General features: G+C 74.3%; 114 protein-coding genes and 1 tRNA gene (2 of these 115 running past the window's edge). 72 read left to right on the top strand and 43 right to left on the bottom strand.

The genetic code is table 11. The features are described 5' to 3' along the window. From fliD to HL663_RS00920, 31 genes are all read left to right on the top strand, one after another. Positions 1–439, top strand: partial view of a flagellar filament capping protein FliD gene (gene fliD, locus HL663_RS01070; RefSeq protein WP_173026661.1) — the 3' end only. The gene continues 1,427 nt to the left of window position 1, outside the view; only the last 439 of its 1,866 coding nucleotides appear in the window; its start codon lies off the left edge, out of view; it ends in the stop codon at positions 437–439. Between the two features lie 13 nt (positions 440–452). Beyond that, positions 453–836 (top strand): flagellar export chaperone FliS, encoded by a 384-nt coding sequence (fliS, locus tag HL663_RS01065; RefSeq protein ID WP_173026660.1) that lies wholly within the window; start codon positions 453–455, stop codon positions 834–836. Between the two features lie 2 nt (positions 837–838). Beyond that, positions 839–1,147: a hypothetical protein gene (locus tag HL663_RS01060; RefSeq protein WP_173026659.1), complete on the top strand. Its 309-nt coding sequence runs from the start codon at positions 839–841 to the stop codon at positions 1,145–1,147. 1 nt (position 1,148) lies between these two features. Next, the gene (gene flgK, locus HL663_RS01055) at positions 1,149–2,519 is read left to right on the top strand and encodes a flagellar hook-associated protein FlgK (protein WP_173026658.1); all 1,371 of its coding nucleotides are present in this window, start codon (positions 1,149–1,151) and stop codon (positions 2,517–2,519) included. Between the two features lie 37 nt (positions 2,520–2,556). Then, a complete protein-coding gene (flgL, locus tag HL663_RS01050; protein ID WP_173026657.1) occupies positions 2,557–3,456 on the top strand; it encodes a flagellar hook-associated protein FlgL in 900 nt (299 codons plus the stop codon). Positions 3,457–3,686: 230 nt separating this feature from the next. Next, positions 3,687–4,043 carry a flagellar basal body rod protein FlgB gene (locus HL663_RS01045; RefSeq protein ID WP_173026656.1) on the top strand — a complete coding sequence of 119 codons (357 nt, stop codon included), beginning with the start codon at positions 3,687–3,689 and terminating at the stop codon, positions 4,041–4,043. Further along, a complete protein-coding gene (locus HL663_RS01040; protein WP_173026655.1) occupies positions 4,043–4,435 on the top strand; it encodes a flagellar basal body rod protein FlgC in 393 nt (130 codons plus the stop codon). Before HL663_RS01045 ends, HL663_RS01040 begins: the two co-directional genes overlap by 1 nt. Beyond that, positions 4,435–4,731 (top strand): flagellar hook-basal body complex protein FliE, encoded by a 297-nt coding sequence (gene fliE, locus HL663_RS01035; protein WP_173026654.1) that lies wholly within the window; start codon positions 4,435–4,437, stop codon positions 4,729–4,731. The genes HL663_RS01040 and fliE overlap by 1 nt, the downstream gene beginning before the upstream one ends. Then, positions 4,728–6,314, top strand: a complete 1,587-nt coding sequence (gene fliF / locus HL663_RS01030; RefSeq protein ID WP_173026653.1) for a flagellar basal-body MS-ring/collar protein FliF — start codon at positions 4,728–4,730, stop codon at positions 6,312–6,314. Before fliE ends, fliF begins: the two co-directional genes overlap by 4 nt. After that, complete coding sequence (gene fliG, locus HL663_RS01025; RefSeq protein ID WP_286175834.1) at positions 6,311–7,327, top strand: flagellar motor switch protein FliG; 1,017 nt, start codon at positions 6,311–6,313, stop codon at positions 7,325–7,327. Before fliF ends, fliG begins: the two co-directional genes overlap by 4 nt. Next, the gene (locus HL663_RS01020; RefSeq protein WP_173026652.1) at positions 7,311–7,970 is read left to right on the top strand and encodes a FliH/SctL family protein; all 660 of its coding nucleotides are present in this window, start codon (positions 7,311–7,313) and stop codon (positions 7,968–7,970) included. Before fliG ends, HL663_RS01020 begins: the two co-directional genes overlap by 17 nt. Continuing rightward, positions 7,967–9,268: a FliI/YscN family ATPase gene (locus HL663_RS01015; RefSeq protein WP_173026651.1), complete on the top strand. Its 1,302-nt coding sequence runs from the start codon at positions 7,967–7,969 to the stop codon at positions 9,266–9,268. The genes HL663_RS01020 and HL663_RS01015 overlap by 4 nt, the downstream gene beginning before the upstream one ends. Next, complete coding sequence (locus tag HL663_RS01010) at positions 9,265–9,702, top strand: hypothetical protein (protein WP_173026650.1); 438 nt, start codon at positions 9,265–9,267, stop codon at positions 9,700–9,702. Before HL663_RS01015 ends, HL663_RS01010 begins: the two co-directional genes overlap by 4 nt. Further along, positions 9,699–10,709 (top strand): NlpC/P60 family protein, encoded by a 1,011-nt coding sequence (locus HL663_RS01005; RefSeq protein WP_173026649.1) that lies wholly within the window; start codon positions 9,699–9,701, stop codon positions 10,707–10,709. Before HL663_RS01010 ends, HL663_RS01005 begins: the two co-directional genes overlap by 4 nt. Continuing rightward, positions 10,709–12,199, top strand: coding sequence for a flagellar hook-length control protein FliK (gene fliK, locus HL663_RS01000; protein ID WP_173026648.1), 1,491 nt, complete (start codon positions 10,709–10,711; stop codon positions 12,197–12,199). The genes HL663_RS01005 and fliK overlap by 1 nt, the downstream gene beginning before the upstream one ends. 5 nt (positions 12,200–12,204) lie before the next feature. Next, positions 12,205–12,630, top strand: coding sequence for a flagellar hook assembly protein FlgD (locus tag HL663_RS00995; RefSeq protein WP_173026647.1), 426 nt, complete (start codon positions 12,205–12,207; stop codon positions 12,628–12,630). A gap of 51 nt (positions 12,631–12,681) precedes the next feature. Further along, positions 12,682–13,908 carry a flagellar hook protein FlgE gene (locus tag HL663_RS00990; RefSeq protein WP_173026646.1) on the top strand — a complete coding sequence of 409 codons (1,227 nt, stop codon included), beginning with the start codon at positions 12,682–12,684 and terminating at the stop codon, positions 13,906–13,908. Positions 13,909–13,922: 14 nt separating this feature from the next. Beyond that, a complete protein-coding gene (locus tag HL663_RS19290; RefSeq protein WP_286175833.1) occupies positions 13,923–14,435 on the top strand; it encodes a flagellar FlbD family protein in 513 nt (170 codons plus the stop codon). Between the two features lie 3 nt (positions 14,436–14,438). After that, complete coding sequence (locus HL663_RS00980; protein WP_173026645.1) at positions 14,439–15,206, top strand: motility protein A; 768 nt, start codon at positions 14,439–14,441, stop codon at positions 15,204–15,206. Further along, a complete protein-coding gene (locus tag HL663_RS00975) occupies positions 15,203–16,084 on the top strand; it encodes a flagellar motor protein MotB (protein WP_173026644.1) in 882 nt (293 codons plus the stop codon). The genes HL663_RS00980 and HL663_RS00975 overlap by 4 nt, the downstream gene beginning before the upstream one ends. Beyond that, a complete protein-coding gene (locus tag HL663_RS00970) occupies positions 16,081–16,551 on the top strand; it encodes a flagellar basal body-associated FliL family protein (RefSeq protein WP_173026643.1) in 471 nt (156 codons plus the stop codon). Before HL663_RS00975 ends, HL663_RS00970 begins: the two co-directional genes overlap by 4 nt. 181 nt (positions 16,552–16,732) lie before the next feature. Next, on the top strand, positions 16,733–17,602 hold the full coding sequence (locus HL663_RS00965; RefSeq protein WP_173026642.1) for a flagellar motor switch protein FliM: 870 nt from the start codon (positions 16,733–16,735) through the stop codon (positions 17,600–17,602). 26 nt (positions 17,603–17,628) lie between these two features. Beyond that, positions 17,629–18,021 carry a flagellar motor switch protein FliN gene (gene fliN, locus HL663_RS00960; RefSeq protein WP_173026641.1) on the top strand — a complete coding sequence of 131 codons (393 nt, stop codon included), beginning with the start codon at positions 17,629–17,631 and terminating at the stop codon, positions 18,019–18,021. Next, a complete protein-coding gene (locus tag HL663_RS00955; protein ID WP_173026640.1) occupies positions 18,021–18,626 on the top strand; it encodes a flagellar biosynthetic protein FliO in 606 nt (201 codons plus the stop codon). Before fliN ends, HL663_RS00955 begins: the two co-directional genes overlap by 1 nt. Continuing rightward, entirely contained in the window at positions 18,619–19,413 is a 795-nt protein-coding gene (fliP, locus tag HL663_RS00950; RefSeq protein ID WP_216842643.1) for a flagellar type III secretion system pore protein FliP, read from the top strand. Before HL663_RS00955 ends, fliP begins: the two co-directional genes overlap by 8 nt. A gap of 10 nt (positions 19,414–19,423) precedes the next feature. Beyond that, entirely contained in the window at positions 19,424–19,693 is a 270-nt protein-coding gene (gene fliQ, locus HL663_RS00945) for a flagellar biosynthesis protein FliQ (protein ID WP_173026639.1), read from the top strand. Continuing rightward, the gene (locus tag HL663_RS00940; RefSeq protein ID WP_173026638.1) at positions 19,693–20,472 is read left to right on the top strand and encodes a flagellar biosynthetic protein FliR; all 780 of its coding nucleotides are present in this window, start codon (positions 19,693–19,695) and stop codon (positions 20,470–20,472) included. Before fliQ ends, HL663_RS00940 begins: the two co-directional genes overlap by 1 nt. A gap of 4 nt (positions 20,473–20,476) precedes the next feature. Then, a complete protein-coding gene (locus HL663_RS00935; RefSeq protein WP_173026637.1) occupies positions 20,477–21,586 on the top strand; it encodes an EscU/YscU/HrcU family type III secretion system export apparatus switch protein in 1,110 nt (369 codons plus the stop codon). 109 nt (positions 21,587–21,695) lie between these two features. Then, positions 21,696–23,768, top strand: a complete 2,073-nt coding sequence (gene flhA, locus HL663_RS00930) for a flagellar biosynthesis protein FlhA (RefSeq protein ID WP_173026636.1) — start codon at positions 21,696–21,698, stop codon at positions 23,766–23,768. A 1-nt stretch (position 23,769) separates the two neighbouring features. Next, positions 23,770–24,099 carry a hypothetical protein gene (locus HL663_RS00925; RefSeq protein ID WP_173026635.1) on the top strand — a complete coding sequence of 110 codons (330 nt, stop codon included), beginning with the start codon at positions 23,770–23,772 and terminating at the stop codon, positions 24,097–24,099. A gap of 269 nt (positions 24,100–24,368) precedes the next feature. Next, positions 24,369–24,441 (top strand) — tRNA-Thr (locus HL663_RS00920). Positions 24,442–24,753: 312 nt separating this feature from the next. Here HL663_RS00920 and HL663_RS19430 read toward each other — a convergent pair. From HL663_RS19430 to HL663_RS00880, 8 genes are all read right to left on the bottom strand, one after another. Beyond that, positions 24,754–26,235 (bottom strand): class F sortase, encoded by a 1,482-nt coding sequence (locus HL663_RS19430; RefSeq protein WP_173026634.1) that lies wholly within the window; start codon positions 26,233–26,235, stop codon positions 24,754–24,756. Then, positions 26,232–27,386 (bottom strand): glycosyl hydrolase family 8, encoded by a 1,155-nt coding sequence (locus HL663_RS00910; RefSeq protein ID WP_173026633.1) that lies wholly within the window; start codon positions 27,384–27,386, stop codon positions 26,232–26,234. Before HL663_RS00910 ends, HL663_RS19430 begins: the two co-directional genes overlap by 4 nt. After that, positions 27,386–28,357, bottom strand: coding sequence for a DUF4397 domain-containing protein (locus HL663_RS00905; protein WP_173026632.1), 972 nt, complete (start codon positions 28,355–28,357; stop codon positions 27,386–27,388). The genes HL663_RS00910 and HL663_RS00905 overlap by 1 nt, the downstream gene beginning before the upstream one ends. A 77-nt stretch (positions 28,358–28,434) precedes the next feature. After that, positions 28,435–30,417: an ArnT family glycosyltransferase gene (locus tag HL663_RS00900; RefSeq protein ID WP_173026631.1), complete on the bottom strand. Its 1,983-nt coding sequence runs from the start codon at positions 30,415–30,417 to the stop codon at positions 28,435–28,437. After that, entirely contained in the window at positions 30,417–31,970 is a 1,554-nt protein-coding gene (locus tag HL663_RS00895; RefSeq protein ID WP_286175831.1) for a glycosyltransferase, read from the bottom strand. The genes HL663_RS00900 and HL663_RS00895 overlap by 1 nt, the downstream gene beginning before the upstream one ends. Positions 31,971–32,314: 344 nt before the next feature. Next, positions 32,315–32,803, bottom strand: coding sequence for a heme-degrading domain-containing protein (locus tag HL663_RS00890; RefSeq protein WP_173026630.1), 489 nt, complete (start codon positions 32,801–32,803; stop codon positions 32,315–32,317). An 806-nt stretch (positions 32,804–33,609) separates the two neighbouring features. After that, the gene (locus HL663_RS00885; protein ID WP_173026629.1) at positions 33,610–34,077 is read right to left on the bottom strand and encodes a hypothetical protein; all 468 of its coding nucleotides are present in this window, start codon (positions 34,075–34,077) and stop codon (positions 33,610–33,612) included. A 138-nt stretch (positions 34,078–34,215) separates the two neighbouring features. Beyond that, the gene (locus tag HL663_RS00880) at positions 34,216–34,854 is read right to left on the bottom strand and encodes a response regulator (RefSeq protein ID WP_173026628.1); all 639 of its coding nucleotides are present in this window, start codon (positions 34,852–34,854) and stop codon (positions 34,216–34,218) included. Positions 34,855–34,953: 99 nt separating this feature from the next. On the opposite strand from HL663_RS00880, the gene HL663_RS00875 reads away from it, so the two are divergent. Further along, entirely contained in the window at positions 34,954–37,956 is a 3,003-nt protein-coding gene (locus HL663_RS00875) for an ATP-binding protein (protein WP_173026627.1), read from the top strand. Here HL663_RS00875 and HL663_RS00870 read toward each other — a convergent pair. Further along, entirely contained in the window at positions 37,945–38,316 is a 372-nt protein-coding gene (locus tag HL663_RS00870) for a response regulator (protein WP_173026626.1), read from the bottom strand. The two genes, HL663_RS00875 and HL663_RS00870, sit on opposite strands and share 12 nt — an antisense overlap. A 177-nt stretch (positions 38,317–38,493) precedes the next feature. Between HL663_RS00870 and HL663_RS00865 the strand changes: the two genes are divergently transcribed. Then, a complete protein-coding gene (locus HL663_RS00865) occupies positions 38,494–39,270 on the top strand; it encodes a glucose 1-dehydrogenase (RefSeq protein ID WP_173026625.1) in 777 nt (258 codons plus the stop codon). A 56-nt stretch (positions 39,271–39,326) separates the two neighbouring features. On the opposite strand, the gene HL663_RS00860 is transcribed toward HL663_RS00865, so the two are convergent. After that, entirely contained in the window at positions 39,327–39,983 is a 657-nt protein-coding gene (locus HL663_RS00860) for a winged helix-turn-helix transcriptional regulator (RefSeq protein ID WP_173026624.1), read from the bottom strand. Between the two features lie 76 nt (positions 39,984–40,059). On the opposite strand from HL663_RS00860, the gene HL663_RS00855 reads away from it, so the two are divergent. Both HL663_RS00855 and HL663_RS00850 read left to right on the top strand, forming a co-directional pair. After that, positions 40,060–41,493 carry a DHA2 family efflux MFS transporter permease subunit gene (locus HL663_RS00855; RefSeq protein ID WP_173026623.1) on the top strand — a complete coding sequence of 478 codons (1,434 nt, stop codon included), beginning with the start codon at positions 40,060–40,062 and terminating at the stop codon, positions 41,491–41,493. Beyond that, positions 41,490–41,942 carry a PaaI family thioesterase gene (locus HL663_RS00850; protein ID WP_216842642.1) on the top strand — a complete coding sequence of 151 codons (453 nt, stop codon included), beginning with the start codon at positions 41,490–41,492 and terminating at the stop codon, positions 41,940–41,942. Before HL663_RS00855 ends, HL663_RS00850 begins: the two co-directional genes overlap by 4 nt. A 487-nt stretch (positions 41,943–42,429) precedes the next feature. Here HL663_RS00850 and HL663_RS00845 read toward each other — a convergent pair whose 3' ends face one another. The 6 genes from HL663_RS00845 to HL663_RS19075 form a co-directional block, all read right to left on the bottom strand. Next, positions 42,430–43,023, bottom strand: coding sequence for a TetR/AcrR family transcriptional regulator (locus tag HL663_RS00845; protein WP_173026622.1), 594 nt, complete (start codon positions 43,021–43,023; stop codon positions 42,430–42,432). A gap of 79 nt (positions 43,024–43,102) precedes the next feature. Then, the gene (locus HL663_RS00840) at positions 43,103–43,942 is read right to left on the bottom strand and encodes an SDR family NAD(P)-dependent oxidoreductase (RefSeq protein ID WP_173026621.1); all 840 of its coding nucleotides are present in this window, start codon (positions 43,940–43,942) and stop codon (positions 43,103–43,105) included. A gap of 29 nt (positions 43,943–43,971) precedes the next feature. Continuing rightward, positions 43,972–44,829 carry an alpha/beta fold hydrolase gene (locus HL663_RS00835; RefSeq protein ID WP_173026620.1) on the bottom strand — a complete coding sequence of 286 codons (858 nt, stop codon included), beginning with the start codon at positions 44,827–44,829 and terminating at the stop codon, positions 43,972–43,974. A 54-nt stretch (positions 44,830–44,883) separates the two neighbouring features. Further along, complete coding sequence (locus HL663_RS00830; protein ID WP_173026619.1) at positions 44,884–45,879, bottom strand: NADP-dependent oxidoreductase; 996 nt, start codon at positions 45,877–45,879, stop codon at positions 44,884–44,886. A 109-nt stretch (positions 45,880–45,988) separates the two neighbouring features. Then, the gene (locus tag HL663_RS00825) at positions 45,989–46,723 is read right to left on the bottom strand and encodes an aldo/keto reductase (RefSeq protein WP_286176033.1); all 735 of its coding nucleotides are present in this window, start codon (positions 46,721–46,723) and stop codon (positions 45,989–45,991) included. Further along, positions 46,708–47,043, bottom strand: a complete 336-nt coding sequence (locus tag HL663_RS19075) for an aldo/keto reductase (RefSeq protein WP_216842641.1) — start codon at positions 47,041–47,043, stop codon at positions 46,708–46,710. The genes HL663_RS00825 and HL663_RS19075 overlap by 16 nt, the downstream gene beginning before the upstream one ends. A gap of 108 nt (positions 47,044–47,151) precedes the next feature. Here HL663_RS19075 and HL663_RS00820 point away from each other — a divergent pair, with 108 nt between their 5' ends. After that, positions 47,152–47,631: a winged helix-turn-helix transcriptional regulator gene (locus HL663_RS00820; protein ID WP_173026618.1), complete on the top strand. Its 480-nt coding sequence runs from the start codon at positions 47,152–47,154 to the stop codon at positions 47,629–47,631. A 96-nt stretch (positions 47,632–47,727) separates the two neighbouring features. Here HL663_RS00820 and HL663_RS00815 read toward each other — a convergent pair whose 3' ends face one another. Beyond that, complete coding sequence (locus HL663_RS00815; protein ID WP_173026617.1) at positions 47,728–48,897, bottom strand: D-alanyl-D-alanine carboxypeptidase family protein; 1,170 nt, start codon at positions 48,895–48,897, stop codon at positions 47,728–47,730. 611 nt (positions 48,898–49,508) lie between these two features. On the opposite strand from HL663_RS00815, the gene HL663_RS00810 reads away from it, so the two are divergent. The 3 genes from HL663_RS00810 to HL663_RS00800 all read left to right on the top strand — a co-directional run bounded on the left by HL663_RS00810 (position 49,509) and on the right by HL663_RS00800 (position 52,142). Next, complete coding sequence (locus HL663_RS00810) at positions 49,509–50,207, top strand: response regulator (RefSeq protein WP_173026616.1); 699 nt, start codon at positions 49,509–49,511, stop codon at positions 50,205–50,207. Positions 50,208–50,247: 40 nt separating this feature from the next. Next, positions 50,248–50,637, top strand: coding sequence for a response regulator (locus HL663_RS00805; protein ID WP_173026615.1), 390 nt, complete (start codon positions 50,248–50,250; stop codon positions 50,635–50,637). Positions 50,638–50,741: 104 nt separating this feature from the next. Next, positions 50,742–52,142: a PAS domain-containing sensor histidine kinase gene (locus tag HL663_RS00800; RefSeq protein WP_173026614.1), complete on the top strand. Its 1,401-nt coding sequence runs from the start codon at positions 50,742–50,744 to the stop codon at positions 52,140–52,142. A gap of 901 nt (positions 52,143–53,043) precedes the next feature. Here HL663_RS00800 and HL663_RS00795 read toward each other — a convergent pair. Continuing rightward, on the bottom strand, positions 53,044–54,537 hold the full coding sequence (locus tag HL663_RS00795; protein WP_286175829.1) for an FGGY-family carbohydrate kinase: 1,494 nt from the start codon (positions 54,535–54,537) through the stop codon (positions 53,044–53,046). A 1-nt stretch (position 54,538) separates the two neighbouring features. Next, entirely contained in the window at positions 54,539–55,567 is a 1,029-nt protein-coding gene (locus HL663_RS00790; RefSeq protein ID WP_173026613.1) for a LacI family DNA-binding transcriptional regulator, read from the bottom strand. Between the two features lie 134 nt (positions 55,568–55,701). On the opposite strand from HL663_RS00790, the gene HL663_RS00785 reads away from it, so the two are divergent. The 4 genes from HL663_RS00785 to HL663_RS00770 all read left to right on the top strand — a co-directional run bounded on the left by HL663_RS00785 (position 55,702) and on the right by HL663_RS00770 (position 59,937). Next, entirely contained in the window at positions 55,702–56,769 is a 1,068-nt protein-coding gene (locus HL663_RS00785; RefSeq protein WP_286175827.1) for an ABC transporter substrate-binding protein, read from the top strand. Positions 56,770–56,834: 65 nt separating this feature from the next. Then, entirely contained in the window at positions 56,835–57,665 is an 831-nt protein-coding gene (locus HL663_RS00780; RefSeq protein WP_173026611.1) for an ATP-binding cassette domain-containing protein, read from the top strand. Continuing rightward, positions 57,662–58,894, top strand: coding sequence for a sugar ABC transporter permease (locus tag HL663_RS00775; RefSeq protein WP_173026610.1), 1,233 nt, complete (start codon positions 57,662–57,664; stop codon positions 58,892–58,894). Before HL663_RS00780 ends, HL663_RS00775 begins: the two co-directional genes overlap by 4 nt. Continuing rightward, positions 58,891–59,937 (top strand): NAD(P)-dependent alcohol dehydrogenase, encoded by a 1,047-nt coding sequence (locus HL663_RS00770; protein WP_286175826.1) that lies wholly within the window; start codon positions 58,891–58,893, stop codon positions 59,935–59,937. Before HL663_RS00775 ends, HL663_RS00770 begins: the two co-directional genes overlap by 4 nt. Positions 59,938–60,001: 64 nt before the next feature. Here the strand turns inward: HL663_RS00770 and HL663_RS00765 are convergent, their stop codons facing one another. From HL663_RS00765 to HL663_RS00755, 3 genes are all read right to left on the bottom strand, one after another. Then, a complete protein-coding gene (locus tag HL663_RS00765) occupies positions 60,002–60,598 on the bottom strand; it encodes a biotin transporter BioY (RefSeq protein WP_173026609.1) in 597 nt (198 codons plus the stop codon). Between the two features lie 234 nt (positions 60,599–60,832). Continuing rightward, positions 60,833–61,033: a DUF4177 domain-containing protein gene (locus HL663_RS00760; RefSeq protein ID WP_173026608.1), complete on the bottom strand. Its 201-nt coding sequence runs from the start codon at positions 61,031–61,033 to the stop codon at positions 60,833–60,835. Between the two features lie 73 nt (positions 61,034–61,106). Next, the gene (locus HL663_RS00755; protein WP_173026607.1) at positions 61,107–61,748 is read right to left on the bottom strand and encodes a FadR/GntR family transcriptional regulator; all 642 of its coding nucleotides are present in this window, start codon (positions 61,746–61,748) and stop codon (positions 61,107–61,109) included. Positions 61,749–61,874: 126 nt separating this feature from the next. On the opposite strand from HL663_RS00755, the gene HL663_RS00750 reads away from it, so the two are divergent. The 6 genes from HL663_RS00750 to HL663_RS00725 all read left to right on the top strand — a co-directional run bounded on the left by HL663_RS00750 (position 61,875) and on the right by HL663_RS00725 (position 70,310). Beyond that, complete coding sequence (locus HL663_RS00750) at positions 61,875–63,245, top strand: SLC13 family permease (RefSeq protein WP_173026606.1); 1,371 nt, start codon at positions 61,875–61,877, stop codon at positions 63,243–63,245. Further along, a complete protein-coding gene (locus HL663_RS00745; protein ID WP_173026605.1) occupies positions 63,236–64,432 on the top strand; it encodes a CaiB/BaiF CoA transferase family protein in 1,197 nt (398 codons plus the stop codon). Before HL663_RS00750 ends, HL663_RS00745 begins: the two co-directional genes overlap by 10 nt. Before the next feature lie 8 nt (positions 64,433–64,440). After that, complete coding sequence (locus HL663_RS00740; protein WP_173029918.1) at positions 64,441–65,949, top strand: carboxyl transferase domain-containing protein; 1,509 nt, start codon at positions 64,441–64,443, stop codon at positions 65,947–65,949. Positions 65,950–66,025: 76 nt separating this feature from the next. Then, positions 66,026–68,446 carry a zinc dependent phospholipase C family protein gene (locus HL663_RS00735; RefSeq protein ID WP_173026604.1) on the top strand — a complete coding sequence of 807 codons (2,421 nt, stop codon included), beginning with the start codon at positions 66,026–66,028 and terminating at the stop codon, positions 68,444–68,446. A gap of 1 nt (position 68,447) precedes the next feature. Continuing rightward, a complete protein-coding gene (locus HL663_RS00730) occupies positions 68,448–69,785 on the top strand; it encodes a hypothetical protein (RefSeq protein ID WP_173026603.1) in 1,338 nt (445 codons plus the stop codon). Between the two features lie 234 nt (positions 69,786–70,019). Then, a complete protein-coding gene (locus tag HL663_RS00725) occupies positions 70,020–70,310 on the top strand; it encodes a hypothetical protein (protein WP_173026602.1) in 291 nt (96 codons plus the stop codon). Positions 70,311–70,352: 42 nt separating this feature from the next. Here HL663_RS00725 and HL663_RS00720 read toward each other — a convergent pair whose 3' ends face one another. The 5 genes from HL663_RS00720 to HL663_RS00700 all read right to left on the bottom strand — a co-directional run bounded on the left by HL663_RS00720 (position 70,353) and on the right by HL663_RS00700 (position 74,700). Continuing rightward, a complete protein-coding gene (locus HL663_RS00720; RefSeq protein ID WP_173026601.1) occupies positions 70,353–71,060 on the bottom strand; it encodes an ABC transporter permease subunit in 708 nt (235 codons plus the stop codon). Positions 71,061–71,064: 4 nt separating this feature from the next. Then, positions 71,065–71,979 carry an ABC transporter ATP-binding protein gene (locus tag HL663_RS00715; RefSeq protein ID WP_173026599.1) on the bottom strand — a complete coding sequence of 305 codons (915 nt, stop codon included), beginning with the start codon at positions 71,977–71,979 and terminating at the stop codon, positions 71,065–71,067. Next, a complete protein-coding gene (locus tag HL663_RS00710) occupies positions 71,976–72,881 on the bottom strand; it encodes an ABC transporter permease subunit (protein WP_173026597.1) in 906 nt (301 codons plus the stop codon). The genes HL663_RS00715 and HL663_RS00710 overlap by 4 nt, the downstream gene beginning before the upstream one ends. After that, a complete protein-coding gene (locus tag HL663_RS00705; RefSeq protein ID WP_216842640.1) occupies positions 72,874–73,845 on the bottom strand; it encodes an ABC transporter ATP-binding protein in 972 nt (323 codons plus the stop codon). The genes HL663_RS00710 and HL663_RS00705 overlap by 8 nt, the downstream gene beginning before the upstream one ends. A gap of 75 nt (positions 73,846–73,920) precedes the next feature. Beyond that, entirely contained in the window at positions 73,921–74,700 is a 780-nt protein-coding gene (locus HL663_RS00700) for a zinc ribbon domain-containing protein (RefSeq protein ID WP_173026596.1), read from the bottom strand. A 358-nt stretch (positions 74,701–75,058) separates the two neighbouring features. On the opposite strand from HL663_RS00700, the gene HL663_RS00695 reads away from it, so the two are divergent. Further along, positions 75,059–75,667, top strand: a complete 609-nt coding sequence (locus HL663_RS00695) for a sulfite oxidase-like oxidoreductase (protein ID WP_173026594.1) — start codon at positions 75,059–75,061, stop codon at positions 75,665–75,667. Between the two features lie 13 nt (positions 75,668–75,680). Continuing rightward, positions 75,681–76,433: a ferredoxin reductase gene (locus HL663_RS00690; protein ID WP_173026592.1), complete on the top strand. Its 753-nt coding sequence runs from the start codon at positions 75,681–75,683 to the stop codon at positions 76,431–76,433. Positions 76,434–76,535: 102 nt separating this feature from the next. Here HL663_RS00690 and HL663_RS00685 read toward each other — a convergent pair whose 3' ends face one another. Further along, positions 76,536–77,738, bottom strand: a complete 1,203-nt coding sequence (locus HL663_RS00685; RefSeq protein ID WP_173026590.1) for a GAF domain-containing protein — start codon at positions 77,736–77,738, stop codon at positions 76,536–76,538. Between the two features lie 191 nt (positions 77,739–77,929). On the opposite strand from HL663_RS00685, the gene HL663_RS00680 reads away from it, so the two are divergent. The 3 genes from HL663_RS00680 to HL663_RS00670 all read left to right on the top strand — a co-directional run bounded on the left by HL663_RS00680 (position 77,930) and on the right by HL663_RS00670 (position 81,778). Continuing rightward, complete coding sequence (locus HL663_RS00680) at positions 77,930–79,762, top strand: flavin-containing monooxygenase (protein ID WP_173026589.1); 1,833 nt, start codon at positions 77,930–77,932, stop codon at positions 79,760–79,762. Continuing rightward, complete coding sequence (locus tag HL663_RS00675; protein WP_173026588.1) at positions 79,759–80,814, top strand: 2,3-butanediol dehydrogenase; 1,056 nt, start codon at positions 79,759–79,761, stop codon at positions 80,812–80,814. Before HL663_RS00680 ends, HL663_RS00675 begins: the two co-directional genes overlap by 4 nt. Before the next feature lie 109 nt (positions 80,815–80,923). Next, complete coding sequence (locus tag HL663_RS00670; protein WP_173026587.1) at positions 80,924–81,778, top strand: NAD(P)-dependent oxidoreductase; 855 nt, start codon at positions 80,924–80,926, stop codon at positions 81,776–81,778. Positions 81,779–82,004: 226 nt separating this feature from the next. On the opposite strand, the gene HL663_RS00665 is transcribed toward HL663_RS00670, so the two are convergent. After that, the gene (locus tag HL663_RS00665; protein WP_173026586.1) at positions 82,005–82,991 is read right to left on the bottom strand and encodes an aldose epimerase family protein; all 987 of its coding nucleotides are present in this window, start codon (positions 82,989–82,991) and stop codon (positions 82,005–82,007) included. A 99-nt stretch (positions 82,992–83,090) separates the two neighbouring features. Between HL663_RS00665 and HL663_RS00660 the strand changes: the two genes are divergently transcribed. Further along, positions 83,091–84,470: a sensor histidine kinase gene (locus tag HL663_RS00660; RefSeq protein ID WP_173026585.1), complete on the top strand. Its 1,380-nt coding sequence runs from the start codon at positions 83,091–83,093 to the stop codon at positions 84,468–84,470. Here the strand turns inward: HL663_RS00660 and HL663_RS00655 are convergent. Beyond that, a complete protein-coding gene (locus tag HL663_RS00655) occupies positions 84,439–85,128 on the bottom strand; it encodes a response regulator transcription factor (protein WP_173026583.1) in 690 nt (229 codons plus the stop codon). The two genes, HL663_RS00660 and HL663_RS00655, sit on opposite strands and share 32 nt — an antisense overlap. A 218-nt stretch (positions 85,129–85,346) precedes the next feature. Continuing rightward, positions 85,347–85,619: a DUF7218 family protein gene (locus HL663_RS00650; protein ID WP_173026581.1), complete on the bottom strand. Its 273-nt coding sequence runs from the start codon at positions 85,617–85,619 to the stop codon at positions 85,347–85,349. Between the two features lie 144 nt (positions 85,620–85,763). Between HL663_RS00650 and gabT the strand changes: the two genes are divergently transcribed. Then, positions 85,764–87,098, top strand: coding sequence for a 4-aminobutyrate--2-oxoglutarate transaminase (gabT, locus tag HL663_RS00645; protein WP_173026579.1), 1,335 nt, complete (start codon positions 85,764–85,766; stop codon positions 87,096–87,098). Between the two features lie 2 nt (positions 87,099–87,100). After that, positions 87,101–87,904, top strand: coding sequence for an SDR family NAD(P)-dependent oxidoreductase (locus HL663_RS00640; RefSeq protein WP_173026577.1), 804 nt, complete (start codon positions 87,101–87,103; stop codon positions 87,902–87,904). A 104-nt stretch (positions 87,905–88,008) separates the two neighbouring features. Here the strand turns inward: HL663_RS00640 and HL663_RS00635 are convergent, their stop codons facing one another. Next, a complete protein-coding gene (locus tag HL663_RS00635) occupies positions 88,009–88,377 on the bottom strand; it encodes a VOC family protein (RefSeq protein WP_173026575.1) in 369 nt (122 codons plus the stop codon). Between the two features lie 64 nt (positions 88,378–88,441). On the opposite strand from HL663_RS00635, the gene HL663_RS00630 reads away from it, so the two are divergent. Both HL663_RS00630 and HL663_RS00625 read left to right on the top strand, forming a co-directional pair. Further along, complete coding sequence (locus tag HL663_RS00630) at positions 88,442–88,882, top strand: MarR family winged helix-turn-helix transcriptional regulator (RefSeq protein ID WP_173026573.1); 441 nt, start codon at positions 88,442–88,444, stop codon at positions 88,880–88,882. 111 nt (positions 88,883–88,993) lie between these two features. After that, complete coding sequence (locus HL663_RS00625; protein ID WP_173026572.1) at positions 88,994–90,340, top strand: MFS transporter; 1,347 nt, start codon at positions 88,994–88,996, stop codon at positions 90,338–90,340. Between the two features lie 155 nt (positions 90,341–90,495). Here the strand turns inward: HL663_RS00625 and HL663_RS00620 are convergent, their stop codons facing one another. The 5 genes from HL663_RS00620 to HL663_RS00600 form a co-directional block, all read right to left on the bottom strand. Further along, positions 90,496–90,987 (bottom strand): DUF8738 domain-containing protein, encoded by a 492-nt coding sequence (locus HL663_RS00620; protein WP_173026570.1) that lies wholly within the window; start codon positions 90,985–90,987, stop codon positions 90,496–90,498. A 65-nt stretch (positions 90,988–91,052) separates the two neighbouring features. Then, positions 91,053–92,207 carry an acyl-CoA dehydrogenase family protein gene (locus HL663_RS00615; protein ID WP_173026568.1) on the bottom strand — a complete coding sequence of 385 codons (1,155 nt, stop codon included), beginning with the start codon at positions 92,205–92,207 and terminating at the stop codon, positions 91,053–91,055. Positions 92,208–92,271: 64 nt separating this feature from the next. Beyond that, positions 92,272–93,045: an SGNH/GDSL hydrolase family protein gene (locus HL663_RS00610; protein WP_173029916.1), complete on the bottom strand. Its 774-nt coding sequence runs from the start codon at positions 93,043–93,045 to the stop codon at positions 92,272–92,274. Between the two features lie 68 nt (positions 93,046–93,113). Continuing rightward, positions 93,114–93,818: a uracil-DNA glycosylase gene (locus HL663_RS00605; RefSeq protein ID WP_173026566.1), complete on the bottom strand. Its 705-nt coding sequence runs from the start codon at positions 93,816–93,818 to the stop codon at positions 93,114–93,116. 165 nt (positions 93,819–93,983) lie between these two features. Next, a complete protein-coding gene (locus HL663_RS00600; RefSeq protein WP_286175822.1) occupies positions 93,984–94,328 on the bottom strand; it encodes an ArsR/SmtB family transcription factor in 345 nt (114 codons plus the stop codon). A 111-nt stretch (positions 94,329–94,439) separates the two neighbouring features. On the opposite strand from HL663_RS00600, the gene HL663_RS00595 reads away from it, so the two are divergent. From HL663_RS00595 to HL663_RS00570, 6 genes are all read left to right on the top strand, one after another. Continuing rightward, positions 94,440–94,919: an ArsI/CadI family heavy metal resistance metalloenzyme gene (locus tag HL663_RS00595; RefSeq protein WP_286175821.1), complete on the top strand. Its 480-nt coding sequence runs from the start codon at positions 94,440–94,442 to the stop codon at positions 94,917–94,919. A gap of 92 nt (positions 94,920–95,011) precedes the next feature. Further along, entirely contained in the window at positions 95,012–95,989 is a 978-nt protein-coding gene (gene arsB / locus HL663_RS00590) for an ACR3 family arsenite efflux transporter (protein ID WP_216842717.1), read from the top strand. Positions 95,990–96,002: 13 nt separating this feature from the next. Then, positions 96,003–96,404: an arsenate reductase ArsC gene (locus HL663_RS00585; RefSeq protein WP_502709045.1), complete on the top strand. Its 402-nt coding sequence runs from the start codon at positions 96,003–96,005 to the stop codon at positions 96,402–96,404. 158 nt (positions 96,405–96,562) lie between these two features. Continuing rightward, a complete protein-coding gene (locus HL663_RS00580) occupies positions 96,563–97,225 on the top strand; it encodes an HAD family hydrolase (protein WP_173026559.1) in 663 nt (220 codons plus the stop codon). A 10-nt stretch (positions 97,226–97,235) separates the two neighbouring features. Then, on the top strand, positions 97,236–98,603 hold the full coding sequence (locus tag HL663_RS00575; RefSeq protein ID WP_286175820.1) for a pyridoxal phosphate-dependent decarboxylase family protein: 1,368 nt from the start codon (positions 97,236–97,238) through the stop codon (positions 98,601–98,603). Between the two features lie 184 nt (positions 98,604–98,787). Then, complete coding sequence (locus tag HL663_RS00570) at positions 98,788–99,081, top strand: DUF3263 domain-containing protein (RefSeq protein ID WP_173026558.1); 294 nt, start codon at positions 98,788–98,790, stop codon at positions 99,079–99,081. A gap of 182 nt (positions 99,082–99,263) precedes the next feature. On the opposite strand, the gene HL663_RS00565 is transcribed toward HL663_RS00570, so the two are convergent. From HL663_RS00565 to HL663_RS00555, 3 genes are read right to left on the bottom strand one after another with little or no spacing between them, the layout of a single operon-like run. Next, positions 99,264–99,854: a DUF3349 domain-containing protein gene (locus HL663_RS00565; RefSeq protein ID WP_173026557.1), complete on the bottom strand. Its 591-nt coding sequence runs from the start codon at positions 99,852–99,854 to the stop codon at positions 99,264–99,266. Between the two features lie 8 nt (positions 99,855–99,862). Beyond that, positions 99,863–100,159 (bottom strand): hypothetical protein, encoded by a 297-nt coding sequence (locus HL663_RS00560; RefSeq protein WP_173026556.1) that lies wholly within the window; start codon positions 100,157–100,159, stop codon positions 99,863–99,865. Positions 100,160–100,177: 18 nt separating this feature from the next. Continuing rightward, a complete protein-coding gene (locus HL663_RS00555) occupies positions 100,178–101,410 on the bottom strand; it encodes an inorganic phosphate transporter (protein WP_173026555.1) in 1,233 nt (410 codons plus the stop codon). A 142-nt stretch (positions 101,411–101,552) separates the two neighbouring features. Between HL663_RS00555 and HL663_RS00550 the strand changes: the two genes are divergently transcribed. The 6 genes from HL663_RS00550 (at position 101,553) to HL663_RS00525 (ending at position 109,768) form a co-directional block, all read left to right on the top strand. Beyond that, a complete protein-coding gene (locus HL663_RS00550) occupies positions 101,553–102,020 on the top strand; it encodes a hypothetical protein (protein ID WP_173026554.1) in 468 nt (155 codons plus the stop codon). Positions 102,021–102,235: 215 nt separating this feature from the next. Further along, a complete protein-coding gene (gene groL, locus HL663_RS00545) occupies positions 102,236–103,861 on the top strand; it encodes a chaperonin GroEL (protein WP_173026553.1) in 1,626 nt (541 codons plus the stop codon). 156 nt (positions 103,862–104,017) lie between these two features. Continuing rightward, positions 104,018–105,826, top strand: coding sequence for an alkaline phosphatase D family protein (locus HL663_RS00540; protein ID WP_173026552.1), 1,809 nt, complete (start codon positions 104,018–104,020; stop codon positions 105,824–105,826). After that, positions 105,823–106,614 (top strand): ABC transporter ATP-binding protein, encoded by a 792-nt coding sequence (locus tag HL663_RS00535; protein WP_173026551.1) that lies wholly within the window; start codon positions 105,823–105,825, stop codon positions 106,612–106,614. Before HL663_RS00540 ends, HL663_RS00535 begins: the two co-directional genes overlap by 4 nt. A 1-nt stretch (position 106,615) precedes the next feature. Beyond that, the gene (locus tag HL663_RS00530; RefSeq protein WP_173026550.1) at positions 106,616–109,177 is read left to right on the top strand and encodes an ABC transporter permease; all 2,562 of its coding nucleotides are present in this window, start codon (positions 106,616–106,618) and stop codon (positions 109,175–109,177) included. Between the two features lie 72 nt (positions 109,178–109,249). After that, positions 109,250–109,768: a GNAT family N-acetyltransferase gene (locus HL663_RS00525; protein WP_286175815.1), complete on the top strand. Its 519-nt coding sequence runs from the start codon at positions 109,250–109,252 to the stop codon at positions 109,766–109,768. 7 nt (positions 109,769–109,775) lie between these two features. On the opposite strand, the gene HL663_RS00520 is transcribed toward HL663_RS00525, so the two are convergent. Further along, complete coding sequence (locus HL663_RS00520) at positions 109,776–110,066, bottom strand: WXG100 family type VII secretion target (protein WP_173026548.1); 291 nt, start codon at positions 110,064–110,066, stop codon at positions 109,776–109,778. 206 nt (positions 110,067–110,272) lie between these two features. Here HL663_RS00520 and HL663_RS00515 point away from each other — a divergent pair, with 206 nt between their 5' ends. After that, positions 110,273–111,049 carry a DUF4031 domain-containing protein gene (locus HL663_RS00515; RefSeq protein WP_173026547.1) on the top strand — a complete coding sequence of 259 codons (777 nt, stop codon included), beginning with the start codon at positions 110,273–110,275 and terminating at the stop codon, positions 111,047–111,049. Here HL663_RS00515 and HL663_RS00510 read toward each other — a convergent pair. Together HL663_RS00510 and HL663_RS00505 are read right to left on the bottom strand one after the other, a co-directional pair. Further along, positions 111,030–111,671 carry an HD domain-containing protein gene (locus tag HL663_RS00510; RefSeq protein WP_173026546.1) on the bottom strand — a complete coding sequence of 214 codons (642 nt, stop codon included), beginning with the start codon at positions 111,669–111,671 and terminating at the stop codon, positions 111,030–111,032. The genes HL663_RS00515 and HL663_RS00510 overlap by 20 nt on opposite strands. A gap of 70 nt (positions 111,672–111,741) precedes the next feature. Next, positions 111,742–112,293: the 3' portion of a DUF2339 domain-containing protein gene (locus HL663_RS00505; RefSeq protein ID WP_173026545.1), read on the bottom strand. Its footprint extends 1,452 nt past the window's final position; the window shows 552 of its 2,004 coding nt (coding positions 1,453–2,004); its start codon lies off the right edge, out of view; the stop codon is at positions 111,742–111,744.

Genomic DNA, 112,293 nt, shown 5'->3' with positions numbered 1-112,293 from the left:
GATGACCCAGAACATCGTGCGCCGGGTCACCGACGCCGCCGTCGGCGGCTCCGCCTCGCAGCCCTCCGCCGCCGGCATCACCGTCGGGCGCGACGGCAAGATCGCCCTCGACCGGACCGCCTTCCTCGCGGCGTACGCCAAGGACCCCGCCAAGGTGACGGCCAACCTCACGACGATGGCCTCGACCATCGTCGACGTCGCCCAGCAGGCCGCCGACCCCCTCAAGGGCTCGCTCACCAGCGCGGTGAAGTCCGAGCAGGGCCGCATCCGCGACTACACGAACCAGATCGCGTCCTTCGAGACGCGGATGTCGCTGCGCGAGGACACCCTCAAGCGGCAGTACGCCGCCCTGGAGTCCCTCCTCGGCACCGTCAAGTCCCAGGGTGAGTGGCTGACCGGCCAGCTCAAGACCCTTCCCACCAACTCGAGCTCGAACTGAGCCAGGAGCCGACGTGACCACCACCGCCACCCTGCGCCGCCTCTACCAGAGCGACTCCGTGACGACGGCCTCGCCGAGCCGCCTCGTCGTGCTCCTCTTCGACCGGCTCGTCAAGGACCTGCACCTCGCGCTCGTCGGCATCGAGGCGCGCGACGTCCAGCGCTCGCACCACGCCCTGCGCCACGCGCAGGACGTCGTCAGCGAGCTCTCGTCCTCGCTCGACCTGCGGATGTGGCCCGAGGGCCGCGGCCTGGCCGCCCTGTACACCTACGTCGAGGAGCGCCTCGTGCAGGCGAACGCGACGAAGTCGGCCGAGATCGTCACCGAGGTGCTCGAGCTCGTCGAGCCGGTGCGCGAGGCGTTCACTGCCGTCTCGGCCACCGCGGAGGCGTCGTGACCGTGGCCGACCTCTCCTGGGACGACGCGCTCGACGCGGTCGAGGGCGACCTCGAGCGCGCCGAGCTCGCCCTGCGTGCGGGGCAGCTCGACGACCTGACCGACGTGCTCGGCCGCTCGCCGCGCCCCGCCGGCCGGCTGCCCGAGCGGCTCGGCCCCCGCGCGGCCTCCGCGCTCGAGCGCACCCGAGCCCTCGAGGCCGAGGTCACCGAGCGGCTCGCCGCGACGGTCCGCGCCCTCGGGGCCGACCAGCGCCGCCCGCACACCGCCCCCACCCGGCAGACGCCGGCCTACGTCGACGCGAGGGCCTGAGATGTCCAGCGCCTCCTCCCTCGGGATGGGCCTGAGCGCCCTCCAGGCCGCCCAGCGCGGTCTCGAGATCGCCGGCCAGAACATCAGCAACGTCAACACGCCGGGCTACACGCGCCAGCGCATCGACCAGGCGGCCGCCTCGAGCACCGACGTGCCGTCGATGTTCGGACGCATCCCCGCCATCGGCGAGGGCGTCGTCGTCCTCGGCACGACCCGCATCCAGGACCAGCTCCTCGAGGTCCGCGCCCAGCAGACCCGCGGGGCCGCGACCGCCGCCACCCAGGTCGCCAACGGCTACTCGATGGTCGAGTCGGCCTTCGGCGAGCCGGGCGACACCGGGCTGCAGGCCGGCATGGCCGAGTTCTGGAGCACCTGGGGCGACCTCGCGACCGACCCGACGAGCAGCGCGGCCCGCACGAGCGTCCTCGAGGAGGGCGGCCGGCTGGCCTCCCAGTTCCGCGAGCTCGCCGGCCGGCTCTCGACCCAGTGGGGCGGCACCCGCGAGGCGCTCAACTCCTCGGTCGACCGCGTCAACCGGCTGGCCCAGGACGTCGGCGACCTCAACGACGCGATCCGCGCCTCCAAGGTCGCGGGCGTCAACACCTCCGAGCTCGAGGACCGCCGCGGCCAGCTCATCGGCCAGCTCGGCGACGTCGTCGGCGCCATCGCCCAGCCGATGGAGGACGGCACGATGACCCTGACCGTCGGCGGGTCGGTGCTCGTCTCCGGCGCGCACGTGAGCAGCCTCGCCGTGTCCGGCCCCTCGACGGGCCCGGGCGGTGCGAGCCCGGTGTCGGTCGTCTGGGCGGCCAGCGGCACGCCCGCCACGGTCGGCGCCGGCGAGATCGGCGGGATGCTCACCACGCTCGACAGCACCATCCCGACCGTCATGTCGCGCCTCGACACCGTGGCCGCGTCCCTCGCGAGCACGGTCAACGCCCGGCAGGCCGCCGGCTACGACGCGACGGGTGCCCCCGGGGCGCCGTTCTTCGCCGGCACGAGCGCGGCCTCGCTGCGCCTCGCGCCGCTCACCGCGTCCGGGGTGGCCGCGTCCTCGGCGCCGCCGCCCGCCAGCGACGGGAAGAACGCCGACGGGATGTCCGCGCTCTCGGAGCTGCCGTCCGGTCCCGACGCCACCTACCGCGACCTCGTCGTCTCCATCGGCGTCCAGGTGCAGGGCGCCTCGCGCCGCGCCGACGTCCAGACGGCGCTCGCCGGGCAGGCCGAGTCGGCCCGGCTCGGGGTCTCGAGCGTCAGCGTCGACGAGGAGATGGTCTCGCTCATGGGCTTCCAGCACGCCTACGAGGCGGCCGCGCGCTTCATCAGCGCGGTCGACGAGACGCTCAACACGCTCATGCAGATGGCACGATGATGTCGTCCGACGCCTCGCCCGTCACCGGAGGACCGTGATGAACCGCGTCACGCCCAGCGCCACCCGCCAGCAGGTCGTCTCGTCGCTGCAGGCCAGCCTCGCGCGCCTGCAGGCGACCCAGGACCAGATCAGCTCGGGCAAGCGCCTCGGCAAGCCGTCCGACTCGCCGACCGACACCGCGACCGCGATGTCGCTGCGGTCCGAGAGCCTGCGCAACGAGCAGCTCCAGCGGGCGATGGACGACGGCGCCGGCTGGCTGGCCAGCGCCGACTCGGCGCTCATGCAGAGCGGCCCGCTGCTGCAGCGCGCGCGCCAGCTCGCGCTCGCCGGGACCAACGACACCAACAGCACCGACGAGCGCGCCGCGATGGCCGCCGAGGTCGACCAGCTGCGCTCGAGCCTGCTCGACGTCGCCAACACCCGCTACCTCGGCCGCGCGGTCTTCGCCGGCACGCAGGACACCGAGAACGCCTACGCGAGCAGCGGGGCCTACCTCGGCAACACGACCGCGGTCGAGCGCCGCATCACGACGGGGCCGGACCGGCTGGAGGTCAGCATCGTGGGACCGCAGGCCTACTCCACCCTCTTCGCCGACCCGAGCGACCCGGCCGGGGCCGGCATCCTCCAGCGGCTGTCCGACGCCCTGCGCAGCGGCGACAAGGCCGGGATGGAGCAGGGCCTGCGCGACCTCGACGCCGCGAGCTCGACCCTGCGCACGAGCCAGAGCATCATCGGCGCGCGCACGACCCGGCTGGAGTCGGTGCGCAGCGTCAGCGAGACCGCGGCGACGCGGGCCTCCGTGCAGCTCTCGACCGTCGAGGGCATCGACCTCGCGAAGGCGCTGACCGACCTCAGCGTGCAGCAGACCGCCTACCAGGCGGCGCTCCAGGCGACGGCGAAGGTCGTCCAGCCCTCGATCCTCGACTTCCTGCGCTGACCCCACCTCGGTAGGCACCCGGAGGGGCGTCCGGGGGAGCGGACGGGGGAGGTCCGGCCGAGCGTCGGAGACCGCCTCGGCCGTTCGGCCACACCGCGACAGGGGCCTCAAGTCGCCTCCACCGGGGCCGATGGGGCAGGCGGTCATGGATGGCCGGCAGCCGCCACGGACGTGCGGCGCACCCGACGCACCTCCGTCAGCGGAGGTCGCGTGAGGCCTCCAGGAGAACCATGATCGACCCCGTCGGCGACAGCACGTTCAGTGCTCTGGGCCGGGCCCTCACCGGTCTGTCGGTGCGCCAGCGCACGATCGCCGACAACATCGCGAACCTCCAGACCCCCGGGTACACCGCACAGCGCGTCGACTTCGAGAGCAGCCTCGCCTCCGCGTGGGCCGCCGGCGGCGACACCGGCTCGGCCTCCATCCGCACGATGGCCTCGACCGAGGCGGCCGGCCTCAACGGCAACAACGTCAACCTCGACGAGGAGACCCTCGCCGCGACCGAGACCGGCCTGTCCTACCAGCTCGGCGTCCAGGCGATGACCGACCGCTTCCAGCGCCTGCGCAGCGCCATCGGCGGTGCGTGATGGCCCTCTTCGGTGCGATGAACACCGCGGGCAGCGGCCTCCTGCTGCACCGCACCTGGCTCGACGCGATCTCCGACAACATCGCCAACGTCAACACCGTCCGCCCGACGAGCGAGAACGCGTTCCAGGCGCGCTACGTCGTCGCCCAGGCACGCGGCAACGGCACCGGGGTCGACGTCGCCGGCATCCAGCTCGGCTCCGCCCAGGGCCGGCTGATCCACGACCCGACCAACCCGATGGCCGACGCGCAGGGCTTCGTCCGCGCCCCCGACGTCGACCTCGGCGAGCAGATGACCCAGCTGATCATGTCGCAGCGCGGCTACCAGGCGAACCTCGCGACCGTCGAGCGCGCCCAGGCGGCCTACCAGCAGGCGATCGGGCTGGGCCGCTGATGAGCATCAACCCCATCTCCTCGCTCGGTGCGCTGCCCCCCGTCGGGCAGACGCAGCGGGCCGCCGGCACCCAGGGCGCCGGCTTCGGCGAGGCCGTCACCCAGGGCCTCGACCGGCTCGACCAGCTCCAGAAGGTCAGTGACACCAAGGCCGTCGAGGCCGTCACCGGCCAGCTGAGCGACGTCCACGACTACACGATCGCCGCCAACCAGGCCGCCGTCGCCACCCAGCTGACGGTCGCCGTCCGCAACAAGGCCGTCGAGGCCTTCACCGAGATCATGAGGATGCCCGTATGACCGGCCCGGACCCCAAGGCCCTCCTCGCCCGGGGCGGCAAGATCTTCTCCGACCTCGCCCCCGGCCAGAAGATGGTCGCGCTCGTCGCCGTCCTCGGGGTCGCCATCGGTGGGTTCTTCTTCGTCCGCTGGGTCTCGACGCCGGCCTACGCGCCGCTGTTCACCGGCCTCAGCGCCTCCGACGCGGGCGCCGTCACCTCGGCGCTCACCGACGCCGGCACCCCCTACCAGCTGGCCGACGGCGGGCAGACCGTCCTCGTGCCGCAGGCGCAGGTCTACCAGGAGCGCATCTCGCTCGCGGGCCAGGGCCTGCCGGCGGGCGGCGGCGAGGGCGCCACCGGCTACTCGCTCCTCGACCAGCAGAGCATGACGAGCAGCGACTTCCAGCAGAAGGTCACCTACCAGCGCGCGCTCGAGGGCGAGCTGTCCAAGACCGTCCAGGCGCTCGACGGCGTGCAGTCCGCGGTCGTCCACCTCGCGGTCCCGCAGGAGGACGTCTTCACCTCCGACGCGACGAAGCCGACCGCGTCGGTCCTCGTCAAGACGGCTCCGGGACAGTCGCTCTCGTCCGGTGCGGTCGACTCGATCGTCAACCTCGTCTCGGGCTCGGTCCCGAAGCTGGCCGCCGCCGACGTCACCGTCTCGGACGCGACCGGCCAGGTCCTCAGCGCCGGCGGCAACGGCACCGGCGTCGGGGGCACGGACGCGCGCCAGACCCAGCAGCGCGCCGTCTCGGACGCCGCCGCCGCCAACCTCCAGTCGATGCTCGACAAGGTCGTCGGCCCCGGCAAGGCGGTCGTGCGGGTCGACGCCACCCTCAACTTCGACGCCCAGCAGACCGACCGCGAGACCTACATCCCGACCAAGCCGCAGACGACGACCCAGCTCCAGACGTCCAAGGAGACCTACACCGGCACCGGTGGCCCGGCCGGCGGCGTCCTCGGCGGCGCGACGACCACGGGCACGAGTGGCAACGGCTCCTACTCGAAGACGGAGACGAGCCAGACCAACGCGCTCGGCACCCTCAAGGAGTCGGTCAAGAGCACGCCCGGCAAGGTCGAGCGGATGTCGGTCGCGGTCCTCCTCGACTCGGCCGCCGCCGCGTCGGTCAGCTCCAACGACATCACCCGCCTCGTCACCGCGGCCGCCGGCCTGGACCCCAAGCGCGGCGACCTCGTCGAGGTCACCTCCCTGCCCTTCGACACCTCGGCCGCCGCCGCGGCGCAGAAGGAGCTGGCCGCCGCCGCCGCGGACGCCAAGCAGCAGAACATGATCGACCTCGCCAAGACCGGCGGGCTCGCGCTCCTCGTCCTCCTGGCCCTCGTCTTCGGGTTCCTCCGCAGCCGTCGTCGCCGCGGCGACGCCGAGGCCGAGGAGGTCGAGTACTACCGCGTGCCCGAGGGCCCGGCCCCCGCCGACGCCGTCCTCGAGATGGCCGAGGCCCGCGCCGCACTGCCGATGCGCGAGCCGGCCGAGACCCAGCTCGTCACCGCGGGCTCGGGCGCCGTGGAGTCGATGGCCCGCGAGAACCCCGACGACGTGGCCCGCCTGCTGCGCGGCTGGATCTCCGAGGGGGCGAAGTGAGCGTCGCCGCCCTCCCGATGAGCGGCCTGCGCAAGGCGGCGCTGCTCCTCATCCAGCTCGGCCCGGACCAGTCCGCGCCCGTGCTGCGCTCGCTGCGCCCCGAGGAGATCGAGGCGCTCATGTCCGAGGTCGCCGCGATGGACGTCGCCGACGAGGAGTCGCGCGAGGCCGTCCTCGCCGAGTTCGCCGACCTGGTGCGCATCAGCAAGCAGCGCTCGCGCGGTGGCTTCGACGTCGCCGAGGAGATGCTCGTCAAGGCCGAGCACGAGCAGTCGCGCGAGATCCTCGGGCGCCTCTCGACGGCCATCACGCACGCCCCGTTCGCGTCGCTGCGCACGGTCGACGGCGCCCTCCTGCGCCCCTTCCTCGAGGACGAGCACCCGCAGACGATCGCGCTCGTGCTCGGCCACCTCTCGAGCGAGCAGGCCGCCCTCGTCCTCTCCGGCCTCGCCGACGCCGTCCGCGCCGACGTGGCGCACCGCCTCGCGACGATGGACAAGACGAGCCCCGAGGTCGTGCGGATCGTCGAGTCGCACCTCGTGCGCAGCCTCGCGACCCTCGGCGACGCCCGCGACCACGTGACCGTCGGGGGCCTCGACCCGCTCGTCGGCATCATGAACCGCTCGCAGCGCGAGACCGAGCGCTCGATCCTCCAGGGCATCGAGGAGCGCGACCCCACCCTCGCCGAGGACCTGCGCTCGAAGATGTTCGCCTTCACCGACATCGTCGACCTCGACGACCGGACCATCCAGCTCGTCCTGCGCCAGGTCGACGCCAAGGAGCTCGCGCTCGCCCTCAAGGGCGCCACGCCGGCGGTGCGGGACAAGGTGTTCCGCAACATGTCCGAGCGCTCCGCGGCCGCCCTCCAGGAAGAGGTCGAGGTGCTCGGCCCGGTCCGCACGGCGCAGGTCGAGGAGGCCCGCTCGGCCGTCGTCAAGGGCATCCGCGCCCTCGAGGAGGCAGGCGAGATCGTCATGTCCCGGGCGGGGGGCAGCGATGACCTCGTCCACTGACACCGGCCGCCCGACGATGCTCCTGCGCGGCACGGACGAGCTGCGCCCGGCGAGCTTCGGGCGCCAGCTGGCCCCGGTCGGCGACCCCGCCGGCCTCGGCATCCCCGCCGAGTGGCTCGAGGGCCGCGAGGCCGGGCTGGCCGCCGGCCGCCGCGAGGCCGCCGCCGAGCAGCTCGCCTGGCTCGAGCGCGCGGAGGCCGCCGCCGCCGCCGAGCGCGCCGAGCGTGCGCACCGGGCCACCTCGGCCCTCACCGGCATCGGCCGCGCCGCCGAGGACGCCGTCGCCGGGCTGACCGTCCGCGATGTGATGACGACCGCCGCGACCCTCGCCGTCGACATCGCCGAGGCCCTCGTCGGGCACCACCTCGAGGTCGACGGCTGCGCGGCCCGCGACGCCGTCCTGCGCGCCCTGACCGAGGTGCCGCGCGGCGGCACCGTGCTGGTGCGCCTCAACCCGGAGGACGCCGAGCTGCTCACCGCCTCGGGGGAGGACCTCGGCGCCCTCGCGCCCACGTCGGTCCTCGAGCTCGTCGCCGACCCCGCCGTCGAGCGTGGCGGCTGCCTCGCCGACGTCGGCGACCGCACGGTCGACGCCCAGCTCTCCTCGGCGCTCACCCGCGTCCGCGAGGTGCTCGCCCGATGAGCGCCACTCTCCACGACGAGCTCGTCGCCGCCGCCCGCCCCCGCGCCACCGGCCGGGTCACCCGCGCCATCGGCGTCGGCCTCGAGGTCAGCGGCCTCGACGTCGCCGTCGGCGAGGCCGTGCGGGTCGTCGGCGGCCGCGGCTCGATCCTCGCCGAGGTCGTCGCGCTCGACGACGGCACCGCCCGCTGCATGCCGGTCGGCGAGCTGCGCGGCGTGCGCGTCGGTGACCGCGTCGAGGCCACCGGCGGCCCCCTGCGCGTGCCCGTCGGCGACGGCCTCGTCGGCCGCGTCGTCAACGCCCTCGGCCACCCGATCGACGGCGGCCCCGCGCTGAGCGACGTCCAGTGGGTCGGCACCGACGGCACCCCGCCGCCGGCGATGACGCGCGAGCGCATCTCGACCCAGCTCGGGCTCGGCATCCGCGCCTTCGACACCCTCATCCCCTGCGGGCGCGGGCAGCGCATGGGCATCTTCGCCGGCTCGGGCGTCGGCAAGTCCAGCCTGCTGTCGATGATCGTCCGCGGCACCGACGCCCCGGTCACCGTCCTCGCCCTCGTCGGCGAGCGCGGCCGCGAGGTGCGCGAGTTCGTCGAGCACGACCTCGGCCCCGAGGGCCTGGCCCGCGCCGTCGTCGTCGTCGCCACCTCCGACGAGCCCGCCCTCGTGCGCCTGCACGCCGCGTTCACCGCGACCCGCATCGCCGAGTGGTTCCGCGACCAGGGCCGCGACGTCCTCCTCGCGATGGACAGCGTCACGCGCGTCGCGATGGCCCAGCGCGAGGTCGGCCTCGCCGCCGGCGAGCCCCCGACCACCCGCGGCTACCCGCCGTCGGTCTTCGGCATCCTGCCGCGGCTGCTCGAGCGTGCCGGCACCGCCGAGCGCGGCAGCATCACCGGTCTCTACACCGTCCTCGTCGAGGGCGACGACATGAACGACCCGGTCGCCGACGCGGTGCGCTCCATCCTCGACGGCCACGTCGTCCTCGACCGCCGCCTCGCGACGGCCGGCCACTACCCGTGCATCGACGTCCTCGAGTCGGTCTCGCGCGCCAACCGCGCCCTGACCGACCCGCAGCAGCGCGCCGACGCCGGCACCCTGCGCAGCCTGCTCGCGGCGCGCCGCGACGCCAAGGACCTCGTCGAGATCGGCGCCTACGTCGCCGGCACCAACCCGCTCGTCGACCGCGCCCTCGCGCAGAGCGGCGCCATCGACGCCTTCCTGCGCCAGGACCTCGACGACGTGACCGACGCCCGCGACAGCTGGGCCGCCCTCTCGAGCCTGGCGGGTGCGCTGTGAGCACCCGCACGAAGCGCCTCAAGACCGTGCTGCGCGTCCGGACCATCCAGGAGGAGCAGCGCCGCGGCGATCTCGCCCGCGCCGCCGCCGCCCAGGCCCGCGCCGCGGAGGCCGCCGCCGAGGCCGCCGTCCGCTACGGCGAGCGGGACGTCTGCGGCGTCGGCGTCCCCGTCGACCTCGCGACCTTCCTCGGGACGCGCCAGGCCGAGACCCGGCGCGCCGACGGCGTGGCCCTCGCCGTGCGCGAGCAGGCGCTCGCCGAGGGCGAGAGCGACCGGGCCCGCGCGCTGCTCACCGAGGCCCGCACCCGGACCTCCGGGCTGGAGCGCCTGGTCGAGCGCGCCGCCGAGCTGCAGCGCCTCGAGGTGCTCGCGGCCGACGAGCAGACGGCCGAGGAGTCGGTCCGTGGCCGCCGGACGGAGGAGCAGGCATGAGCGTCGACACCTCCGGCCCCGCCGCCGTCTTCGCCCGGATGGCCGCCATCCAGGGCGCCATCGCGTCCGTCTCCGGCGGCGCCCGCACGACGACCGCCGCCGCGACCGGCACGGCGTCCTTCGACTCCGTCTACGGCGCCGCGCTCGAGGGCGCCGGCGGCAGCGACCTCACCGGTGGCTCGACCACCGGGGGCTCGGACGTCGGGTCCCGGGCCGTCACCGCGGCCAAGAAGTACCTCGGCGTCCCGTACGTCTGGGGCGGCACGACGCCCGCCGGGCTCGACTGCTCCGGCCTGGTCCAGCTCGCCTACCGCGAGGTCGGCGTCGACCTGCCGCGGGTCGCGGCCGACCAGGCGCGCCAGGGCACCGCCGTGCCCGACCTGGCCCACGCGCAGCCCGGCGACCTGCTCGCCTTCAACTCGCCCGTCACCCACATCGCGATCTACCTCGGCGACGGCAAGATGATCGCGGCCCCCAAGCGCGGCGACGTCGTGAAGATCCAGGACGTCTACAAGACCCCGTCGGCCATCCGCCGGATCGGCCCGACCGTCGCCGAGGGCGTCGGTGGCGCCGCCGCGACCGGCGCGGCCGGCTCCGCCGGGGGAGTGGCCGCCGTCTCCGGCAGCGGCGCCCCCGCCGGCCTCCAGCAGCTCTTCGCCTCCGCGACGGCGCGCTACGACCTGCCGGCCGGCCTGCTGAACGCGGTCGCCAAGGCCGAGAGCGGGTACGACACCCGGGCGGTCAGCGGCGCCGGGGCCCAGGGCCTCATGCAGCTGATGCCCGCCACCGCGCGCGGCCTGGGCGTCGACCCCTTTAACCCGGCGCAGGCCGTCGACGGCGCCGCCCGGATGCTCTCGCGCGACCTCTCGCGCTTCGGCCGCCTCGACCTCGCGGTCGCGGCCTACAACGCGGGCGCCGGCGCCGTGCAGCGCTACGGCGGCATCCCGCCCTACGCGGAGACCCAGCAGTACGTCCGCCGCGTCCTCGGCACCCTGGGAGTGAGCTGATGTCCCTCGCCGTCACCCCGTCCGTCGCGCCGCAGGCCGGCCCGGCCCACGCGGCCCGTCCGGGCCGCCCGAGCGGCCCCGACGACGACTTCGCGTCCGTCCTCGCGGCCCGCTCCGGTGCCGACCGCTCCTCGCGCGACGCCGGCCGGGTCGACCCCGCCGACCCGCGCGAGCGGCGCACCGTCGACGCCAAGCCGGCCCGCGGCCGGGGCGCCGACCGCGCCGCCGAGCGCCCCGCGCCGGGGACCACCCCCGACGCCCCGGGCGCCGACCGCCCGCGCGCCCTCGACGCCGACGCCACCCCGGCCGCCCCCGTCCCCGCCGACGCCCCGGTGCCGGACGCGGCGACGCCGGCCGCCGCGCCCACCGTCGTCGCGGCGGTCGACCCCTCGACCCTGCCGGCCGCCGCTGTCGTCCCGGCCGCGGCCGTCGTCGCCCCCGTCACCCTCCCCGCGGGCCCCACCACCACCACCACGGACGACACCACGGTCGGCGCCGTCGACACCGCGGCCTCCACGGGCGCGACCCCCACGGCTGCCGTCCCCGCCTCGGTCGGAGCGCCCGCCGAGGCCCCCGCCGGCCCGGCCGCCCCGACCACGGTGGGGGAGAACGTGACCCGCGCGAGCGCGGACACCCCGGCCGCCGCTCCCGGCGCGACCCCGGTCAGCACCGACCCGTCCGCCCCGACCACCGCGACCACCTCCTCCGCGGACCCGGGCACGGCGCCGGCCACCGCGTCCGGCGCCACCCCGGCCCCGGCCACCCCGGCGGGAGCCACCCCGACGTCGCCCGACGCCGAGGGCGCCACCGGAGCCACCGGCGACGCCGCGGACGCTGCGACCACCGGCACCCCGGCCGACGGCGGCGCGACCCTGCCGGGCGCCGAGCTCCCCGTCCCTGCCCACGCATCGGCCCACGACGCCGCGGCGGGCCTCGCCCCTGCGCCGACGGTGCCGGCCGCCCCGGCCGACGCTCCCGTCCCGACGGCCCCCGCGATGGCCCCGGTCGCGCCGGCCCCCGTCACCGGCGCCACCGTCGCGGCCGCCGCGCCCGCTCCGGCCCCCGTGCCGCAGCCGGCCCACGCGCAGGTGCTCACCGCGGTGACGCCGCTCCTGCGCGGCGCCGACGGCAGCCACGAGCTGACCCTGCGCCTGGACCCCGACGGCCTCGGCGCCGTGCACGTCCGGCTGTCGGTGAGCGGTGACGAGGTGCGGATGCACCTGACCGCCGCCGAGACCGGCACGCGGGAGGCCCTGCGCGACGGGCTCGCCGAGCTCCGCACCCGGCTCGAGGACTCGGGCCTGCGGGCGGCGAGCCTCGACGTCGGCTCCGGCAGCACGCCCGGCCAGGGCGGCACCGACGCCCAGGACCTGCGTCGCCCCCGCTCCGCCGGCCACGCGGCCGTCCGGCACGGACCGGCCCCGCCGCTCGCGGCGACCACGCCGGAACCCCTGCACCGCAACGACTCCCGACTCGACCTGAGGATGTGAACCCGATGACCACCATTCCCACCGGCGCTGCCGCCGCGGGGCAGGCGGCTGCCGCCGGCGCCACCCAGAACGCCGGCACCGGCAAGATCGGCTCCGACGCCTTCCTCAAGCTGCTCGTGGCCCAGCTGAAGTACCAGGACCCGAGCAAGCCGGTCGACAGCTCGGCCTTCATGGCCCAGACCGCGCAGATGCAGATGGTCGAGAGCATGAACCAGCTGGTGACCCAGAACGCCGCGATCATCGGTGGCCAGAACAGCCTGAGCGCCCTCGCCCTCGTGGGCAAGGACGTCAGCTGGACCGCTGACGGTGTCACCAAGTCCGGTGCGGTGCAGGCGGTCAAGCTCGACGCCACCGGCCCCCTCCTCGTCGTCGGCGGCGCCGAGGTCCCCCTCTCCATCGTCTCCCGCGTCAGCCAGCACGGCACGGCCTGAGCCGCGCCACCCCCGACCTCCCTCCTCCCCGACCCCGAAGGACTCCCCACCATGCTCCGTTCGCTCTTCTCCGCCGTCACCGGCATGCGCAGCCACCAGACCGCGATGGACGTCATCGGCAACAACATCGCCAACGTCAACACCGCGGGCTTCAAGTCCAGCCAGACCCAGTTCCAGGACACCCTCAGCCAGGCGCTGCGCGCCGGCGGCGGCGGCGTCAACCCGGCGCAGGTCGGCCTCGGCGTCCAGGTGGCGGGGGTCGCGACGAACTTCAGCCAGGGCAGCGCCCAGACGACCAACCGCCCGAGCGACCTCATGATCTCCGGCGACGGCTTCTTCGTCGTCCAGCAGGCGGGTGCGCAGGTGTACACCCGCTCGGGTGGCTTCTCGCTCGACGACCAGGGCAACCTCACCTCGCCGAACGGCGGTGTGGTGCAGGGCTGGCTGGCCGTCGACGGCCAGATCAACACCGGCACCTCGATGACCGGCCTGCGCGTCCCGACCGGCCTCATCATGGCGCCGACCCCGACCAAGGCGGTCGACGCGGGCGGCAACCTCTCCGCCGACGCCGCGGTCGGCGCGACGGTCGTCAACGGCATCGACGTCTTCGACCAGACCGGCCGCAGCATCCCGGTCACGCTCACCTACACGAAGACCGGCACCGACACCTGGGCGGCCACCGCCACGGTCACCAACTCGGCCGGCAACACGGCCACGGTCGGCTCGGCCAACCTCGCGTGGAACTCCACGACGATGGCCTTCACGCCCGGCGCGGTGACGATGACCAACGGCGCCCTCGCCTCGGCCGGCTTCGTCTTCCCCGGCGACGTCGCGGTCAACCTCGGGGGCGACGGCACGCCGCTCACGCAGTACGCCGGCGCGAGCACCGCGACCCTGCGCGGCCAGGACGGCTCCTCCGCCGGCCAGCTGCAGAGCTGGGGCGTCGGCGCCGACGGCGTCATCACGGGCTCGTTCTCCAACGGCCGCACGCAGTCGCTCGGCATGGTCGCGCTCGCGTACTTCGGCAACCCGGAGGGCCTCGAGAAGGCCGGCGACACCTCCTACCGCGTCTCCGCCGCCTCCGGCCAGCCGGCCATCGGCGTCCCCGGCTCGGGCGGGCGCGGGTCCATCGCGGCCGGCCGCCTCGAGATGAGCAACGTCGACCTCGCCCAGGAGTTCACCAACCTCGTGATGATCCAGCGCGGCTTCCAGGCGAACTCCCGCGTCGTCAGCGCCTCCGACGAGATCCTCCAGGACCTCGTCAACCTCAAGCGCTGAGCCGGGGCAGCCCGATGACCGACGGTCCCGCGGTGGGCCCGCCCCTCTCGGGGGCGGGCCCGCTGGGGTGCCCGTCGGAGCACCCCTCGCACGACCTCCCGCACGACCTCTCGCACGACGTCGCGGACGGCCCGGTGGCCCCCGCGATCCCCCTCGTCGGTACCCGCCAGGACCTCAAGTCCTGGGCCCGGCTGCCGATGGGAACCCCGACGCGCCACGGACGGCGCATCCAGAACACCCAGGACGGACCCGGCCCCATGATCATCCTCACCCGCCGCAACGGCACGCGATTCGGGATCAACCCCGACCTCGTCGAGCGCGTCGACGAGACCCCGGACACCATCGTCCTGCTCGTCACCGGCTCGCGGTACGTCGTGCAGGAGACCCTCGACGAGGTGGTCGGGATCATGCGCGCGTCGCGTGCGTCGGTCCTGCACGCCGCCGAGGAGTCCGGGACCGGTCAGCCCGGGTCCCGCCCCAGCGCCGGCCGGGTGGCCCTGCGCGCCGTCCGGGGCCTGGAGGACTGAGCCGTGGAGCTCGCGACCATCGGCGGGATCATCCTCGTCTTCGTGGCGGTCATCGTCTCCCTGATCATGGAGGGCGCCTCGCCCACCTCGATCATCCTCATCCCCCCGATCATCCTCGTCTTCCTCGGCAGCATCGGGGCGGCCGTGGCCGGTGGCTTCCTCTCGGACGTCTCCCTCATCCTCAAGCAGACGGTCAAGGCCTTCACGACCTCCGCGCCGAAGAGCTCCGAGGCCGTCACCGAGCTCATCGCGCTCGCCGACATCGCCCGCCGCGAGGGCCTGCTCGCCCTCGAGGAGAAGGCCCGCAGCGCCGAGGACCCGTTCCTGCGCGAGGGCCTGGAGATGACCGTCGACGGCACCGACGCCGACGAGATCTACGACGTCCTCGCCGCGCGGATCAAGACCCGCAAGAAGGCCGACCACCTCGGCATCAAGTTCTACGCCGACATGGGCGGCTACGCGCCGACGATCGGCATCATCGGCACCGTCATCGGCCTCATCCACGTCCTGAGCAACCTCGACGCCCCCGAGGAGCTCGGCCACCTCATCGCCGGCGCGTTCGTCGCGACCCTCTGGGGCGTCATGACCGCCAACGTCATGTGGCTGCCCCTCTCGAGCAAGCTCAAGCGGATCAGCGAGTCCGAGGCCGCGCACCTCGAGATGGTGCTCGAGGGCATCATGTCGATCCAGGCCGGCACGAGCCCGCGCGTCGTCGAGAAGCGGCTGCGCGCCGTCATCGCCGGTGACGCCCCGCTCGAGGACGCGGCGTGAGCGGCCCCGGGCCCGGCGGGAAGCGCCGCAAGGGGCACGAGGAGGAGCACGAGGGCGGTCACGAGAACGCCGAGCGCTGGCTGCTCAGCTACGCCGACATGATCACGCTGCTCATGGCCCTGTTCATCGTCCTCTTCGCGATCAGCCAGGTCGACCAGCAGAAGCTGCTCCAGCTCTCCTCGGGCCTGCAGGAGTCCTTCGGGGCGCCGCAGATCACCAACCACACCAACGGCGTCCTCGACGGCACGTCGGTCGACTCGGCCATCCAGGCCATCGCGCCCATCGCCCCCCAGGTGACGAGCGACATCTCCTCGGCCCCCGGCAAGTCGCAGACCTGCGCGCCGGTGGACGAGAAGGCGAAGAAGGCCTCCCGCGACCAGCTGACGAGCGTCCGCCAGAAGATCACCAAGGCCCTCGCGGCCCAGGGGATGGCCAACGCGGCGCACTTCGAGGTCCGTGACGACGGGCTCGTCGTCGACATCGTCTCCGACCGGGTGCTCTTCGACCCGGGCCAGGCGACGCTGCGCGACGGGGGCCGCAAGGTCCTCACCGCGATGGCCCCGACCCTGCGCGGGCTGTCGAACACGATGACCATCGAGGGCCACACCGACGACGTGCCGGTGGCGAGCTTCTACCGTTCCAACTGGGAGCTCTCCACCTCCCGGGCGACGACGGTCCTCGAGTACCTCATCGCCTCCGGCGTCCGCGGCAAGCAGCTCTCCGCCGCCGGCTACGCCGACCAGCGCCCGCTCGCCAGCAACACGACCGACGCCGGCCGCTCGCGCAACCGCCGCGTGGCCGTCGTCGTCCACGCCGCCACGACCGGCGACACGTCCTCCACCACCAGCGTCTCGGCCACCTCAGGAGGGTCCCGATGAGCACCGCCACCGTCCCCGCCGCAGCGGCCGCCGCCGCCGAGCCGGAGAAGAAGAAGAAGCCGATGATGCTCATCGCCATCGTCCTGGTGCTCCTCATGGCGGGCGGCGGGTACTGGTTCTTCCTCAAGCCCTCGTCGGACTCCGCGGAGGAGCCGAAGCCCGAGCCGACGCCCGGCGTCGTCGTCGACCTCGACCCGCTGACCCTCAACCTCTCCGACGGCCGCTACCTCAAGATGGGCCTCTCGCTCGAGGTGACCGAGGAGGCCCAGACCGCCGCCGGCAAGGAGGGCGTCAACGGCGCGAAGGCGCGCGACGCCGCCATCAGCATCCTCGGCCAGCGCACCTACGAGCAGATGCTGCAGCCGAAGACCAAGGAGGCGGCCATCAAGACGCTCGAGAAGGAGATCAAGAAGCGCTACGACGGGGACGTCATGGACGTCTACGTGACGGAGCTGGTCATGCAGTGACCCTGCACTGACCCCTCGGCCTTCGGGCCGGCACGGACAGGGAGCCGGCCCGCAGCCACCCGGTCGGGGGACCCCGCCCACTCGGGCGGACGTCCCCCACCGGGTCGGCCGAACGGCCCTTGCTGTCCCCGTGCACCCACGAAGCGCTCAGGTCCCCCCGGCGGGTGCCGATGGGCAGGCCGTGAGTGTGGAGCCACAGGCGTACGACTTCCGGAGCCCGGACCGGCTCTCGCGACAGCGGGAGCAGGCGCTCCAGGTCGTCGTCGAGACCTGGGCCCGACGTGTCTCCACCGTGCTCTCGACCGCCCTGCACACCATCGTGCCCGCGAAGATGGTCGCCCTCGGGCAGTGCACCTACGGCGAGTACCTCGAGTCGATGGCCCGTCCCAGCGTCCTCGGCGCGCTCTCGGTCGAGAACCTCCCCGGCGGCGGTCACGCCCAGCTCTCGCTCGGCGACGCGCTCGCGTTCGTCGACCGGATGCTCGGCGGCTCCGGCACCGGCGCTCAGCCCGAGCGGCCCCTCACCGAGATCGAGTCCGGGGTGGCCGAGCTGCTCCTGGCCCAGATGGTCGGCGAGCTGCCCTTCTCCTTCACCGTCATCGGCGACCTGCCCGTCGCGCTGACCGGCCTCGAGTCGACGGTGCGCTTCCACCAGGTCGCCCGCACGACCGACCCCGTCGTCACGGTCGAGCTCGAGCTGTTCGTCTTCGAGCGCTCGGTCCCGCTGACGGCGTGCATCACCCTGAGCACGCTCACCCCGCTGCTCACCTCCCTCGACAAGATGGCCGACGACGACGGCGCGGGGGAGCGGGCCGCGCAGGTGCGCCGGGTCGTCACCGAGCGCCTCGGCCAGGTCGACGTCGAGCTCCAGATCTCCTTCCGCGAGGTCACGCTCACCTCCGCCGAGGTCTTCGCCCTGGCCGTCGGCGACGTCGTCCCCCTGCGCCACCGCACCGAGGAGCCCCTCGTCGTGTCCGCGGGGGGCGTGCGCGTCGCCCGGGCGACGCCCGGCAGCCACGGCCGCCGCCTCGCCGTCCAGATCGTCCCCTGACCCCCCGACCCGACCGGAGACCCGCCATGACCTTCCCCGAGACCCAGGACCCGTTCGCCGTCGCCACCGGTGGGGACGCCCCGCTCGCGCAGCCCGAGGCCGCCCCCGCCCTGCCGCCGCTCGGGGGTGGCGCGCCCGCCCCGGCCGCGGCCGTCGACCCGCGCCGCCTGCACCTCCTGCGCGAGGTCGAGCTGGGGATCAGCGTCGAGCTCGGCCGCAGCCGGATGACCGTGCGCGAGGTGCTCGGCCTGGCCCCGGGCGCGGTCGTCGAGCTCGACCGCCCGGCCGGCAGCCCGGTCGACGTCCTCGTCAACGGCACGCTCATGGCGCGCGGCGAGGTCGTCGTCGTCGACGACGAGTACGCCGTCCGCGTCACCGAGATCGTCAGCGCCGACCCGGCCCTGGGGCTCGGCGCCTGATGGACGGATCCGTCGTGCTCGTCGTGCTGCGACTCCTCGTCTCCCTCGGCGTCGTCCTCACCCTCCTCGTGCTCCTCGCCCGCTGGGCGCGGAAGCGGGGTCTCGGGGGTGCGGTCGGCACGCGTGCCGGGGTGCAGGTCGAGGTGCTGTCGCGGCGCGCGCTGGGCCGCGGGTCCGCCGTCCACGTCGTGCGCGTCGGCGAGCAGGTGCTCGTCCTCGGCGTCACCGACCAGCAGGTCTCCCTCCTGCGCGAGCTCTCCGCCGACGTCCTCGCCGAGCCGGAGCCCGTCGCGGCGCCGGAGCCCTCCCCGGCGGCCGTCCCCGCGGTGGCCGCCGTCCCCGACTTCGCGAGCGCGCTGCGGATGCAGGCCGCCCAGTCCGGCCTCGACCTCGGGCCGCTGGCGGCCGCCGTCCCCGCTCCCGCCACGTCGCCGGCCCTCCCCGCCACGCGGGCCGGCCGCCGCGAGCTCGAGCGCTCCCGCCACCACCTGCGGCCCCGCCCGGCCGCCGCGGCGCCGCGGCCCGCGAGCAACCCGGTGCCGACCGGTTGGCCGTGGAACGCCGCGACCCTCGTCGTCGGCGCGATCAAGGGGAGTCGTGCGTAGTCCCCTCGCGCTCCTGCGGCGGCTGCGGCTGCTGCTCGTCACCGGCCTCGTGCTCGTGACGGTCGTCGGACCCGGCGCCGCCCTCGCGTCCGCCGCACCGACCCCGAGCCCGTCGCCGACCCCCGGTGGGGTCTCGGTGACGCTCGACGGCGGCGGCACGCAGCCGAGCCAGACGGTGACGATCATCGTCCTGCTCACCGTGCTGTCGCTCGCGCCGGCGCTGCTCATCCTCACGACGGCCTTCACCAAGGTGATCGTCGTGCTGTCGCTGACCCGCAACGCCCTCGGCACGCAGACCATCCCGCCGAACCAGGTCCTCGTCGGCCTCGCGCTCTTCCTCAGCCTCTTCATCATGGCGCCGGTCCTGTCGCAGATGAACGACGAGGGCATCCAGCCCTACATGAAGGGCGACATCACGCAGTCGCAGGCCATCGAGCGGACGGTCAAGCCGCTGCGGACGTTCATGGGGGAGCAGACCCGGCCCGCCGAGCTCGCGACGATGGTCAAGCTGAGCGGCGAGGAGAAGCCCGCGACGATCGAGGACGTGCCGCTGACGACGCTCGTGCCGGCCTTCGTCCTCTCGGAGCTGAAGTCGGCGTTCATCATCGGCTTCGTCATCTTCGTGCCGTTCCTCGTCATCGACGTCGTCGTCAGCTCCGTGCTCATGTCGATGGGCATGATGATGCTGCCGCCGGCGCTCATCTCGCTGCCCTTCAAGCTCCTCCTCTTCGTCATGGTCGACGGGTGGGGCCTCATCGTCACCGCCCTCGTCCAGAGCTACCGGTGAGGGGCGCGCCGTGACCGACGCCGACATCGTCCACATCGGGGTGCAGGCGATGATCGTCAGCGCGAAGCTGGCGATGCCCGTGCTCCTGACCGCGCTCGCGGTCGGCTTCGTCATCTCGCTCTTCCAGGCCGTCACGCAGGTCCAGGAGGTGACGCTCAGCTTCGTGCCGAAGCTCATCGGGGTCGCGGTCGTCCTCGTCGTCGCCGGCCACTGGATGCTCCAGGAGGCGGTCTCCTTCACCCGCGCGATGTTCGACATGCTCCCGCAGCTGCTCAGCTGATGACGATCGCCTTCGCCGCCGACTCGCTCGTCACGATGCTGCTCGCGACGGTGCGGGTGTCGGTGTTCTTCATCCTCGCGCCGCCGTTCAGCAGCAAGGCGATCCCGATGCGGGTCAAGGCCGGTCTGGCCGTGGCGCTCTCGCTCGCGGTGCTGCCGGCCCTGCGCGGGCAGGCGGCGCCGGCGCTCGAGCTCTTCCCGCTCGTCGGGGCGGCCCTGTACCAGGCGGTCGTCGGGGCGGCGATGGGCTTCGTCGTCCTCCTCGCCTTCGCGGTGGTCCAGGCCGCCGGCGAGCTGCTCGACCTCGCGAGCGGCTTCACCCTCGCGACCCTCTACGACCCGATGTCGAACGCGTCGAGCAGCATCTTCGGGCGCATCCACCAGCTGCTCGCCATCACCCTGCTCTTCGCGAGCGGCGGCCACCTCTTCCTCGTGCGCGGGCTCATCTCGACCTTCACCGTGCTGCCGCTGCACCCGATGTCGCTCGGCGACCTCGGCCGGCTCGTCACCGACGGCGTCGGCGCGTTCGTCGGCGGCGCGCTCCAGGTCGCGGGCCCGGTGCTCGTCGTCCTCTTCCTCGCGGAGATCGTGCTCGGCCTCGTCTCCCGGGCCGTGCCGACGCTCAACATCTTCGCGATCAGCTTCCCGGTCAAGATCATCCTCGTCATCTCCTTCGCGGGGATGGCCTTCGCGCTGCTGCCCGGGGTCGTCAGCGAGCTCGTCGACCAGACCGGCCGCGACATGACGTCGGTGGCGCGGATGCTCGGGGCGAGGGGCTGACCCGGTGAGCGACAAGTCGCAGAAGACCGAGAAGCCCACCCCGCAGCGGCTCAAGAAGGCGCGCCGCGACGGGCAGGTCGCCCGCACCGCCGAGCTGAGCGCGTGGGCCGCGGTGCTGCTGGCATCGATCCTCCTGCCGCGGCTCGTCTCCGGGCTGTCGGACCTGTTCGTCGGCACGCTCCAGGGGCTGCGCGAGGTCATCATCGACCCGCAGCCCGAGCGGGGCCTGACGGTGCTCCGGCAGACCGGCATCGACGCCGTGTGGGTGCTTGCGCCCTTCCTCGGCGTCATGGTCGTCGCGGCGCTCGTGAGCAGCGCGGTCCAGGGCGGCATCCGGGTCTACCCCGGCAAGTTCAAGCCCAACTTCGGTGTCCTCAACGCGGGCAAGGGGCTCAAGCAGCTCGTCTCGGCGCACTCGGCGTGGACCCTCGCGAAGACGCTCGCCAAGTTCGTCGTCTTCGGGTGGGTCGGCTACACCGAGCTGCGCGACGTCGCGATCCTCATGACGACCCACGGCTCGTGGTCACTCGGGGCGGCCGCGTCCGCCGCGGTCGGCGCCGTCACGCACGTCCTGCGGCTCGTCGCCGGCGTCGGGCTCGTCCTCGCCGGCGCCGACTTCGTCATGGAGAAGCGGCGCATCGGCTCCCAGCTGAAGATGAGCCAGGACGAGATCAAGCGTGAGCACAAGCAGTCCGAGGGCGACCCGATGCTCAAGGGCATGATCCGCGGCAAGCAGCGCGAGATGAGCCGCAACCGGATGCTCTCCAACCTCGCGTCGGCCGACGTCGTGCTCGTCAACCCGACGCACGTCGCGGTCGCGCTCAAGTACGAGATGGGCCTGGGCGCACCGAAGGTCGTCGCGCGCGGCGCCGGGGCGGCGGCGGCCCGCATCCGCGAGGAGGCGGCCGAGCTGCGCCTGCCGATGGTGGAGGACGTCCCCCTCGCGCGCACCGTCTACCGGATGTGCGACGTCGGCGACGAGATCCCGGCCGAGCTGTTCGACGCCGTCGCCGGGGTGTTCGTCTTCGTCCTCGGCCTCAAGCGCCGCGGGGTGACGAGCGGCTTCCACCGCAGCCCGCACGCCGGCACCGACCGCGCGGGGGTCGCCGCGTGAGCATCCCGACCACCCCGACCGTCCCGAGCCCTCAGGTCACGTCCGTGCCTGCCGATGGGAGACCCGAGATGTCCGTCACCCCCTGCTCCCGTCGCCAGCGCGAGGTCCGATGAAGAACACGCGGCTGAGCCAGATCGGCATCCCGGCCGCCGTCGTCGGGGTCGTCGTCATGATGGTCGTGCCGGTGCCGAGCATGCTGCTCGACCTGCTGCTGGCCGTGAACCTCACGATCTCGGTGCTCGTGCTGCTCGTCGCGCTGCGCGTGACGCGGCCGCTGGACTTCGCGGTCTTCCCGTCGCTGCTGCTCGTCGCGACGCTCTTCCGTCTCGCGCTCAACATCAGCGCGACCCGCCTCGTGCTCGTCGACGGGTTCGCCGGCAAGGTCATCGAGGCGTTCGGTCACTTCGTCGTCGGCAGCTCGCTCGTCGTCGGCCTCGTCATCTTCCTCATCCTCGTCGTCATCCAGTTCGTCGTCATCACCAACGGTGCCGGGCGCGTGGCGGAGGTCGCCGCCCGCTTCACGCTCGACGCGATGCCCGGCAAGCAGATGGCCATCGACGCCGACCTCAACTCGGGCCTCATCGACGAGGACGAGGCGCGTCGCCGCCGCAAGGAGGTCTCGGGGGAGGCCGACTTCTACGGTGCGATGGACGGTGCCTCGAAGTTCGTCAAGGGCGACGCGATCGCCGCCATCGTCATCACGCTCGTCAACCTCATCGGCGGGCTCGTCATCGGCGTCGTCCAGAACGGCCAGGCCGTCGGGGACGCGATCCAGACCTACAGCCTCCTGTCGGTCGGCGACGGCCTCGTCTCGCAGATCCCCGCCCTGCTGCTGTCGATGTCGACCGGCATCATCGTCACCCGCGCCTCGACCGAGCGCGACATGGGCGGCGACATCATCCACCAGTTCGGCCAGCAGCGCGGCGCCATCCAGATCGCCGGCGTCGTCATCATGGCGCTGGCCCTCGTGCCCGCCTTGCCGAAGCTGCCCTTCATCCTCGTCGGCGGCGGCGCGATCCTCCTGGCCCGCGCGATGCCCAAGCTCGAGGAGCGCGAGGAGGCCCGGCGCGCCGAGGAGGCCGCCGCCGAGCGCGACGCCGCACCGTCGCCCGACAGCCCGCAGGTCCTCGCCCACGACATCCGCGTCGAGCCGCTCGAGCTCGAGCTGGCCTTCGACCTCATCGGCCTCGTCGACGCCGACAACGGCGGCGACCTGCTCGGCCGGGTCAAGGCGCTGCGTCGCAAGCTCGCGATGGAGCTCGGCGTCGTCATCCCGCTCGTGCGCACCCGCGACAACCTCGACCTGCCCTCGCACACGTACGGCATCCGCGTCCACGGCGTCGAGGTCGCGCGGGGCGAGGCACCCGCCGGGCACGTGCTCGTCATCGGCGACGCCATCGCGCACCTCGAGGGCACCCCCACCCGCGAGCCGGTCTTCGGGCTCGAGGCCAAGTGGGTCGCCGCGCACCTGCGAGGTCGCGCCGAGGCGCTCGACGGCACCGTCGTCGACCGCTCGTCGGTCATCACGACCCACCTCGCCGAGACCGTGCGCCGGCACGCCGCCGACCTGCTCGGCCGCGAGGACGTCAAGCTGCTCGTCGACGCGGTGCGCTCCACGCACCCGCAGGTCATCGAGGAGCTCACCCCGAACCCGCTCGCGCTCGGCGAGATCCAGCGCGTGCTCAAGGGGCTGCTCGTCGAGGGCGTCGGCATCCGCGACCTCGTCCGCATCTTCGAGGCGATCTCGCTACGGGCCCGCGTCACCACCGACCCCGACGCGCTCGTCGAGGCCGCCCGCCTGGCGCTCGGCCCGGCCATCGCCGCGTCGCACGCCTCCCACGGCGAGCTGCACGTCCTCACCTTCGAGCCGCGCCTGGAGCAGCGGCTGCTCGAGTCGCTGCGCACCGGCGACGGCGGCGCCCAGCTGCTGCTCGACCCCTACTTCGCCGACCGGCTGGCCACCGAGGCCGCCCGCGTCTCGCGCTCGGTCGAGGAGGCCGGCGTGCAGCCGGTGCTGGTCTGCGCGCAGCCGCTGCGGCGGGCGGTGCGCCGGCTCGTCGAGGGCGCGGCCCCGCAGCTGCCGGTGCTCGCGTACCAGGAGCTCGGCGGGCACCTGACCCTGACCACCGCGGGCGTCGTCGACGTCGCCCCGGCCGACGCGCTCGGCACGGCGGGGGTCTGACGTGGGTCGCAAGAAGGATGGGGGAGAGGGCAAGGCCAAGGCGGCCAAGCCGCACTCGCCCGAGCGCTTCGGCCTCGGCGCCCTGTTCGGGGTGGGGATGTTCGTCCCCGCCGCGATGCTCGTCCAGGCCGGCAACCTCTCGATCGACCAGGCCGTCCTCCGCTTCGGCCTCGCGTGGCTGGCCGCCGTCGTCGGTGTCGGCATCGTCGCCTCGACGCTCCACAACCCCCCGGCGCGTGCCGCTGCACCATCTCGCGTCCCGGTGGCGGCGCCCGTGGCCGAGATGGCGCCGGAGCCCGCACCCGCCGACCCCGCCCCCGGCACCCCCTGACGCCCTGCGCGTCACCACATCTCGGGATCACCCCGAGATGTCGACGAGACAAGATCTCCGAGCCGGGGCCTCGCGGACGAGCTCGTGTGCCAGCCCGGATGCCCCGAGCCGGCGCCCCGCGTGCGAGGTGAGGTCCGACCCCGCGAGGGTCGACTGTCACCTCGACCGGATGACCTGCGCCGACGACGGTCACGACCCGACCGGAAGCCACGCAGGCGGCCGTCGAGCGGCCGATAGAGTGTGGGGCCGTCGGCCTCCCGGGCCGACCCGCTGGCGTGGCGCAACTGGTAGCGCACCTGTCTTGTAAACAGGGGGTTGGGGGTTCGAGTCCCCCCGCCAGCTCTCTGACCCACTTGGGCATGCGGGCTGTACCGCACGACAGGCGCAGCTCGGGATAAGAGCAGTTCGCCGCCGCACCGTCCTAGATGAAGCACCCTGGCAAGTGCCGCCCCGGTGCGACGAAGTCCTCGGTCAGTTTCATGGTGAGTCAGCCGCGTCTTTCCGCCGCCAGTCGACCGCCAGCGGCAGCGGCCGGCCCCCCTCAGACGTAGTAGCCACTCCTCAACAACGGCCCCATCCCGCACTGGCCCCTGGTTCTCGAGAGCCAGGGGGCCAACGCGCTCAGAGTCGTTGGCTGTTCGAGCCGGCGCTGACTCAGGAGGCGAACACCACGGTGTTGTCGACGTAGTGCCCGGTCACGGGGTCGATGTCGCCGCTGCACGTGATGAGGCGCAGCACCGGGCCGGGGGCGGGCCCGTAGACCCGGTCGGTCGGGAAGTCGTCCTTCGCGAAGGTCTCCAGCCGGCGGACGGTGAAGGTCACGGTCGTGCCGTCGCGCCGCTCGACCTCGATGGCGTCACCGGGCTCGAGCTGGCGCAGGCGGTAGAACACGGCCGGCCCCTCGTGCGTGTCGACGTGGCCGGCGATGACCGCGGGGCCGCGTTCTCCGGGCGCCGGGGCACCGGTGAGCCAGCCCGCGAGCGCCGGGTCGGTCGGCACCTGCATCGTCCCGTCCTTCGCGATCCCGAGGTCGATGAGCCGCGACTCGACCCCGATGGCGGGGATCCGGATGGCCACCGGCTGCTGCGCCGCGGGCGTGTCGGAGCCGGCCGCAGGCACCGGGATGGACGCGTCGTTCGAGCCCGCGTCGCGGGCCTCGTCACCGCCGGCGGCGTCGCCCGCCCCGGACGGCGTGGCGTCCGGCGACGGCGAGGCCGGGACCGGGGCGGCGCTGCGCGCCGGGAGGGGTGCCAGGCTCGCCGGCTCGGGGTGCGTCGCCGCCCGGGCCGCGAGCGCGACGCCACCGACGAGCGCCAGCGCGGCGAGCACCGCCGCGACCTTCGCGAGCGGCCGCACCGCGGGGACCGAGCCGCCACGGGCGAGCACCGCACGTCGTCGGGCCGCCGGGGGACGACCGATGCCGACCGCCCAGCCGGTGACCCGCAGCAGCGCCTCGAGGACGATGCGACCGCTCATCTTCGAGGTGCCTTCAGCGCGCTCGGTGAACGTGATGGGGACCTCGAGCAGGCGCAACCCCAGCCGGCGGGCGACGTACGTCGACTCGATCTGGAACGCGTACCCCTCGCTGACCAGGCTCGTGGGGTCGATCGTCTCGAGGGCGGCGCGCCGGAAGGCCCGGAAGCCGGCGGTCGCGTCCCCCACCCCGAGCCCGAGGGCGATCCGGACGTAGAGGTTGCCGCCGCGGGACAGCAGCTGCCTGGACAGTGGCCAGCCATGCGTCGCGCCGCCGTCCACCCACCGCGAGCCGATGACGAGATCGGCGTCGGCGAGGCCGTCGAGCAGCGCGGGCAGCCGCGTCGCGGGGTGCGACAGGTCGGCGTCCATCTCGACGACGGCGTCGTACCGGCGCTCGAGCGCCCACGCGAAGCCGGCGCGGTAGGCACTGCCGAGCCCGCCCTTCCCGCTGCGGCGCAGCAGGTGCAGCCGGGGCTCGTCGGCGGCGAGCGCCGCGACGAGGTCGGCCGTGCCGTCCGGGCTGCCGTCGTCGACGACCAGCACCTCGGTACGCGGGTCGGCGGCGAGCACCCGGGTGACCGCGCGCTCGACGGACTCCCGCTCGTCGTAGGTGGGGACGACGACGAGCGCGGACGTCACGGGGGTGGTGTCGGGGGTCATCGGGTCTCCTGGTCCCGGCAGGTGATGCCGAGCGTCGTCGGGTCCTCGAGGAGGTCCTCCCCGAGGGCGGCCCAGGCCGCGCCGTAGTAGGTGCTCGCCCGGGTGTCGAGGTCGGCGGCCGCACGCAGCAGCTCGCCGGCCGGGCCGGTCTTCCCCTCGGCGTCGCTGACGGCGGCCGCCGACACGAGCGCGACGGGGTGCTGCCACTCGACCGTGGCGGTGCCGCCGAGGTCGTAGACGCCGCGGACGTCGGCGGTCGCGGTGGGCACCGCACCGCCGAGCCGCTCGACCAGGGCGCGGTCGTCGGTGTCGCACGACACCGCGTACCGGACGGCGACGCGCTGGGCGTCGAGACCGTGGGCGACCTCGCCTCCGCCGGGCGGGGGCATCGCGTCGACCGTCCCGTCGGCCCGCACCTGGGCCCAGTCCGGTGGGAGCGGCGCCTCGTCGAGCAGGGCGCCGAGCACGGCCCGGTCGCCGTCGGCGAGGTCCGCCCAGCGGGCGTCGCCGGTGGCCCGGCCCAGCACGGCGTACGCCGCGGGGGCCGAGTAGCTGGGGTTGACCCGGTAGGGCTCGGTGTCGGCCCACTGCCCGGCGAGCAGGACCCGGCCGAGCGAGGTCTGCGCCGTCTCGTGGTCGAGCACCGCCGCGGCGAGCGCCCTCCCCGCGGACGCGAGGTCCGACCGGCCGAACCGCTCGCCGGCGACGACGAGGGCGTGGGCCGCGTCGACGTCGGCGTCGGCCGCCGAGTTGGCGTCGACGACGGCGCCGTCCGCCCACGTCCACGACAGCAGGCCGTCGGGACGCAGGAGGTTCGCGCGGGTCCAGCCCCAGACCCGGTCGAAGGTCTGCTCGTCGTCGTCCGCCGCGGCGAGGAGCATGGCGTACGCCTGGCCCTCGCTCACGGTGTCACCACCCTGGTCGCGGCGGACCACCCTCCCGTCCGCGTCGACGTAGGCGTCGACGAAGCGGGCGGCGAGGTCCGGGCCGGCGGGCAGCGCCGACCCCGAGGCCGACGGGGCGGCCGTCGGGGCGGCGGACCGCGGGGTGTCCCCGTCGGGGGACCACCCGGTCACGACGAGGGCCAGCACCGTGGCGACCGCCACGGAGAGGACCGCGACGAGCGCGAGCGGGCCCCGGACGGACCGCATCAGGCGCGGCGCGTCGACAGGAGGGAGGAGCGCCGACGCACGGCCAGGACGAGGAGGAACGACGCACCGGCCGCGGCGAGACCGAGACCGCCGAGCAGGGTGGTGTCGGCCGGGCGCGTGGCCATCCCGCCGCCCCCGGTCTGCACGCCGTCCTTCGGGGCGGTCGCGACGCCCTGTGCGTCCACGACCGGCTTGAGGGCGACGCCCTCGCCGTTCGCGGAGTCGAGGACGAGGAGGGTGTAGACGCCGCCGCTCGCGAGGTCGACCTTGCCGGTCGTGCTGCTGCCCTGCGTCGCGCGGCCGGCGCTCGTCGTCGTCGTGCTGACGTTCAGCGTCCACGGCCCGTCGGGCACCGCGGCGTACCCGGTGGGGGTGCCGAACTTCGCGTCGTCGGCGACCGTCGGGCCGTTCTGCGCGGCGACGGTGACGGCCGACGCCCGCGTGGCCGCCGGGAGCAGCCGCACGCTCGCGGTCCCCGCCTTCGGCGGGCGCAGGTCGTCGGAGAGGACCTGGATGCGCGGCGAGCTCTTGGTGCCCAGCGCAGCCAGCGTGTACGCCTGGTCCGCCTTGGCGTCGACGGTGCCGGTGAGGACCGGCGGGGCGTCCGCCGCGGCGCCCGCCGGGCGGACGGTGACGGTGTAGAGACCCTGCGGGACCTGGCGGTAGTCCCCCGCCGTGCCGTAGCCGGCCGCGGGCTCGACGACGCGGGCGCCGTCCTTCTGCTCGGCCTCGGGGACACCGGGCTTGGTGACGTCCCCGGCCGCCGCGCCCGCGAAGGGCACGAGGCTGATGGTCATCTTCCCCATCCCCGGGACGAGGTGCGCGGCGCGGACCCAGGCGGTGGCCATCCCGTCGGCGGCGGGGGCGGGGGCGGCGGACGCCGAGGGCGCGAAGGCGCCGAGGGCGACGGCCACGGCGGCCGCGAGGACCGCGAGGACGCGGGGCGCCCGGTGTGGCGTGGTGGTGTGCATGGTGTTCCTCTCTCCGGGGGCGGTCAGGACGCGCGTGGCGGCCCTGGTGGAACGGGTCGGGGTGGTGGCGCGGCGGGTCATCGGGTCGACCGGGGCCAGGACAGGACGAGGGCCGGCGGGGTGTCGCTCCCGGCCTCGGTGAAGCGCACGTCGGCGCGGTAGGGGGCCGGGCGGTCAGCGGACAGGCGCGCGACCTCGGCCGCCGCTGACGAGTCCCGGACGGCGGCGTCGCCGTCCACCTCCGTGATGGTCACCGTGCGGCGCGCGGCACCGGCCGCCTCTTCCGGGGCGGGCTGCGGCAGCGCCTCGAGGCTCAGCGTGTGCTGCGCTCCGAGGGAGGCCAGCACGGTGAGCAGGCGCGGGTCGACCCGGCCGGACAGGAGTGCGTCGCGCGCGGCCGTCGAGGTCGTGATGGCCGGGTTGGCGACGAGCTGCTGGCCCGCAGCGGCCGCCGCGGCGCGCTGCTGCTCGAGGACCTCGGGGTCGGTGCCGGCGCGCTGCACCCGGAGGACCTCGACGCGGCGCTCCCCGGTCCCGAACGCCGCGACCGGGACGCTGCGCTCCAGCGCCTCGGCGAGGGTCGGGAACGAGCGGGGGTCGCTGCGGACGGAGTCGGTCGAGACGACCCACTGGTAGGCGTCGGCGCCCTTCGGGACGGCCGGGTCGGTGTCGGGCTTGTAGAACCAGACGACGTCGCCGCGGGCGCGGCCCTGCTCGACGAGGTCGACCCACAGCGCGTCGTCGGTGAGGATGCGCTCGCCGGTCGGCACGTTCTGCGCGATCCACGCGGTCGCGTCGGTCATCGGCTGGTCGAGCGGCGCGATCATCAGGCCGCGCAGCTGGCCGGCCCAGGCGGGCGTGGCGACGGCGGCGAGGCCGAGCCCGACGGCGACGAGCGCGCCGGCCGCCACGCGGCCGACCCGGCGTCCCGCGAGGCGGGTCGGCCGGTTCTCCCAGAGGGTGGTCGCGACGCCCGCGACGAGCAGCGCCCCGAGCGGCAGCAGCGCGACGACGAACGGCACGGGCAGGTACCCGGGGCGGACGAGCATCGCCAGCAGGATGGCCATCGCCGCCGCGAACGGCCGCAGCCGTCGGACGGCGAAGGCCAGCAGCGTCGCGACGACGGCCACGGCGGGCAGGACGGTGTCGAGCTGCAGCCAGATGGAGACCGTGCGGTGGCCGAGCGACTCGGGGTCGAAGATGCTGCCGCTGCTCTCGCGGCCGGACAGCTGGTAGAGCACGCCGCCGAGGAGGCTGGTGCGGCCCTGGCCGGGGACGACCTCGCCCTTGAGCGCGGCGAAGAGGACGTAGAAGGTGCCGATGAGCACGAAGAGCGTCGCGGAGACCGCGACCGCGTAGCGGCGGGTGCCGCCCCGGCTGCGGCTCCACAGGAGGTAGGCGAGCACCGGGAAGAGGAGGAAGGTCGTCTCCTTGGACAGCACGGCGACGGCGAAGCAGACCGCGGCCGCCGCGAAGGCGCCGAGACGCCGCCGCGGGCTGAGCGCGAGGACGAACGCCCCGAGGAGCCACGGCGTCGCGACGTTGTCGAGGTAGACGGTGCGGTGGAACTGCACGGCCAGCGGCGACAGCGTGAAGAGGGCCACCGCCAGCCCGGCGCCCCAGCGGGGCATCCGCAGCCGGCGCGCGAGCACCCAGAGGAGCGCGGCGCTGACGAGCGCGAGCAGCACCATGAGCTCGCGGCCGGCGCCGACGGCGTTCGGGGCGCGGTCGAAGGCGCCCGTCAGCTCGGTGTACAGGGCGATCTGCAACCAGCCCAGCGGCGGGTGGTCGTACCAGTACGTGTAGTGCGTCAGCTCGCCGAGGTGGAAGACGGCCCAGGCCTGGGCGACGTACGTACCCTCGTCGTCGATGCGCTGCGGCGCGCTGTAGAGCCCGATGCGCATGACGACGCCGGCGAGGACGAGCAGCGGCGCGAGGACGACGAGGTCGCCGCGCGGGTCGGTGGCGCGGGACCAGGCCCGGCGCAGCCGCGAGGTCGCGGGCGTCGCGTCGTCGGGAGCGACCCCGGTGGTCGTGGTGGGGCGGTCGATGACGGTCATCAGGAGGCCTTCCGCTCGGCGAGCTCGACGACCGGGGCGAGGGCCGGCGCCGGGGTGCGGTGGAGGTTGCTGTGCTCGGTCTTCTCCCAGCCGCGCTGGCCGCGCTTCTCGCGCCAGACCGCGCGCACGGCGGCCCCCGCGAGGAGCACCTGGTAGGGGAAGGCCCCGAGGACGAGGACGGCGTAGTCGCGCAGCCGGACCTTGACGTCGTAGGCGCGGCCGAACTCGTGGAGGCCGGCGGCCTCGACGGCGAGCGTGACGAGGGTCGGCACGAGCGGGAGGAAGGTGACGAGGCTGACCCAGGTCGGGACCTTCGCGAAGAGGACGAGCCCGAGCGAGACCGGGATCATCAGGCCGGTGAAGGCCTGGAGGAACGGCATCGAGAGCGTGTAGCGGGCCAGCAGCCGCTGGCGGGCGGTCGGCAGCTCGCGCCAGACGCCCTTGGCGAGCACCTGGAGGAAGCCCTGGTTCCAGCGGGTGCGCTGCTTGATGAGCGACGGGAGGGCGCCGGGGGTCTCTTCGCGGGTGACGAGCTCGGGGTCGTAGGCGACGGCGACGGTGGCCCCGCGGGTCGAGACGCGCACGCCGATCTCGCAGTCCTCGGCGAGGCACTCGGGGTCCCAGCCGTCGACCTCGCGCAGCAGGTCGGTGCGCATGAAGACCGTGTTGCCGCCGAGCGGGATGAACCGCTGACCGGCGTGGAAGTGCAGGCGGCTGCGGAACCAGAAGTAGTACTCGAGGCAGTTGCGCATCGACCACCACGTCGTGTGGACGTTCATCAGCTGCACGCCGCCCTGGACGATGTCGGCCTTGGTCTCGTGGAAGCGCGCGTCGATGTGCGCGAGGAGGTCGCTGTGGACCTCGTCCTCCGCGTCGAAGACGCCGACGACGTCGCCGGTCACCTCGCGCAGTGCGGTGTTGAGGGCCTTCGGCTTGTTCTTGGGGACGCTGGAGTCGACGACGACCCGCACGCGGCCGGGGTGGCGCCTCGCGGCGGCGTGCGCGACGGCGGCCGTGCCCTCGTCGTCGTCGCCGACGATCGCGATGATCTCGAGGTCGCCGTAGTCGAGCGCGCTCAGGGTGTCGAGGGTGTCGCCGAGCACGGCCTCCTCGTGCCGCGCCGGCACCAGGAGGCTGAAGCGCAGCGGCTTCTCGCGGCTGGAGCGGCCGCCGAACCGGGTCGCGCGCAGGCCTTCCGGCGTGCGCCAGGCGTGCAGCATCCACGCGAGTGTCGTGAAGGCCACCCCGGACAGGACGAGGGACACGAGGACGAGCAGGAGCACGCCGGCCCAGCCGAGCACGCTCGACGGGTTCTCCGAGGTCGGCACCCGGTCCGTCACCTCGACCGGTGCCGGGCCCGTCGACGGGTCGCCGACGGCGGGGATGCCGCCGCCCAGCGGGTCGGCGAGCGAGCCGCCCTGCTCGGGGAGCACCGGGCTCGGGGTGGCCTCCGAGGAGACCGCCGGGCGCGGCGACTCGACGGCCAGGGCCGCAGAGGTCGGGAGGAGGAGAGCGAGGGAGGACAGGCAGACGAGAGCGATGCGAAAGCGCACGGGAGACCCCTGCTGATCGGTTGCGGGTGACGTCCGGCGCCGGTGCCGGGCGGCGTCACGCCCCTGCTACAGAACGCGACCGGTCACGCAGTGCTTCGGAGCCGAGGTGCGACCGGATTGGTCCGTGTCGCACATCAGGACCATCGGCTGATCCAGGCGTCAGGAGTTCGGCGCTGTGCAGCGGCACACGAGTGTGCGGCAGGCCCCCCGGCTGGACTGCCGTCGCGGGTGATCACCAGGTGGTGGTCCATGGCTTCCTGCAGGGCCCGAACCCCACGGGACCGCCCGTCGCGGGGTCGTCCGCACACACGCTCATCGGCCAGGAGCGGGCACTTCCACCTGCGTCATCCCGTCGGGCCCGGGCTCCCCGCGGCGAGGTGGTCCCGCAGCGTCGCCATGACGAACTGGTGGTCGGCGAGCTGCGGCAACCCGGAGACCCCCATCCATCCCACGACACCGGCCCCTCGGACCCGCAGCGGGACGGCCCCGCCGGCAGCGGCGAACCGCGACGTGGGCAACGCGAACTTCTCGGCGAGAGTGGTTCCCTGGTCCTTGCACAGCCGGGCGACGTACAGCGACGAGCGTTCGAACCGCATCACCACTCGCCCCTTGCGTCGCAGCCACTCGTTGTTGTCCTGCGTCGACCCCGGCAGCGCGCAGTGGAACAGCTGACGCTCCCCACGCCAGACGCCGATCGCGATCGGCAGGCCCTGCTGCAGACCGGCGTCCACCGCGTGGCAGCCGAGCTCGTAAGCCGTCCGCTCGGTGAGCCCGGGCAGGACGATCTCGTCCTCCGCTCGGATGAGTTCTTCCACTGTCGGCCACTGGTCCATGGCCCCATCATCGGGCACCTCGACCAGAGGGTGCTGCGTCTCATCACGCCGGCGAGGGCGAGGGTGGCCGTCATCGGTGACGCGCCGCCCCGGGTCCGCCGATGTGGGGTCCTCCCGTGGTGAGGCCGCGAACCCTCCGCTGAACAGCCGTTGCGCGCCGGCCGGGGTTCTCGCACCGCTGCGGATCCGTGCGGGCCGGGTCGATCGCCCCACGAGGGCCCACGCCCCCTGTAGCCGTGGCCATCCGGGCCGAGGCGCGATGTGAAAGTCTGCTGCTTCGGCGCTCAAGACGCCGAACTGCTTCGGAATCAGTAGGCGGATGTGGCGTTCCTCGACTCATCCGTTCGGCCGATGTTTGCCGTGAAGATCCAGAAACGGAGCGCGAACAGTAAAGGCCCGGTAAAGTCGTCGTCAGCAGGAAGGAAGGACCGAGGGTCTGCAGGGGCCCGACGAACACCGTTCTGCGACAGCCCTCAGGGCTTGGCAGGGAAGCCACCCGAGATCCTCGGGAACACAAGTGAATCCAGCAGTTCGGGTCGATGCTCACCCACTCCGGCAGGGCGGAGGACCGTGAGCGCAGGCCATCCACCCAGGGCGCAGGGGCCCGCGGTGGGACGGACTCCAGGCCGGGCGGCCTGGCCGGGCTCCGCAGGGGGAGCCGACGCCACAGCCGCCGGACCGACACCACGGCGCCCCGTCCGACCACCAGGTCGGGCGGGGCGCCGTGCTGCGTGCCACGGCCTCTGCGCGACGGCAGCGCCCGGTGGCTGCGCGGAGTCGGCCGGCGCCGCCTCGCGAGCTGCGGCTCAGACGGTGGCGGTCGTGGTCGCGCTCGTCGTGGCCGTGTTGGCGTCGGAGGGGTCGGTGCTCGTCGTGCCACCGCCGGACGAGTCGTCCGGGCCGTGGCCTCCTCCGGGTCCGTGGGTGTTGGCGGTGACGGTCTTGAGGTCGGCGCTCACCTCGTAGAAGACGGGGCTGCCGTCCTTGGTGCCGAGGGCGTCGTAGGAGCCGTCGGGGTCCTTGCGGACGGTGTCGATGGTGGCGGCGGAGTCCTCGGCCTTGACGGCGGCGATGACCTTGTCGGACTCGCTGCCGGTGACGGCGGTGTCCTGCGACCCGCGCCCGTGGTCACCCGACGACGCCGAGGCGGAGGTGGAGGGGCTCGGGGACGCGGTCGAGTCCTCGGCGGCCGAGGCGATGCTCGCGCCGCCGAGGGCGATGGCGCCGACGGCCGCGAGAGAGGCGGCGGCCAGGCCGATGGTCTTGGGTCGCATGGGGTGCTCCTGGGGTCGGTCGGCGGCCGGGTGGCCGCTCGTCACCTCAGGTTCCGACGGGCACCTGTCGCGGGCCTGTGGCCGACGTAGTCCTGACCCGAGCAACGCACGCGGCCGAGCACCGCTCCGACGCGGCCGTCAGGACGGGTCGACGGTCCGGCTGCGGTCGGAGTGCAGGAGCCCCAGCCGGGAGGCGACGGCGACGGCCTCGAGCTTCGAGTGCGCGTCGAGCTTCACGAAGATGTGCTGGACGTGGTTGCGCACCGTGTTGGGGCTGATCTGCAGGCGGGTCGCGATGTCGCGGTTGGACCATCCGGCCCCCAGCAGCTGGAGGATCTCCGTCTCCCGTCCGGACAGGTCCCCGCCCGGCACCGCGGCCCGACGCCCGACGAGCGCGCCGACCATGTCGGGGGAGACCGGCGTCTGCCCCTCGAGGACCGCGTGGACCGCGGCGATGACGGTCCCCACCGACTGGCGCTTGGTGACGAACCCGTCGCTGCCCGCGTCCATCGCCTCCCACAGCACGGAGCGCTCCTCGGACGCCGTGAGCATGAGGATGCGCGCGGCCGGCGCCGTCCGGCGGAAGGTCGTGACCATGCTCGCGCCCGCCCCGGGCGGGACCCGATGGTCGAGGATGACGACGTCGGGCCCGGTCTCGGCCGCGGCGCTCAGCCCGGCGTCGAGCGTCGCGCAGATGCCCACGACCTCGAAGCCGCTCGCGGTCAGGCTCTCGGCCAGCAGCTCGGCGAACATCTGGTGGTCGTCGACCAGCAGCACCTTCGGCCTCGGTGACACCCGACCCCCCACGCGTGGATACTGATGCCCCGGCGACGGTGCCGGGAGCGTGCTGCCGACTTTCCTCACTCCGGGAGAGCGATGCAAGGGATCATCTCACCCGAGGCCGGGACCGAGACCGACGTCGGCTCCGTCCCCCGGCCCCGCGTCGTGCGCGCCGACGAGGTCGCCGGCCTGCGCCGCTCCTCGCCGCACACCCCCATCGTCGCGCTCGTCGACGCGTGCGCGCCGGACCAGGCCGTCGCGGCGCAGCTCGCGGGCGCGACGGTCGTCGTCCCCTGCGGCGACCCGGCCCACCCCGACCTCGGTGTGCTCGGCGCGGCCTGCGAGGCGGCCCGGGCCATCGTCGAGCGCACCGAGGTGGCGCGGACCACCGTCCAGTCGGCCGCGCACTCCGTCGCGACCAACGCCTCGGCCGTCGCGATGGCGGCCCAGCTGCTCGAGGTGGGCGAGCCCGCCCGCCGCAAGGGCCAGCTGCGCCGGTTGGCCGACGAGGGCGCCCGGCTGGCCTGGCACGCGGCGCGGGGGACGCGGTCGGCGAGGCCGCCCCTGGAGGTCGTCGACGTGGCCGACGTGGTGGCGACGGCGCTGCAGGACACGACGGGCATCGCGGTGCGGCTCACGAGCGACCCCGCGGCCCACCCGGGGTCGCTGCTCGTGCTCGGCGACCGCATCGGCCTGCTCAACGCCCTCGACCGGGTCCTCGAGAACAGCCGGTACGCGGGCGCCGAGGAGGTCGAGGTGCGGGTCGCCGGAAGCCCCGACGGCACCCGCGTGGTCCTCGAGGTCCGCGACGACGGCTGCGGGCTGCCGGCCGGCTGGACCACGGAGACGGCCTGCGCCCCCTTCGCGAGCGGGTGGGACGACCCCCGGGACGGGCTCGGCCTCTGCGAGGTGAACGAGCTCGTGCAGGACCACGGCGGTCGCCTCGTCCTCGTCGACCGGCCGGGAGGTCGGGGCGTCGTCTGCCGCCTCGAGCTGCCCCGGTCCGGCCACGACGGCCCGGTGCCGGCCGTCGGTGGGCGGGTCGACGCCGAGCTGACCCTGGCGGCGATCCTCGAGAAGATCGCCCGGCGCGAGCCGCTGACGGCCGTGCTCGAGGATCTCGGGCTCGTCGTCGAGCAGCGGATGCCCGGCGTGCGGTCCTCGATCCTCCTGCTGGACAGGGACGCCGGGACCCTGCGCCACGGAGCGGGCGGCCGCCTGCCGGACCCCTACCGGCGGCGGATCGACGGCGTGCGCATCGGGCCGTACGTGGGGTCGTGCGGGACGGCGGCCTTCACCCGGACCGAGGTCGTCGCGCACGACATCGCGACCGACGTCCGCTGGGTCGACTACCGCGCGGCCGCGCTGGAGCACGGGCTGCGCGCCTGCTGGTCGACGCCGATCGTCGACGACGAGCGCGACGTCGTGCTCGGGACGTTCGCGGTCTACCACGACCACCCGTGGTCGCCCGATGCCTCGGCGACCGCGCTCATCCAGCGCCTGACGCACGCCGCGGCCATCGCCATCCGCACGAGCGAGCTGCACGCCCAGCTCGTCGAGAGCGAGGCGCTCTTCCGCAGCACCTTCGAGACGACGGGGCTCGGCATCGCCCTCGTCGACCCGGCCGGGGTGGTGCGACGGGCCAACGCGGCCCTGCAGTGGATGACGGGCCACGACCCGGTGGGGCAGGCGTTCGTCGACCTCGTCGCGAGCGAGGACGTCGCCGCCGTCGGCACCTGGCTCGCCCGGTCCGTCGAGCGCGGCGTCGCCGTCGGGCCGGGGACGCCGGAGGTGCGCATCGTCGGCTCGCGCCACGAGCCACTCCCGGCGGCGATGAGCGGCACCATCATCTGCGCGGAGGACGGGTCGCCCCGCTTCGTCTGCGTCGAGCTCTTCGACCTGACCGAGCGTCGACGGGTCGCTCAGGCGAGGCGCAACCAGGTTGCGGCAGAGGCGGCGAGCCGCGCGAAGAGCGAGCTCGTGGCGCTCGTGAGCCACGAGCTGCGCACGCCGCTCAACGCCGTCATGGGGTTCGCGCAGGTGCTCCAGACCGTGGAGCTGCCCCCGGCCCGTCAGCGCCAGAGCCTCGCCCACATCCTCGGCGCCGGCCAGCACCTGCTCGCCACCATCAACGACCTGCTCGACCTCACCGGCGCCGAGACCGGGCAGCTGCACCTCGTCCCGGAGCCCGTCAACGCCATGACGGCCTGCCGGGACGCCCTGAGCATCCTCGCGGCGCTCGCCGACGAGCGCTCGATCGAGGTCGTCGGCCCGCGGGGCCGGGCCGACGCGTGGATGGCCGCCGACCCGCACCGGCTCCGACAGGTGCTGCTCAACGTCGTCGGCAACGCGATCAAGTTCACGCCCCGAGGGGGCACCGTGACGATCGAGGTGGACGAGGGGCGGATCACGGTGCAGGACAACGGCCCCGGCATCGCCGCCGAGCACTTGCCCCACCTCTTCACTCCGTTCCACCGCGCCGGCGCCGCGGCGGGCGAGGGTTCGGGGCTGGGGCTCGCGCTCTCGCGGCAGCTGGTGCTCGCGATGGGTGGGAGCCTCGCCGTGGTGACGCAGGAGGGGGAGGGCAGCACCTTCGCCATCTCGTTGCCGCCGGTGAGGGCCGACGGGGCCGACCGGCCGGATCCCGAGGACCCGGTGCGTCGGCCGCCCGCGCACGACGCACCACCGATCGGGCGCGTCCTCCACCTCGAGGACGACCCGGCGAGCCGGGCTCTCATGGCGTCGGCGCTCGAGGTCTGGCCCGGGGTCGAGGTCACCTTCGCGTCGTCGTGCGCCGCCGCCCGGCACCTCCTCGCGACCGGCCCCGCGCCGGACGTCGTCGTGCTCGACGTGGAGCTCCCCGACGGGACCGGCTGGGACGTGCTCGCCGGCGTCGTCGAGTCCCTCGGTGCCGCGGCGCCGGCCGCGGTGGTGCTCACGGGCGGCCCCCTGGACGTCCCGGACGGCGCCTCCCCGGCTGCAGTCCTCGGCAAGCCGGTCGTGGTCGACGCGCTGCGGGCGATCCTGCGCCGCCACCTGCGGACCACGCCGACCTCGGTCGGCCGCAGCGCAGCAGAGGTCGGCTCGTCAGCGGGGTGACATCCGGTCGAGCAGCTCGGTCAGCTCGGCGATGTCGACGGGCTTGCGCAGGCAGTGGTCGGCGCCGAGGGCGCGCGCCCGGGCCAGGTCGCGCACGTCGGTGACCCCGGAGATGGCCAGGACCGACACCGCGGCGAAGCGGGCGTCCGCCCGGATCTGTGAGATGAGCCGGTACCCCTCGTCGCGCCGCGGCCCCGCGACGAGGTCGGTGATGACGAGGTCGGGCAGCGGCTCCAGGCCGAGGCAGCGGAACGCCTCCTGCGGCTGCGCGAAGGTCCGGTGGGGGTGGCCGGCGGACTCCAGGACGACCTCCATCATCTGGAGCGTCACCTCGTCGTCGTCGACGACGTACACGTACATCCGCTGGTCCGCCCCTCGGCCGGTGCCGTTCGAGGTCCTCGACGATAGCGATGCGGGGGGCCGTCGCGCGTAGTGCATCTGCACCATGCCGGACGGGTCCGCGTGCGTCTCCACCGGTGCGGCGGCCGGACCTAGCGTGACGTCGCCACACCCATCTCAGCGTAGAGAGGCGACACGATGGAACGAGTCCAAGGCAAGGTTGCACTGATCACGGGGGGTGCCCGGGGGCTGGGCGAGGCCACCGGTCGCCTGTTCGCCCAGGAGGGTGCGACCGTCGTCCTCACGGACGTCCTCGACGGCGACGGCGCGACGGTCGCCGAGGAGATCCGGGCCGCCGGGGGCAAGGCCACCTACCTGCACCAGGACACGACCGACGAGGCCGCCTGGACGGAGGTCGTCGACGGGATCGTCGCGGAGCACGGACGTCTCGACATCGTCGTGAACAACGCGGGCATCGTCGTCGACGCCACCGTCGAGGACACCACCCTCGAGGACTTCCGCCGGGTCAACGCGATCAACAACGAGGCGGTCTTCCTCGGCACCCGCGAGGCCATCCGGGTCATGAAGGACCAGGACCCGAAGGGCGGCTCCATCGTCAACATCTCCTCGATCGCCGGGCTCGTCGGCATCGAGAACCTCGCTGCGTACAACGCCTCGAAGGGCGCCGTGCGGCTGTTCACCAAGTCGGCGGCCCTGCACGTCGCGAAGGCCGGCTACAAGATCCGGGTCAACTCCGTGCACCCGAGCTACACGTGGACGCCGATGGTCCAGTTCCTCGGCGACAACACCGGCGACCGGCAGGCGTTCTTCGAGGCGCTCTCCGCCGTCCACCCGCTCGGCCGTCCGGGCGAGCCGATGGACATCGCCTGGGGCGTCCTCTACCTGGCCTCGGACGAGGCGTCGTGGGTGACCGGCTCCGAGCTCGTCATCGACGGCGGCATCACGGCCGGCTGAGGCCGGTCGTGGAGGGCGGACCTGCCGGGAGACCCTGACTCCCGGCAGGCGCGTCGTCAGGCGGTCGGGACAGCCTGCGCGACGGGGAAGAGCTCGCGGAACGTCTTCTGCGCGGCTCGGCTCCCGCGCACCGTGATCCGCGGTGACAGCGTCGCGAGGTCGGCCGTGCCACGGCAGAGCTCGACGAGGGCCGCGGCCGAACCGGTGAGGACCAGGTCGGGGCGGGCCGTGCGGTCGGCGCGCTCGAGCCGGCCGCCCCGGACCTGGAGCCAGAGCTCCTCGCCGTCCAGCTCGAACCGCACGAGCAGGTCGCGCCCCGCCGCGGCGACACCGTCGAGCAGGGGCGCCAGCACCCCGTGCACCGCCGTCCGCGGGCGGACTCCGCCGTCGACGGGGTCGTCGAGCATCGGCAGCCCGAACTTCGCCAGCGCCGCGAGCACCGGGCCGATGCGCCGGCCGTCGGCCGTCAGCGCGTAGACCGTGCGGGCCGCCGGCGCGGGCAGCTCCTGCTGCTCGACGAGCCCGGCGTCCTCGAGGTCGCGCAGCCGGTCGGTCAGCAGGTTGGACGCGATGCCCGGCAGGCCGGTGCGCAGGTCGGTGAAGCGCCGCCGCCCGAACGAGAGCTCGCGCAGGACCAGCAGCGTCCAGCGGTCGCCGACGACGTCGAGCGCGGCCGCGATCCCGCAGTACTGGTCGTAGCTCTTGTGGGGCACACCGCCATCGTAGGCAGGTTGACTTCATCCATCAAACGGTTGAGTTTCTCAACCACGGGGTCTAGCGTCCTCGTCCATGGACGCTCACGCCGCGGCAGCGCGCCGCCCGGTCGACCCCTGGGCGGTCGTCGCCGTCGCCAGCCTCGCCGTGTTCATGGTCTTCCTCGACGCGCAGGTGCTGTTCGTCGCCTTCGACGACATGCGCCGCAGCTTCCCGACGGTGTCCTTCGCGACGATGTCGTGGACCCTCTCGGCGTACACGATCGCGCTCGCGGCCGCGCTGGTCCCGGCGGGCCGGATGGCCGACCGCTTCGGGCGGCGGCGGGTCTTCCTCGTCGGGCTCGTGGCCTTCACGCTCGCCTCCGTCCTCTGCGCGCTGGCCCCGTCGGCCGGCCTCCTCGTCGTGCTCCGCGTGGTCCAGGCGCTCGGCGCCGCCGCGCTCGTCCCCGCCTCGCTCGCCCTCGTCCTCTCGGTCTTCCCGCCCGCCCGCGTCCCGGTCGCCGTCGCGGTCTGGGGTGCGTCCGGTGCGCTCGCGGCCGCCGCCGGCCCCGCCCTCGGCGCGGTCCTCGTGCAGACCTGGGACTGGCGGGCGGCCTTCCTCGTCAACGTGCCCGTCGGGCTGCTCGCGCTCGTCCTCGGCGCCCGCCTCCTGCCCGAGTCGCGCGAGGCCTCGCGGGCCCGCTTCCCCGACCCGCTCGGCATCGTCCTGCTCGCCGGCGGCCTCACCCTGCTGGCCCTCGGCATCGTCCAGAGCGACCGGTGGGGATGGGCCTCGCCGGCCACGCTGGGCGTCCTCGCCGGCGGCCTCGTCGTCCTCGCCGCGTTCGTCCGGCGCACCCTCGCCGTGCCGCACCCCGCACTCGACCTGACGATCTTCGCGACCCCGTCGGTGCGCTGGGCCAACATCGCCACCGCGGCCTTCACCATCGGGTTCACCGCCATGTTCTTCGCGCTCGTCCAGTTCACGCTGGCGGTCTGGCAGTACGGCATCGTCCGCGCCGGGATGGCGATGATGCCCGGGCCGGTCGTCGTCATGGCCCTCGCGCCGGTCTTCGGTCGTGTCGCCGCCCGCCACGGCCAGCGCACCCTGCTCGTGCCCGGCGGACTGCTCTACGCCGCCGGCGGCCTGCTGCTGCTCACCGGCCTCGGCGACCGCCCCGCGTACGTCACCGAGCTGCTCCCCGCATCCCTGCTCTCGGGGCTCGGGGTGGCCCTGGTGCTCCCGCAGCTGACGAGCGCTGCGGTGCAGGGCCTCCCGCGGGACGACCTCGGCGCCGGCGCCGCCGTCAACCAGGCGATCCGGCAGCTCGGCGCGACCTTCGGCGTGGCCCTGACGGTCGCGATCCTCGGTACCGTCACCGCGACGACCACTGCCGGCGACTTCCGCGGCGTCTGGGTGATGCTCGTGCTCTGCGGCGTGCTCACGTCGGTCGCGGCCCTCGCCCTGCCCCGCCGCGGTTCGGCTCACGACAGCCTCGCCGCCCCGGCGGCCGTCGGGGCCCGGCCGTGAGCGCCGCGGCGGGCGGCCTCGCCACGCTCTCCGGCCTCGAGGTGATGCAACGGGTCGCGTCCGGCCTCCTGCCGCCGCCGAGCATCGCCACCCTCCTCGGGATGGACCTCGAGTCGGTCGAGGACGGCACGGCGGTCTTCGTCCTCACCCCGGACGAGCGGATGCTCAACCCGCTCGGGACCGTCCACGGCGGTGTCGCGGCCACCCTGCTCGACTCGTGCATGGGCTGCGCGGTGCACACCACCCTGCCGGCCGGCGCCGACTACACGACCGCCCAGCTCACCGTCCACTACCTGCGCCCGATGCGCCCCGGCACCGGGCCGGTCCGCGCCGTCGGCACGGTGCTGCACCGAGGCCGCACGCAGTCGACGGCCGAGGGCCGCCTCCTCGACGCCGCCGGGCGGCTGCTCGCGCACGCGAGCACCACCTGCCTCGTCCGCATGCCCTGACCCTTCGCCGCGCCAGAATCTTCCGGATGCGTGGCACGGCAGCGGAGGTTTGTGACTCATCCGTTCGGGCGATCCTCGTCGCCCCGGGCCTGAATCCGGGGCGCCGAAGGTAAAGCCCGGGTAAAGTCGTCGTCAGCAGGAAGGAAAGTCGGTGGATCTGCAGGGGCCCACCGGACGCCGGTCTGCGAGAGCCCTCAGGGCTTGGCAGGGAAGCCACCCGAGAAGTCTTCGGGACGACAAGTGAATGCAGCAGTTCGGGTCGAAGCTCACCCACTCCGTGCAGGGCGGAGGACCGTGAGCGCAGGCCATCCACCCAGGGCGCAGGGGCCCGCGGTGGGACGGACTCCAGGCCGGGCGGCCTGGCCACGCTCCGCAGGGGGAGCCGACGCCGCAGCCGCCGGACCGACACCACGGCGCCCCGTCCGACCACCAGGTCGGGCGGGGCGCCGTTCCGTGTGCCCGGGGTGAGGCCGCCGAGGGTGGACGGTCAGACGTGCAGCACCGTCGCGACGGACCGGCGGACGGCCTCGACGACGTCGTCGACCGGCGCCTCCTCGGGGGCGGCGGCCATCGTCACGTACATGGCCGCCGAGATGACGCCCGCCTGCCGCGCGGCCTCGGCCTCGTCGGCGTCGGTCCACCGGCGGATCAGGTCGACCGTCGCCCGGTCGGTCTCGGCGACGATCGCGACGGCCGCGGCGTGCCCGGGCACCTCGGGGTCACCGAAGAGCATCTCGCGCAGGTAGACCCGGCCGTTGCCGACGTGGGCCCGGTTGCACGCGACGACCGGCGCGAGGAGGGCGACGACGGCCCCGACCGCGTCGTCCGCCTGCTCGGCCGCCGCCCGACCCTGCACGAGGGCGGCCTCGTAGTGGGTGTTCTGAACCAGGAGGAGGAGCTCGCCCTTGGTCCGCGCGTAGAGGAACAGCGTGCCCGTGCCGATGTCGGCGGCCTCGGCGATCTGCTGCGTCGTCACGTCGTCGACGCCGTGCTCGGCGAACAGGGTCGAGGCGGCCGCGACGATGCGCTCGAGCTTCTCCTGCTTGTTGCGCTCGCGGCGTCCGGGCGGCGGGGGCGTCATCGGGTGCTCCTGCGGGAACGGGTCGGGGCGGCCGGCGCGGTGGGGCCGGCCGGGCAGCGGCATCGTCCCACAGCCGTCCTCACGACGACCGGGTCGCCCGGCTCGTCGTCGCGGCCGAGAGGACCGCGTCGGTGAGCGACGCGGGGGCCAGGCTCGTGAACGCGACCTGCGCCCGGCTCGACGCGTCGAGGAGGTAGCGCCGCCGCGGCCGTCGTGCCGTGAGCGCGTGGAGGACGACCTCGGCGACCTTGGCGGGGTCCGAGGTCTGCTTCGCGAGGGTCGAGAGGAGCTTGCGCGTCCCGGCGAGGTGCTCGGCGTAGAGGGCGCGGTGCTCGGGGGTGAAGCCGGCCGCCATCCGGTCGTGGGCGGCCTCGACATCGCCCCACATGCCGGTGTCGATGGGGCCCGGCTCGACGAGCGAGACGCGGATGTCCCACGGGCGCAGCTCCATCCGCAGCGCGTCGCCGACGGCCTCGAGCGCGAACTTGGACGCGTTGTAGGCGCCCGTGCCGGGCACGGCGTACCGGCCGCTCGTCGACGACATGAACACGATGCGGCCGTGCGCCGCGCGCAGCAGCGGCAGGACGGCCTGGGTGACCGCGACCTGCGCGACGACGTTGACGTCGAGCTGGTGGGCCAGGTCGTCGACGGCGACGGCCTCGAGCGGCCCGTTGACGATGATGCCCGCGTTGTTGACGACGCCGTCGAGCCGCTCGGGCAGGCGCTCGGCGAGGGCGCCGACCGCCGCGCGGTCGGTGACGTCGAGGTCGATCGGGTGCACGCGGGGGAGGGTGGCGAGCTCGGCGAGGGCGGCGGCGGAGCGGGCGGTGGCGTGGACCTCCCAGCCGCGGGCGCTCAGGTGCTCGGTGATGGCGCGGCCGATGCCGCGGCCGGCTCCGGTGACGAGGACGGAGGGCATGGTGTGGCTCGATTCCGTTGCGGGAGTGGTCAGGCGGAGAGGAAGGCGGCGGCGCGGGGGGCGAAGTCCTCCCAGTACTGGAAGATCCCGCCGTGGCCCGAGTTCGGGTAGATGACGAGCTCGGAGCCCGGGAGGCGACGGTGCAGGTCCTCGGAGAGGACGGACGGGACCATCCGGTCGTGGTCGCCGTTGGCGACGAGGGTGGGGATGTCGAGGACCGAGAGGTCGGACGGGGCGGAGCGGCCGTAGCGGGCGATGGCCTTCAGCTGCGTGCGGAAGGCGCCGAGCGTGACGGCCGTGTCGCGGTCGCGGGTGCGCTCGCCGAGGCGGGCGACGAACTCCTTGCCGGCCCGGCGGCCGGTGGCGTCCTGCTCGAAGAAGAGGATCTCCTTCGGGTCGCGCCGGGTGAGGGTGGCCCGCAGCACGTCGAGGTAGGTCGTGCGGACGACCTTGTCCATGTCCTTGCCGCCCCGGGGCCCGGTGCCGGTGAGGACCCAGCGACGGATGAGCCCGGGGTGCGCGACGGCGAGGTCCTGGGCGACCATGCCGCCCATCGAGAACGCGAAGACGTCGATCTGCGTCAGGCCGAGGGCGGTGACGAAGGCGTACGCGTCCTGCGCGGCGGCCTCGATCGTGTCCGGGACCTTCCCCGACGATGCGCCGACGCCCCGCTGGTCGAAGGCGATGACCCGCCGCGTCGCGGCGACCGCGTCGACGATCCGGGGGTCCCAGTTGTCCAGGTTGGCGCTCAGGTGGTGGAAGAAGACGACCGGCACGGCGCCGGCGGGGCCGAGCTCGCGGTAGGCGAAGGTCGTCCCGGCGGCATGGACGGTGCGGGTGGGGGCGTCGGCGTAGGAGGTGACGACGGGCTCGGGCTGGCTGGTCATGGTGGTCCTTCGGGGGAGGGGCGTGGGGGTGGAGGAGGGGGCGTGGTGTGCGGGTCAGGCGCGCGTGACGACGGTCTTGCCGCGCGTGCTGGTCTTCCCGAGCTCGGCGAGGGCGGCGACGGTCTCGTCGAACGGGTAGGTCCGGCCGACGACGGGGCGGATGGCGCCGCTGTCGACGAGGGCGGCGACCTCGCGCAGCTGCCGTCCGTCGGCGCGCATGAAGAGGAAGCGGTACTCGACGCCGAGGCGCCTGGCCCGGGCGCGGACCGAGCGGCTCAGGACGCCCATGACGACCCGCAGCACGGGGTTGAGTCCGGCCTCCTTCGCGAAGCGCGTGGTCGGCGGGCCGGCGATGCCGATGGCGGTCCCCCCGCGGCGGAGCACGCCGAGCGAGCGCAGGAGGTTCTCGCCGCCGAGGCTGTCGAGGACGACGTCGTACACGGAGAGCTCCGCGGCGAAGTCCTCGGTGCGGTAGTCGACGACGACGTCGGCGCCGAGCTCGCGCAGGAAGACGGCGTCGGTGCCGGAGGCGGTCGTGGCGACGTGCGCCCCGAGGTGCTTGGCGAGCTGGATGGCGACCGTGCCGACGCCGCCCGCGCCCGCGTGGACGAGCACCTTCTGGCCCGGACGGACGTCGGCGATCTCGACGAGGGCCTGCCAGGCGGTGAGGGCGACGAGCGGGAGGGAGGCCGACTCGGCCATCGACGCGGTGCGGGGGGCGAGGGCCACGTCGTCCTCGTGGACCGCGATGCGCTCGGCGAAGGTGCCGATGCGGTGGTCGCGCGGCCGGGCGAAGACGACGTCGCCGGGCGCGAAGCCGTGGACGGCCGGCCCGACCCGGACGACGGTGCCGGCGACGTCGTGGCCGAGGGTGAGCGGGGTGCGGTAGGGGAGCAGCTGCGTGAACTCGCCAAGCCGGATCTTCTCGTCGAGCTGGTTGAGGCCCGCGGCGCCGACCTCGACGAGGAGGTCGTGCTCGCCCACGGTCGGCTCCGGGACGTCGGCGGCGTGGAGGGGGCTCTTGTACGAGTCGATGACGAAGGCGTGCACGGGGGGTTCGCTCCTGACGAGGGTCTGACTGACTGCACTCAATAATGAGTGCAGTCAGTCGCACTGTCAAGGGGTGTGGGGCGAAAGTCCACGCAGCGTGCCCGCCGTCCTAGGCCACCGGGACGGCCGGCGCCGTGACGCTCGACCCCGGGCCGCCGCGGAGACCGTCGAGCGCCGCGGCGTTGGCCTCGTGGGGGATCCCCAGGGAGGGCCGGCTCACCGTCTCGAGGCGCCGGTAGCCCTCGTCGTCGAGCTGGACCTCCAGGGCGGCGAGGTAGTCGTCGAGCTGGGCGAGGGTCCGGGGACCGATGATCGGCGTCGCGCTCGTCGTCATCCGACGGCCGTGCTCGAGCAGCCAGGCGACGGCGACCTGGGCCGGCGGGCGCCCGACCGAGCCGGCCACCTCGAGGAGGGTGTCGACGACCGCGGTCGCCCGGGCGTCGTCCTCGGTGTGCACCAGGCGACCCCAGTCGCTGAGGCGGCCCTCCCGGCTGTGCCGGTACTTGCCGGTGAGCAGGCCTCCGCCCAGCGGTGACCAGAGGGTCGCCCCCAGCCCGAGCGCCTCGGCCATCGGCAGCAGCTCGCGGTCGGCGGTGCGCTGGACGAGGCTGTACTCCACCTGGATCCCCGCGACCGGGGCCCATCCCGACACGTCGGCGAGCACCGCGGCGCGCGACACGCGCCAGGCCGGGAAGTTGGAGAAGGCGACGTGCAGGACCTTGCCCTGCGTCACGAGGTCGTCGAGCCCGCGGAGGATCTCGTCCATCGGGGTCAGCTCGTCGGGGTAGTGGACCCACAGGATGTCGACGTGGTCGGTGGCCAGCCGGGTCAGGCTGCCCTCCAGCGACAGGCGCAGGTTCTTGCGGGCGTTGCCCGTGCGGGCGAGGCCGGTGCGCGACCGGTGCCGACCGTGTACTTGGTCGCGACGACGAGGTCGTCGCGCCGGGACGCGACGAGCCGGCCGACGATCTCCTCGGACTGCCCGGCCTGGTAGGCGTCGGCGGTGTCGATGACGTTGCCCCCCGCCTCGACGTAGCGCTCGAACATCGCCCGCGCCACCTCCGGCTCGGCGCCGGCGCCCCAGCCCGTGCCGAAGTTGCCCGTCCCGAGGGCGAGCTCGGAGATGCGCAGGCCGGTGCGCCGGCCGAAGGTCGTGTACTGCATGGGGGTTCCTCCCGGTGTCGGTGGCCGCCGGGGTCGGTGGGGCGGCCCGGGGCTGACCCTACCCATCTGAGTTGGTTCAACCAAGCCAGCACTGCGTACGATGATGTTGTGCCCCGCTCGTCACCGGTCCTCGCCACGGCCATCGACAACCCGTGCGCGATCATCCGCGCCCTCGGTGTCCTCAGCGACACCTGGACCTTCCTCGTCGTGCGGGAGGCCTTCCTCGGGGCCAGCACCTTCGCGCGCTTCCGCGAGGCGCTCGGCATCTCCACCGACGTGCTGACCGTGCGGCTGGCCGCCCTCGTCGAGCACGGGGTCCTCGTGAGGACGCCCTACCGGGAGCCGGGTCGGCGGGTGCGCGAGGCCTACCACCTGACCCCGGCCGGCCAGGAGCTCGTCACCGTGCTCGCCGCCCTCCAGCAGTGGGGCCACGACCACGTCGGGGACGGCGCCGCCCTGCGCGTCGCGCCGGTGACCGACGACGACCGGCAGCCCGTGCGCGCCCACCTCGTCGACCCCGCCGGGCGCGAGGTGCCGCCGCAGGACGTGCGCTTCGAGCTCGTCGAGGGGTCCCCGACCGTCGCCTGAGCGCCCGGCGCGGGCGACCGCCGGACGCGCGACGACGCCCCGCTCGACCGGGGTCGGGCGGGGCGTCGTCGTGGGGCCGGAAGGAGGGCCCCGAGGTCAGCGGCGGCTCTTGGTCACGGCGATCTCGGTGCCGACGTCACCGACGTACCCGGAGGTCCCGGCGTACGAGAAGCGGTACGACGAGTCCTGGTCGCGCTGGGCCTCGGACCACACGAAGCCGTCCTCGTCGGTGCGCATCGAGTCGACGCTGGTCCAGGTGGAGGCCCCGGCGACCTTGCGCTCGAGCGTCACCATCTGGTCGGCGATGGCGTCCTGGCCGGGCGTCGTCAGCCGGCCGACGACGAGCGGGTGGCGGCGGTCCTGGACGTAGCGGGCCGACACCTCCGTCGGGGTCGAGAGCATCCGGACGCCGGAGGTCGGCTTCGCCGTCGTCGAGCCGGCGAAGGTGAAGCGCACGACGGTCGGCGTCTCGGGGGTGTCCGTGAACGACACGCGGCCCTTGGAGTCGGTCGTCACCGTCCGCACGGTCGAGTACTGCGTCGAGTCGGCGGGGCGCGTGGCGATGGTGACGCGGGCGCCGGCCACGGCCTTGCCGGTCGTGCGCAGGCGCAGCGCGAAGGTCGCGGTGCGCGGCCAGGTGCCGGTCACCGACAGCGACGCGGCGGTGATCGCCTTGCTCTTGACCGGCGCGGGCGGCGGCGGGGGCGGGGGCGGCGTCGGGGTCGGCGGGGGCGTGGGGGAGGTCGGCACGTAGGTGCCGAAGTACTGCCAGTGCCACGCCTCGGGGTTGGAGCCCTTGGCCAGCGCCCACGTGGGCTGGGCCCAGCCGTACTTCGGGCCGTTGACCGAGAGCCACTTGTAGCGCGTCCCGGAGTAGGTGCCGATGCTGCAGCCGAAGTCGACGGCCAGGCCCCACCCGTGGGTGGAGGTGCCGGGCTTCGCCGCGCGCGGTGACCCGTACTTCTTGAACGTCGCGACCTGCTGCGTGTACGAGCGGTAGCCGTCGTTGATGCAGAGGTCGCCGCCGAAGCGGGCCTTGTAGACCTTGTTGAGCGAGCTCAGCTTGCGCGTCGCGTCGCAGCGCAGGCTGTCGGCGGGGGCGAAGGGGATGGCGCACAGGGCGGTCAGGGGGATCTTGCCGTTGCTGTAGCCACCCCACGCCAGGGAGGACCCGGCGGCGGTGGCGGTGGGCGCGGCGGCCGTGGCGAGGCCGAGGGCCAGGAGGGGTGCGGCGAGCAGGGTGGTCGGTCGTCTCAGGGCGGACATCGGGCACGTTCCTTCCGGGTGGAGCGCCTGCGGAACGTGACCTGTCGGGTTGGGACGCCGGTGCGCCCCGTCCTCGTGCGAGGACCTCACCCCGAGGAGCGACTCCATGTGCCTGGGCGCCCCGCCCCCACCATCAGAGGATGCCGAGGACCTCCGGGTGCTGGTGGGGTTCGGCGTCACCCGGGCCGGTCGGAGCAGGTGCCTCGACCGACGATCTTCCTCGTCCACGACGCTACGAGCGGCGTGCGCGACAGGGGTGCCGCCCGGGAACGGGTGGGCCGAACGGCGGTGCGGTCCAGCCGTTCAGCCATCCCCGACACGGGGGCGCGCTCCGTGACGGTCAACCCGCCCGGTGGTATACGGCCTGCGGGACCGCCGCGGGCCCGGTCGGCCGGCCCCTCGCGCGCCGCCGGCCGTGGGCGTGGGCGGTCCGGCGGACCGTCGACGCGGTGCGGCCCCGCCGGTAGCGTTGCGGTCCTCGGTGACCGCGACGTCGCCGTCTCCGGGGGAAGGAGCATCGGCACGGCCGTGCGCGGCCGTCTGATGCAGATGCATCACGTCGGGTGGTGCACGGGGTTCTGGCGGGGCAACTCGGGGAGAGGGACGATCGCATGACCGAGGACAGAGAGAGCGACATGGCACCCACGGCCGCAGCGGCGGAGCCCCGGACCGGGACGGTCTCGGTGGTCGTCATCGACGACCACCTGCTCCTCGCCGACGCCGTGGCGGCCGGGCTGCGGGCCCGCGGGCGCACGACCGTGCTCGAGGTCGCCGCCTCCTGCGCCGAGGGCCTGGCCGCCGTCGAGCGCCACCGCCCCGACGTGTGCCTGCTCGACCAGCGCCTGCCGGACGGCCTCGGCACCGAGCTCGTGCCGCGCCTGCTCACGGCCAGCCCGGGGACGAAGGTGCTCCTCGTGACCGCCGACGACAGCGTCGACACGCTGCACCAGGCGCTCGCCGCCGGGGCGGTCGGCATCGTCAACAAGGGCCAGCGGGCCGAGGCCCTCCACGAGGCCGTCATGCGCGCGGCCGAGGGCATCACCATCCTCAGCGCGCGCGACGTGCAGCGGCTGCTGCCCTCGTCCGAGCGGGGCGGCCAGCGGCTCGGCGACGACCTGACCCCCCGCGAGCGCGACGTGCTGCGCCTCCTCGTCCAGGGCGTGTCGACCCGCGACATCGCGGCGCGCCTGTTCATCTCGTACGCGACGGCCCGCAACCACATCCAGTCGCTCATCGTGAAGCTCGGCGCCCACAACAAGCTCGAGGCCGTGACCATCGCCCTGCGAGAGAACATCGTGAGCGGCCCATGAGTACGGCAGCGACCGAGCGCCCCCGGCAGCGGGGCGTCCCGTGACCGGCACGGAGCCGGTGACGCGGCGGGTCTTCCTCTGCGACGACCAGTGGGAGATGCGCGAGGCGCTCCGGGTCGTCATCGAGGCCATGCCCGGCTTCACCGTGGTCGGGGTCGGCGAGGACGGGTCCGAGTGCCTGGCCGCGCTGCGTGCGTCGTCGGTCGACGTCCTCGTCGTCGACGTCAGCATGCCGGGGGGCGGCCCCGAGCTCACCGCCGCGGTCCGCGAGGAGAACCCCGGGCTCGCCATCATCGCGTTCTCGGCGCACACCGAGCCCTCCGTCCGCGAGGCGATGTTGGCCGCCGGCGCCGACGAGTTCGTCGTCAAGACCGGCCGCCTCGCGCCGCTGCGCGAGGCCCTGCAGCGCCATTCGCCTGTTGTGGAATGAAATTCGGCGTCCAGCCTGACCGCTTCCGCTTCTCGTCCTCGACGCCCGCCCCCTAGCATGGGCGTGGACGGGGGCGTCGTGACGGTCCCGGGAGGGGAGGACTGGTGTCCGACGCACCGGACGGGGACCGGCTGGACGCCGGGGCGGCCCAGGCGCTCGAGCGCATCGTCGGCGGCGTCTTCTCCGTCGCTCCGGACGGCACCGTGCTCTACGTCAACGGCTCGATCCTCGCGATGCTCGGGGAGGAGGCGTCGGCGGTGGTGGGCCGCACGGTCTACGAGCTCTATCCCCAGGCCCGCGACGCCGACTTCCTGCACTACCTGGAGCGGGCCGTCGAGTCGGGGCAGGTCCAGGAGTTCGAGTCCTTCGCCCCTCGCGTGGGCCGCTGGCTGCGCCGTCGCCTCTACCCCACGGCCGACGGGGTCACGGTCGTCGTCGACGAGGGACGGCCGGGGGACAGCGAGGACGTCCCGGACCCCGTGCGCGAGGCGCTGCACCGGGCGCGGTCGGCCGAGGAGCGCTACCGCGACCTCCTCGACTCGATGGCGGAGGGCTGGAAGGAGACGACGCCGGACGGGGCCATCGTCGTCGTCAACGAGGCCTTCGCGACGATGCTCGGCTACGCCGACGCCGCGGAGCTGACGGCGTCGGTGACCTCGGCGAACGAGCTGTACGTCGACCCGGAGGACCGCATCCGGGGGCTGCGGAGCGAGTCCGGCGGCAGGCCCCGGATGATCGAGGCCCAGATGCGACGCCGCGACGGGGGGACCGTGTGGGTGCGCTCGACGCTGACCCCGCGGCACGGCCCGTCGGGCGAGGTCCAGAGCTACCGGGGGTTCGTCGAGGACATCACCGAGCAGCGCGACGCCGAGCACCGCCGGCGCGAGGCCGAGGAGCGGATCGAGGCCCGCGAGCGCGCCCTGCTCGCCGAGGCGGTCCACGACGAGCCGCTCCAGCTCGTCGTCGCGGCGATCCTCCGGCTCGACGGGCTCCAGCCGCTCCTGGCCCCGGAGCTCGCCGAGCCGCTCGAGCACGTCGTCTCCCTCCTCGAGCAGACCATCGAGCGGCTGCGCAACCTCGTCGTGGCCCTCAGCCCGCCCGACCTGCGCGACGGGCTGGCCGCGGCGATCCGCGCGCTGTCCGAGGGCCTGTTCATGGGGACGGCGATCGAGGTCGAGGTCGACGGTCCCGCGGTCCTGCCCCTGGCGCCCGAGGTCGAGGCCGGCGCCTTCCGCACGCTGCGCGAGGCCCTCGTCAACGCCCGCAAGCACTCCCGGGCCGAGCGGGTCTTCGTCCGCCTCGAGGTGCGCGACGAGACCGTCCTCCTCGAGGTCCTTGACGACGGGGTCGGCGGGGCCCGCGCCAGCACCGAGCCCGGTCACCTGGGGATGACGTCGATGGTCGCCCGCGCCGAGAGCCTGGGTGGCACCCTCGTCGTCGACAGCCCCCCGGGCGCAGGCACCCGCGTGACCCTCGTCGTGCCCGTCGAGGAGCACCTGACCTAGTACGACTGCATCACCCGGGTCGGGACGTCCGCACCTGTCGGGCGCCCCCGAGACCCCGGCACACTGGAGTCATGCCTCGGGGCCACGGCCTCCTTCCCCTGCAGGGGGCAGACCCCGGGACAGGTTCGGACCGGACGCACGCCCCCTTTCCCCTGCATCGGGGCGGCCGCCCGGCGGAGCCTCTGTCGAGAGCCCGGCCTCCCTCCCCCTGCACGGAGGCCGGGCTCCTCGACGTCCGGGCGACCGGCGGTGGTGGGCCCCCGGCGTGGCCCGGATGCATCAGCAGGATCGGGGCAGGCGCACCTGTCGGCCGGCGTGGGCACCGGGCCAGACTGGACGCAAGCCCCGGGGCTCCGGCCCCCTCCGCCTACGGGGGGCAGACCCCCGGGACGGGTCCACCTCGGGCGTCCGGCCCCCTTCCCCCTGCATCGGGGCCGGGCACCCGAGGTCCCCACGACGAGAGCCCGGCCTCCCTCCCCCTGCACGGAGGCCGGGCTCTCCGGCTGTCCGCACCCGGGTCCGTCGTCGCGCCTGGGGCCGATGCATCACGACGGTCGAGCCGTCCGCACCTGTCGGACGGGCCTGTCGCGGAGGAGGATCGAGTCATGCCTCGGGGCTCCGGCCCCACACCCCCCCTCCGCGGGGCCGGTCCCCCGGGGCGGGCTGCGGGTGGTGCCACGAGTCGCCTCCCGCGACGAGAGGGCACGAGACGACGGCGCCGGCCGACGGCCGGGGGTGCTGAACCACCCCCCGGCCGCAGCGCCGGTCGGTTGCACGACCGGCACCGTCGTCGCCCACCCCTCACCCGCAGCCCTTCGGCCCGACCGGGGTTCGAGGTGGAACCCGACCCTCTGGCGGTCTTCCTTCACCTCGACCCGCGCGGCGTCGGGGCCCCGCCGCGTCAGCCGTCGGTGCCCGACTGGAGGTCGGCCAGCAGGTGCTGGTGCTCCCGGGTCGCGGGGTGCAGCGAGGTGTACGCCGCGTACAGCTCGTCGTAGAGCCCGCGGTGGCGCGGGTCGGGCTCGACGACCCGGTCGAGGGAGGCCCAGTCGGCGTCCGCGGCCACGAGTCCCGCGCCCTGGGCCGCCATCAGCGCGTCGCCGTAGGCCGCCCCGATGGTCTGCCGCGGCAGGTGCTGCGGCCGTCCGGCGACGTCGCTGACGACCTGCGTCCAGAGGCCGCCCTGCGTGCCGCCGCCCACGGCGACGAGCCGCTCGACGGGGTTCTCGGGGGAGTCCAGCAGCTCGAGGATCTGGCGGATGCCGAACGCGATGCCCTCGTACGCGGCGCGGAACAGGTGCCCGCGGCGGTGGCGCAGCGTCAGCCCGACGACGACGCCGCGGGCGCGGGTGTCGAAGATCGGCGTCCGCTCGCCGGCGAGGTAGGGCAGGAGGAGCAGCCCGTCGCTGCCCGGCGGGACGGCGGCCGCCTCGCGCACGAGGTCGTCGAACGGCACGCCCCCGACGAGGTCGCGCAGCCACGTCGTGAGGCTGCCGGAGGTCGACATCCCCGCGGCGAGCGAGAAGCCGGCCGGCTGGACCCCGCGGGTGTTCCACAGCTGCGGGTGCGGGGCGGGGGAGCGCAGCTCCTGGACGAAGAACATCGTCGAGCCGTACATGAGCATGAGGTCGCCCGGGGCGCGCACGCCCGCGCCGTAGGCCTCGGCCCAGGCGTCGACCGTGCCGGCACAGACGGGGGTGCCGACGCGCAGCCCGGTCTCGTCGGCGGCCGCTGCGGTGACCGCGCCGACGACCTCGCCCGACCACGCGAGGGTGGGTGCGGGCAGCCCGGCCATCACGTCGTCGTACCAGTCGTGCGCCCAGTCGGCGGCCTCCAGGTCGTAGAGCGGCACCGACTGGCTCGCCGTGTGGTGGTCGAGGACGTACTCGCCGCTCAGGCGGAACGCGGCGTACGAGCCGGCGCTGAACCACCGCTCGGCCCGCGCCCACGCGTCGGGCTCGTGGCGCTGCACCCACAGCGCCTTGGGGCCGACGGCCTGCGTCGTCAGCGGTGTGCCGCAACGCCGCAGGACGGCGTCGGCACCGAACCGCTCGTCGAGCTCGGCGATCTCGCGGGTCGCCCGGCCGTCGATGCCGTAGAGGATCGCGGGCCGGACCGGCGTGCCGTCGGCGGTGGTCAGCAGGAGGCAGGGCCCGAGCCCGCTGACGCACACCGCGGCGACGGGGCGCGAGGGGTCGACGAGCTCGCGGCAGACGGCCACGACGTCGGCCCACCACACCGCCTCGGCGTCCATCTCGGCGCGGTCCGGGCGCGGCATGACCATCGCCCCCTCGTGGGCGCGGACGGCGGTGGCGACGACCGTGCCGTCGGGGGTGGCGAGCACGCCCTTCGTGCTGCCGGTGCCGATGTCGATCCCGAGGACCAGCTCGCTCACGTCAGGTGCTCCCGTCGGTCGGTGCGGGCGGCCCGCTCGAGCCCCGGACCACGAGGGCGGGGGCGAAGAGGCGGTGCGGCTCGTGCGGGGTCTCGCCGCGGACGACGGCGAGGAGCAGGGTGAACGCCGCGACGCCCATCGCGTGGTGCGGGCGGGCGACGGTGGTCAGCGGCACCGCGAGCTGGGCGGCGAGCGGGATGTCGTCGTAGCCGACGACCGAGACGTCCTCGGGCACGCGGATGCCGTGCCGCTGCAGCTCCTGGAGGATGCCGACCGCGACGACGTCGACGGCGCAGGCGACCGCGCCGGGGCGCTCGGCGGGGGGCATCGCGGCGAGCGCGGCGCCGACCTCGCGACCCCCCTCGACCGACAGCGCGCACGGCAGGTCGACGAGGGTGGCCCCGGCGCCGGCGACGACCTCGCTCACGCCGTCGTGGCGGTCGCGGACGGGGATGGCGAGCGAGGGGTCGCCGGCGAACGCGACGGCCCGGTGCCCGAGGCCGAGGAGGTGCTCGGCGGCGAGCCGGCCGCCGAGGGTGTCGTCGACGCCGACGCTCACGGCCCCCTCGCGCGGGTCCATCCGGTCGAGGACGACGAGGGGGACGCCGCCGGCGCGGACGCGGTGCAGCTCGGCCGAGAGCGGGTCGTGCGGGACGACGATCGCGCCGGCCACTCGGTGCTCGGAGAACACTGTGAGAGAAGCTTTCTCGCGCTCGAGGCTACGGGCGCTGTTGGCCATGAGGAGGGTCATGCCCGCATCGGCTGCGGCGTCCTCGACCCCGCGGGCCATCTCGGCGAAGGCGGGGTTCCAGGCGTCGAGGAGGAGCAGGCCGACGGTGCTGGAGTAGCCGGCGCGCAGCTGGCGCGCGGACTCGTCGCGGACGAACCCGAGCCGCTCGATGGCCGCCTGGACGGCCTCGCGGCGCGGCTCGCTGACCCGCTCGGGGTGGTTGAGCACGTGCGAGACCGTGCCGACCGACACCCCGGCCGCCCGGGCCACGTCCTTGAGGCCCACTCGTCGCGTCGTCACCCTCGACTGCTCCTGACCGTGATCCTTGACACGTTTCAGAAACGGACCCTACCATCGTCCGCATCCGCTTGAAACGATTCAAGCACCTCAGCGAAGAGGAGAACGCAATGGCGCGTGGTCGGATCATCCGAGGCGTGGTGCTGGCCGGAGCCGGCCTGTCGACCCTGCTCGTGGCGGCCTGCGGGTCCGGTGACAGCGGGGCGGGGTCGTCGTCCGGGGGAGGCGGCGGGGACGGGGCCAAGGTCGCCTTCCTCATGCCCGACACCGGATCCACCCGGTACGAGCTGCACGACCGTCCCGGGTTCGAGAAGCGGCTCAAGGAGCTGTGCCCCTCCTGCCAGCCGCTCTACAACAACGCCGACGGCAGCGCGGACAAGCAGCAGCAGCAGTTCAACTCGGCGCTGGCCCAGGGGGCCAAGGTCATCGTCCTCGACCCCGTCGACTCCGCGGCCGCCGCGTCGCTCGTCAACGCCGCGCACTCCAAGGGCGTCAAGGTCATCGCCTACGACCGCCCGATCCCCGACATCAAGGTCGACTTCTACGTCTCGTTCGACAACGAGAAGATCGGCAACGCGATCGCGACCTCGCTCCTCGAGAAGGTCAAGGAGAGCCCGGTCCCGGCCGGCTCCGGCCTCCTCGTCGTCAACGGCTCGCCGACCGACGCCGCCGCCGGCCTGATCAAGAAGGGCGTGCACTCCGCGGTCGACAGCAGCGGCATCCCGATCCTCGCCGAGTACGACACGATCGAGTGGAAGCCCGAGAACGCCCAGAAGTTCGTCAGCGGCCAGATCTCGCGCTTCGGCGACAAGATCATCGGCGTCGTCGCGGCCAACGACGGCACGGCGGGCGGCTCGATCGCCGCGTTCAAGGCGGCCGGCGTCAACCCCAACCCGCCGGTCAGCGGCAACGACGCGACGGTCGCGGGCCTGCAGCTCGTCATCGCCGGCGACCAGTGGAACACCATCAGCAAGCCGAGCGAGATCGTCGGCGGCGCCGCGGCCGAGGTGGCCGTCAAGCTGCTGAACAACGAGGCTCCCGAGACGACCGGCGACCTCTTCGGCTCGCCGTCCAAGCTCTACGACCCGACGCTCGTCACCGCCGAGAACCTCAAGGCCGAGATCGTCGACAAGCAGATCACCCCGGCCTCGGAGCTGTGCACCTCCGAGTACGCCGCCGCCTGCCAGAAGCTCGGCATCTCCTGAGCCCCGACCGCCGCCGGGGCGCACCCCGCCCCGGCGGCCGGCCGGCCGACCATCGGAGGACCTCGATGACCACGACCACCACCGCACCGCCGCTGCTCAGCCTGCGCGGCGTCACCAAGACCTTCGGCGCGGTCAACGCGCTGACCGACATCGACCTCGACGTCGCGCGCGGCGAGGTCGTCGCGCTCGTCGGCGACAACGGCGCCGGCAAGTCGACCCTCGTCAAGGTGCTCTCCGGCGTGCACGCGCCGGACGCCGGGACGATCTCGTTCGACGGCCGGCCCGTCACCGTCGCCGACCCCTCCGCCGCCATCGCCCTCGGCATCGCGACGGTGTTCCAGGACCTCGCCCTCTGCGAGAACCTCGACGTCGTCGGCAACCTCTTCCTCGGGCAGGAGCGCGGGCGGATGCGCCTGGACGAGGTGTCGATGGAGGTCCGCTCCTGGGAGCTGCTCCAGCAGCTCTCGGCGAAGATCCCGACCGTCCGCATCCCCATCGCGTCGCTCTCCGGCGGCCAGCGCCAGACCGTCGCCATCGCGCGCTCGCTGCTCGGCGACCCGCAGGTCATCATCCTCGACGAGCCGACCGCGGCCCTCGGGGTCGCGCAGACCGCGGAGGTCCTCGACCTCATCGAACGGCTCCGGCAGAGAGGGCTCGGCGTCATCATGATCAGCCACAACATGGAGGACGTCCGCGCCGTCGCCGACCGCGTGGTCGTCCTGCGGCTCGGCCGCAACAACGGCAGCTTCGACGCGCGGTCGGTCTCGTCCGAGACGATCATCGCCGCCATCACCGGGGCCACCGACAACGTCGTCACGCGACGTCGCGAGCGGGTCGGGGGCGGGTCCGCCGCCACCGATGCGTCCACCCCGGCCGGCGAGGAGGTCGCGCGATGAGCACCGTCCAGCTCGACCGCGCCGACGAGCGCATCACCCACGACGCCTCGACCGCCGGCCGCGCGAGGGCCGCCCTGCGCAACATCCGGTCCGGCGACCTCGGGGCGCTGCCCGTCGTCATCGGGCTCGTCATCATCGCCGTCATCTTCCAGAGCCTGAACCCGGTCTTCCTCTCGAGCGGCAACCTCGTCAACCTCATGCTCGACTCGGCCGCCGTCGGGGTCATCTCGCTCGGCATCGTCTGCGTCCTGCTCGTCGGCGAGATCGACCTGTCGGTGGGCTCGGTCAGCGGCCTGACCGCCGCCATCGTGGCCGTGCTCTTCGTGCGGCACGACTGGAGCTGGGTGCTCGCGGTCGTCGTGGCGCTCGGCATCGCGGCGCTCATCGGCCTCGCGTACGGCCTGGCGCTCACCCGTTTCGGGATGCCGAGCTTCGTCGCCTCGCTCGCGGGGCTGCTCGCGTTCCTCGGCCTCCAGCTGGCGATCCTCGGCGACCAGGGGTCGGTCAACCTGCCGTTCGACTCCTTCCTCGTCACCTTCGCCCAGGTCGCGTTCGTGCCGCCGTGGCTGGCGTACGTCCTCGCGGCGATCGGTCCCGTCGCGGTGTTCGCGAGCGGCTACGAGACGATGGTCCGCCGCCGGCGCGCCAACCTCTCGGCGACCTCGGTGCGCGTGCTGGCGGTCCGCTCGGTGGCGCTGCTCGTCGTGCTCGAGTTCGTCGTCTGGTACCTCAACCGCGAGCGGGGCGTCGGCTGGATGGTCGTCTTCTTCGTCGCGCTCGTGCTGCTGCTCAACTACGCCATCACGCGCACCGGCTGGGGGCGCTCGCTGCTCGCCGTCGGCGGCAACGTCGAGGCCGCGCGCCGCTCGGGCATCCCGGTCCGACGCGTCTACCTCAGCGCCTTCGCCGTCTGCTCCTTCCTCGCCGCGCTCGGGGGCATCCTCGCCGCGGGTCGGCTCGCGTCGGCGAACCTCAGCAGCGGCACCGGCGACGTCAACCTCAACGCGATCGCGGCGGCGGTCATCGGCGGCACGAGCCTCTTCGGCGGGCGCGGCAGCGCGTGGTCGGCGCTGCTCGGCACGGTCGTCATCGCCGCCATCGCCAACGGCCTGACGCTGCTCAACCTCGACTCGTCGTACCGTTTCGTCATCACCGGTCTCGTCCTGGCCGTCGCGGTGGCGATCGACTCCCTCGCCCGGCGCACACGCGCCTCGCACGGCCGCGCATGAGCACCGCCGTGACCCCCGACCACCCGCCCCAGGAGGAGACCATGATGATCCGTGCGGCCGTGATGACCGAGCTCGGCCGGATCGAGGTGCAGGAGCGGCCCCAGCGGGAGCCGGGCCCGCACGAGGCGCTCGTCCGGCTGCGGGCGGTCGGGGTGTGCGGGTCGGACACCGCCTACTTCACCGTCGGCCGGATCGGCGACTGGGTGGTCGACGGGCCGATCGTCCTCGGCCACGAGGCCGCCGGCCAGGTGCTCTCGGTGGGAGCGGAGGTGACCGGCGTCGACGTCGGGGACCGCGTGGCCATCGAGCCCGGCACCCCCTGCCGCCAGTGCGACGAGTGCATGGCCGGGCGCTACCACCTCTGCCCCGACCTCGTCTTCCTCGCGACGCCGCCGTACGACGGGGCGCTCATGGAGACGATGGTCATCGACGCCCGCAACCTGCACCGCATCCCGGCCTCGATGACCTACGAGGAGGGCGCGCTCGTCGAGCCCCTCTCGGTCGGCATCTGGGGCTGCACGCGCGCCGGGCTCCGGCCCGGGGACGACGTGCTCGTCACCGGCGCCGGGCCGGTCGGGCTGCTGGCCGGCGCGGTGGCGCTGGCCTTCGGCGCGCGGTCGGTGGCCGTGACCGACCCCAGCGAGTTCCGGCAGAAGATGGCGCGCGACCTCGGCCTGACGGTCGACGACGGGACGGGCGGGCAGGACTTCGACGTCCTGCTCGAGTGCTCGGGCGCGAAGGGCGTTCTCGCACAGGGCCTGCGGCGGCTGCGGCCGGCGGGTCGGGCGGCGATGATCGGGATGCCCAAGGAGGAGCTCGTCGGGCTGCCGCTCTCGCAGCTCAACGTCAACGAGCTGACGATCAGCCTCGTCAACCGTTACAACCACACGTGGCCGCTGGCGATCTCGCTCGTCGCGTCGGGTCGCGTGAAGGTCGACTCCCTCGTGACGCACCACTTCCCGCTCGCCGAGACCGCCGACGCCCTGACGCTCGGCTCGCGCGTCACCGACTCGGTCAAGGCGGTCATCCACCCGGACCGCTGACCCCACGGACGGCGACGGCGCCCTCCCGGTGAGGGGGAGGGCGCCGTCGTCGTGCGGACGTGCGTCAGTCGCGCTCGAGCGCGCCGACCAGGCGCCACGCGGCGGGCAGCGCGCCCGCGGCGAGCAGCGCCTTGAGGGCGTCGCCGAGGAGGAAGGGCACGACGCCGACGGTGACCGCGGTCGCGAGCGACATCCCCGTCGAGAGCGAGAGCCACGAGACGCCGAAGACGTAGATGGTCAGGGACGACGCGACGGCGGCGAGGAGCTGGCGCGGCACCGAGCGGTCGTGGCCGCGGCGGGCCGCGAGGCCGGCGACGGCGGCCGCGGCGAGGAACCCGACGAGGTAGCCGCCGGTCGCGCCGACGACGACGTGGGCGCCGTGCGAGCCGTCGGTGAAGACGGGCAGCCCGACGACCCCGAGGACGAGGTAGAGCGCCATGCTCGCGACCGCGCGGCCGGGCCCGAGGGCGGCGCCGACGAGCAGGACCGCGAAGGTCTGGCCCGTGACCGGCACGGGGGAGCCCGGCACCGGGAGGGCGACCTGGGCGGCGAGCGCGGTGAGCAGGGCCCCGAGGCCGACGGTCACCCCGGTGCGGGTCAGCGAGCGCGGGAGGACGGCCTCCGCGAGGGTGGGGCGGAACGGGGCGGCGAGGGCGGTCATCGGGTCTCCGTGTCTCGAGGGGCGGGGCTGCCCCCATCCTGCCGACCTCGTCGCGCGGCGGCGCACCGGGGTGACCAGTGAGACACCGCACCCCGGCGACTGCGGTGGGCCGAGGTGAAACTCGACCTTCGCACGGTCGAATATCACCTCGACCCGTCGGTGCGCCCCGGGGTTCGAGGTGATGTCCGACCCTCAACCGGTCGGGTATCACCTCGACCCGCGGAGGGCTCCGGTTCAGACGGGGCGCTCGAAGGTGATCAGCAGGCCCTCGACGCCGCCGGGACCCATCCGGCCCTTGACGTCGGCGCCGGTGATGGCCTTGAGCTGCCAGCCCTGGCCGGCGTGCTCGTTGAGCACCTTCTCGAGGCGGTCGCCGGACATCTTGCCGCCGATCATCTTCTCGCGGAGCTCGACGACCTTGTACTGGTACGGCACGGGGGCATCCCTTCGTCGCGGACGGATGCCCCGACGGTAGCGGCGCGAGCGCCCGTCCGCCCAGCCCCGCGGGTCAGCCGCGCAGGACCGCCGCGACGGCCTCGACGACCTCGTCGGGCCGCCCGCGGCGCACCGACTCGGCGAGCGCCCGCACGGCGGCGGGCTCGGGGGAGCCGCCCAGCAGGCGGATGCGCTCGGCCAGCGCGGCGTCGAGGCGGGCGAGGAAGGACCCGTCGTCGACGAGCCGCAGGACGCACGCCCAGACGTCCTCGACCGAGCGAGGGCCCCCGTCGTCGGCGAGCAGGGCCGAGCGCAGCGCCGAGTCCGGGTGCGCGGACGCGGCCAGCGCGATCTGCGTCATCGTCGCGGCCCGGGCCTGCACGACCTCGTGGAGGGGGGCGTCGTCGAGCGAGGGGAGGGCGACCCGCGCGGCGGGGTCGCGCACGACCGCGCCGTCGCCGTGCCGGACCTCGAGCCGCCCGCGGACCTCGAGGGCGACGAGCGCGCGGCTGAGGGTCGCGCGGCTGACGCCGAGGTCCTTCGCGAGCCGGCGCTCGGGCGGCAGCCGGTCGCCGGGGGCCAGGCCCTGGGCCTCGATGAAGTCGGCGATGTGGTCGGCCAGCTGCTCGTAGAGGCGCGGGCGGGCCAGCGGCCGCGGGCCGCCGCCGACGCCCGGGACGGCCGCGTCCGGGGCCTGCGCCTCCTGCGTGCCCACCACACCTCCGACTCCGGCCACGTCGTGCTGACGCGGCCCAATGTATTGACAGATGGCTCGTTGGCCAAGAGGCTAGGCCACTGATCCACGACGGACCGACCGGCCCGCCGGAGCAAAGGAGCTCGCATGCACGACGTCATCGCCCTGGGGGTCCTCGCCCTCGTCTTCCTCGTCGCGACGGTGCGCTCGATCAACATGGGCGCCCTCGCGCTCGTGTCGGCCGCCGTCGTGGGCGTCACCGTCTTCGGCGTCGGGCCGGACGAGGTCGTCGGCGGCTTCCCCGCCTCGCTCTTCGTCATCCTCGTCGGTGTCACCTACCTCTTCGCGCTCGCGAAGAACAACGGCACCGTCGACTGGATGGTCCACGCGAGCGTGCGCGCCGTCCGCGGGCGGGTCGCCCTCGTGCCGTGGGCGATGTTCGGCATCTGCGCCGTCATCGCCGGCATCGGCGCCGCGACCCCGGCGACCGTCGCCATCGTGGCCCCCGTCGGGATGGGCTTCGCGGCCCGCTACCGGATCAGCCCCGTCCTCATGGGCATGGCGATCACGCTCGGCGCGACCGGCGGCTCGTTCTCGCCGATCGGCATCTTCGGCGCGATCACCAACGGCGTCGTCTCCGACAACGACCTCCCGGGCAACCCCGCGCTGCTCTTCGCGCTGTCCGTCATCTCCTGCTTCGTCATCACCGCGCTGGCCTTCGTCCTCTTCGGTGGCCGCGAGCTCATGAGCCGGGGCAAGGACGCCGGCGCCGAGTCCGAGATCGGCGAGCGGGCGATGGCCGCCAGCCGCACCGCGACCCGCACGACGGTGACCGGCACCCCGGAGTCGGCCGTCGACCACGCCCGCACCGGTGGCGCCCCCTCGGCGGCCCCGGCCGAGCCGGCGGACGACGACACGCGCCTGAACCCCGAGCGCATCCTCACCCTCGTCGGCCTCGCCTTCCTCGCGGTCTCGGCGCTGCTGCTCAAGTTCGACGTGGGCTTCACCGCCCTCGGCGTCGCGGTCGTCCTCACCCTCGCCTTCCCGCAGTCGGCCAAGGGCGCGGTCGACAAGATCGCCTGGGGCACGGTGCTCCTCGTCGGCGGCATCGTCACCTACGTCTCGCTCCTCCAGGACCAGGGCACCGTCGAGTGGCTCGGCGAGCAGGTGGCCGCGGTCGGCGCGCCGCTCGTCGCCGCGCTCCTCATCTGCCTCATCGGCGCGGTCGTGTCGGCCTTCGCGTCGACGACCGGCATCCTCGGCGCGCTCATCCCGCTCGCCGTCCCCTTCCTCCTCACCGGCCAGGTCGGGGCGGTCGGCCTCGTCGTCGCCCTCGCGATCTCGTCGTCGGTCGTCGACATCAGCCCGTTCTCGACGAACGGCGCCCTCTGCGTCGCGAACGCCGAGGCCAAGGACCGCGACGGCGTCTTCCGCCAGCTCATGCGCTGGGGGATGGGCCTGGTCGTCGTCGCCCCCCTCGTCACCTGGGGCCTGCTGGTGGTGCCGGGATGGCTGTGAGCACCGGGCCCCTGACCGGCACGCTCGTCGTCGACCTCAGCCGCGCGCTCGCCGGCCCGCACGCCGGGATGATGCTCGGCGACCTCGGCGCCCGCGTCGTCAAGGTCGAGTCGCCGGGCCACGGCGACGACACCCGCGGATGGGGGCCGCCGTTCGTCACGGCCGACGGCCCGGCGCGCTCCGCCGCCGAGGGCGTCTCGACGTACTTCCTCTCCTGCAACCGCAACAAGGAGTCGATCGCCCTCGACCTGAAGTCCGACGAGGGCCGCGAGGTCCTCACCGCCCTCGTCGAGCGGGCCGACGTCCTCGTCGAGAACTTCCGCACCGGCGTCCTCGACCGGCTCGGGTTCCCGATGGAACGCCTCCTCGAGCTCAACCCGCGCCTGGTCGTCCTCAGCATCACCGGGTTCGGGCACGACGGGCCCGAGGGCGGGCGGGCCGGCTACGACCAGATCGCCCAGGGCGAGGCCGGGCTGATGTCGCTCACCGGGTCCGGGCCCGAGGACCCCCAGCGCGTCGGCGTCCCCGTCGCGGACCTCCTCGCCGGGATGTGGGGTGCCTACGGGGTGCTCGCGGCGCTGCTCGAGCGCGAGCGCACCGGCCGCGGGCAGGTCGTGCGCACCTCCCTGCTCGCCGGCGTCGTCGGCATCCACGCCTTCCAGGGCACCCGGCAGACCGTCGCCGGCGAGACCGGCACCGCGCAGGGCAACCACCACCCGTCGATCGCGCCCTACGGCCTCTTCCGCTGCGCCGACGGTGCGGTCCAGATCGCCGTCGGCAGCGACGGCCTCTGGCGCCGGTTCTGCGCCGCCTTCGGGCTCGACCCCGACACCGAGGGGCTCGCGACCAACGCCGACCGCGTCGGCCGGCGCGCCGAGGTGGTGGAGCTGGTCGAGGGCGTCTTCGCGCCGTTCGCGGCCGAGTCGCTGCTCGAGCGCCTCGCCGAGGCGGGCGTCCCCGCCGGCCGGGTGCGCTCCCTCGACGAGGTCTACGCCTGGGACCAGGTGGCGGCGCAGGGCCTCCTCGTCGACGTCGAGCACGCCACGCTCGGCCCGGTCACGCTCCCCGGCCCGCCGCTGCGCTTCTTCGACGCCGCCGGCGCCGAGACCACCCGGACCGGGCACACCGCCCCGCCGGTGCTCGACGCCGACCGCGACACGGTCCTCGCCTGGCTGGAGCGGCCGTGAGCACCCGGATGTCGGCCCGCGCCCTGCTCGACCTCGTCCTCGACACCGAGTCGTGGCGCTCCTGGGACGTCGAGCCCGTCGACGTGCACCCCGACCCGGGGTACGCCGCGGCGCTGGAGGCCGCGCGCGAGCGCTCCGGGGTCGACGAGGCCGTCGTCAGCGGTGAGGGCCTGCTGCGCGGGCGCCGGGTCGCGGTCGTCGCGGGGGAGTTCGGCTTCCTCGCCGGCAGCATCGGCGTCGCGACGGCCGACCGCCTGACCCGCGCGGTCGAGCGCGCCACGGCCGAGGGCCTGCCCCTCCTCGCGGCCCCGGTGAGCGGCGGCACCCGGATGCAGGAGGGCACGGTCGCCTTCCTCCAGATGGTCCGCATCACGGCGGCCCTCTCGGCACACAAGGCGGCCGGGCTGCCCTACCTCGTCTACCTGCGCGACCCGACGACCGGCGGCGTGCTGGCGTCGTGGGGCTCCCTCGGCCACGTGACGGTCGCCGAGCCCGGGGCGCTCATCGGCTTCCTCGGCCCGCGCGTCTACGAGGCCCTGCACGGTCGCCCGTTCCCCGAGGGGGTCCAGCGCTCGGAGAACCTCTTCGCGCACGGCATCGTCGACGCCGTCCTCGAGCCGGAGCGCGTGGCCGACGTCCTCGACCGCGCCCTCGCCGTCCTCACCGCGCCGCGGACGCCGGCGGTGCCGCCCCTGCCCGACGGCCTCGACGAGGTCGACGACGACGCACCCGCCTGGGACTCGGTCCTCGCCTCGCGCCGCAAGGAGCGCCCCGGCATCCGACGGCTCCTGCGCTACGCCGCGCGGGACGTCGTGCCGCTCAACGGGACCGGTGCGGGAGAACGCGATCCCGGGCTGCTGCTCGCGCTCGCGCGCTTCGGCGAGGTGCCCTGCGTCGTGCTCGCCCAGGACCGTCGCGGGCAGACGGAGGAGCGCCCGATGGGGCCGGCCGCGCTGCGCGAGGCCCGCCGCGGGATGCGCCTCGCGAGCGAGCTCCGGCTGCCGCTGCTCACCGTCATCGACACCCCGGGCGCGGCCCTGTCGAAGGAGGCGGAGGAGGGCGGCATGGCCGGCGAGATCGCGCGCTGTCTCGCCGACCTCGTCGACCTGTCGGCGCCCACCCTGTCGGTCCTGCTCGGGCCCGGCACCGGCGGGGGAGCCCTCGCGCTCGTGCCGGCCGACCGCACCGTCGCCGCCCGGCACGGCTGGCTCTCGCCGCTGCCACCCGAGGGCGCCTCGGCGATCGTCCACCGCGACACCGCGCACGCCCCGGCGATGGCGCAGGCGCAGGGGGTGCGCTCGGTCGACCTGCGGCGGGCCGGGGTCGTCGACGTCGTCGTCCCGGAGCGGCCGGACGCCTCCCTCGAGGCCGAGGCGTTCTGCCTGCGCCTCGGGGCCGTCCTGGAGCACGAGCTGGCCTCGCTCCTCGCGGTGCCGGACGCCGAGCGCCGGGCCGAGAGGCTGCGGCGGTTCGCGCGGCTGGGCACGGCGACCGCGCTCCCGCAGCCCACCGGCTGACCCGCGGAGGTATCAGCGGGGGTGCTCCGCTCCTCCTCCCGCCGACGGCACACGTCGTCGGTGGAGAGGAGCGAGCATGCCCGGTTGGTACGTACACCTGGAGGCGGCGCACGACACCGCCCGGCTGCTGCGGGACGGCACCGTCCCACCCGGTTTCGCGGTGAGCGAGCCCGAGGCCCGAGCCATCGGCGAGCACTGCCACACGTGGCGCAACTACCTCGCGCTCGGCGCCCTCGGCCCCGACCTCTTCTACCTGCTGCCCGACTTCAAGGACACGACCGGCCAGGTCATCCGCCAGGTCGTGCAGTGGGCGCTCGACGTCTGGGAGGTCGTCGACGCCGAGTTCGTCTCGAAGTGGGAGAAGTGGATCGACCCGATCTCGACGAACAACGCGCAGCTCGCGTCGCAGCTGACGGGCGGTCTCTCGACGCAGCTGGCGCAGGTCCTCGACGAGCTGACGTCGGCGATCATGTCGGCCTTCAAGGGCCTGCTCGCCGAGATGGGCGACTGGTTCGGCGTGCTGACCTCCGGTGTGCCGCAGGGCTACGGGGACGACGCCTTCTACTGGTCGGACATGTTCCACTACCGGCGGACCTACCAGTTCCCGTTCGTCCTCTTCGGGCAGGCGCAGGAGGCGCTCGCCGCCGCGACCACCGACACCGAGCGGCAGGACGCGCAGGCACGCATCGCCTTCGCCGTCGGGTGGATGTCGCACTGCGCCACCGACGTCACCGGCCACCCGTTCACCAACGCCAAGTCGGGTGGGCCCTACCGCGACCACTGGCAGCGCCACCACCTCGTCGAGAACCACATGGACTCCGAGAACTACGACGCCCGCCACCCCGGCCCCCTCTACGGCGAGTACGGCACGTCGGCGCTGCACTTCCGGGTCGCCTTCCGGCACCGCGACGACGCCCCCTACGGTGGGCGCGACGACGCCCCGGCCTACGACCACTGGGCCGGCCTGCCCGCCTACGACGACGGCGACGGCCCGACGGCGACCGCCGCCCGCCGGGCGTTCTTCGACCTCGACAGCGGACCCCTGCCGGGCCACCTCGTCGAGGGCCTCCTCGACGCGATGCACGAGGTCTACGGCGCCGACGGCCCGCACATCCTGCTCCAGGACCCGCCGTTCTCGGCGACCGACCCCGGCACCGGGCAGCCCGACGGGCGACCCAACGAGGCCGCGATGGGCGAGATGTGGGAGATCGTCTACCGCTACCTCAAGATGACCGGCAGCGACGCCATCAGCCTGCGGCTGCCCCCGCCGCCGTCGGTCTTCACCGACCACTCCTTCCCCACGCCGCCCGGGGGTGGCGGGTCCGGCATCGACGACGACCCGAGCCGTGGCGCCGACGTGGACGACGACGACTCCTTCAGCCTGCTGGACCTCCTGCTCGCGCTCTTCGCGTGGGCGGCCTACCTCGCGCAGGTGGTGCTCTGGCTCGCCACCGTGCTGCCCGGGCTCATCCTCGACGTCGCGACCTTCCCGGCGCGCGAGGTCGTCTACTGGGCGGTCATCGTCCCCGCCTGGAACCTCTACCTCCTCGCCCGGCGGGCGCTCGTGATGTCGGGCTTCGCGATGCCCAAGCCGTCGGAGGTCAACCCCGGCCTGACGACGCTCGGGCGGCAGGGCACGTACGACATCGCCTCCGCCCTCGACGCCCCGTTCGGCCTGCCGACCGCCCCGCCGCCGGTGACCGAGCCGTCCGGCCGGCTCACCTCGCACTCGGCGCACGCGCTCGACCACGCCTACCCGCGCGGCATCGTGCGCGACCTGCCGTCGGCCATCGGCCGCCCGGACCTCGCCGGTGCGCTCGGCCTCACCTCACCGCTGCGCTACGCGGCGGACGCCCCCGGCGACGAGCTCAAGCCGTCCGAGTGGGTGGCGCCGTGGCGCTACCCACTGCGCAACCAGGCGGGTGTCGGTGTGGCGCAGGAGGGTCCGGCGACCCACGTCGGGCCGTACGTCGTCGGCTCGGACTCGACCGTCCTGCTCTCCGGCGTCACCGGCGACGACGGCGCCCGGGCGGACCTCGAGGCGGCCGCCACCCCGGAGGAGACCGCCGCCGTGCTCGACGTGCGCCTCCCGCAGGACGAGCACCTCGGCGGGCCGGTCGACTACGGCCTCTACCTCGTCGGCCGGATGGCCGCCGAGAGCGGCGCCCCGGAGTTCTCCGTCCCCGACTTCAACCTCGACTCCGACCGCGGCTACGCCTGGCGCTGCTGGGACTGGAACCGCTCGACGGTCCCGTGCGTGCCCGACATCACGCCGGTCGGCGCGGAGGACTACGGCTACCGGATGCCGTGCACCTCACCGCAGCTCTTCCACGCCGACCACGACTGCCCGACGCACCCGGGCCGCTGGTACGTCGAGACGCACGACCTCGACGTGCACTACCTCCCCGGCGCCGGCCCCCGGCGCTGCGGGAAGCCGACCGAGCACGAGCCCGTGACCGACCTCGAGTGGCAGCGCCACCTCGGCGAGGAGCGATGACATGAGCACCACCCCCACCGGCCCGCGACACGACGGCCACGACGAGCAGCACCCCGTCCTCAGCGAGAAGGAGGACGCGGCCCAGCGTGGCACCGACCCCGCCGGCGCCGTGGGCGCCACGGAACGCCCGAGCGGTGACCTGGCCGAGGGCTGGACGCCCTCGGACCACCTCGCGCACGAGGCCGGCGAGCTCGCCGCCGGGATCGGGCGCGAGCACCGGCCCCGGCGCGAGGACGTCTACCCCTACCTGCTGCTGCGCGCGGCGAGCCCGGGCGACCGCGGGGCGCGACCGGTCTGGCCGCCGGTGCCGTGCTGGCAGTCGCCCGACATCCTCCTCATGGACGCCGCGTCGGCCGGGCCCTTCGACCCGTCGCAGCTCGTCGGCAGCCCCACCGCCGGCCGCCGCTACCGCGTCTTCGTCCGCGTCTGGAACCTCGGGCTGCTGCCGGCGGTCGGGGTGCACGTGCGCGCCTGGTTCGTCGACCCCGGGTTCTTCGGCGGCGGCACCGGGCCGGCCTACCAGCCGCAGCTCATCGGCGGCGCGATGGTCACCCTCGAGGACCGCACCCGGCCGGGCGCGGTGGCGGTCGTCGAGCTCGACCGCACCTGGGACATCCCCGAGTCGCTGACCGGCCACGAGTGCCTGCTCGCGTCGGTGTCGTGCCCCCTGGACCCGTGGTCGGGCGTCCTCGACGCCAACGCCGACCGGCACGTGGGGCAGCGCAACCTGACGGTCCTCGCCGGGGACGACGACGCCAAGCAGCTGCTGTGGACGCTCGGGTCGCGGGTGACCGGCACGCTCGAGCTGCTCCACGGCGGCGCGGCCGTCGGGCCGCTGCTCCGGGGCGTCCTCGGCGACACCGAGACCGAGCTCGGGGTGCCGGAGCGGCTGCTCCCGCCGTCGCCGAAGGCGCTGCGGCACGGGGTCGCCACGCCGGCCGGGCAGCACCTCGCGACGCTGCTGCGCACCCGCGGGGGCTGGCTCCTCGCCGACAGCGAGCGCGTCGTCGCCCTGGCCACCGAGCTCGGGATGCTCGAGAAGGACGCCGAGAAGCCACAGCGGGGTCGCCGCCGGGCGGCGGACGCACCGGACGTCGCGCGCCTCGCGCAGGAGCTGGCGCGCGAGCACGCCGAGCGGGTCGGGGTGCTCGTCGACGCCGAGCCGGGCGACGCCCTGCTCGAGGGCCTCGTGCGGCTGTGGGACGTCGGGGACCTCACCGCCCGCGGTCTCGCGGCGGCGCTCGCCGAGGGCGGCCCGTCGGCCCACCTGCTCCAGCTCGCCCACACCGACCGCGAGCGGCAGGAGGTCGGCGGCTACTCGCTGGCGCTGCTCGGCTGAGGACCTCCGTCCCACCGGTGCGGAGCGCCCTCCCCGCACGGGCCCTCGACCGTCCGCTTCTCCGGGTGACCTGCGCGGCTCCGCGTGCGACCGCACCCGGACCCGCGCAGGTCACCCGCAGGACGGCCGTGCCCAGAGCCTTCGACGCCGGGGGCATCGGTGGGCCGCAGCGCGGTTGGTCTGCCGGGAGCGGACGTAGGTTCGGGACGACCCTGTACCGAGAGGAACCACCTGATGGATGCCGATGCCGACCGCCTGGCCGAACGCCGCGAGCACGACCTCGCCGTGCAGGAGGTCGTCGACCGGCTCGCCGAGGAGGGCCCGCACGACGACCCGACCGCCGTGGCCGAGCGCCTCACGGAGCGGCTGACCGCCGTGGGCGTCGTCGGGATGCCGGGGCCGTGGGTCGACTCGGTCGTCACCGAGCTGATGGCCGGCAACCCCTACGTCGTCTCGCCCTTCACGGAGGAGCACGCCGACGTCCCCGAGCCCACGACGCCGGCGCGCTCCGAGGTCATCGAGTAGTCGCGCAGCCGCCCGGACGAGGTCCCCGCCTGAGCCGGAGGGCTACTCGTCGCCCCGGAGGGTGAACGACCGGAGGCGGTCGCCGGCGAACCACGCGGAGCCGACGGTGACGACGACCGCCGCGACGAGGGCGTAGGCGAGGCCGGTGCCCCCGGCGTCGACGAGGCCGTCGACGGCGTGCCCGACCTCGCGGCCCCACGCCCCGACCGACAGCCACCTGACGCCGGAGAGCACCGACCCGATGACGCCCTCCCAGAAGAGCGTGTAGAGCAGGCCGACGACGACCGCGTGGCGGGTCAGCGCGGCGAGGGCGAGGAAGAGGGCCGTGTAGACCGTGCCGGCCACGACTCCCGCGGCGGCCAGGCCCAGCGTCCGCCCGGGGTGGGAGGTGTCGAGGACGAGGGCCGCGACGGCCAGGGGCAGCGCCCCGAGGACGGTCGTCGTGAGCCAGGCCGCGGCGAGCTTGCTCCGCGCGATGGTGTGCCGGCTGACCGGCTTGGCGAGCAGGTAGACGATCGAGCCGTCGTCGACCTCCGGGCCGAGGACGGCGGTGGCGGCGAGGAGCGCGACCAGCGGCAGCGCGAGGGTGTACCCGAGCCCGACGGTCGCCTCGACGCCGACCGCGTCGGAGGTGAGGAGGCGCACGACGACCGCGAGGCCGACGAGCGCCAGCGGGACGAGCAGCAGCACGAGACCGCGCCGGCGGCCGACAACGGCCTGCGCCGAGAGGAGGAACAGCGTGCGGTTCACCGGGTCAGCCCTCCACCAGGTACGAGAACACGCTCTCGAGCGAGTCGTCGGTGGGGGCGAGCTCGAGCAGTCGCAGCCCCTGCTCGCGCGTGACCTGCGGGAGGCGGACGGCGAAGGTGCCGAAGTCGGAGACCGACACCGCGACGCCGCCCTCCGGGCGCAGGGACACGGCGACGACGGACGGCTCGGCGATGAGGCAGGCGGCGAGCCGGCGGTCGTCGTCGGCCGCGACGACGTACTGCACCGGCCGGTCGGTCATGAGCCGGCGGATCTCGCCGAACTCGCCGGACGCGGCGTGCCGCCCCGAGACGACGACCTCGATCTGGCGGGCGACCTGCTCGACCTCCTCGAGGATGTGCGAGCTGAAGAGCACCGTGCGCCCCTCGGCGCCCATCCGGCGCAGCAGCGACATGAGGTGCAGGCGCTGGCGGGGGTCGACCCCGTTGAAGGGCTCGTCGAGCAGGAGCACCGACGGGTCGTGGACGAGCGCGGAGGCGAGCTTGACCCGCTGGCGCATCCCCTTCGAGTACGTGCCGATGCGCCGGGCCGCGGGCTCGACCATGTCGACGACCTCGAGGGCGCGCTCCGTGGCGGCGCCCGGGTCGGGCAGGCCGTGCAGCTCGGCGTTGGCGAGCACGAACCGCCGGCCCGTCAGGTAGCCGAAGCTCACCTCGCGCTCGGGGACGAGCCCGAGCTGCCGGTAGACGTCGGTGCGGCGCCAGACCGGCGTGCCGTCGAGGGTCACCGAGCCGGCCGACGGCGCGAGGAAGCCGGACATCAGCGCGATGAGCGTCGTCTTGCCGGCGCCGTTCGGGCCGAGCAGCCCGGTGATGCCGGGGCCCACGGTCATCGAGATGCCGTTGACGGCGACGACGTTGCCGTACCAGCGCGACACCTGGTCCAGGACGAGCGTGCTCACGCGCTCGCCTCCCGCCGGTAGCGCAGGACGAGGGCGCCGAGGCAGGCGGCCGACAGGCCGACGAGCACGGTGACGTACGCGAGGACCATCCCCGTGCCGGTCGGCGGGGCGAGCGTCTCGGCGTCGGTCCAGGCGCCCATCAGCCCGCGGTAGAGCGAGTACGGCGAGAACAGGCCGGCCACCTCCGCGACCTGCGCGTGGCCCTCGTCGGAGGCGATGCCCTGGACCGCGGTCACCACACCGTTGGCGATGACGAGGAAGGCGATGGTCGCGACGACCGCGAAGCCGCGCCGCGTCGACCACGACGCGATGAGGCCCGCGACGCCGGCCAGCGAGAGCGCGAGGAGGACCGCCAGCCCGAGCGCGACGACGGCCTGGCGCGTCTGCTCCGCGACGTCGAGCTCGGTGAGCAGCGCCGCCGCGTAGAGGATGACGACGGGCAGGACGAGGAAGACGAGGGTGGCGAGCAGCAGCGAGAGCCACCGGGCGACCGCGTAGACCGCGGACGGCAGCGGCCGGGCGAGGTAGAGCGCGATGGTGCCGTGCCGCAGGTCGCGCGAGAACAGGACCGGCGCCTGCGACGCGACGAACACGCCGAGCAGCACCTGGGTCGTGGAGGCGTACTGCGCGTACCCGATGGGCAGCCGGTCCAGCCCGATGAACGCGAGGACGCCCGCGACGATGACCGCCGGCAGCAGGTTGAGCCCGAGGAGGAGGAAGGGCAGCACCTTGGAGCGGCCCGAGCGGCCGAGCCCGAAGGCGTTGCGGAACCCGGTGAGCACGAGCGAGCGCGCGATGGCCCCGCTGCCGAGGCGCGGCCCGGTGTAGGGCCGGTAGCCGAGGTCGTGGATGACGCTGCGGCCCCCGTCGGTCGCGGCGCCGGGGGCGGTCCGGTCAGCCACGGGGCACCTCCGGCTGCTCGTCCGCGGTGCCGGTGACGTCGGTGGCGTGGGCGGTGTCCGCGAAGACGTCCTCGAGGTGGCGGTGGTCGGCCTGCATCCGCACCAGCCCGAGCCCGAGCGCGGCGGCGGTGTCGCGCACGACGTCCCGGACGTCGCGCTCGCCGCCCGCCGTGGCGTCGACCGTGAGCATCGACCCGCGCACGGCCGCCGGCACGCCGGCCGCGCCGAGGGCGTCGGCCATCCGGGACCGCCCGTCGTCGCCCAGCACCTCGACGAGGAGGGCGCCGGTCGCGTCGAGGAACTCGTCGGTGCGCGAGGCCCGCAGCAGCGTGCCGCCGTCGAGGACGACGACCGTGTCGCTGACCCGCTCCAGCTCGCCGAGCAGGTGGGAGGTGACGATGACCGCGATGCCGAAGTCGTGCCCGATGCGCTGGACCAGGCCGAGCATCTCGTCGCGCGCCGCGGGGTCGAGGCCGTTCGTCGGCTCGTCGAGGAGGACCAGGCGCGGGTCGTGGACGAGCGCCTGGGCCAGCTTCGCCTTCTGCTTCATCCCGGTGGAGTACCCACCCATCGGGCGGTAGCGCTCCTCGGCGAGCCCGACGTGGCGCAGCACCTCGGCGGCGCGCTCGCGGGCGGCGACGCGCGGCAGCCCGGACATCATCCCCATGTGCACGACGAAGTCGCTGGCGCTGACGTCCGGTGGGAGACAGTCGTGCTCGGGCAGGTAGCCGACCGCGGCCCGCACCTGCGCGCCCTCGGTGGTGACGTCGTGGCCGAGGACCTCGGCCCGCCCGGAGGTCGCCGGAACGAGCCCGAGGAGGATCTTCAGCAGCGTCGACTTGCCGGCGCCGTTGGCCCCGACGAGGCCGGTCGTCCCCGACCCGATGTCGAGGGTGAGGGCGTCGAGCGCGAGCACCGCACCGTAGTCCTTGGTGAGGTGCTCGGCGCGCACCACCGGCTCCACCCTCCTCACCCTAGCCGGGCGGTCCGGAGGCGCGGGTGAGGAGAAGGTGGAGGTGGTGTGTCGGTGCGGTGGCGGTCAGTTCGGGACGTCGACGTAGACGAGCGCGTCCGTGCCGCCGCGGCAGACGACCGGCGTCGTGTTCTCGCAGCGCATCGCGTACTCCTGCTTCGTGACCGGCGAGCGGGCCGTCACGGTGGTCGGGAGGTCGGCCGAGGAGGCCATGAGCGCCTGCGCCGTCTCGGTCGCGAAGTCGCAGCTCGTCACCTCGTTGCCGCTCCACGCGGTGGCGCCGTCAACGGTGCCGCAGCGCTTCGCGGTCGACGCCCGCTCGGTGGGCGTCGGCCCGTCGGAGGGCGCCGCCGAGGACGACGCGTCCGGCGAGGCGGTGTCGTCCGGCGAGGCCGACGACGAGCTCGACACGGTCGGGGCCGCGACCTGCGAGCCCCCGTCGTCGTCGCTGCCGAAGAACCAGAGCAGACCGGCGAGCATGAGCAGCCCGACGAGCCCGAGCGCGACCATCCCGAGGCAGCCCCGGCGGGGACCCGCGGGCGCCTCGTCGAGGTCAGGGTCGGCCACGGCGACGGGTGCGGAGGCGGAGGGGAGCAGCGCGTCGAGGTCGGTCTCCGGGCGCGCGGGCGCGGCGGCGGGCACGGGCCGGGTGGCCGGCGCGAAAGGCGGCGGGGACGCCACGGCGGGCAGCTCGGTCGTGGGCTCGTCGGCGGCGCTCGGGCTCGACGGCATGGCGTGGTCGCGCGGCAGGGTCGTGCCGCACAGGGCGCAGAAGCGGTCCGCGGCGTGGACCGTGGCGCCGCACTCGGGGCAGGTCACGGGGCTCTCCCGTCCGGGGGTGGACATCCCGTCCACGATAGCCACGAGCCCGCTCCCGACCCCAAATCGCGAGGTCAGCGCCTGCTCAGGAACGCGCACGACGGGTGGGTGCCACGGCCCCGGTGGCTAGGCACCCACCCGCCGCGTCGAGGGCGGACGACCCCGGGGTGGGTGGGGTCGTCCGGCGCCGGCGGACCCGTCGTCCACCGGCTCGCCCACGCTAGGCAGGGGTCCGGGGGCCGAGGGTCAGGAGAGTTCCCGGAGTCGGTCAGGGTTCGGTCAGCCGCGCGTCAGCGCCCCGACGGCGGCCCGGCGGTGGCCCCACGGCGGAGGGCGCCGGGGGTCACGGTGCCCGCCGGGTCGTCCCTGTGGGGAGAATGGGGGCGTGGACATCGTGACCCGTGGCTTCGTCGGCCGGCGCTCCGGCGGCGACCCCCGCATCCCGCCCGGCCAGTACCTCGAGCGCGACTTCCCCGTGCTGTCGGCCGGTCCGACGCCGGTCGTGCGCCGCGAGGACTGGACGCTGCGGGTCACCGGGGTCGACGGCTCGTCCGGGCGGCTGTCGTGGGCCGACCTGCACCGCCTGCCCGTCGAGGACGTCCGCACCGACATCCACTGCGTGACGAAGTGGAGCAAGCTCGACACGTCCTGGCGCGGGGTCGACGTCGAGGCCGTCCTGTCGGCCGCGGGGGTCGGTACCGAGGGCGCCACGCACGTCCTCGCCCACGCGACCGGCGGCTACACGACCAACCTCCCGCTGGCCGACCTGCTCGGCGGGCGGGCGTGGGTGGCCACCGAGTACGAGGGCGCCTCTCTCGCAGCCGAGCACGGCGGCCCGGCGCGCCTGCTCGTGCCGCACCTCTACTTCTGGAAGTCCGCGAAGTGGGTGAGCGGCCTCGAGCTGCTCGCGCAGGACTCCCCGGGGTTCTGGGAGCAGCTGGGCTACCACGAGTACGGCGACCCGTGGCGCGAGCAGCGCTACGTGGGCGACTGAGGCCGGTGCCCCGATGACCGTCGCGTGGTCCTCCCCGCCGCTGCCCATGCCCTGGTACCCCGCCCGCGTCGAGGACGCCTGGCTCGAGACGCGCACCGCGCGGACCGTCGTGCTCGACGTGCCCGGCTGGCCGGGCCACCACGCGGGGCAGCACGTCGACGTCCGGCTCACCGCCGACGACGGCTACACCGCGACCCGGACGTACTCGGTGGCCTCGGCCCCGGAGACCGGCCGGCTCGTCCTCACCGTCCAGCTCGTCACCGAGGGCGAGGTCTCGCCGTGGCTCGTCGGCGAGGCCCGCGAGGGCGACGAGCTCGAGGTGCGCGGCCCGATCGGCGGCTGGTTCCGCTGGGACGAGTCGATGCCCGAGCCGGTGCTCCTCGTCGCCGGCGGCTCGGGGGTCGTGCCGCTCATGGCGATGGTGCGCCACCGCTCGCGCGTCGGTGCGACGCAGCCGTTCCACCTCGTGTACTCGGCGCGCACGCCGGACCACGTCATCTACACCAACGAGCTCTTCGCGCTCGCCCGGACCTCGCCGGGGCTACGGGTCGACCGGCTCTACACCCGGGGCGGGCTGCCCGACGAGGCGCGCGAGCCGGGGCGGCTGCGGCCGGAGGACCTGCCGGCGGTCGACGCCTTCCCGGCGCCGCCGGTCGTCTACGTCTGCGGGCCGTCGGGGTTCGTCGAGGCGGCGGCGGGCATCCTCATCGGGAAGGGGCACGACTCGGGCGCCATCCGCACCGAGCGCTTCGGCCCCTCCTCCTGACCGCCCCCTGTCGTCCGACTGGTTGCGAGTTCCGCCGTCCGACACGCCGCCCGACGGCGCGTCCGGCGGCGGAACTCGCAACCAGAGGAGCAGGAGCCGGGGTCAGGTGGGGTCGCAGGTGAGCCGGACGCCCTCGGCGACCCGGTAGGGCGCCGCGGCGACGATCGCCCCGACGACCCGGCGCAGCCGGCTGACCTCGGCGCGCACGGTCACCTGGTGCTGCTCGTCGCCGAAGAGCGAGCGGCTGAGCGCCGCCGCCGTCAGCCCGTCGGGGCCGGCCGCGGCGAGCAGCCGCAGGACGGCCGCGTGCCGCGGCGTCAGCGCCGTCCGCCAGCCGCCGTCGGGGCCGCCCGCCACCTCGAGCAGCGCCTCGCCGCCGACCGTGCGCAGCGTCGCCGTCAGCACGGCCGCCTGCTCGTCGGGGCGCACGAGCCAGCCCTCGCCGAGCCGCTCGGGCAGGCAGAGGCCCAGCCCCGGCACGGTGAGCGGCAGGTTCTCGCGCGGGGCGGCGATGCGGTCGCGGACGAGCACGCCGCTGTGGTGGGCGACCCAGCCGTCGTCGTCGACGAGCAGCACCGGCCCGTGCGTCGTCGCGAGCACGTGCTCGGCCGAGCGCCGCAGCCGCTGCAGCGCCTGCTCGTGGTGGCGCCACAGCCGCGCCTCGGCGAGCTTGGTCGCGGTGTCGACGAGGGCGATGAGCGCCGGGTGCAGCGTGAGCGCCGGCCCCGACACGTCGACGACGCCGAGCATCGCCCCGGTGCGGGGGTCGTGGACGGGGGAGGCCGTGCAGTACCAGGGGTGCTGCCCCTCCTCGAAGTGCTCGGCCGAGAAGAGCTGCACCGGGGCCTGCTCGGCCAGGGCGGTACCGATGGCGTTGGTGCCGACGTGGTCCTCGGTCCACGTCGCGCCCTCGGTGAAGCCGAGCGAGTCGGCCGTGCGCAGCACGCCGGGGGAGCCCCCGCGCCAGAGGATGATGCCGTCGGCGTCGGTGACGACGACGATGAACCGCGACGCGTCGGCGACCGACGTCAGCACCGCCCGGATCTCGTCGACGACCAGCCGCAGGGGCGACTCGCGGCGCCGGCGCTCGACCTCGCCGAGCGGCAGCGGGGCGCGCGCGTTGGCGTGCGTGGGGTCGAGACCGAACCCGAGGGTGCGGCGCCAGGAGCGGGAGACGACGGGCCGCACCGCCGCGGCGGGGGCGGAGCCGCCCATCACGGCGTCGTGGACGCGGCGCAGCGCGCGGGCGTGCTGCCCGAGGTCGGTGCCCGGGGCCACGGCGCTCCCGGCGCGGTACGACGTCATCGTCGGCTCCTCACCCCCCGGCGGCGCCGCCGGGTGATGGCCACAGGCTAGCCCCCCGGGTCCGCGGGCGCCCCGCCGAACCGGAGGGGATGCAACGCGCTGCAACCCTTCCCGCCGGACCCGTCCGCTTGCTGTCCTGTGCCCCATCAGCGCACGTCGACGGGGACGTGCGCGGCCCGAGAGGAGCCCCCATGACCGACACCCTGGAGCGCACGACGACCGAGGAGGGGAGCGCGCCGGCCCGGGCCGACGCCTGGCTCTCCGGGTTCGAGCAGGCGCTCGTCGCAGGCGACCTCGACCGCGCCGCCGGGATGTTCGCGACGCGCAGCTTCTGGCGCGACCTCGTGTCGTTCACGTGGAACCTCACGACCGTCGAGGACCGCGAGGGCGTGCGCGACCTGCTCGCCGCGACGGCCGAGCGGACCGCGGCGTCGGCGTTCGTGACGAGCGAGCCCGCGACCGAGGACGGCGGTGTCGTCACGGCGTGGTTCACCTTCGAGACGGGCGTGGGGCGCGGCAGCGGCCTCGTGCGGCTCGTCGAGGAGGAGGGCGAGGACCGGGCCTGGACCTTCCTCACGACCCTCGACGAGCTCAAGGGCCACGAGGAGCCGCGCGGCACCCGACGCGTCCGGGGCGCCGAGCACGGCGCCAACCGCTCGCGCACGACGTGGAAGGAGCAGCGCCAGCAGGAGGCCGAGTCGCTCGGCTCGACGACGCAGCCGTACGTGCTCGTCGTCGGCGGCGGCCAGGGCGGCATCGCGCTCGGGGCCCGGCTGCGCCAGCTCGGCGTCCCGAGCCTCGTCCTCGACAAGCACCCGCGGCCCGGTGACCAGTGGCGCGGCCGCTACAAGTCGCTCTGCCTGCACGACCCGGTCTGGTACGACCACCTGCCGTACGTCAAGTTCCCCGACACCTGGCCGGTCTTCGCGCCAAAGGACAAGATCGGCGACTGGCTCGAGTCGTACGTCAAGGTCATGGAGGTGCCGTACTGGTCGAGCACCGAGGCCAAGAGCGCGACCTGGAACGACGAGGCCGGCGAGTGGGTCGTCGAGGTCGAGAAGGAGGGGCAGCCGCTGACGCTGCGCCCGACGCACCTCGTCTTCGCGACGGGCATGAGCGGCAAGGCGCGGATGCCCGAGGTCGAGGGCATGGACGTCTTCCGCGGCGACGTGCACCACTCCTCGCGCCACCCCGGCCCGGACGCGTACCGCGGCAAGAAGGCCGTCGTCATCGGCAGCAACAACAGCGCCTTCGACATCTGTGGAGCGCTGTGGGAGAACGACGTCGACGTCACGATGGTGCAGCGCAGCTCGACGCACATCGTCAAGTCCGACAGCCTCATGGAGTACGGCCTCGGCGACCTCTACTCCGAGCGGGCGCTCGCGGCCGGCGTGACGACCGAGAAGGCCGACATGATCTTCGCGTCGCTGCCCTACCGGATCCTCCACGAGTTCCAGATCCCCGCCTACGAGAAGATGGCCGAGGTCGACAAGGACTTCTACGACCGCCTCGAGAAGGCCGGCTTCTGGCTCGACTGGGGTGACGACGGGTCCGGGCTGTTCATGAAGTACCTGCGACGCGGCTCCGGCTACTACATCGACGTCGGCGCCGCGGAGCTCGTGGCGAACGGCGACGTCAAGCTGGCCCACGGCCAGGTCGTGCGCCTCACCGAGGACGCGGTCGTCCTCGACGACGGCACCGAGCTGCCCGCCGACCTCGTCGTCTTCGCCACCGGCTACAACTCGATGAACGGCTGGGTCGCCGACCTCATCGACCAGGAGACGGCCGACCGGCTCGGCAAGTGCTGGGGCCTCGGCTCCGACACGACGAAGGACCCCGGGCCGTGGGAGGGCGAGCAGCGCAACATGTGGAAGCCGACGCAGGTGCCCAACCTGTGGATGCACGGCGGCAACCTCCACCAGTCGCGCCACTACTCGCAGTTCCTCGCGCTCCAGCTCAAGGCGCGCTTCGAGGGGCTCGACACCCCGGTGCACCGGCTGCAGGAGGTGAACCACACGTCATGAGGGCCGCCCGCTTCCACGCCCGCGGCGACATCCGCGTCGACGACGTCCCCGAGCCGGCCACCCGGCCCGGCACCGTCAAGGTCGAGGTCGAGTGGTGCGGCATCTGCGGCACCGATCTGCACGAGTACCTCGACGGGCCGATCTTCGCGCCGACGGCCGACGCGCCGCACCCGCTGACCGGCGAGTCCGCCCCGATCACGCTCGGGCACGAGTTCGCCGGTGTCGTCGCCGAGCTCGGCGAGGGCGTCACGGACCTCGCCGTCGGCGACCGTGTCGTCGTCGAGCCGTACATCATCTGCGGGCGGTGCGACGCGTGCCGGCAGGGTCGCTACAACGTCTGCGCGACACTGGGTTTCGTCGGTCTCTCGGGGCAGGGCGGTGGCTTCAGCCAGTTCGTCGTCGCCGAGCGCCGCTGGGTCCATCCGCTGGGGGAGCTCGGCACCGACGTCGGCGCGCTCATCGAGCCGCTGGCCGTGGCGTACCACGCGGTCCGGCTCTCGGGGGCGCAGCCGCAGCACTCGGCCCTCGTCTTCGGGGCCGGCCCGATCGGGCTCGTGACGACCGCCTGCCTCAAGGCGGTCGGGGTCGAGCAGGTGCTCGTCGTCGAGCCCGCGCGGGCCCGCAAGGAGAAGGCCGTCGTCGCCGGCGCCGACCACGTCGTCGACCCCCGGGACGCCGACGTCGTCGAGGCCGTCATGGAGCTCACCGCCGGTCGTGGCGCCGACGTCTCCTTCGAGTGCGCCGGCATCGACCAGGTGCTCGCGACGGCCATCCGCTCCACCCGCGCCGGCGGCCGCTGCGTCAACGTCGCGATCTGGGGCCACGAGGCCTCCGTCGCGATGAACGACCTCGTCTTCCGCGAGGTCGACGTGCTCGGCAGCCTCGCCTACTGCGACGACCACCCGGCGACGATCGCGATGGTCCGCGACGGCAAGGTCGACCCGTACCAGTTCATCACCGGGCGGATCGACCTCGGCGACATCGTCGAGCAGGGCTTCCGGCAGCTCGTCGACAACAAGGAGGAGAACGTCAAGATCCTCGTCCACCCGTGACCCACCCCTGACCCCACCTCCCGCGGCCGGTCCCTGTCCGGCCGCGGGAGCGTGCGCGGTGGCAGGGTGGTCGGTGGCGCCGGCCGGCCGGTCGGCGTCACGACGGACGATGGAGGACGACGTGCGGGTCGCGGTGCTGGGGACGGGGATCATGGGCAGCGGGATGGTCCGCAGCCTGCTGCGCGAGGGGCACGAGGTGCGCGCCTGGAACCGCACCGCCGCGCGCGCCGAGCCGCTCGCCGCGGACGGTGCGACGGTGGCGGCGTCGGTGGCCGAGGCCGTCGACGGCGCCGACGTCGTCGTGACGATGCTCTTCGACGCGGACGCGACCGTCGAGGTCGGCGGCGAGGTCGTCGCCCACCTCGCCGAGGACGCCGTCTGGCTGCAGTGCGGGACGGTCGGGGTCGAGGGCGCGGCGCGGGTCGCCGAGGTCGGGGCCGGGCGGGTGCTCGACGCGCCAGTGCTCGGGACGCGCAAGCCGGCCGAGGAGGGCGCGCTGGTGGTCCTGCTCTCCGGCCCGGAGGCCTTGCGGCAGAGGGTTGCCCCGGTGCTCGAGGCCATCGGGTCGCGCTCGGTCGTCGCCGGTGACGAGGTCGGCGCGGCCAGCGCGCTCAAGCTCGCGTGCAACGCGTGGGTCGCGCTCCTGACGGCCGGCACCGCGCAGTCGCTCGCCCTGGCCGGGGCGCTCGGCGTCGACCCGGCGCTGTTCCTCGAGGCCATCGACGGCGGCCCGGTGTTCGCGCCCTACGCGAAGGTCAAGGGCGGGGCGATGCTCGCGCAGGACTGGACGCCGTCGTTCGAGGTCGACGGGGTCGTCAAGGACCTCGGGCTGATGGTCGAGGCCGGGGCGGCGACGGGGTTCCCGACCGGGCTGCTCCACGCCGTCCGCGAGCTGTTCACCGAGGCATCCGGGGCCGGGCACGGCGCCGACGACATGGCGGCCGTCCGCACCGTCTTCCCCTGACCTCCGACGCCGGTCGGCGTGCACCAACTGACGAATGTGTCGATTTGTGCACGGTCGGGTCGTCGTCGGGCGTGCACTAACTGACGCTTTCGTCGATTTCTGCACGCTGCACAGTCGCGGCCGACGCGCCGGGTGTGCACCAACTGACGCTTTCGTCGATGTGTGCACGGTCGGTGCGTCGTCGGGTGTGCATCGATCGACGCTTTCGTCGATTTCTGCACGCTGCTCAGTCGCGGCCGACGCGCCAGGTGGTCCGGGCCTCCAAGGCCTCGCCGGGGCGCACGAGCGCGTCGGGGAAGCCGGGATGGTTCGGCGCGTCCGGGTAGCCCTGCGTCTCGAGCGCGACCCCGGCGTGCCGCAGCAGCGGCCGACCGTCGAGACCGGTCAGCGCGCCGTCGAAGTGGGCCCCCGTGTAGACCTGCACCGCCGGCCGGTCGGTGTGCACCTCGACCCACCGGCCGCTCGCCCCGACGAGCCGCGCGGCCCGGCGCATCCCGGACCCGTCGAGGACGAGGTTGTGGTCCAGGCCGCCACCCCGCACCAGCTGCTCGTCGTCGAGGGCGAGGACGTCGCGCAGCAGTCGGGCCCGCCGCAGGTCGAAGGGCGTGCCGTCGACCGGCAGCACCTCGCCGGTCGGCAGCAGGTCGGCGCCGACCGGGGTGAACGCCGACGCACCCACCTCGAGCCGGTGCTCGAGCACGTCCGGACCGCCGTCGAGCGAGAAGTAGGCGTGGTTGGTCATCCCGAGGTAGGTGGTCGCGCTCGTCGTCGCGTGGTGGTGCAGGCGCACCTCGTCGCCGGCGACCTCGTAGGTGACCCGTGCGGTCACCTCGCCGGGCAGGCCCTGGTCGCCGTCGGGGCTGGTCAGGCCGAGCACGACCCGGTCCGGCGCCTCCTCGAGCACCTCCCAGGCGAGCCGGTCCCAGCCCACCGGGCCGCCGTGCAGCGCGTTCGCGCCGTCGTTCGGCGGCACCCGGTGCTCGGTGCCGTCGACCACGAGGCGCCCACCACCGAGCCGGTTGGTGAAGCGCCCGACGGTCGCCCCGAGGTAGCCGCCGTCGTCGTCGTAGGTGGCGGGGTCGCGGTGGCCGAGCACGAGGTCGACCGGGCCGTCGTCGTCGAGGACGAGCCGGCGCACGGCGGCGCCGGTGGTGACGACCTCGAGGACCAGCCGGTCGCTGCGCAGGACGAGGGTGCGGGAGGGGGCGCTCACCCCGCCATCCTGCCCGGTGCCGCGCTTCCTGAGAGGTCGGCGCGGCGGGCGGGGCGTCCGACCGGGCGCTGCGTCGGTGGCCCCGCCTAGACTCGCCGCATGCGCGTCCGGCTCGGCCTGAGGAGCCGCATCCTCGCCCTGACGATGCCGGTCGTCCTGCTCATCAGCGCCGCGCTCGCGGGCATCGTCTACCTCTCGCTCGGCCAGGTGCTCGAGGCCTCCGCCCGCGACGTCGCGCGCGCCGAGGTCGTCGAGCTGCGGGCCGACCTCGCGGTGCACGGCGTCAGCGACCTCATCGGCACGCACGCCGTCGTCGACGGCAACCGGGTGGTCCAGGTCGTCGACCCGCGCACCCGCGAGGTCGTCGCCGCGACGGGTGGCGCCCCCACGACCCCGTTGCTGCGCTCCGAGCCCGAGGGCGACGAGGTGCGCGTCGAGCAGGTCTCCGACGTCACGGGCCTGCCCGAGGGCGCCTGGGTCGTCGCGACGACCGACGCGGTCTCGCCCGAGTCCGAGCACTACACGCTGATCGTCGGGGTGCCGACCCGCGTCGAGGCCACCGCGCTCGGGCAGTCGACGGAGTTCGCCTTCATCGGCGCGGTCGGGCTCATCGCCCTGCTCGGCGCGGTGACGACCTTCGCCGTCGGCCAGGCCCTGCGGCCCGTCGAGCGGATGCGCGACCAGGTCGAGGCGGTCGCGGCCTCCGGTGCGCCCCCGGCCCCCGGCCCGGCGCTCGAGGTCCCGGCCGGCCGCGACGAGCTCGCCCGCCTCGCCGAGACGATGAACCACCTGCTCGAGCGGATGCACACCGCCGACGCCTCGCGGCGCGCGTTCGTCGCCGACGCCGGCCACGAGCTGCGTAGCCCGCTCGCGACCATCCGCGTGCTCCTCGACCGGCTCGCCGAGGAGCGCCCGAGCACCGACCGGCAGGCGACGGCCGCCCGCGCCTCGGCCGAGGTCGACCGGCTCGCCGTCCTCGTCGAGGACCTGCTGACCCTCGCGTCCGCCGACGAGCACGCGATGGTCCTGCACCGCGCCGAGATCGACCTCGACGACGTCGTCCTCGCCGAGACCGGCGCCCTGCGCGCGCGCGGGATGCCCGTCTCGGTCGCCGTCGAGCCGGTGCGCCTCGAGGGCGACCCCGCGCGGCTCGGGCGCGTCGTGCGCAACCTCCTCGAGAACGCCGAGCGCCACCGCAACGAGGTCGTCCGGGTCCGGCTCGGCCACGACGGCACGGCGGCCGTGCTCACCGTCGACAACGACGGGCCGCCCATCGAGCCGCGCGACCGCGACCGCGTGTTCAACCGGTTCGTGCGCCTCGACGACTCCCGCACCCGCGGCACGGGCGGCACCGGGCTGGGGCTCGCCATCGTCGCCGAGGTCGTGGCGGCGCACGACGGCACCGTCGAGGCCACCGAGAGCCCCGAGGGCTGGTGCCGGTTCGCCGTCAGGCTCCCGGCGCAGGCTCCGTCGGGTTGAGCCGGTAGCCCAGGCCGCGCACGGTCTCGATGACCTTGGCGTCGAACGGGGCGTCGATCTTGCGCCGCAGGTAGCCGATGTAGACCTCGACGACGTTGTCGGCGCCGGGGTAGTCGGAGTCCCAGACGTTCTCGAGGATCTCGGCCTTGCTCTGGACGAGCCCGACCTTGCGCATGAGGTGGTGCAGGAGGGCGTACTCGCGCGCGGTCAGCTGGATCTCCTGCCCCTCGCGCGTCACCCGGCGGGTCGTGGGGTCGAGGCTGAGCGGGCCGGCCTGGAGGGCGACCGGGCGCTCGGGGGCGCCGCGCCGGGCCAGGGCCTGCAGCCGCGCGAGGAGCACGGGGGTGCTGAAGGGCTTGGTGACGTAGTCGTCGGCGCCGAGCTCGAAGGCATCGGTCTGGTCGAACTCGCCGTCCTTGGCGGTCAGCATGAGGACCGGCGTCCACACCTTCTGGTGGCGCAGGTGCTTGAGGACGTCGTAGCCGTTCATCCCCGGCAGCATGATGTCGAGGACGAGCGCGTCGTACTGGCTGGAGAGGCCGAGGCGCAGGCCCTCCATCCCGTCCTCGGCGTGGTCGACGACCCAGCCGGCCTCCCGCAGGGCGTCGCCCAGGGCTGCGGCCAGGGGTTTCTCGTCCTCGACGAGGAGCAGCCTCATCGCGTCTCCCTCCGTGCGGTGCTCGTGCTGCGGGACCCTACCCCTCGCGCGTCAGCGGACGCCCCGGACGTCAGGTACAGTACTCGGGTCCGGTCGGCCGAGAGGCGTTCCGGGCCTCGGACCGGCGTCCGGGAGCTGCGAACCCCCTGCACGCAGCTCCCGGACGTCTTCCGTTGTAGGGCAGGATTATTCGTCGCGCGTGGAGCGCCGCTCCCTGCTCAGTGGTCGCGCAGTGCCTCGATGAGCTGCTGCTTCGACATCGACGAGCGGCCCTCGACCTCGAGCTCGCGCGCGCGGTCCATCAGCTCCTTCTTGGTCCACTCCTCGTAGGCCGGCGACGAGCCGCCCTTGCTCCCCACGGCGGAGCGCGAGGTGTTGGCGGCGGCGTTGGCGATGCGCGCCGACTTCTCCTTGCTGTTGCCCTCCTCCCGCAGCCGCTCGTAGAGCTCGGGGTCCTTGACCGAGGGTCCGGGGTCCTTGCGTGCGGGCACGGCCGCCTCCTTCGTCGGTGGTGCGTCGTTCCTACCCCGTGGGTCGGCCGGCCACGCCTCCGGCGCGGATCGGGCCCTCGACAGCCCGTGGGACGACGGATTCCGCCGCTTTCCGCGGGGATTTCACGCGGTTAGGATGCCGCCATGATCGAGCAGCAGCGGATCCTCGCGACCGCCATCCCCGGCCCGCGCTCCCAGGAGCTCCAGGCCCGCAAGACGGCGGCGGTCGCCTCGGGCGTCGGCACCGGCCTGCCGGTCTACGTCACCGACGGCGCGGGCGGCATCATCCGCGACGTCGACGGCAACCAGCTGATCGACCTCGGCTCCGGCATCGCCGTGACGACCGTCGGCAACGGCAACCAGCGGGTCGTCGACGCCGTGACCGAGCAGATCGGCCGGTTCACGCACACCTGCTTCATGGTCACGCCCTACGAGCCCTACCTCGGCGTCTGCGAGAAGCTCAACGCGCTGACCCCCGGCGACCACGAGAAGCGCTCGGCGCTGTTCAACTCGGGCGCCGAGGCCGTCGAGAACGCCGTGAAGATCGCGCGTCACGCCACGGGGCGCCAGGCCGTCGTCGTGTTCGAGCACGGCTACCACGGCCGCACGAACCTCACGATGGGCATGACCGCGAAGAACATGCCCTACAAGCACCGCTTCGGCCCGTTCGCGCCCGAGGTCTACCGCGTGCCGATGGCCTACCCCTACCGCTGGGCCGGCGGCCCCGAGCGCTGCGCCGAGGAGGCCCTGCGCACGGTGACCGACATGATCCACGCGCAGGTCGGCGAGGAGAACACCGCCGCGGTCGTCATCGAGCCGATCCAGGGCGAGGGCGGCTTCATCGTCCCGCCGGAGGGCTTCCTGCCGGGCCTGGCCGAGTACTGCCGCGAGCACGGCATCGTCTTCGTCGCCGACGAGGTGCAGTCCGGGTTCTGCCGCACCGGCGACTGGTTCGCCAGCGACCACGAGGGCGTCGTCCCGGACCTCATCACGACGGCCAAGGGCATCGCCGGCGGAATGCCGCTCGCCGCGGTGACCGGCCGCGCCGACCTCATGGACGCCGTCCACGGCGGCGGCCTCGGGGGCACCTATGGCGGCAACCCGGTGGCCTGCGCCGCGGCGCTCGCGAGCATCGAGTCGATGGAGGTCGACGACCTCGCCGGCCGGGCGCGCAGCATCGGCAAGATCCTCGGCGACCGCCTCGGCTCGCTCGCCGAGAAGCACCCCGAGATCGGCGAGGTCCGCGGGCGCGGCGCGATGATGGCCATGGAGCTCGTCACCGACCCGGCGACCAAGGAACCGGCGGCGGCGCTCGCCGGCGCGGTCAACAAGGGCTGCCACGAGCGCGGCGTCGTCACGCTCACCTGCGGCACCTACGGCAACGTCTTCCGCTTCCTGCCGCCGCTCTCGATCGGCGACGACCTGCTCCACGAGGCGATGGACGTCCTCGAGGAGTCGATGGGCGCGGCGCTGGCCTGAGCGTGGCCGCCTCCCTCCCCGCCGCGTTCGACCTCTCGGGGCGCACGGCGCTCGTCACCGGTGCCGGCTCGCCGAGCGGCATCGGGATGGCCTGTGCGCGCCTGCTCGCCGAGTGCGGCGCGCGGGTCGTGCTCGGCGCGACGACCGACCGGGCCCACGAGCGGGCCGCCGAGCTGCGGGCCGAGGGCCACGAGGCCGCCGGCGCCGTCGCGGACCTGACGACCGAGGACGGTGCCGCGGCGGCCGTCGCCGCTGCCCTCGCGCTCGGCGGGGGGCTCGACGTCCTCGTCAACAACGCGGGGATGGTGTCGGTCGCCTCCGGCGGGGACTACCTCCAGGGCGACCTCGAGGGCACCCCGCCCGACCGCTGGTCGGCCTCCCTCGCCCGCAACCTCGACACCGCCTACCTCGTGACCCGGGCCGCGCTGCCGCACCTGCGCCGCAGCGGCTCGGGGCGCGTCGTCATGGTGTCCTCGACCGCCGGACCGGTCATGGCGCTGCGCTCCGACGTCGCGTACGCCGCGGCCAAGGCCGGGCTCGTCGGGCTGGCGCGGGCGCTGGCCGTCGACGAGGCGGTGCACGGGGTCACGGCCAACGCGGTCGCGCCCGGGTGGGTCGCGACGGGGTCGCAGACGCCGTCCGAGGAGCGCGAGGGGCACCTCGTCCCCGCGGCTCGCTCGGGCACGCCCGCCGAGGTGGCGGCGGCCGTCGCCTTCCTCGCGAGCCCGGGTGCCGCCTACGTCACCGGGCAGCTGCTCGTCGTCGACGGCGGCAACGGCGTGGCCGAGGAGCGACTGCCCGTCTGACCCGACGAGGTCGCGCCGGCCGCCGCCGGGGTTCCTGCCGGATGGTCACGCAGCTGCCGGCGCATCCGGCAGCATCCCCGGCGCCCGTTGCGGGGGCGTGGCCGTCAGCCGCGGTCGTGGAGGGTCACGTGGTAGCCGTCGGGGTCGGCGACGGTGAAGGTGCGCCCGAACGGCCCCTCGACGGGTGCGGCGACGATCTCGTGACCGGCCGCGACGAGCGCGTCGTGCATGGCGTCGACGTCGGTGGCGAGCATCCACAGGGCCGCGCCCACGCCCGGCCGCTGGCCGGCGTCGAGGTCGGTGCCCGGCACGACGTCGCGCAGGGCGAAGGCGACGGGCCGGGTCTCGAAGACGACCGCGTGCGGCGGGCCCGCGGGGGAGCGGACCAGGCCGAGGTGGGTCTCGTAGAACGCCTGCGCGACGTCGAGGTCGCGGACCTGGAGCGAGACGAAGTCGGGGCCGATGACGGGCATGGTGTCCTCCTGGACGGTACGTGTCAGTTGTCTGACACGATGGACCCTATGTCAGACTCCTGACATGAGTACAGCGGATGACGGCGTCGACCTCGGGACCTCCGTCGGGTACGAGCTCAAGGTGGCCTCCAGCGCGCTGCGCGCGGCGATGGAGCTGGCGCTGCGCCCGCTCGGGATGACCGTCACGCACTACTCGACGCTCGAGCTCCTCGCGCAGCGTCCGGGCCTGTCGGGCTCGCAGCTCGCGCGGGGGACGTTCGTCACGCGGCAGTCGATGCACGTGCTGCTGCAGTCGCTCGAGGAGCAGGGGCACGTCACGCGCCCGGCCGAGGCCGAGGTCGGGAAGTCGCTGCCGGCCACCCTCACGTCGCTGGGCCGCCGGCGGCTCGCGCTCGCGAGCGCGGCCGTCCGCGCGGTCGAGCTGCGGATGCTCGAGCGCCTGACCGAGGACGACCGCGCCGAGGCGCTCCGGCTCCTGCGCGCGATGACCGACGCCCTGCGCTGACCCCGCACGTGCGGGCTTTCCGTGGTCGGGTGTGGGTCGGGACAGCGGTAACCCCGCACGTGCGGGCTTTCCGCGGTCGGGACGGCGCACGGACGCTCGTAGAATCGGCGGGTGACCCGCCCCGTCCTGCGCCAGGTGCACACGATCGGCAAGCGGCGGGCGTGGGCGATCTGGGTCGTCGGCCTGTCGGTCTACGTGCTCGCCGTCTTCCACCGCACCTCGCTCGGCGTCGCCGGCCTGCTCGCCGCCGAGCGCTTCCACATCTCCGCCGCGCAGCTGTCGACCTTCACCGTCGTCCAGCTCGCCGTCTACGCGGCGATGCAGATCCCGGTCGGCGTGCTGCTCGACCGCTTCGGCTCCAAGAAGCTCATGCTCACCGGCCTGCTCCTCATGTCCGGCGGCCAGCTGTGGTTCGCCGTGGCGGGCTCCTTCGAGGTCGGTGTCGCGGCCCGCGTCATGCTCGGCGCCGGGGACGCGATGGTCTTCACGTCCCTGCTGCGCCTCGTCGCCGTCTGGTTCCGGGTCAAGCAGGCGCCGTTCATCACGCAGCTGACCGGCATGGTCGGCCAGCTCGGCGCGGTCGCCGCCGCGACCCCGCTCGCGGCAGCCCTCGCTGCCTTCGGCTGGACCCGCTCGTTCGCCACCGCCGGCGGGGTCGGGCTGCTGCTGTCGGTCGGGCTCGTCGCCGTCGTCAAGGACTCGCCCTACCGCGGCGAGGCCGTCGAGAAGATCAAGATCCGCGCCCTCGCGAAGACCCTCGCCGAGGTGTGGGGCAACCCGGGCACGCGCCTCGGCCTCTGGGTGCACTTCTCGTCGCAGTTCGGGGCGACCGTCTTCACGATGCTCTGGGGCTTCCCCTTCCTCGTCGTCCAGGGGATGTCCGAGCAGGCCGCCTCCCTCGTCCTCGTCGCGATGACGGTCACGGCGATGGCCGCCGGCCCGGTCGTCGCGGCCTTCACCGCCCGGATGCCGTACCGCCGCTCGCAGCTCGTCCTCGGCATCGTCGGGCTCATCGCCACGACCTGGGCGGTCGTGCTGCTGTGGCCCGGCCCGGCGCCCACCTGGCTGCTCTACCTGCTGGCCGTCGTCACGGCCTTCGGCGGACCGGGGTCGATGGTCGGGTTCGACCTCGCCCGCACCTTCCACCCGTCCTCGCGCCTCGGCCGCGCGACCGGCGTCGTCAACATCGGCGGGTTCACCGCGTCGCTGCTGGCCATCGCGCTCATCGGCGTCGTGCTCGACCACCTCGCGCCCGGCGGGCCGCAGGACTACACGCTCGACGACTTCCGCATCGCGATGTCGGTGCAGTTCCTCTTCTGGGGCCTCGGGGCCGTCCAGCTCGTCCGCTACCGGCGCCGCAGCCTGCGGCACATCGAGGAGGTCAACCCGGTCGCCCTCGACGCGCTGCGGGAGGGCGAGACGCTCCTGCCCGGCATCTCGCGCGACGTCGACGGCTGAGCCGCCGCGCAGCGTCGCGTTCGTTCGACGGTCATCGGGCGCTCGCGTGTCGGACCCGCCGCGGACACCGGCCCCTGCCTACCGTTGACCTCGGACCGGGCCACGTATGAGATGGCCCGGTCCGCCCGCGTCCGGGGGGTGCGGACGAGCGGCGGTCAGCCGGCGGTGCGCGGGCTGTAGGTGCCGCTGGGGTTCGCGCAGTAGCTGAACGGGGCGCCCTGGCGGGCGTGGTACTCCAGGACGCGCTGGTCGACGCGCAGGAGCAGCAGCTCGCCCTCGACGGTCATCTGCGTGTAGGCCATGCCCTTCTGCGGGCAGCCGAGCGACCCGTCGGCCCACGTGACCGCCATGTACCCGCCGATCTGCACGTCGCTCGCGACGATGCCCGCGCGGCCGGCGGCGTCCTGCATCGCGGCCTTCACCTCGGGACGGTCGGCGAGGTCGGCCGGCACGGCGCTGTCCGCCGGCGGCGGCACGGTGGGCGGGCTCGAAGGCAGCGGGCCGGTGGGGGAGCCGGAGGGCTCGACGGTCGGGAGCGTCGACGGCTGGTCGGAGGCGCTCGCGCCGCTGCCGGGGGTGCTCGTGCTGCCGCAGGCGGCGAGCAGCGTGGCGGTCAGGGCGGCGGTCAGCAGGAGGGGCAGGCGCACGGGGGTTCCTTCCGGTGGAGGTCCTCGGCGGTGGGACGCGTCGGGGACGGGACGGGTTCCGTGGCTCAGCGCAGGACGTGCCGCCCGATGACGAGGCGCTGGATCTGGTTGGTGCCCTCGAAGATCTGCGTGACCTTGGCCTCGCGCATGAACCGCTCGGCCGGGAAGTCCTGGGTGTAGCCGGCGCCACCGAGCACCTGCACGGCGTCGGTCGTCACCTTCATCGCGGCGTCGGTGGCGACGAGCTTGGCGACCGCCGCCTCCTTGCTGAAGGCGCGGCCGGCGTCCTTGAGGCGCGCGGCGTGGAGGTAGGTGGCGCGGGCGCTGGTCACCGCGGCCTCCATGTCGGCCAGCAGGAACGACAGGCCCTGGAACTCGCCGATGGCGCGCCCGAACTGCTTGCGCTCCTTGGCGTACGACGCGGCGAGATCGAGGGCGCCCTGTGCGAGACCGGTGCTCGCGGCGGCGATGCCCAACCGGCCTGCGTCGAGGGCGGACAGCGCGATGGCCATCCCCTGGCCCTCCTCGCCGATGAGGCGGTCGGCCGGGACGCGCACGTCGTCGAACATCACCTCGCGGACGGTGTCGCAGTGCAGGCCCATCTTCTTCTCGGGGGCGCTGAACGAGATGCCCTCGGCGTCGGCCGGGACGACGAGGCACGAGAGGCCGCGGCCGCCGTCGTCGGAGGTGCGGGCGAAGGTCGTGTAGTAGTCGGCGTGGCCGGCGTGGCTGATCCACGCCTTGCGGCCCCGGATGACGTAGGAGTCGCCGTCGCGCGTGGCGCGGGTGGTCATCGAGGCGATGTCGGAGCCGGCGAGCGGCTCGGAGAGGCAGTAGGCGCCGAGCTGCGCGCCCGAGAGCATCCCGGGCAGAAGGGCGGCCTGCTGCTCGGCGGTACCGAACGCGGTGACCGGGTAGGCGGTCAGCGAGTGGACCGAGACGCCGACGGCGACGCTCATCCAGGCGCTCGCGACCTCCTCGACGACCTGGAGGTAGACCTCGTACGGCTGCCCGTAGCCGCCGTGCTCCTCCGGGTGGGGGAGGGAGAGCAGCCCCGCCTCGCCCAGCGTGCGGAAGACCTCCGTCGGGAACTGCTCGCCGGTGGCGGCGGCGCGCTCGGCGTCGTCGACCTGCGGCCGCAGGGTCTTGTCGCAGATCTCGCGGGTCAGGTCGATGAGGTCCTGACCCTCCTCGGTCGGCATGAGCCTCGTCGCTGGCATGCCCCGAGCGTAACGAGATGGTCGGACGTCCAACAAAACCCGGGACGGACGGCCCGGGTCGTCGTCAGAGGACGGGCGGCTGGTGCGGGGCCGGGGCGCGGTCGGGGTCGCGGAAGCGTGAGAGCTCGGGACGCTTGGCCGTGCGCGCGTCCCCGGAGGACGTGCCGCGCACCCGGCGCTCGACCCAGGGGGCGGCGTGGGTGCGCACCCACTCGGCGTGCTGGCGCAGCTCGTCGGCGCGCGAGGTGCGCTCGGCGGGCGGCAGCGGGGCGGTCCAGTCCGCGGTGTCGGTCTCGTGGCCGAGCGCCGTGAGGGCCGCGAGCGCGACGCGGCGGTGGCCCTCGGTCGTCAGGTGGATGCGGTCCTCGGACCACATCCGCCAGTCCCGCAGCGCGCGCATGCCCCAGAGGTTGACGACGTGGCAGCCGTGGTCCTGCGCGATCGTGAAGATGTTGGCCGCGTGCACCGCGTGCCGCCCGCGCAGCGCCCGGAAGAGGCCGGCGTCGCGGGTGTCGGTGGGGGTCGCGAGCAGGACGTCGGCCCCGGAGGCGCGCAGGCGCACGACCGCCTCCTCGAGGCGGGAGGCGAGCGAGTCGAGGTCGACGCTCGGGCGCAGGAGGTCGTTGCCGCCTCCGACCATCGAGACGAGGTCGGGGGACATCTGCAGGGCGGTGTCGAGCTGCGGGCCGACGACGTCGGAGAGCGTGCGGCCGCGCACGGCGAGGTTGGCGTAGCCGAAGGGCAGGTGCTCGGCCTCGGCGACGCCGTCGAGCGCGTGGGCGAGCCGGTCGGCCCAGCCGACGAACGCGTCGGGGCGGTCGGGGTCCGGGTCGGACATCCCCTCGGTGAAGGAGTCGCCGATGGCGACGTAGCGGGTCCAGACCCGGCGCTCGGCGGGGTGGGTGGTCACGTGAGCCTCCAGTCGACCGGCGCGGCGCCGGCCTCGGTGAGCAGGGCGTTGGCGCGGGAGAACGGGCGGGAGCCGAAGAACCCGCCGTGCGCCGACAGCGGGCTGGGGTGGGCGGACTCGAGGCACGGGACGCCGGCCTCGGTGAGCCGTGGCGCGAGCGAGCGCGCATCGCGGCCCCAGAGGATCGCGACGAGGGGGCCGCCGCGCTCGGCGAGCGCCTCGATGGCCCGGCCGGTCACCTCCTCCCAGCCGCGGCCGCGGTGGCTGGCCGGCTTGCCGGGGGTGACGGTGAGGACGCGGTTGAGCAGGAGGACGCCCTGTTCGGCCCACGGGGTGAGGTCGCCGCTCGCGGGGCGGGGGAGGCCGAGGTCGGTCTCCATCTCCGTGTAGATGTTGACGAGGCTCTTCGGCACGGGGCGCACGTCGGGCTCGACGGAGAACGACAGGCCCATCGCGTGGCCGGGGGTCGGGTAGGGGTCCTGGCCGACGACGAGCACGCGGACGGCGTCGAGCGGCTGCTGGAAGGCCCGCAGCACGTGCGGCCCGCCGGGCAGGTACCCGCGGCCCGAGGCGACCTCCTCGCGGAGGAACTCGCCGAGCCGGGCGACGGTCTCCTCGACCGGTGCGAGGGCCTGCGCCCACGAGGGGTGGACCAGCTCGTGCAGCGGCCGGGCGGGGCTCGGGGAGGGCGCGGAGGACATCGGGCCCACGGTAGTCCCCGCCGGTCGGCGCCCCGCCGGGAGCACCCGCCCGGGTCCGCGCCGGCGGTGTCCCCACCGATTGCGAGTTCCGCCGCTGGACACGCCTGCGCACGGCGCGTCGAGCGGCGCAACTCGCAATGAGTCGACTCTGGGGGTGGGAAAGCCTCAGGCGAGGATGCCGCGGACCTCGTCGAGGCGGGCCGGCACGAGGCGGTACCACGCCCACGAGCCGCGGCGCTCGCGCTCGAGGAGGCCGGCGTCGGTGAGGACCTTGAGGTGGTGCGACACGGTCGGCTGGGCGAGCCTGACGAGGTCGGTGAGGTCACAGACGCACGCCTCGCCGGCGTCCGTCGCGCGGATCGCGCTGACCAGCCTCAGGCGCACGGGGTCGGCGACGGCCTTGAGGAGGGCCGCGCTGCGCTCGGCGTCCTCGCGCGACATCCCACCGTCGACGCCGATGCCGCAGCAGGCGCCGGTGGTGCTCGTGAGGGGCAGCTCGCGGACCGGCACGGGGGACCTCCTGGGGCGACGGACCTCCATATTGACACACATCGATGTGGTGGTCCACGCTGTCCTCATCGACGCTCGTCGATGCCAGTCCTCGTCCCGGAGGTGCCCGCCGTGACCACCGCCCCGTCCGCCCCGCCACCGACCGGCCGCGTCCAGATCGCGCTCAACGTCAGCGACCTCGAGGCCTCCGTCGCCTTCTACACGGCGATGTTCGGGGTCGCGCCGCACAAGCGCCGCCCGGGGTACGCGAACTTCGCCGTCGAGCAGCCGCCGCTCAAGCTCGTCCTCATCGAGACGAGCGAGGCCACCCGCGGCAGCGGCGCCGCCGGCGCGCTCAACCACCTCGGGGTCGAGGTCGGCTCGACCGCCGACGTCGCCGCGGCCCGCGAGCGGTTCTCGGACGCCGGCCTCGCGAGCTTCGACGAGGACGACACGACGTGCTGCTACGCCCTCCAGGACAAGGTCTGGGTCCACGACCCGGCCGGCGCCCCGTGGGAGGTCTACACCGTCAAGGACGAGGACCCCGCCGACGCGCGCCCGGCGACCGCGAGCCTCGAGGTGCTCGGCGCCGAGGGAGCCTGCTGCTCGTGACCGTCCCCACCGACGCCCCGGCTCCCGCCCTCGCGGGCGCCGTCCGGCTGTCGACCCTCGACCGGCTGCTCCCCCTCTGGATCGGCCTCGCGATGGTCGTCGGGCTCCTGCTCGGCCGGCTCGTCCCCGGTCTCGGCGAGGGGCTCTCGGCCGTCGAGGTCGACGGCGTCTCGCTGCCCATCGCGCTCGGCCTGCTCGTCATGATGTACCCCGTGCTGGCCAAGGTCCGCTACGACCGGCTCGACAGCGTGACCGGCGACCGGCGGATGCTCGTCGCCAGCCTCGTCCTCAACTGGGTGCTCGGCCCGGCCCTGATGTTCGCCCTCGCCTGGCTGCTGCTCCCGGACCTGCCGGAGTACCGCACCGGGCTCGTCGTCGTCGGGCTCGCCCGCTGCATCGCGATGGTCGTCATCTGGAACGACCTCGCGTGCGGCGACCGCGAGGCCGCGGCGGTGCTCGTCGCGCTCAACTCGGTCTTCCAGGTGCTCGCGTTCGCCGGCCTGGGCTGGTTCTACCTGTCGGTCCTGCCGGGGTGGCTCGGCCTGCAGCAGACCGCCCTCGACGTCTCGGCGTGGGACATCGCGCGGTCGGTGCTGGTCTTCCTCGGCATCCCGCTCGTGCTCGGCTACCTCTCGCGCCGCATCGGCGAGCGTCGGTGGGGCAGAGCGGCGTACGAGCGCTCGTTCCTGCCGCGCATCGGCCCGTGGGCGCTCTACGGGCTGCTCTTCACGATCGTCGTGCTCTTCGCGCTCCAGGGCGAGCAGGTGACGAGCCGGCCGCTCGACGTCGTCCGCATCGCCCTGCCGCTGCTCGCCTACTTCGTCCTCATGTGGGGCGGCGGGTTCGTGCTCGGGCGGGGCATCGGCCTCGGCTACGCGCGGACGACGACGCTCGCGTTCACCGCGGCCGGCAACAACTTCGAGCTCGCCATCGCCGTCGCCATCGCGACCTTCGGCGCGACCTCCGGGCAGGCGCTCGCCGGGGTCGTCGGGCCGCTCATCGAGGTGCCCGTCCTCGTCGGGCTCGTCTACGTCTCGCTCGCCCTCCGGAAGGGGTTCTCCCGTGCCTGACCGTCCGTCCGTCATGTTCGTCTGCGTCCACAACGCCGGCCGCTCGCAGATGGCCGCCGCCTGGCTGCACCACCTCTCGGGCGGGGCCGTCGAGGTCCGCTCGGCGGGCAGCGCCCCCGGCGACGCCGTCAACCCGGTGGCCGTCGAGGCCATGCGCGAGGTCGGCATCGACATCGCCGCCGAGCGGCCCAAGGTCCTCACGCCCGAGGCGGTGCAGGCCTCCGACGTCGTCGTGACGATGGGCTGCGGCGACACCTGCCCGATCTTCCCGGGCACGCGCTACGAGGACTGGGTCCTCGAGGACCCGGCCGGGCAGGGCCTGGCGATGGTGCGCGGCGTGCGCGACGAGATCCTCGAGCGCGTGCTCGCGCTCCTCGACGAGCTCGGCGTCCCGGCCGCCCACCAGTCCCACTGACTGCGAGTTCCGCCGCCCGACCCGCCCCGGAACGGCGCGTCGGGCGGCGGAACTCGCAAGAAGTCGGGAGAAGGCGGGTGGGGTCGGACCCTCGACCGCGGGGCGGCCGGGGGTGGACCGCCGCCCGGGTGCCGACGCCGCCCCGTCAGACTGGACCGGTGACCGCGACCCCGCCCTGGCCGACCGTCCTCTTCGACCTCGACGGCACCCTCGCCGACACGATCCCGCTCATCGTCGCCTCCTACCAGCACGCCTTCCGGGCGGTGCTCGGCGAGGAGGTCGAGGAGACCCGGGCGCGCGCGTGGATCGGCCGCCCGCTGCTCGAGGCGCTGCTCGAGGAGAGCCCCGAGCACGGCCACGCGCTCGACGCCACCTACCGCGAGTGGAACCTCGCGAACACCGGCCGGCTCATCCGCCGCTACGAGGGGGTGCCCGAGCTCCTCGAGGCCCTCCACGCGGCCGGCGTCACGACCGCGGTCGTCACCTCCAAGCGCCAGGAGACCGCCCGGCTCGCGCTCGAGGGCGTCGGCATCGACCACCTCGTCGAGGTCGTCGCCGGCCTCGAGGACACCGACCGCCACAAGCCCGCCCCGGACCCCCTCCTGCGCGGCGCCACGGTGCTCGGCGTCGACCCGGCGCGCTGCGTCTACGTCGGGGACGCGACGGTCGACGTGCAGGCGGCGCAGGCCGCGGGGATGGCCGCCGTGGCCGTCACGTGGGGCGCCGGCGACCGTGCAGCGCTCGCGGCCCAGGGCCCGACGGCCCTCGTCGACGAGGTCGCCGACCTGCAGGCGCTCCTGCTCGGGCTGCGCGCCTCCTAGACTCCCGCCCGTGCACCCCACCACCCCGTACTCCCCGAACGCCCACGAGGAGCTCGCGACCCTCCTCGACGCCGTCACCGCGTACGCCGAGGAGCGCATCCGGATGGAGCCGCCGCTCGACCGCGTGCGGACCCAGGAGGACCTCGACGCGACGCTCGGCCGCACCGTCACGGCCCACGGGCTCGGCGGCTCCGAGGCGATGCGCATCTTCGCCGACGAGCTCGCGCCCGCGTGCCTCTCGGTCGACCACCCGCGCTACCTCTCCTTCATCCCGTGCGCGCCGAGCGACGCCTCGGTCGTCTTCGACCTCGTCGTCGGTGCCTCGTCGATCTACGCCGGGTCCTGGCTCGAGGGCTCGGGCGCGGTCTGGGCCGAGAACCAGGCGCTGCGCTGGATCGCCGACCTCGTCGGGCTGCCGGAGGGCGCCGGTGGCGTCTTCGTCCCCGGCGGCACCATCGGCAACCTGTCGGCGCTCGTCGCGGCGCGCGCCACCGCCCGCCACCGCGCGGCCGCCGGCGACCGCCCCTGGCGCGTCGCGGCCACCGCGGGCGCGCACAGCTCCATCGCGTCGGCCTGCGAGGTGATGGACGCCGAGCTCGTCGGCGTGCCGGCCGACGACGCCGGCCGGCTCACCGGACCGGCGCTGCGCCGGGCCATCGAGGAGCACGGCCCCGAGACCTTCTTCGCCGTCGTCGCGACCTGCGGCACGACCAATTTCGGCATCGTCGACGACCTCGCGTCGGTGGCCGAGGTGTGCCGCGAGCACGGCATCTGGTTCCACGTCGACGGCGCGTACGGCGGGGCCGGGCTCGCCGCCCCGTCGGTGCGCGAGCTCTACGCGGGCATCGAGCACTGCGACTCCTTCATCGTCGACCCGCACAAGTGGCTCTTCGCGCCCTTCGACTGCTGTGCGTTGCTCTACCGCGAGCCGGCGCTCGCCCGCGCCGCGCACACCCAGAAGGCCGGCTACCTCGACGTCCTCACCGAGGCCCCCGACTGGAACCCCACCGACTACTCCGTCGGCCTGACCCGGCGGGCGCGCGGCCTGCCGTTCTGGTTCTCCCTCGTCGTCAACGGCACCGACGCCTACACGGCCGCCGTCGAGCGCACGCTGGACGTCGCCCGGTACGCCGAGGCCGAGGTCGCCCGCCGCCCCGAGCTCGAGCTGGTCCGCGATCGCGACCTGTCGGTGGTCGTCTTCCGGCGCCTCGGCTGGTCGCCCGCCGACTACCAGGCCTGGTCGGACCGGATGCTCGCCGACGAGTTCGCCTTCGTCGTGCCGACGACGCACGACGGCGAGACGCTGGCCCGCTTCGCGATCGTCAACCCCGCGACGACGGAGGACGACATCCGGGACATCCTCGACACGATGGCCTGAGCCGGCCCGACCGCACCCGGCGCGGCTGCTGGGGGGCGTGGGTCGTGTGTGACGGGTGAGCTGACCGCCGCGCGAGGTGTCCAGCCGACACGCCGCAGGACGCGCCGAGCGGAATGACACGGGTGTCATTCCGCGGCTAGAGTGAGGCCCGAAGCCACACGCGACGAAGGGTCGAGAACACACCGTGAGTGCCGCCTCCGAACAGGTCACCCCTGCCGTCAGCGTCTCGGACCTCTCCGAGCGCGACCGTGAGGTGCTCGCCTTCGAGCGGCAGTGGTGGAAGTACGCCGGCTCCAAGGAGACCGCCATCAAGGAGCTCTTCGACATGAGCTCGACGCGGTACTACCAGGTGCTCAACGGCCTCATCGACAACCCGGTGGCCCTCGCCCACGACCCGATGCTCGTCAAGCGGCTGCGCCGCCTGCGCGCGAGCCGCCAGCGCGCCCGCTCGGCCCGACGCCTCGGCATGGAGCCCTGAGCCGGGGAGCCCCCAGAACCAGAGATGCCCGTCCGTGAGGGAAGCCGGACGGGCATCTCTGCTGTCCGGGCCCCTCCGAGCCGCCCCACCCCACGGGTCGAACGAACAGGACACGCCGCGTGCGTGGTGGCGCAGGCGGCGTGTCCTGTTCGCTCGACGGGGTGGACCCGCGGGGGGAGGGGTCAGGGGAGGTCGGGGTCGGGGAACTCGACCGGCCAGCCCTTCTTGGCCAGCTGGTCGCGCACCCGGCGCAGGTCCTTGTCGCTGGGGTCGGCGTGCGTGTACTCGGTGATGGCCGCCGCGATGTCCGACGGGCCGGCCGGGCTGACGTCCGCGCGCCGCAGGGCCTTGGCGACCTTCTTGACCTCGGAGCGGGTCAGCCGGCGCTCGAGCAGCGCGAGCAGCGGCACGTAGTCGTGCTCGGGCACGCCGCCCGGGTAGCCCTCGCGCAGCCAGTTGACGATGCGGGCGAGCGGGCTGCCCTCGCGCGGCGGGGCCTCGTCCTCCTCCTCGTCCATGCCGCCGAGCGGCCAGCCGCCGAGGACGAGCTTGGCCGAGACCTGGCGGACCTGCTCGTCCTCGGGGACGAGGGCGCGCACGGCGCGGCGGGAGAGGACCTTCTCGGCGGCCAGCTTGCGCAGCACGTCGTGCGCCGCGTGGGTGCCGAGCTGCTCCTGGAGGACCGCTCCGAGGGCGGCCGCCTCGGCGTCGGGGACGCCGTCGGGGAAACCGGCCCGGATGTGGGCGATCACCGAGTGCGACAGCTGCGGCATGGCGGGACTCACTTCTTGTCGACGATGGTCGGGAGGACGTGCTCGAAGCTCACGGCCTTCCCGAAGCCGCTCGCGACGATGAGCACGAGGCCGAGCACGACCCCGCCGAGGATGACCGCGACGAGCAGCCCGGCGAGCAGCCGGCCGAGCGACGAGTACCGCACGCTACCGTCCGGTGCCTCCTCGGCGCCGACGACGAGCGCGCGCATGGCGAGGGCGTAGATCACGGGCAGGCCGGCCCCGAAGAGGAGGCCGACGACGAGGACGTCGGCGGCGCCCTGGAGGGCGAGCTGGAGGCTGCGCATGGTGGTCGGTCCTCTCCGTCAGCGGGTGGGGGTCTTGGTGGGGGCGGGGGCGGCCGGGGTGGGCTCGCCGCCGGCGGCGCCCCACTCCTCGGTGACGTTGTGGGCCCCGACGTGCTCCCGCTTCGAGCGCAGGTACATGAAGAGCGAGGCGGCGCAGAGGATCGCGAAGACGAGCAGCGCACCGGGCGCGCCGCCGAGCGTGTGGCCGACCCACCACATGAGCGCGCCCATCCCGGCGGCGATGGGGAAGGTCAGCGCCCACGCGACGACCATCCGGCCGGCCGTCGACCAGCGCACGTGCGTGCCGCGCCCGAGCCCGCCACCGAGGACGGAGCCGGTCGCGACGTGGGTCGTCGAGAGGGCGAACCCGAGGTGGCTCGAGGCGAGGAGCACCGCCGCCGTCGCGCCGTCGCTCGAGAGGCCCTGGCGCGGCGTGATGTCGACCAGGCCCTTGCCGAGGGTGCGGATGATCCGCCAGCCGCCGATGTAGGTGCCGAGGGCGATGGCCGTCGCGGCGCTCACCTTGACCCAGATCGGCACGGCGTCGGTGCGGTCCCAGTGGCCGCTCGCGATGAGGGCGAGGGTCATGACGCCCATCGTCTTCTGTGCGTCGTTGGTGCCGTGCGCGAGCGAGACGAGGGAGGCGCTGCCGATCTGGCCCCAGCGGAAGTAGCGCTCGTTGAGCCGGTCCATGACCGAGGCGGTGATGCGGTGCACGAGCCAGCAGCCGATGAACGCGACGGCGAGCGCGACGGCGGGGGAGAGCAGCGAGGGCAGGAGGATCTTGCCGACGACGCCGTCGAGCTTGGTGCCGTCGCCGGTCCACTTGACGCCCGCGAGGCCGAGGCCCGCGGCGCCGGCGCCGGTCAGGCCGCCGAGCAGGGCGTGCGAGGAGCTCGAGGGCAGGCCGAGCAGCCAGGTGAAGAGGTTCCAGACGATGCCGCCGACGAGGCCGGCGAGCACGATGAGCAGCAGCGCCTCACCGCCACCGGTCAGGAGCTCGGGCCGTGGGGCGCCGCTCTTGTCCTGGATCTTGATGACGGCGTTCGACACGGTGAGGGCGACCTCGACGGACAGGAAGGCGCCGACGAGGTTGAGCACCGCGCTGAGGCCGACCGCCACCTTGGGCGCGAGGGCCCCGGTGGAGATCGACGCCGCCATCGCGTTGGCCGTGTCGTGGAAGCCGTTCGTGAAGTCGAAGGCCAGGGCCGTCACGATGACGAGCACGAGGATGAGGGTCGCTGCGTCCACGAGGCACCAGTCTGGGGCGGCAACCCTCGCTTCACCAAGACGGGGGTCGTCGTTCACCCGCTGTTCATCCGGCGCATGGGGCCGGTGCGGCGCACGGGGCGTGCGGGGCGCGCCGGGCGGCCGTCTTTGTCAGGATGGGGGGATGAGCGACCTGGACTGGAGCACCCCGGACGGACTCGCGGCGATCCGCGCGCACCTCGTGGACCGCATCGACGGCTGGCGGGAGCCCGCGGCGCACGCGGTGGGCCTGTCGCCGGCGTCCTCGACCCCGGACTGGGTCTTCCCGCACGTCACGGCCACCCCCGGCGGGCGCCCGGCCCTCGCGACGGTCGTCCTCGCGACGGTGCTCGGCCACGACGGCTCGACGGCCACCCTGCCGCTCTCGCGCTCCGACCTCGAGGCCGCGGTCGAGTCGCTCGCGCCCGCCGAGGCCTGCACCGACCTGCCGCACCCGAACCTCGCCGCGTGGCGCGAGGTGCTCCACGAGCTGGACGGCAACCCGGCGCGCGAGGCGGTCGCGGTCTTCGTCGCCGACCTCGGCGACCCGGTCGCCTCCGAGGCGGATGCCTCCCTGCGCGTCCACGTCGAGGGCGTCGACCCGGCGCTCTGAGCCGGTCCGCCGGAGTCGGTGCCCCTCAGGCAGCGTTTGCACTCTCCGGGTGAGAGTGCCAATAATGGCCATTAGCACTCTCACCATGAGAGTGACAGAACAGACCGGTCCGGTGAGGGCAGGTGCGCCGACGGTGACGTGAGCCGCGGCCCCGGCCCGTCCGTCGCGGGCACCGCCCGGTCCCACCAACGTTTCGCGTGGGAGGAACCACCCGAATGGCCAAGATCATCGCATTCGATGAGGAGGCGCGCCGCGGTCTCGAGCGAGGGATGAACATCCTCGCCGACGCCGTCAAGGTGACGCTCGGTCCGAAGGGCCGCAACGTCGTCCTGGAGAAGAAGTGGGGCGCCCCCACCATCACCAACGACGGTGTCTCGATCGCCAAGGAGATCGAGCTCGACGACCCGTACGAGAAGATCGGCGCGGAGCTCGTCAAGGAGGTCGCCAAGAAGACCGACGACGTCGCCGGTGACGGCACGACGACGGCCACCGTCCTCGCCCAGGCGCTCGTCCGCGAGGGCCTGCGCAACGTCGCCGCCGGGGCCAACCCGATGGCGCTCAAGCGCGGCATCGAGAAGGCCGTGCGCGCCGTCTCCGACGAGCTCCTGGCCAACGCCAAGGACGTCGAGACCAAGGAGCAGATCGCGGCCACCGCCTCGATCTCCGCCGCTGACCCCCAGATCGGCGAGATGATCGCCGAGGCCATGGACAAGGTCGGCAAGGAAGGCGTCATCACCGTCGAGGAGAGCAACACCTTCGGCCTCGAGCTCGAGCTCACCGAGGGCATGCGCTTCGACAAGGGCTACATCAGCCACTACTTCGTCACCGACACCGAGCGCATGGAGGCCGTGCTCGAGGACCCCTACGTCCTCATCGCGAACTCCAAGATCGGGTCGATCAAGGACCTGCTGCCCCTCCTCGAGAAGGTCATGCAGTCCGGCAAGCCGCTCCTCGTCATCTCCGAGGACGTCGACGGCGAGGCCCTGAGCACGCTCGTGGTCAACAAGATCCGCGGCACCTTCAAGTCCGTCGCCGTCAAGGCCCCGGGCTTCGGTGACCGTCGCAAGGCCATGCTCGGCGACATCGCCATCCTCACCGGTGGCCAGGTCATCTCCGAGGAGGTCGGGCTCAAGCTCGACACCGCGGACCTCTCGCTCCTCGGCCGCGCCCGCAAGGTCGTCGTCACCAAGGACGAGACGACGATCGTCGAGGGTGCCGGTGACAACGACCAGATCCAGGGTCGCGTCAACCAGATCCGCGCCGAGATCGAGAAGACCGACTCGGACTACGACCGCGAGAAGCTCCAGGAGCGCCTCGCCAAGCTCGCCGGCGGCGTCGCCGTCATCAAGGCGGGCGCGGCCACCGAGGTCGAGCTCAAGGAGCGCAAGCACCGCATCGAGGACGCCGTGCGCAACGCCAAGGCTGCCGTCGAGGAGGGGATCGTCGCCGGTGGTGGCGTGGCCCTGCTCCAGGCGACCACGGCGGCGTTCGAGAAGCTCGAGGTCGAGGGTGACGAGGCCACCGGCGCGAACATCGTCCGCGTCGCCGCGTCCGCCCCGCTCAAGCAGATCGCGGTCAACGCCGGCCTCGAGGGCGGCGTCGTCTCCGAGAAGGTCTCCAACCTGCCCTCCGGCCACGGCCTCAACGCCGCGACCGGCGAGTACGTCGACCTCATCGCCGCGGGCATCATCGACCCGGCGAAGGTCACCCGCTCGGCGCTGCAGAACGCGGCGTCCATCGCGGCGCTGTTCCTCACCACCGAGGCGGTCATCGCCGACAAGCCCGAGAAGTCGGCCCCGGCGATGCCGGGTGGCGACGAGATGGGCGGCATGGGCTTCTGAGCCCCTGACGCACCACGGGTCACGACCGACGGGCGGTCCTCCTCACGGAGGGCCGCCCGTCGGCGTTCCGGCGACCGCCGTCCCGGGGTGGGACAGGGGTCGGCTCCGGGTGCTCACCCACAGCCGCCGCCCAGCCTCGGACGGCAGGATGAGGACATGAGCCACCCCGAGCCCGGCGAGGCCCACCCCCTCGTCCTCGGCCCGCTGCTGCGCCACGTCGACGAGGTCTCGGCCACCGTGTGGGTGCGCACCGCCCGCGCCGCGACGGTCACCGTCGTCCGGGACGGTCGGCGCTGGAGTGCGCCGACCTTCCGCGTCCACGGGTCGCACTACGCCCTCGTCGTCTGCGACGGCCTCCTCCCCGGCACCGACGACCCCTACGAGGTGCTCGTCGACGACGAGCGCGTCTGGCCGCTCGAGGGCGCGCCGCCGAGCCGCATCCGCACCCTCGACCCCGCCCGGATGCCCCACTTCGCGTTCGGCTCGTGCCGCACGACCGGGTCGCACGACGACGAGGGCGTGCGGCGCCACGGCGTCGACGCCCTGCGCAGCCTTGCCGTCACGCTGCGCGACGCGCCGGAGGCCGGCTGGCCCGACCTGCTCGTCCTCCTCGGCGACCAGGTCTACGCCGACACGACGCCGCACCCGGAGCTCGAGGCCTTCATGCGGGCCCGGCGCAGCCTCGACGAGCCGCCGTACGAGGAGATCAAGGACTACGCGGAGTACGACGAGCTCTACCGCATCACGTGGGTCGAGCCGGTCATCCGCTGGCTGCTCTCGACCGTGCCGTCGGCGATGATCTTCGACGACCACGACATCCGCGACGACTGGAACACCTCGTGGTCCTGGCGCCGCGAGATGCGCGCGACGACGTGGTGGCAGGAGCGCATCGTCTCCGGGCTCGCGTCGTACTGGGTCCACCAGCACATCGGCAACCTCTCGCCGGCCGAGCTCGCGCAGGAGGAGGTCTTCCGGCTCGTCCTCGAGCACGCGACCGACCACGCGGCCCGCGGCACGAGCGCCGTCGTCGACGAGCTCGACCTCACGGCGGTGCTCGACGCCCTCGCGGCCCGGGCCGACGCCGAGCCCGAGACCTACCGCTGGAGCCACACCCGCGAGCTCGGCGACTGCCTGCTCGTCGTCCTGGACTCCCGCGCCGCCCGCCACCTGGAGCCCGACCACCGCTCGATCCTCGACGCCACCGAGACCGCGTGGCTCGACGAGACGCTGCGCGGCGGGTACCGGCACGTCTTCGTCGGCACGTCGCTGCCCTTCCTCCTGCCGCCGGGGCTGCACGACTTCGAGGCCATCGACGAGGCGGTCGCGCAGGGCGCCTACGGACGCCGGGCCTCGCACGTCGCGGAGCGGGTGCGCCGGGTCGTCGACCTCGAGCACTGGGCCGCCTTCAACGCCGGCTTCGACGAAGTCTTCGAGATGGTGATGGACCTCGCGCGCGGCCACCGCGGGCCGGCGCCCGACACCGTCACCTTCCTCTCCGGCGACGTCCACAACTCCTACCTCGCCGAGGTCACCGACCCGGCAGCGCACGGCGCGCGCTCGCGGATCGTCCAGGCCGTCTGCTCGCCGATCCGCAACCCGATGCCGCGCGGCGTGCGCGTCGTCATCTCGATGCTCACCCGCTCCCTCGTGCGCCCGATGCGCCTGCTGGCGTCGGCCTCGCGGCGCGTGCCGGACCCGGCCTACCCCTGGACGGTCACCGAGGGGCCGTGGTTCGACAACAACGTCGCCCTCTGCCGGGTGCTGCCGGACGGTCTCGACCTCACGTGGGTCACCGGGATGGTCGAGGGCACCGACCACGACCACCCGTGGCTGCGCGAGGTCTGGTCGGTGCACCTCGACCCGCCGGGCTCCGTGACGGCGCGGCCCACCGACGACGGCCCCTCGGACCACCGGGTGGTCCCCGCGGCGGCCGCCCGCACGGCGTCGCCTAGCGTGGCCCCATGAGCGTCGCCGAGTCCCAGCCCGGCCCGGCCGGCGCGTCCGCCGCCCCGCCGGCCCGCCCGCCCGCCGCGCGGGTCGAGAACCTCACGAAGGTGTACGGCTCCGGCGACACCCGGGTCGTCGCGCTCGACGACGTCACCCTCGACCTCCACGCGGGCGAGTTCACGGCGATCATGGGCCGCTCCGGCTCGGGCAAGTCGACGCTGATGCACTGTGCCGCGGGCCTGGACGCGTCGAGCTCGGGCCACGTCTACCTCGGTGACGTCGACCTCACGACGCTCAAGGAGCGCCGCCTGACCGAGCTGCGGCGCGACCGCATCGGCTTCGTCTTCCAGGCCTTCAACCTCGTGCCGACGCTCACGGCGGAGGAGAACATCGTCCTGCCGCTGGCCATCGCCGGCCGCAAGCCGGACCAGGCGTGGTTCGACGAGGTCGTCGACACGGTCGGGCTGCGCAGCCGCCTCGGCCACCGCCCCGGGGAGCTGTCGGGCGGGCAGCAGCAGCGGGTCGCCTGCGCGCGGGCGCTCGTCGGCCGCCCCGACGTCGTCTTCGCCGACGAGCCGACCGGCAACCTCGACTCCGCCTCCGGCGCCGAGGTCCTCGGCTTCCTGCGCCGCTCGGTCGACACCCACGGGCAGACCGTCGTCATGGTCACCCACGACCCCGGCGCGGCGAGCTGGACCGACCGCGTCGTCTTCCTCGCCGACGGCCACGTCGTCGGCGAGCTGCGGGAGCCCACGCCCGAGGCGGTCCTCGAGTGGATGGCGCGCCTGGCCGAGTCGGAGGCCTGACGTGCTGCGCGCGACGCTGCGCGGCATCCTCGCGCACAAGGTGCGGCTGCTGCTCAGCGGTGTCGCCGTCGTGCTCGGGGTGGCCTTCGTCGCCGGCTCCTACGTGTTCACCGACACCCTCGACCGCGCCTTCACCGGGCTGACGAGCGGCGCCGTCGGCGACGTCATCGTCCGGCCGGGCAGCGCCGACGAAGCGGGCGGGGGTGGGGGTCCGCTCGGCGCGGCCGCCGTGCGCACCGTGCCCGAGGACCTCGTCACCACGCTGGCGGGTGTGCCCGGCGCCGCCCGCGCGGACGGGCGCGTGACGACCTTCGGCACGTTCGTCGTCGACCGCCAGGGCAAGCTCGTCGGCGGAGGAGGGCCCCCCGGCATCGGGGTCTCGTACAGCTCGGGGCCGGCCGCGAACGGCACGCCGTCGGCGACGCTGAAGAGCGGGCGCTACCCCGCCGCGGAGGGCGAGATCGTCCTCGACGCCACGTCCGCGCAGCGCTCCGGCTGGCGGCTCGGCGACACCGTGCCCCTGCTCACCGCCGGCGCGCAGCCGCGCATCGAGGCCACGCTCGTCGGCACCGCCGAGTTCGGCGGCAGCTCGCTCGTCGGCGCGAGCGTCGTGATGTTCGACGCCCGGCAGGCCCAGCAGCTCTTCCTCGACGGCGGCACGGGATGGTCGACCGTCTGGGTCACCGCCGCACAGGGCACGACGCAGGACCAGCTGCTGCGCTCGGTCCAGGCCGTGCTCCCCGAGGGCTTCCGGGCCGACACCGGCGACGCGACCTCCGCGCGCGCGGCGACGCGCATCGACGAGGCGCTCTCGTTCGTCACGACCTTCCTGCTCGTCTTCGCCGGGGTCGCCCTGACCGTCGGCGCGTTCCTCATCGTCAACACGTTCTCGATCCTCGTCGCGCAGCGCAGCCGCGAGCTCGCGCTGCTGCGGGCCATCGGGGCGAGCCGTCGGCAGGTGGCGCGCTCGGTGCTCGTCGAGGCGGCCATCGTGGGCTTCGTCGGGTCCGCGCTCGGCGTGGGGCTCGGGGTGCTGCTGGCCATCGGCATCCGGGCCGTATTCGGGCGGGTGGGGCTCGACCTCGGCTCGACGCCGCTCGTCCTCGAGGCCCGGACCGTCGTCGTGGCGCTGGCCGTCGGGGTGCTCGTCACCGTCCTCTCGGCCTACCTGCCGGCCCGCCGGGCCGGGCGGGTGCCGCCCGTCGCCGCGATGCGCGACGACGCCGTGCTCGCCGAGGGCGGCCTGCGCTGGCGGGTCGCCGTCGGTGCGCTGCTGCTCGCCGCCGGCGTGGTCGGCATCGTCGGCGGGCTCCTCGGGTGGGGCAGCGAGCCGACCTACGTGCTCGGCGTCGGCACCTTCGGGGTGCTCGTCGGCACGGCGCTGCTCAGCCCCGTGCTCGGCCGCCCGGTGCTCGGCGTCCTCGGGGCGCTGTACCGGCGGGCGTTCGGGGCCGTGGGCCGGATGGCCGAGCAGAACGCCCGACGCAACCCCCGCCGCACCGGGGCCACGGCCTCGGCGCTGATGATCGGCGTCTCGCTCGTCACCCTCATGTCGGTGCTCGGGGCCTCGGCCAAGGCGAGCCTCGACCAGTCGCTCGCCGAGGACATCGTCGCGGACTACGTCGTCTCGAGCGTCGTCGGCCAGGGCTTCTCGGCCGCGATCACCGACGCCGTCGAGAAGGTCCCGGGCGTCGAGGAGGTCGTGCGGGTGCGCGGCGCCCGCGTCGAGATCGCCGGCGACCGGGAGTTCGCGACCGGGGTCGACCCGGCCGGTGTCGTGCGTGTCGCGCGGCCCGACGTGACCGCCGGCTCGCTCGAGGCCCTGCGCGACGGCGACGTCGCGCTCTCGACCGCCCATGCCGCCGACCTCGGCCTGCGGGTGGGTGACGAGGTGACGACCACCTTCGCCGGCGCGAAGGCGACGGGGCGCGTCGTCGCCACCTACGAGCCGGACGCCGTGCTCCAGTCCGACGTCACGATGACGCTCGGGACCTTCGACGAGCTCGGGGTGCCGCCGACGGACCGGTCGGCCTTCGTCGTCGCCGAGCCGGGCACCGACCGCCCCGCGCTCAAGAAGGCGCTCGACGCCGCGGTGGCGGACCTGCCGCTCGTCGGGGTCGCCGACCAGGAGCAGTTCGCGGCCGAGCAGCGCAAGCCCATCGACCAGCTGCTCTTCATCGTCTACGCCCTGCTCGGGCTCGCGGTCGTCATCGCGGTGCTCGGCATCGTCAACACCCTCGCCCTCTCGGTCGTCGAGCGGGTGCGCGAGATCGGGCTGCTGCGGGCGGTCGGCCTCAGCCGGCGCCAGCTGCGCACCATGCTGCGCCTGGAGTCGGTGGCCATCGCGGTGCTCGGGGCGGTGCTCGGCGTCGTGCTGGGGCTGGTGTTCGCCGTCGCGCTCCAGCGCTCGCTCGCCGACGACGGCATCGACGTGCTGTCCGTCCCGTGGCTCCAGCTCGCGGGCTTCGTCGGGCTCGCGGCGGTCGTCGGCGTGCTCGCGGCGGTGTGGCCGGGCCGGCGGGCCGCCCGGCTCGACGTCCTGCGCGCCATCGCGACGGAGTGACCGCCCCCGGGCGGGGTCCCGCGCACCCGGCCCATGCGATCGCGGAGCCGACCGGTCGGTAGCGTCACCGGCGTGGATGCCTCCGTCGACCTGCCGCAGCGCCTCGCTCTGCCCGGGCACGTCGTGACGCTCGAGCGCGCGAGCGCCGCCGACGTGCCGGCGGTCGTCGCCCTCCTGCGCGACGACCCCATCGGCGCCGGCCGTGAGGCCGCCCCGGACGCGCCCGGTGGCGAAGGCCTCGCCCCCTACCGCGAGGCCTTCGCCGCCGTCGACGCCGACCCCCACCAGCTCCTCGTCGTCGTGCGGAGCGAGGAGGGGCAGCTGGTCGGGACCCTGCAGCTGACCCTGCTGCACGGTCTCTCGCGCGGCGGAGCGACCCGGCTGCAGGTCGAGGCCGTCCGGGTCGCCGCGGGCCTGCGCGGGTCCGGTCTCGGGAGGGCCCTCTTGGCGTGGGCCGCGGCGTGGGGCCGCGCCCACGGCGCGGTGCTGGCCCAGCTGACGACCGACCTGCGGCGCGAGGACGCACGCCGCTTCTACGAGGGCCTGGGCTGGGTGCACTCCCATGCCGGTCTCAAGCTCGACCTGCGCTGACGCCGGGTCAGGAGAACATCCGGACGGCCTGCGCCTCGACCTCGGCGTACTGCGCGCCCGCGGCGCCGAGCACCCGACCGATCGAGTCGAGCGACTCGCGCACCTGCTGCTGGGTGCCGCGCCACTGCTCGACGACGCCCTGGAACTGCGCCGACGCGCTGCCCGTCCACGCGTCCTGGAGCCCGACGAGGCGGGCGGTCATCGCGGCGACCTGGCCCTCGACCTCGGCGGAGATGCGGGCGACGTCGCCGGCGGCGGCGGTGATGCGCTCGGTGTCGACCTGGAACTGTGCGGACACGGGAGCCCCCTGGTGCTGGTGGGTGGCCCGGTGACCACCCGCTGACCGCAGGCTAGGTCGGGCCGCCGACCGGCCGCCGGAGTTATCCACAGGCCCCTGGGCCCGGACCATCGCATCGGGAGGGCGGGCGACGGGGACGGACGCCGCCACCCGAGCGCGAGACAGGGCCTCGTCCACGGGACCCCGGGTGGGCCTACGATCGGCGGGTGGCCGTCCTCATCGATCCCCCGCGGGTCGAGGCGCACGGCCGACGGTGGTCGCACCTCGTGAGCGACACCAGCCTCGAGGAGCTGCACTCCTTCGCCCGGCGCGTCGGCATCCCGGCCCGGGGCTTCGAGGGGGATCACTACGACGTCCCCGAGGAGCGGTACGCCGCCGTCGTCGCCGCGGGCGCCGAGCCGACCGACGCCCGCGAGCTCCTGCGCCGCCTCGTGGCCAGCGGCCTGCGGCTGCAGAAGCGGCGCGGCGACAAGGGCGTGGCCCGCGTGCCGGGGGTGCGGATGCCCGACGGCGTCGTCGTCGACGTCGACCTCATCCGCTCGGCCCGGGACGCCACCGACCGGCGGGTCTTCGCCGCCCTCGTCCTCGTGCACGACGCGTCCGGGGATCTGGCCGTCGTGCGCTCGGTGTGGCGGCAGGAGTGGGGCGCACCCGGTGGCGGCCGGGAGCCGGGGGAGACGGTGCGCGAGAACGCGGTCCGCGAGGTGCACGAGGAGACCGGCCTGCTGCTCGACCCCGACGCGCTGCGGCCCGTCGGCTACGAGCGCTTCCGGGGCGTCGAAGGCGAAGGGCCGTGGACGGCCGGCCGCGACCTGCTCCAGCTCTTCGAGACGCACCTGACATCCACGCGTCCCGCGCTCACCTCGGCCCACGACGACACCTCCGACCGGCGCTGGGTCACCCCGTCCGAGCTCGAGCGGCTCTGCGGCACGACCTTCTGGTGGCCGCTCGTCGAGGCGGTGCTCAGCCCGCCAGCCGGGTGAGCTCGCGGGCGAGGTTCTCGCGCGCGGCGGGCTCCCACTCACGCCGGGCCAGCTCCGAGCGGTAGACGTGCGGGCGCACGAGGAACGGGCGCAGCACCGCGGCCCGCCCGACCGTGTACTCCGCCACGGGGACGTGCGCGTACTCCTCGCGCACCTGGCGGCAGTACTCGTCGAACCGCGGTGTGGGAGAGGCGAGGATCCACAGGTCCGCGTCGTGCAAGATGGCCCGGTCGGCGTCCGGCCCGTCGTCCGCCGCGGCATCGGCGATGTCGTGCTCGACCGTGTCGAGGACGAGCGTGACGACCCGGTCGACCAGCGCCTCGTCGGCGCCGAGCACCCCGAGCTCGCGCGCGGCGAGGGCCGCGCTCCGGCGCTCGTCATCACCGCCCCGCCCCTCGTACACCGCGTCGTGGAACCAGGCCGCAAGGATGACGGCGGACCGCTCGGCCCGGTTGCCGCGCCCCCCGCGCGCGAGCACGTCGGCCGCGGCGAGGACCTCCGTGAGGTGGGCGACGTCGTGGTAGCGGCGGTGGGGCTCGCTCCAGCGCCGCAGGAGGTCGCTCCCGAGCCGCTCGACGTCGGCGCGCTCCGCCCCCGGCACCGCGACGGCGACGTCGGCCACCCACCGACGATGCAGCCCGCTCACACGGCCACTCTGGCAGAACGGGACCCGCGCGTCACCTGCGCCCGCGTCACGTGCGCGGCCGGGCGCGCTCCCAGGCCCGGGCGTAGCGGCTTCCCGTCGCGAGGAGCAGCAGCCCGGTGGCGATGAAGGCCACGGACCGCAGGACGCCGTCGAGGGCGGCGAGGTCGAAGAGGAAGAGCTTGGCGACGGCGACGGCACTGAGCAGCAGGCCGCTGCGCAGGGCGAGGTCGGACCCCGACGGGCGCTCGAGCGAGTGCAGCAGCAGGCCGGCGGCGGCCGCCATCCAGACGACCGTGGCGACGGCGTGACCGGCGGTGAAGCCCGTCTCGGTCGCCTGCAGGCGCAGCCCGGCGAGCGTGCCGACGCTCACCAGCGCGGTGGCCGTGGCGGCGAGCCCGACGGACCACGCGACGACGGCCGCGAACCGGCGGACGGGGTCGGCGACACCGCGGACGGCACACGCGGCCCACCACGCGAGGGCGGCCACGCCCCCGGCGAGGACGCTCGTGACGAACGCCGCGGCGAGGTCGTGGTCGGCGGCCAGCCGGACCGTCGTCACCGCGAGGACGTCCGGCAGCCAGGCGAGGACGCCCAGCGC

This window comes from Arthrobacter sp. NEB 688, assembly GCF_013201035.1.
In the GTDB taxonomy this organism is placed as follows: Bacteria; Actinomycetota; Actinomycetes; order Actinomycetales; family Dermatophilaceae; genus Phycicoccus.
Note: the sequence above shows the minus strand (reverse complement) of the source record. Positions and strands in the feature narration are given on the sequence as shown.

What these genes read in the sequence shown, in the direction of transcription:
- flgK (WP_173026658.1), top strand. Translation starts at nt 1,149, where the DNA reads ATGTCCAGCGCCTCCTCCCTCGGGATGGGCCTGAGCGCCCTCCAGGCC.
- flgL (WP_173026657.1), top strand. Translation starts at nt 2,557, where the DNA reads ATGAACCGCGTCACGCCCAGCGCCACCCGCCAGCAGGTCGTCTCGTCG.
- HL663_RS01045 (WP_173026656.1), top strand. Translation starts at nt 3,687, where the DNA reads ATGATCGACCCCGTCGGCGACAGCACGTTCAGTGCTCTGGGCCGGGCC.
- HL663_RS01040 (WP_173026655.1), top strand. Translation starts at nt 4,043, where the DNA reads ATGGCCCTCTTCGGTGCGATGAACACCGCGGGCAGCGGCCTCCTGCTG.
- fliE (WP_173026654.1), top strand. Translation starts at nt 4,435, where the DNA reads ATGAGCATCAACCCCATCTCCTCGCTCGGTGCGCTGCCCCCCGTCGGG.
- fliF (WP_173026653.1), top strand. Translation starts at nt 4,728, where the DNA reads ATGACCGGCCCGGACCCCAAGGCCCTCCTCGCCCGGGGCGGCAAGATC.
- HL663_RS01020 (WP_173026652.1), top strand. Translation starts at nt 7,311, where the DNA reads ATGACCTCGTCCACTGACACCGGCCGCCCGACGATGCTCCTGCGCGGC.
- HL663_RS01015 (WP_173026651.1), top strand. Translation starts at nt 7,967, where the DNA reads ATGAGCGCCACTCTCCACGACGAGCTCGTCGCCGCCGCCCGCCCCCGC.
- HL663_RS01005 (WP_173026649.1), top strand. Translation starts at nt 9,699, where the DNA reads ATGAGCGTCGACACCTCCGGCCCCGCCGCCGTCTTCGCCCGGATGGCC.
- fliK (WP_173026648.1), top strand. Translation starts at nt 10,709, where the DNA reads ATGTCCCTCGCCGTCACCCCGTCCGTCGCGCCGCAGGCCGGCCCGGCC.
- HL663_RS00995 (WP_173026647.1), top strand. Translation starts at nt 12,205, where the DNA reads ATGACCACCATTCCCACCGGCGCTGCCGCCGCGGGGCAGGCGGCTGCC.
- HL663_RS00990 (WP_173026646.1), top strand. Translation starts at nt 12,682, where the DNA reads ATGCTCCGTTCGCTCTTCTCCGCCGTCACCGGCATGCGCAGCCACCAG.
- HL663_RS19290 (WP_286175833.1), top strand. Translation starts at nt 13,923, where the DNA reads ATGACCGACGGTCCCGCGGTGGGCCCGCCCCTCTCGGGGGCGGGCCCG.
- HL663_RS00970 (WP_173026643.1), top strand. Translation starts at nt 16,081, where the DNA reads ATGAGCACCGCCACCGTCCCCGCCGCAGCGGCCGCCGCCGCCGAGCCG.
- fliN (WP_173026641.1), top strand. Translation starts at nt 17,629, where the DNA reads ATGACCTTCCCCGAGACCCAGGACCCGTTCGCCGTCGCCACCGGTGGG.
- HL663_RS00955 (WP_173026640.1), top strand. Translation starts at nt 18,021, where the DNA reads ATGGACGGATCCGTCGTGCTCGTCGTGCTGCGACTCCTCGTCTCCCTC.
- HL663_RS00940 (WP_173026638.1), top strand. Translation starts at nt 19,693, where the DNA reads ATGACGATCGCCTTCGCCGCCGACTCGCTCGTCACGATGCTGCTCGCG.
- flhA (WP_173026636.1), top strand. Translation starts at nt 21,696, where the DNA reads ATGAAGAACACGCGGCTGAGCCAGATCGGCATCCCGGCCGCCGTCGTC.
- HL663_RS19430 (WP_173026634.1), bottom strand. Translation starts at nt 26,235, where the DNA reads ATGACCCCCGACACCACCCCCGTGACGTCCGCGCTCGTCGTCGTCCCC.
- HL663_RS00910 (WP_173026633.1), bottom strand. Translation starts at nt 27,386, where the DNA reads ATGCGGTCCGTCCGGGGCCCGCTCGCGCTCGTCGCGGTCCTCTCCGTG.
- HL663_RS00905 (WP_173026632.1), bottom strand. Translation starts at nt 28,357, where the DNA reads ATGCACACCACCACGCCACACCGGGCGCCCCGCGTCCTCGCGGTCCTC.
- HL663_RS00900 (WP_173026631.1), bottom strand. Translation starts at nt 30,417, where the DNA reads ATGACCGTCATCGACCGCCCCACCACGACCACCGGGGTCGCTCCCGAC.
- HL663_RS00890 (WP_173026630.1), bottom strand. Translation starts at nt 32,803, where the DNA reads ATGGACCAGTGGCCGACAGTGGAAGAACTCATCCGAGCGGAGGACGAG.
- HL663_RS00885 (WP_173026629.1), bottom strand. Translation starts at nt 34,077, where the DNA reads ATGCGACCCAAGACCATCGGCCTGGCCGCCGCCTCTCTCGCGGCCGTC.
- HL663_RS00875 (WP_173026627.1), top strand. Translation starts at nt 34,954, where the DNA reads ATGCAAGGGATCATCTCACCCGAGGCCGGGACCGAGACCGACGTCGGC.
- HL663_RS00870 (WP_173026626.1), bottom strand. Translation starts at nt 38,316, where the DNA reads ATGTACGTGTACGTCGTCGACGACGACGAGGTGACGCTCCAGATGATG.
- HL663_RS00865 (WP_173026625.1), top strand. Translation starts at nt 38,494, where the DNA reads ATGGAACGAGTCCAAGGCAAGGTTGCACTGATCACGGGGGGTGCCCGG.
- HL663_RS00855 (WP_173026623.1), top strand. Translation starts at nt 40,060, where the DNA reads ATGGACGCTCACGCCGCGGCAGCGCGCCGCCCGGTCGACCCCTGGGCG.
- HL663_RS00845 (WP_173026622.1), bottom strand. Translation starts at nt 43,023, where the DNA reads ATGACGCCCCCGCCGCCCGGACGCCGCGAGCGCAACAAGCAGGAGAAG.
- HL663_RS00840 (WP_173026621.1), bottom strand. Translation starts at nt 43,942, where the DNA reads ATGCCCTCCGTCCTCGTCACCGGAGCCGGCCGCGGCATCGGCCGCGCC.
- HL663_RS00835 (WP_173026620.1), bottom strand. Translation starts at nt 44,829, where the DNA reads ATGACCAGCCAGCCCGAGCCCGTCGTCACCTCCTACGCCGACGCCCCC.
- HL663_RS19075 (WP_216842641.1), bottom strand. Translation starts at nt 47,043, where the DNA reads ATGCAGTACACGACCTTCGGCCGGCGCACCGGCCTGCGCATCTCCGAG.
- HL663_RS00815 (WP_173026617.1), bottom strand. Translation starts at nt 48,897, where the DNA reads ATGTCCGCCCTGAGACGACCGACCACCCTGCTCGCCGCACCCCTCCTG.
- HL663_RS00810 (WP_173026616.1), top strand. Translation starts at nt 49,509, where the DNA reads ATGACCGAGGACAGAGAGAGCGACATGGCACCCACGGCCGCAGCGGCG.
- HL663_RS00780 (WP_173026611.1), top strand. Translation starts at nt 56,835, where the DNA reads ATGACCACGACCACCACCGCACCGCCGCTGCTCAGCCTGCGCGGCGTC.
- HL663_RS00775 (WP_173026610.1), top strand. Translation starts at nt 57,662, where the DNA reads ATGAGCACCGTCCAGCTCGACCGCGCCGACGAGCGCATCACCCACGAC.
- HL663_RS00770 (WP_286175826.1), top strand. Translation starts at nt 58,891, where the DNA reads ATGAGCACCGCCGTGACCCCCGACCACCCGCCCCAGGAGGAGACCATG.
- HL663_RS00765 (WP_173026609.1), bottom strand. Translation starts at nt 60,598, where the DNA reads ATGACCGCCCTCGCCGCCCCGTTCCGCCCCACCCTCGCGGAGGCCGTC.
- HL663_RS00750 (WP_173026606.1), top strand. Translation starts at nt 61,875, where the DNA reads ATGCACGACGTCATCGCCCTGGGGGTCCTCGCCCTCGTCTTCCTCGTC.
- HL663_RS00745 (WP_173026605.1), top strand. Translation starts at nt 63,236, where the DNA reads ATGGCTGTGAGCACCGGGCCCCTGACCGGCACGCTCGTCGTCGACCTC.
- HL663_RS00740 (WP_173029918.1), top strand. Translation starts at nt 64,441, where the DNA reads ATGTCGGCCCGCGCCCTGCTCGACCTCGTCCTCGACACCGAGTCGTGG.
- HL663_RS00735 (WP_173026604.1), top strand. Translation starts at nt 66,026, where the DNA reads ATGCCCGGTTGGTACGTACACCTGGAGGCGGCGCACGACACCGCCCGG.
- HL663_RS00730 (WP_173026603.1), top strand. Translation starts at nt 68,448, where the DNA reads ATGAGCACCACCCCCACCGGCCCGCGACACGACGGCCACGACGAGCAG.
- HL663_RS00725 (WP_173026602.1), top strand. Translation starts at nt 70,020, where the DNA reads ATGGATGCCGATGCCGACCGCCTGGCCGAACGCCGCGAGCACGACCTC.
- HL663_RS00700 (WP_173026596.1), bottom strand. Translation starts at nt 74,700, where the DNA reads ATGTCCACCCCCGGACGGGAGAGCCCCGTGACCTGCCCCGAGTGCGGC.
- HL663_RS00690 (WP_173026592.1), top strand. Translation starts at nt 75,681, where the DNA reads ATGACCGTCGCGTGGTCCTCCCCGCCGCTGCCCATGCCCTGGTACCCC.
- HL663_RS00685 (WP_173026590.1), bottom strand. Translation starts at nt 77,738, where the DNA reads ATGACGTCGTACCGCGCCGGGAGCGCCGTGGCCCCGGGCACCGACCTC.
- HL663_RS00680 (WP_173026589.1), top strand. Translation starts at nt 77,930, where the DNA reads ATGACCGACACCCTGGAGCGCACGACGACCGAGGAGGGGAGCGCGCCG.
- HL663_RS00675 (WP_173026588.1), top strand. Translation starts at nt 79,759, where the DNA reads ATGAGGGCCGCCCGCTTCCACGCCCGCGGCGACATCCGCGTCGACGAC.
- HL663_RS00670 (WP_173026587.1), top strand. Translation starts at nt 80,924, where the DNA reads ATGGAGGACGACGTGCGGGTCGCGGTGCTGGGGACGGGGATCATGGGC.
- HL663_RS00660 (WP_173026585.1), top strand. Translation starts at nt 83,091, where the DNA reads ATGCGCGTCCGGCTCGGCCTGAGGAGCCGCATCCTCGCCCTGACGATG.
- HL663_RS00655 (WP_173026583.1), bottom strand. Translation starts at nt 85,128, where the DNA reads ATGAGGCTGCTCCTCGTCGAGGACGAGAAACCCCTGGCCGCAGCCCTG.
- gabT (WP_173026579.1), top strand. Translation starts at nt 85,764, where the DNA reads ATGATCGAGCAGCAGCGGATCCTCGCGACCGCCATCCCCGGCCCGCGC.
- HL663_RS00635 (WP_173026575.1), bottom strand. Translation starts at nt 88,377, where the DNA reads ATGCCCGTCATCGGCCCCGACTTCGTCTCGCTCCAGGTCCGCGACCTC.
- HL663_RS00630 (WP_173026573.1), top strand. Translation starts at nt 88,442, where the DNA reads ATGAGTACAGCGGATGACGGCGTCGACCTCGGGACCTCCGTCGGGTAC.
- HL663_RS00615 (WP_173026568.1), bottom strand. Translation starts at nt 92,207, where the DNA reads ATGCCAGCGACGAGGCTCATGCCGACCGAGGAGGGTCAGGACCTCATC.
- HL663_RS00610 (WP_173029916.1), bottom strand. Translation starts at nt 93,045, where the DNA reads ATGTCCGACCCGGACCCCGACCGCCCCGACGCGTTCGTCGGCTGGGCC.
- HL663_RS00605 (WP_173026566.1), bottom strand. Translation starts at nt 93,818, where the DNA reads ATGTCCTCCGCGCCCTCCCCGAGCCCCGCCCGGCCGCTGCACGAGCTG.
- arsB (WP_216842717.1), top strand. Translation starts at nt 95,012, where the DNA reads ATGGTCGTCGGGCTCCTGCTCGGCCGGCTCGTCCCCGGTCTCGGCGAG.
- HL663_RS00585 (WP_502709045.1), top strand. Translation starts at nt 96,003, where the DNA reads ATGTTCGTCTGCGTCCACAACGCCGGCCGCTCGCAGATGGCCGCCGCC.
- HL663_RS00565 (WP_173026557.1), bottom strand. Translation starts at nt 99,854, where the DNA reads ATGCCGCAGCTGTCGCACTCGGTGATCGCCCACATCCGGGCCGGTTTC.
- HL663_RS00560 (WP_173026556.1), bottom strand. Translation starts at nt 100,159, where the DNA reads ATGCGCAGCCTCCAGCTCGCCCTCCAGGGCGCCGCCGACGTCCTCGTC.
- HL663_RS00550 (WP_173026554.1), top strand. Translation starts at nt 101,553, where the DNA reads ATGAGCGACCTGGACTGGAGCACCCCGGACGGACTCGCGGCGATCCGC.
- groL (WP_173026553.1), top strand. Translation starts at nt 102,236, where the DNA reads ATGGCCAAGATCATCGCATTCGATGAGGAGGCGCGCCGCGGTCTCGAG.
- HL663_RS00540 (WP_173026552.1), top strand. Translation starts at nt 104,018, where the DNA reads ATGAGCCACCCCGAGCCCGGCGAGGCCCACCCCCTCGTCCTCGGCCCG.
- HL663_RS00535 (WP_173026551.1), top strand. Translation starts at nt 105,823, where the DNA reads ATGAGCGTCGCCGAGTCCCAGCCCGGCCCGGCCGGCGCGTCCGCCGCC.